This window comes from Edaphobacter sp., assembly GCF_028283685.1.
Classification (GTDB): Bacteria; Acidobacteriota; Terriglobia; order Terriglobales; family Acidobacteriaceae; genus Edaphobacter.
The window spans coordinates 1-115,343 of the sequence record NZ_JAPWKF010000010.1; the positions used below are offsets into that span (position 1 = coordinate 1).

A 115,343-nucleotide genomic window follows, 5' to 3' on the forward strand; every position below is an offset into this window, starting at 1 on the left:
CAGATCGCCCGCCTCCACTTTGACGCCGTCTACGATGTCGCGCAGGTCTGGCTCAACGGCGTACGCCTCGGCACCCACGAGGGCGGCTACACTCCCTTTGAGTTCGACATCACCAGGCTCCTCAAGCCCGGCGCCAACCACCTCACCATCGACGTCGACAACACCCCCACCCTGACCTCCATCCCCGCGCTCGCCACCGGCGTTCCCTCCAACGACCATCCCGGCACCTACGGCACCGCCAACCGCATCACCATCGTCGGCTGGATGCCCTACGGCGGCATCGTACGCCCCACCAGCATCGTCATCACCGACGCCGTCTATCTCCGCAACATGAAGATCGACGCCAAACCCGATCTCAAGACCGGCACCGCCACCATCCAGCTCCACGCCTGGCTGCACAACGGCGGAGACAAGCCCGCCACCACCGCACTGCAGGGCGAGATCGCCACGCTTCCCGTCCACCTCAAACCCACACGCATCGCCGCCAACGCCGACGCCGAGGTCACCTGGACCGGCACCCTGCCCAACGCACATCTCTGGAGCACGCGCGATCCGTTCCTCTACACCGCAAAGCTCGCCGTCCCCAACGATGAGCTCACCGCCAGCGTCGGCGTCCGCGACATTCGCGTCGAAGGCACAGAGCTCAAGCTCAACGGCCACACCGTCCACCTCTACGGCGCCAACCGCGTCGGCGAAGACGCCAAAGAGGGCCTGCGTGAATCCGACGCCATCATCGAGCGCGACCTCTCCGACATGCTCGCCGACAACATGCGCATGATGCGCATCGCCCACTACCCGCAGCCGCAGAACCTGCTCGACTTCGCCGACAAGCACGGCATGCTCCTCATCCCCGAGGCCGGCAACTGGAACTTCAGCGCCTGGCAGATGGCCGATCCCGGCCTCCGCGCCACCTTCCAGAAGCAGATGAAAGAGATGATGGAGCAGGACTGGAACCATCCCTCCGTCATCGCATGGAGCGTCGGCAACGAGTACGAGTCCTACACCAAGGAAGGCCGCGACTGGACCCGCGACATGCGCGCCTACACGCTCTCGCTCGATCCCACCCGCCTCATCACCTTCGCCTCGCGCTATACCTCCGACCCCGCCGTCAAGACTGGAGCCGACGAGGCCAGCCAGTACTCCGATTTCGTCTCCATCAACGCCTACGGCGGCTACGCACAGCACTTCGACCGCGCCCACCAGCTCTGGCCCAACAAACCCATCTTCGTCACCGAGTTCGGCAAGATGGGCGAACCCGGCCTCCACGACCCCGAACGCATCAAGGACATCACCACCGCCGTCAACGCCATGAAGGAGCGCCCCTACATGATCGGCGGCTCTCTCTGGACCTGGGCCGACTACCGCTCGCTCATCAAGGGAACGCCCGCCAACGGCATCCGCTCCTGGGGCGTCGTCAACCTCGACCGCGAACACCGCGACAGCTGGACCGTAGTTCAGGAGCTCTTCAAGACCGAACTCCCGTAAAAGGTCGTCAGTTGCACGTTGTTAGATACAGGTTGCAGGTTGTCAGTGGAACACTGCCGCAAGACGCAAGCAGGTACATCAGGAAAACGACAGCCCACTCAACACGAGTGGGCTTTGTCGTTACCATCTCCCAAACTTTGTCATTCCGACCGGAGCACGCAGAGCGTAGTGGGGGAACCTGTTTCCTTGTAGTGGGGGGAACCTGTTTTACTTTTCGCTCACCACCAATTTGTCATTCCGAGAGAGCGCCTCGAACCGAGGAACCCCCGCATTTCGCCCGCAGCGCCACCACTCCAACAGGACGCCACAAACCGGGTGCTCCACCTTCGCAGCGAAGCGGCTGCGATGGGTTCGCAGATGCCGCCGAAACGCACATCAGCTAAGCAGCAGCCGCAATATCCCGCACCACCGACCGTCCCTGCCGGTACACCGGCCACAGCAGCGCAAGCGCAATCGGATGCAGCATCGCCATCAGGAAGAACACTGGCGTGTACCCTCCATGCGTCACCAGGTACCCCACGATCTCGCTCGACAGCATGCCGCCAAATCCGCTTCCCATCGCAATCAGCCCCGCCGCCTTGCCCACCTGGTTCTGCGGATACAGCTCAATCACCGTCGCCGTCAGCGTCACCAGCCACGCCATGTGTGCCAGCGCAATAATCGAAGCAATCGCCACTGAGGCCGCATAGCTTGGCACCAGCGCAGCCAGAGGACTCAACGGCACCAGCACAGCCGCCGCCAGCATCGTCCAGCGATACGCCACCCCAACCGACATCCCCCCGCGAATCAGCCTGCGCGACAACAATCCGCCCGCAATCGTCCCCAGCCCCGCTCCCAGATAGACCACCCAGCCGATCTTCGCCAGCTGCGTCATCGGCAGATGCCTCGCGCTGCTGAGATACTTCGGAAACCAGAACAAAAAGAAGTACCACACCGGATCGGTGAGACTGCGCGCCACCAGCAGCTTCCACGTCGACGACCGCAGCAGCACCTCGCGCGTATTCGACGTCGCAGACATTCCCGCAGACTTTTCCTCGCTTTTATCCTTGCGATAGCACCACAGCCACAGCGGAATCCACAGCAGCCCCACCACGCCATCCAGCAGAAAGATCGAGCGCCACGGCAGATGCGTCGTCACCATGACGATCACCGGCAGCGCAATGATCGCTCCCACCGTCGCGCCCATCGTGTAGATGCCGCACGCCAGTCCGCGCTGCTTCTCGTCGAAGCTCTCGCCCACAGCCTTCGGAGCCGCAACCCACAAGCCCGGCTCGCCCAGCCCCAGGCAGAACCGTGCCAGCGCCAGCATCCACACCGACGACGCAAACGTCGTCGCCGCCTCCGCCAGCGACCACCACCCCACAAACAGCGCCATCGAGCGCCGCGTTCCCAGCCAGTCCGAGACAAACCCCGAGATGCCGTACGCCACCGCCGACGCGAACAGAAACACGCTGACGATGTGCGCATAACCCTCATCGCCCAGCCCCAGCTCCGCCTGAACCCTGGGCGCAACCACCGAGAGGCTCTGCCGGTCGAAGTAATTAATCAGCGCGACGACAAACAGCAGCGCAATAATCACCCACTGCTGTCTGGAGAACCTTCCCTCGCACTCGTTCATCTCGCCCCTTAGTAACAGCGCACTTCAAAGATCGCCGGCAGCGCCGAACCGTGCCCAAGCACCACGACAGAGAGCTCGCTCGTCTCCACCGGCTTCTCCAGCCTCAGGCTCCATCGCGTCTGATGGTTCTCCACCACGTGCGCCACGCTTCCCTTCGCTCCGGCACAGACCTCGAACTCCGTCACGCATCCCGGCATCACCCGCTCCGGATGCCCCATCAACACCGACTCCATCGGATGATCGAAGTCCGTATCGAAGCTGATCTCTATCTCGCTCACTCGCTGCGGCACGGCCCACTCTAACCGAAGCACCGGCCGCTTGTCTTCCCGCGCCGGAACCCACGCATTCACCCCGCGCCACGGCCGTGCCACACCGTTGACGACGTTCGCCGCACCAAACATCCTGAGCGCAGGCTCCATCCTCGCTGCAACGTTTCGCGCCATAGGCCTGCGATCCGGCAGCCAGTACGCAAACGTATCGATCCCCGAGCCCTCCGGCGGCGTCTGCACCAGGCTCTTCGCCACCGCCTTGTTCATCTTCTGCGCCAGCGTCAGCACGCCCGCAATCTGCTCATCGCTCAACGCAATCTCAACGCCCGCAACAGGCTCCAGCATGTAGAAGAGGTGCTCCGGCTTATCCAGCACAGCATCGAAGTCCAGCCTCGCCATCTGCTCACCCGCAGCCAGCAAAAACTCCGTCTCGCCCAGCTTCTTATCCGGCGTCGTATTGCCTTCGTGCTCCGCCCCCCACAGCGACGCCTTCACCATAACCGCTACCTGCGCGCGCAGCGACACCGTCACCGCAGGCACATGCCCTTCGCCCACTGGCAGCAACAAGGACATCGGCTTATCCAGCAGCGTCCACTCACCCGAAGCCTTCAGCTCCGCCAGCTCCAGCTCACTCGATGCCGTCACCTTCGCCGCACGAGCCTTGTCAGCAGCATCATCGGCATACACGCCCGGGATATGCTGACCCGCGCGCAGCAGTTGTTGCTGCAGCTCATGCAGCTTCTCCGGCACAATCAGGTCACGCGGCCTCAGACCATCGCGATGGCACAACACCGCAGCCATGCCCACCGCCTGCCCATTGTGCGCACACGTCGCCATCACCCGCGTCGAGCCGAACGCAATATGCGAGGCCGAAATCAAACGTCCCGTCAGAAACAGGTTTGGCACATTGCGGCTGTACATCGTGCGATACGGAATCTGGTACACGCCCTTCGAATGCCACTGCGTGCATCCCGACTGCGCGCTGTACACACCGTCCGAAGGATGCAGGTCGATCGCCCATCCCCCAAAACTCACCGCATCCGCATGCGTCCTCTGCTCGACCACATCCTGCTGCGTCAGCATCAGGTCGCCCTCGAAGCGCCTGCTCTCGCGCTTGCCCGGAATCGTCCCCATCCACTCCAGCGTCAGCGTCTCGGCCTCAGGAAACTCCCCCGAGTTCTTGATGTAGTTCCACACGCCATACGCGACCTTCCACAACTCCCACTTGATCTCTTCGGTCTCATACACCGTATCGCGCTCGCCGCCATACTCCAGCCACCACAGTCTGCAACCCGAGTCCGTCACTCGCAGCTCACGAAACCGCGGGATCTCCTCGATGTCTTTCAACGCGAACGCAGGAGGCACATACGTCACCGGCCGTCCCGTATCGCGCGAATAGAAATACAGCGAGTGGCCCAGCAGCGTATGCTGCTCCGTCTCCGGAGCCAGCAGCTCACCGAACTCCTCCCTCGCCTCCGCGCCCATGCGAAACGCCGCGCCCGAAAGAAATCCCAGCAACCCATCGCCCGTCGCATCGACAAACAACGGAGCCTTCAGCAAATAGCGCATCTGGTTCTGACTGCAGTAGGCCAGCGCGCCTACGATCGCACCATCCTCACCCGTCTCCACCTCGTCCACCGCCGTATTCAGCAGCAGACGAATTCCCTCCTCGCGCCGCACAAACTCCAGCACAATCGAGTCGAGGATGATCGCATTGCCCTCCGGATTGCGCCACGTGTTCTCGACCAGCAGCTCATCGATCACGCCGCCTTCGCGCGCCCAGCGATTGTTGTTGCCCATGTGCGAGGTCGCACCCAGTATCCACAGCCGCACCTCGCTCGACGCATTGCCGCCGAGCACCGGACGATCCTGCGCCAGCACAACCCGCAGCCCCTGCCTCGCCGCCGTAATCGCGCAGCACACTCCCGAGAGTCCGCCTCCCGCAACCACCAGGTCCGCCTCGATCCGCTCCTGTCGAAGCTCGCGAACAATAGTTCGGCTACCACCCTCTTCGGTCCCGTTATCTCTCATCGCGCAGTGGCCCTCGCCTCTCCGTCCAGCCACCATCATCTTCCATGCCTTCGCAGCAAAACATCGGCGGATCGCTTTCGTGGAATGAATACTTGCCAACCGAACAAGCGAAAGAGTACATGTTAACCGCTAAACTTGTCCAGAAATTGATGATCGCTACAAACATCGCTCTCGGACGCCGCGACGAAAGGATATTTCACTCTTGAACATCTCGACCAGGTTCACCGGCCTCTTCTCTGCTCTCCTTCTCTCCAGCAGCGTCGCCCTCAGCGCCGCCGCGCAGGACCTCAGCCTCCGCGCCTCGGACATTCAGTTCCATGCGCAGGACTCCGCCTTTCGCTACGGCTTCACCGTCGACGACAAGCCCGCCGTCTCCGCTGACGCAGCCGCCGGCATCCTCATCGGCGGCAAGCCCATCACGCTCACCGGCACACCGCACTGCGCCGCGTCCCCCTGCACGCTCAACGCAACCGCGGCCGATGGCACGCCGCTTCACATCGTCATCACACTGGCTGCTCATCATGCGACGCTGACGCTCTCCTCGGCAAAGGTCCTCGGCGACGTCCGCTTCTCCACCGCGGGCGCCGCGCCCGCCTACGGCCTCTCCGATCATGCCGTCGAACAGGCTCACCTCTCCACCCTCGCCAACAAGCAGTTCAACACCGACGTCACCGGCTTCGCCGACGACGCCTTCCTCTCCGGCCAGGGCGGCACACGCCTCGTCAGCAACTTCATCATCTATCCCCAACAACGCTTCGCCGTGCTGCTCATCGACCCGCACCGCAAGATCGTCCACACCAGCGCGCAGCAGATTCAGCAGGGCGTACAGAATCTCAACGGAAGCGTCACCATTCACTACTTCTTCGGTGACCCGCACGAGATCTACAAGCAGTATCTCGACGCGCGCAACTCCGCAGGCTACAAAGTTCTGATGCCCAAGTACGAGGCCTTCGGCGTCGGCTGGGAGGCCTTCGGCGCCCTCGGCTGGGAGACCAACCAGAAGACCGACACCGACTCCATCGACCGCTACCTCAAGCTCGGCTATCCCCTCAAGTGGATCGTCATTGGCTCCGGCTTCTGGCCCGACAAGCCCGACTCCATGCATGCCACCACCAGCTTCGGCCTCTGGGATCACGACAAGTATCCCGATCCGAAGGGCATGATCGCGCACTTCAAGAGCGAAGATCTCACCGTCATGCTCGGCCTTCGCATCGCCTTCATCACCGACGGCCCCTACTCCGCCGCAGGCCTCGCCCACGGCTATTTCCTCAAGGACAACGACGGCAAGCCGCTGGTCTACAAGATCGGCTTTCCTCATTCGCCCATCTACCTGCTCGACGCACACAACCCGGCCGCTCTCAGCTGGTATATGTCGCTCGTCAAAAAGTGGCAGGACTACGGCGTCTCCGGCTGGAAAGAAGATCTCTACGGCTACGGCAAATACGATCTGCGCGACGACAAGATTGATCCCACCAACGACCGACTGATGGCGCAGCATCAGCTCATCATCGAGCGCAACGGCTACCTCTCCTCCAACGGCGACCTGCACCGCATCAACGACTTCAACTACAACCAGAACCAGGATCGCGGGCCGGTCAACTCACTCGCCCTCGCCTACTCCGGTTTTCCGCTCGTCTACCCCGACATCGTCGGCGGCACCTTCGGCGAGAGCCGCTTCTCCACCGGCCGCACCGCAAAGATGGAGACCTACATGCAGCGCAACGCCATGTGGGCCGCCATGCACTCCAGCATGGGTATGGGAGAGCCGCCGTGGTCCTTCTCCGCATCCACTGCCGCCGTCATGCTCAAGGCAGCGAAGCTGCACGAGCGCATCGCGCCCTATCTCTTCTCCAACGCCCGCCGCTTCTTCAACGACGGCTACCCCTGGACCATGACGCCGCTCCCCATCGCCTTCCCCGACGACGCCAGCGTCTACGGCCGCGAGAACGCCACCACCCGCGGCTACGAGTGGCTCATCGGCGACAGCATGCTCGCCACGCCGCTCTACGGCAACGACTACGACACCTCCAACGCACGCGACATCTATCTGCCCGCCGGCAACTGGATGGACTTCGACACCGGCAAGATCTACCCCGGCAAACAGACTCTCAAGTCTTTCGCTCTGCCCACCGACAAGACGCCTCTCTTCATCGGTGGCTCCGGCGTCACGCTTGAACAGCAGCAGGGCAAGCTCTACCTCTGCATCTATCCCGTGGCGACAACCTCCACCGCGAAGCTCACGCTGCCAGCAAGCGCGACGCCCATCACCGTCAACATCAGCAGCAAGGTCGGCGCAGCCTTGTCGTCTCTCATCGTGAAGACAAAGTCCGGCAAGACCGTCGCCACCACCACACTCGGCCACGCCATCGCCTTCCAACCCACCGCAGGCGAGACCTACAACGTCTCACAAAACGTGACCGGCAACTGATCCCAATCAGAGAATCAGCGGACTTGAGGCTGTATTATCCTCAAGTCCGCATCTCTCACAGGTCGCGGCCAGGGAGCGTCATGGTTCACAAGCCGGGCATCATCTACACCACCACCTCCGACGGCCTCGAACTCCCCGTCATCGATCTGACCCATCCGGCTTTCGCCATCCCCGACGACCCTGCCTCGCGCGCCGCGCTCACCGACCAGTACAACGTGGCCACCGTCAAAGACGCCAAGGGCCCCGTCTTCCTCCGCCGCATCTTCATGAAACTCGGCGCGCGCCGCTCCCAGCTTCTCCGCGCCCTCATCGAACCCTCCGGCTCCTTCCTCGGCGGCCTCACCACGTACATGATGAAGCTCGGCGCCGACAACCTGCCCGACGGCTACGACACACCACTCGACATACGCATCGCCGGATCGCCCCACGCCCGCTTCGTCCGCCTGCGTCTGCAGCACTGCGCCACCATGCTCGCCGACGGACTCGAACCGCTCCTCTCAGCCTCCCCCAGCGCCGTGCTGCACCTCATCAACATCGGCGGCGGCCCCGCAATGGACAGCATCAACTCCCTGCTCCTGCTCCACAAGCGTCAGCCGCAGCTGCTCAACCGCCCCATCCATATCCACGTCTGCGACCTCGACACCAAGGGACCGGCCTTCGCCTCCAGCGCCATCGCCGCACTCACCGCCCCCGGTGCACCCCTCGCCGGGCTCACCATGACCTTCGAACGCATCCCCTACAACTGGAACGAGACCGCCGCACTCGAATCGCTGCTCACATCCATCCAAACATCTCCCAACGGCACCAGCGCCATCATCGCCGCCTCCTCCGAGGGCGCACTCTTCGAGTACGGCACCGACGAGGCCATCGTCGCCAACCTCCGCGTTCTGCACGACCACGCAAAGTTCGTCGTCGGCTCCATCACGGCCAACCTTCCCCTGCGCCGTGAGCAGATTCGCGCCATGCACTTCGCCCTCTACCCCCGGGGCCTCGAAGGCTTCCTCCCCCTCGCCCAGCAGGCCGGCTACGCCATCGACCGCAGCGAGATCACCCCACTCAGCGACCACGTCCTCCTGCGCCCTCAATAACCCTCTTACAGCCTCGCCAAAAACGTGTCATCCCGACCGAAGGCGCGCAGCGCCGCAGCGGAGGGACCGCTTTTCGACCACCATCCCCCAACCCACCACAACCACCCCACCCGTAACTCACCAAAAACAAAGCCCCTTCCCCGGACCCCACACCGCCAATAGCGCAACTCCGTGCATCGCTGAGATACTGGTAACGTCTAATATTTGTCCCAGTCTCCAACCGGGAACCAGCATCATGGCCACAGCGATCACCAAACCCGCAGTCGCACCTCGGTCCCGAAAGTCTTCTTTCGAGAAGACCCTCGCCAGTGCGCGCTCCACCATGATGTTCTCGGAGATCGTCCGCCTCGCCGTCGACAGCTTCAAGACCAGCAAGGTGCGCTTCCTGCTCACCATGCTCGGCATGATCATCGGCTCGGCGTCTATCATCCTCGTCTACACCCTCGGCCTCACCGGCAAGGACTACGCCCTCAACCTCATCTCCTCCATCGGTCCCAACATGGTCGAGATGCAGTACAACGGCGGCAGCGTCATCGGGCCCGACAATACCTCCACCCCCGACTTCATGACCCGCGACGACATGCGGGCCGTCATGGACCAGGTTCCCGGCATCATCGCCTCCTCTCCCATGCTCGAAGAACACGACCGCGTCTCCATGGGAGGCGGCATCGTCAAGGATTCCATGATCCTCGGCGTCTCACCGCAGTACAAAGAGGTCCGTAACCTCACCGTACTCGCCGGCCGCTTCTTCGATGACCAGGACGCCCGATCCCACACCAAGGTCGCCGTCATCGTCGAACCCTTCGCGCGGGCTCTCTTCGGCAATGCCCGCGCCGCCATCGGCCACGCCATCAGCATCAAGGGAATCCCCTTCACCATCATCGGCGTCTTCAAGGAGAGCATCGAGACCTTCGGCATGTCCGAGGTCAGCGACCAGACCATCCTCGTGCCCTACGAGGTCGCGCGCTACTTCACCGGCAGCAACACCGTGAAGCAGATCTTCTTCACCATGAAGGATTCCTCCCTCGTCATCCCGGCCTCTGACGAGATCCTCAGAATCATCAAGAGCCGCCACCGGCCAACCTCGGTCTACACCGCCTTCAATCTCACCCAGGTCCTCAGCGTCATGGGCCGCATCGCCAGCATGCTCACCATCGTGCTCACACTGGCCGCTGCCATCACGCTGATCGTCTCCGGCGTCGGCATCATGAACTCCATGCTCGCCAACGTGCAGTCGCGCCTCAAGGAGATCGGCATCCGCAAGGCCCTCGGCGCCACCGGCCACGAGATCCGCCTCCAGTTCCTCACCGAAGCCGTCTTCCTCTCCCTCAGCGGAGGCCTCATCGGCACCATCATCGGCCTCGCCATCCCGCTCTCCGTCGGCCTGCTGACCCCCTTCTCGATCCCCGTCTCCGCCTGGTCCGCCGTCATCGCGCTCGGCACCTCGGTCCTCGTCGGCGTCCTCTTCGGAACCCTCCCGGCCAACCGCGCCGCCCGCCTCGACCCCGTCCAGACCCTCAAGTATGAGTAAGCACAAGCCCGCACAATCATCGCAATACTTTAGCTTTTAGCTCCTGGCTAAAAGCTAAAGTATTGCCCATGCGATTCCCTTTCGCACTGTCGTCCGCTTTCCGGCATTGTCATTCCGCAGCGGACGGGTCCCCGGCCAGCTTGCTGGTTGGGCTAGGCAGCGGAGGAATCCACCCAGCCATAACTTCCCCCTCCCCCTAAGCAAGCCAAACGACCAAGGCAAGCCATAACTATGTCATCCCGACCGAAGGCGCGCAGCGCCGCAGTGGAGGGACCTGCTTTTCGACCACCCTCGCCCGCAGCACCTCAGCCTTCCCCATCCGCCAGATCCGGCGAATTGTTCTTCGTACTCCCCACATCTTTCTTCACCTTGCGCGCCCGCATCTCCTCCGCCGGGTATGACCGCAGCAGATCCAACGGCGGCTCCGCACTCCCGCGATCCAGCCACCGCGCATAATCCTCAGGAGCGATGATCAGCGGCATCCTGTCATGCACCGTGGCCGTCAGCACATTCGGCTCCACCGTGATGATGGCAAAGCTCTGCAGCCACTCCCCCGTCGCCGGGTCCTTCCACGCATCCCACACGCCGCCAAACGCAAACAACTGGTCGCTCTTCAGCGAAAACCCATAAGGCTGCTTCGACGCCTTTCCCTTTGTCTTAGTCTCACCGGCCTCCTCGCCGTGAACCGCCTTCCACTCATAAAACCCATCGGCAGGAATCAGGCACCGCCGCCGCTCAAACGGCACGCGCCACATCGCCCGCTCCATCAGCGTCTCCGCCTTCGCATTGATCGTCGAGATGCCCTTGTACTCCGCCAGCGACTTCGCCGCATACGGCACCAGCCCCCAGCGCATCAGCACCAGCTCCGGCTCGCCCGTATCGCGTGCATTGCGGATCACCGGCTGAAACGTCGTCGGAGCCACGTTGAAGTCCCACGGCGGCAGCACAAAGTCCGCCGCCAGTCCCTTCAACCCAAACGCCTCCGCTATCGCCTTCTTATCTGACCGCCTGTAGTAACGCCCACACATCTCTCCGACTCTATCGCACGCCGCACCTATAAAATCCGCAGCCTGCTTTCACGCGATAATGGCCTCGAAGCGATTCGCCATCCCCACACGCAAGGAGCCCCTCGCCGATGCGTCCCACCGAGTGGATACAGCTTGGCATTGCCGCCTTCTTCGCCATCGCTGCCTGGGCCACCGTCCTCGGGCCACGCCCTCTACCTGTGCGCCGCCGCTGGATCGTCACCACACTCGCCGCCGTCGCCGCCATCGTGATCGCCGCCGCCCACGCCATCAAGCCGCACCTCGCCGCCGACAGCTACTCCGTCATGCTCGACATCCTCACCGCCTGCCTCTTCCTCGTGCCCTACTGGCAGACCGGCCAGTTCTTCCTCGGCCCCAACGAAAAGCTGCAATCCAGACTCCTCGCCATCGACCAGCGCCTGCTCCCCCGCGCCTCCACCACCTCCGGCACCTCCCGCAATCCCATCGGCCTTCTCCTCGAGATGGCCTATCTCTCCTGCTATCCGCTCGTGCCCGTCGGCCTCCTCGCCGTCTACGTCTTCGGCCTGCGCGACAAGGCCCCCGGCTTCTGGCTCGTCCTGATGCTGGCTACCTACTTCTGCTACGCCACCACGCCGCTGGTCCCGGCCTTCCCGCCGCGCTCACTCATCACGGCCCCAGCCGATGCAACCACCCCCGTCGGCAAGACCCGCCTCTTCAACCTCTTCATCCTCAAGCACGGCAGCATCCACGCTATCTCCTTCCCCAGCGCACACGTCGCCTCGGCCTTCGCCATCGCGTTCGTCTTCCTCCATTACGCTCCGCTGGTAGGACTCGCCTTCCTCATCGTCGCCATCATGATCTCGCTGGGAGCCGTCATCGGCCGCTACCACTTCGCGCTCGACGTCATCCTCGGAGCCATCACCGCCCTCGCCGTCTTCCTCGCCTGCCTGCACTGGCTCTGACGAAGTTCATCGCGCAGCATTCCAGACATCGCGAATCGCAGTTGTCACAAACTCCGGCTCGTCGAGCATGATGTCGTGTCCGCTCTTCTTCGCCGTGCGCAACTCGCCCTTAGACGAGCGGCTCGCAAGATCCAGCTGCATCTCATGCATGGTCGCCTCAAACTCCGCCGCATGCTTCGCCATGTTTCCCTCAAAATGAAACGGGATGCCGTGCTCCAGCACGATCAGCGGAATGTCATCGTGCCATACCAGCCGCTCTCCCGGCTCCGTGGGCAGACCCGCGCGCCGCGCGTTCTCCCTCACCTGCTCAGGAATCTGCACCGATGACGGATCGATCGCCTTAAAGCGCCACTCCTGCTCCTCATGCGCCGAATCCACCAGCACCATCCCCACCACCTCTGCGGGATGGTCCCGCGCATACCGCCTTACCTTGATTCCACCGGCCGAATGCCCCATCAGAATGTAAGGCGGCTTCACGCCAGCCGACAGCAACAAAAGGTGCAGCTCTTCGACTCCTTCGTCCAGCCCCACAGCATCCGGGTTGCTGACGCCGTCGACCTTGCTCTTCCCCAGCCCCTCGCGATCGTAGCTGCACACCTGGGTAAATCTCGCGACCTCAGGCTGCACCTTGCTCCAGTCCGTCGAATCCCTCCAGGCGCCCGCCTCAAGCACCACTGCGGCTCCATGGCGCACCCCTTCGCAGTGGATATAAAGATTGCGGCTGCCGGCTCGATACACTCCCGTCTGCGCACAAGCGGATAGCGCAGCAGTGGCAAACACGAACATCATCCAACGAAGGATCATGCGTTTCATCTCCGAAGTGGCGAAAGATCACGCATCCGGTAACGGCACCACTATAGATTGCCTCGCGCCATGCTTGTCTTGAGGTCACATCGAAATCATGAAACGTGATCATCCCGTTTAAACGAAAAACCCGCCACGAGGAAGAATCCTCGCAGCGGGTATATGTCTTACGTCGAGTAAGCTTACTCGGCCACAGCAGCAACAGCCGGAGCAGCTTCCACTTCGGGAGCATCGCTCTTGACCGTCACCTTCACGTGGCTGGTCACCTCGCGGTGCAGCTTCACGGGAACGTGGTACTCGCCCAGAGACTTCAGCGGCTCATCCAGCGAGATCTTGCGACGGTCGATGGTGAAGCCCTTCGCCTCCAGCTCGTGCGCGATGTCGCCCGACGTCACCGAACCGAACAGGTGATCGTTCTCGCCGACCTTACGCTCGAAGACCAGCTCGACCGCGTTCAGCGTCGTCGCCAGATCCTCAGCCGTGACCTTCTCCTTGGCCGACTTGCGAGCGGCCGAAGCCTTCATCTGCTCGATTACAGCCTTGTTGTTTGCCGTCGCCTCGATCGCGAGCTTCTGCGGCAGCAGGTAGTTGCGCCCGTAACCGTCAGCGACCTTAACCACATCGCCACGGTGTCCGAGCTTATTGACGTCTTCCTTCAGAATGACTTCCATGGAACTCTCCAATCCGTTCATGCCGCTCGCCATGCAAGCAGCGCAATAAATTTAGTAGCGCGTCGCAAAGGCAAGCAGGGCGATGTTGCGCGACTGCTTGATCGCCAGCGAAAGGCGGCGCTGGTGGCGCGTGCAAACACCCGTCAGGCGGCGCGGAACGATCTTGCCGCGCTCAGCCACAAAGCCCTGCAGCAGGCGAACGTCGCGGTAGGAGATCGCATCGATCTTCTCCGTGCAGAACTTGCAGACCTTCTTGCGGCGGAAGAACTTGCGGCCGCCGGGGCCGCCAGGGCCGCCGGGGCGCGGACCGCGTGGGCCGCCAGGGCCTGCGGGACGGGGGGATGAAGGAGCTGCGGCCTGCTGCGGCTGCTGCTCGGTAGATTGTGTGCTGGTGGTGGTCTCGTCAGCCATCGTAATGTCCTCTTTCCTTCGTTGGTGCCGTCATCCGCTCCAGACACGCCGTGGAGTCTCTGGACATGCTCCGTATCAACGGAAGCACGGAAGCGGATCAGGCTATGGGTACTGCATCATGCGGTGGCGTCTCCGACGTCCGCCGCAGAATCTTCAGAACGGTCTGGCCTTAGACCGCCGCGGGCTCAGCCGCGGGAGTCGCCGGTGCAGCGGGAACCACGGGAACAACCGGAGCCGCGGAAACCTCGGAAGCCTCGACCGCAGGCAGCGCACTGCGCTTCACCTTCGAGTCACGAAGCTTCTTGACCTTCGCCAGGCGCTTCTCTTCCTCGTCGATGCGCACGGTGATGAACTTGATCACCTGCTCCGTCACGCGAAGACGGCGCTCGATCTCGCTCACCAGCGAGCCCTCGGCCAGGATCGTCATCAGCACGTAGAAGCCGTCGTTGAACTTGCGAACCGTGTAAGCCAGACGACGACGACCCATCTTCTCGGTCGACTTCACCTCACCGCCACCATCGGTCACGTTCTTCTCGAAGCCTTCGATCAGCTTGTCGAGGTCTGCCTCTTCCGCGTCCGGACGGACGATGTACATCACTTCATAACTACGGCTCATATTCTTCACTTCTTTCTGCGAAGTTCCACTTCGCACCGCCAGGGCTTGCCTTCTCCGGGTCGGTATGGAATCTACTGCGTTATGCGTCTACTACCGTGAACTCTGCTCTACTGCCTTACTTCCCTTCAGCCGAACCGTCTTCCGGCTCCGGCCTCCGGTTGAACTCATTCATCGCAGCGCCGACACCCTTCGTCAGCACCACCTCGACCGCAACCTTCACCCGGTCGAGTACCTCATCCAGCACCGCAAGCTCCAGCTTGCGGAACGGCGTCAGCAGATAATCCCTGCCTCCCGCCTTAATCTCTCTGCCATCCGCCAGCGCCGGCTTGCCGACCCCGATACGGACGCGCATCCAGTCCGGCGTTCCCAGCACCCCGGAGATCGACTTCACCCCGTTGTGCCCGTTCGCCGAACCACGTTCCGCAATGCGAAACTGTCCCAGCGGAAACGCCAGCTCGTCGTACAGAACGATCACGTCCCGCTTCACGTCCTCGAGGCCCAGCTCCTGAATCAGCGCAGCTACCGAAAGCCCGCTCAGATTCATGAACGTCTCCGGCTTAGCCAGCAGAACTTCTTCGCCTGCCACCCTCGCCTTCGCCGTCAGCGCCCTGCCCCGCCGGTTGTTCACCACCACGCCGCAGTCATCCGCGATGCGATCGATGGCAAGAAACCCGGCGTTATGCGGTGTGAACTGATATTCGACCCCAGGATTCCCAAGTCCGACGATCAGCTTCACGCGAGCAATTCCTTCCCTACAAGCAAGCGGCAGCCCCAACACCTGTCAGGACTGCCAGCCAGTTACTTCTTCTTCGCGTCCGCAGCGGGTGCAGCCGGAGCATCCGTCTTACCCTTCTTGGCGACCTCAGGCTCCGTCACAGCGGCCACTTCAGCAGCTGCCTCTTCCTTGATGATCGTGACGTGCGCAACCGTAGCCGTCTCCTCGCCGATGAACTTGATCGAACCGGAGTGCGGCAGATCGGAGATGTGGATCACGCCATGCAGCTCCAGGCCCGAAACATCGAGATCGATGTGGCTCGGAATGTCGCCGGGAAGGCACTCGATCTCGACCTCACGCATAACGTGCTCGAGGATTCCACCCTGCGTCTTCACGCCAACCGGGATACCCGTCAGCTGAACCGGAACCGATACGCGCATCGTCTTGTCCATCGCAATGCGCTTCAGGTCGATGTGCAGCAGCTTGCCCTTGATGGGCTCGTTCTGCCAGTCGACGATCATGGCCTTCGTCACACCCGCACCCTCGACCGTCAGGTCGAAGATGGTGTTGTGGCCCGACTCCGAGTGCAGGATCTTGATGATCGCCTTCGGATCGACCGTCACCGCAACTGCGTCCTTGCCTGCGCCGTAAACGACCGCGGGAATCTTGCCGGCCACACGAACGCGGCGTGCCGCATTCTTATTGAACTTGCCCTCACGGGGAGTTGCGACTACTGCTGTATCGATTGCCATCTCACTTCATCCTTTCGGGCACGAGACTTCTGGCTCGCTCCCTTTGCGGCTGTGCCGCTTGATTTGTGCTTCTACATCGCTCCCAAAACCGCGGGAGAAAAACTAGTTGAAGAGAGTGCTGACACTCGTCTCCATGTGGATACTCTCAATCGCGCGGCCCAGAAGCCCGGCTACCGAAAGCACCTTGATCTTCTCCACCTTCTGCGCCTCTTCCCGCAGAGGGATGGTGTTCGTCACGACCACTTCCTTCAACCGCGACTCGCGGATGCGATCGATCGCCGGGCCCGAGAGCACGGCATGCGACGCACACGCATAAACCTCTTTCGCGCCCTCATCCAGCAGCGCATCCGCCGTCTTCACCAGCGTTCCCGCCGTGTCGATAATGTCGTCGAGGATCAAACACGTCCGGCCCTTCACATCGCCGATGACGTTCATCACCTCAGTGACATTCATGTCCGTGCGACGCTTATCCACGATCGCCAGCGGAACATCCAGCTTCTTGGCGAAGAATCTCGCCCTCTCCACACCGCCGGCATCCGGTGACACCACCGTCAGGTCCGGCAGGTTCATATCCCGGAAGTGGCTCACGAGCACCGGGCTCGCAAACAGGTGATCCACCGGAATATTGAAAAACCCTTGAATCTGCGCCGCATGCAGATCCACCAGCAACGCGCGGTTCGCACCGGCAGTCGTCAGCAGATCGGCAACCAGCTTCGACGTAATCGCCACACGCGGCCGGTCCTTGCGGTCCTGCCTCGCATAGCCGTAGTACGGAATCACCACCGTAATACGCCCGGCCGATGCGCGCTTCAGCGCGTCGATCATGATCAGCAGCTCAACCAGGTGCTGATCCACCGGGAAACACGTCGGCTGCACGAGAAAGACGTCCGTACCGCGAACGTTCTCGAGCAGCTGAAAGTGAACCTCTCCATCGGAGAAACGCTGCAAACGGCTCTCGCCCAGCGGGACTCCGATGAATCTGCAGACCTCCTCGGCCAACGCACGGTTGGAGGACCCGCAGAAGATCTTCATGCGCTTATTCTCGTTCTGCTTCGAAGCGCGCTTTTTCTCCGAAGACTTTGGCTGTCCGTTGCTTTGAGCGGAGAGCGTAGCGCCAGGTTGGGAGCCGTTTTCTGCTTCCTCAACCTGACCCTGAATAGGGGAAAGAACTGCAGTCGTGTCTTGTTCGGTCACGTCGTGAAACCTCCAGGCTGGTTGACCTTGAATAGTTCCTGCTGCGTTTGTCTTACCGAGGCCTTGTTGCGACCCCGTACTGCTCAAAAATCCTTGTTGCGAATCCCTGAAACCAATTCCTAAGACCGTTCTTCTAAAACTGCTCTGTCTCCCATCAACGGCCGCATCTTGTTTTGTTTCCGCCGGCCGCGGGAGTTCGAATTCAATTTACTTCTCGCGGCGCCATGCACCGCAAAAACCCTAACCTTCAACTCTTCGCTGGCGAACGACTTTGTGGTTGGGCGACCAGGATTCGAACCTGGACTGAGTGCGTCAAAGGCACTTGACCTACCGTTAGTCGATCGCCCAGTAAGCGGCCGGTAATCCGTTATGTAACCGGCCGGGTCACTCTGCGAACATTCTCGTCCAGTACTGGCTACGGGGCAAGGTCTTCGTAATCAGAACCTTGGTGCCCGCGTCGTTTCCAGCATCCAGGACGCGCTGTTGAGCCTTCGCCGCATCCGCCTCGGACCGGTAAAGTCCGAACAGAGCCGAACCCGAGCCTGAAAGCGCAGCATACAGCGCCTCGCCGGATTCACGGCCGGAGCTACCCACAAGTTGACGCTTGATTTCACGCAAGGAGGGATAAGCAGGAAAGACGACCTGTTCAAAGTCGTTTTCAACCCCGGTGCGGACAAGCGAGAGAAGGGTATTCTCCGCCAGATCACCCTCATGGCCGCCTTGAGCTTGCTCAAAGCCTCCCCGCTTGCTTACCTCGTTGTGAGGGTCGGGGCTCGAACCACGGATGATACCGGATGTGCCTGGCTCTGCATAAAGTGCAGCAAAAGCGAGACTCAACTCACTTAGTCTATCGAGTTCCTGGGATTCCGTCAATGCCTGACGCTCCATCCGAGCATCCCAGTCCCGAAACGCCTGCGGCGTCGACACCCCCACCTCCGGCACCGCGATCACGCAGAAAACAGGAGACATATCCGGCAACGGCACCACCTGCTCGCCGCGCCCAAGTCCCAGAACAGAACCACCCAGCAGAAAAAGCGGCACATCCGACCCCACCTCACCGGCCAGCTTCAGCCGCTCGCCGCCGGCCAGCGCCGTGCCCAGCTCCTTCTCCAGCCCAATCAGCGCCGCCGCCGCATTCGCGCTTCCCGCGCCCATCCCGCCCTGCACCGGCAGACGCTTCTCAATATGGATCGCCACCTCAGCCGCCAGCCCCATCCGCGCCAGCGCCCGCTCCACCATCTTCCAGCAGGTATTCCGGCTGTCCAGAGGCACACGTTCGTCGTTGCTGGTGATCGAAATCTCCGTCGCCTGCGACCGTACCGCCGAGACCGTCACCAGGTCATGCAGCTCCAGCGTCTGGTACAGGGTCGTCAGCCCGTGGAACCCATCCGGCCGATTCGGGCCGATCGCCAACCCCAGATTGATCTTCGAATACGAACGAACGACGGTTTGCATGAGACTTCCATTCTAAATTGTGGCAATATCTCTGCATTCAAAAACAGGCCCGGGCTCCTTCTCTCTGCAAATCTACTTTTCAGGAGATCCCTCATGGGAACCCTTTGCGATAGCTGCTCCGTAGCCGTCATTATTCCTGCCTATAACGGAGAGCTCTACCTCCGTGAATCCATCGAGAGCGTCCTCTCCCAGACACTGCCGCCCGCCGAGATCGTCGTCATCGACGATGGCTCAACCGATGCCAGCCTCCGCATAGCCCAGGCCTACGAACCCCGAATCCGGGTCATCTCCCGGCCCAACGGCGGTGTCAGCGCCGCACGCAACTTCGGCGCCTCCATCACCACCGCTCCCTGGCTCGCCTTCCTCGACCACGACGACTGCTGGGAGCCCGACTTTCTGGCCCATGCCACAGAAGTCCTCCTCGACACCCCGGACGCAGCCTTCCTCTACACCGACCGCCGCGTCCTGTATCACCACGCCGCGGGCATCACCCTCTCAGAGCCACAGTCCATGCCTTCGCCCCGGCAGCTCCCCCGGCACCTGCTGGACCGCTGTCCCTTCACGCCATGCTCCGCCCTGGTCCACCGGCAGGCCTTCCTCGCCGTCGGCGGATTCGACAGCCGCCACAATGGCGTGGAGGACTGGGACCTCTGGCTCCGCCTCAGCGCCCATGGCATACGCTTCGCCCACTGCCCCCAGCCGCTCGTCCGCTACCGCGTCCACCAGGCCAACGCCAGCCGCAACGCCCTGAAGATGCTCACCACCAGCTTCAGCGTCCTCGATCAGAACCTCCGGCCGCAGATGACCCTCACCCACCGCATCACCACCCTCAACCGCGTCAAAAGCCGCCTCCAGGGAGAGGCCGCCATCCTCATGCGCGAGAACAGAACCTCCGGCTGCTTCGCCATGATGATGCGCTCGATCCTTCGCCACCCCTTTCACGAGGCGCGGCGCTATCCCATCGCTCTTCACATGCTGCTGTCGATCCTGCTCATACGGTCTGCTGCGCTGCGCCACCCGCTCCGGCACAGCCACCACGCCAGCCGTATCTAATAGATGTGAAAGCTCACGCTGACGTTCATCTCCACCACCACCGGACGCCCGTTCTCCATCGCAGGCTTGAAGCGATACTGCTTCACCGCCTCCAGGGCCTTCTCGTCCAGCCCCATCCCCATGCCGCGAACCACGCGAACATGGGTCGGCCTGCCCTGCTCATCCACCCAAAGGTCAACCGTCACATCTCCTGAGGCCTTCGCCTTCCGCGCCTCCTCCGAGAACTCCGGCTCCACCCAGAACAGCACCTCCGGCTTACTCACCGAGCCGCCCACGTGCCTCAGTCCGCCCCCATTGCTGCCGCCCGAACCCTCCCCTGATCCCGCGCCATCACCCGCGCCCAGCCCCGTCCCACGCCCATTGCCCAGCGAGATCCCCGCAATCGCCGCCTGCGACAGCCCCACATTCGGCATCACGTTATCAGCCATCCTCACCTGCTGCATCTCGATCGTCGGCTCCATCGCGATCTTCGGCTGAATCAATGGTGGCTGCGACGGCGCCACAATCTGCTGCTCCACCATCTTCGGCAGATGCCCCTTGCTCACCGGCGTCTCACCGCGCTGCCCACCACCGCCGCCCGTGCGCTGCGAAGCTCTCGCCTCAATAGGCAGCACCGGCACCACCAGCTGTGCCGTCACCTCCCGTGGCGGCGTCACGTCCCGTATCTGCGCCCGCACCACGAAGCCGATCACCAGCACCGCCATCGCATGCACCGCCACCGCGTATGCCATCGAGGAATACCCATCGTCCACAGCCATCGGGTCGACCACCGGCACCGGCTCCGACTCCAACAGCAGCGGAGGCATCCTGCGCGCAGACAGCAGATCCCGCATCCCCCGCCACAACGAGCCAAACACTCCCTCGCTCGACAACCCTCCCGCAAACACCAGCACATCCGCCATCGGCGCGCTCCCCTGCTCCTGCACCGCTGCCAGCATCCTGAGTTCCAGCCCGTCGCCGGGAGCAACATTGGCGGCCTCGTGCAGCACTGCGTCCAACAGCCGGTCGAACTGCATATCGTCCGTCATCGCTGCACCTCCTTCATCGCCTCGAACCTCTTCTTCAACTCCGCCTTCGCCCGCATCACCCGCGTCCGCACCGTACCCTCCGGGATGCCCAGAATGACCGCCACCTCGCCCGAGGTCATCTCCTCGATCGCGCTCAGCACCAGCGGCCTCCGCAGATCCTCCGGCAGACGGTCGATCATCTCCCGCAGCAGCATCCGTTCATCCATGCCCGCCGCCAGCAGCTCCGGCGAGCCCTCCCGCGTCGCCAGCCCCATCGCATCCACATCCTCAAATGCCTTCGCCGCCATCGCCCGGTCCAGCGCCACCCGCCACACCGTCTTCGCCAGAAACGCGCGCTCATTCTCCATGCGCAGCCAACTCTCGCTGCGGTACAGCTTCAGCAGCGCCTCCTGCACCGAATCCTCCGCATCGTGCGTGTTGCGCAGCAGGCTGTACGCCACGCGAAACATCATGCGCGACTGACGCTCCACCAGCGCGGCAAACTCCGCATCGCGCCCCGCGGCACCGTCCTGCGCCATCAGCCTCTCGCCATCGCCGAACAGCACCGTGTCATGCAAGGCACTTCCTCCGCCACGCTCGTTGCCCCTGAAATCTGGACTGCTATCCCCTAAGACCGTGCCGCCCGCAAAACCGTTCACTTTTCTTTGCGCCATCGGCCCTTGACCGTCCCGACGCATCCCGCTGCCACCCGGCAGTAAGGCCGTCCTCTCGACAACACATGCAGCCTTCACGCTATGCTTGGGGCATCCCACCGAAACACCGGCCCCCGTTCGTCCGGCACAGGAGCAATCCCGCACGTGAACGTTCTTCGCCTTACTGCCTCCGTCGCCGCCCTCTCCCTCGCCGCCACGAACCTTCTCGCCCAGGCGCCGGACGAACAGCCCGCCCGCGCCCGTCACGCCATGGTCACCACCGTCGAGCACAACGCCACCGACGCCGGCCTCGAGATCCTAAAAAAAGGCGGTAACGCCGTCGATGCCGCCGTGGCCGTCCACTTCGCCCTCGCCGTCGTCTATCCCTTCGCCGGAAACCTCGGCGGCGGCGGCTTCATGCTCATCCGTGAGAAGAACGGCAAGGCCCACTTCCTCGACTACCGCGAGATGGCCCCCGGCGCCGCCTCGCGCGACATGTACCTCGACGCCGAAGGCAAGATCATCCCCGGAGCCTCCATCACCGGCTACAAATCCTCCGGCGTCCCCGGCTCCGTCGCCGGCATGGTCTACGCGCAGTCCCACTACGGCAAGCTCACCCTCGCCGAAGACATGGCCCCCGCCATCCGCCTCGCCACCGAAGGCTTCCCCCTCATGGCATCCGAGGCGAAGATGATCCAGGGCACCAAAAAGCTCTCGCAGTACCCCGCCTCCAGGGCCATCTACCATCGCAACGGCGACTTCTATAAACCCGATGAGGTCTTCAAACAGCCTGAGCTCGCCGCCACCCTCACCGCCATCTCCAAGGACCCCTCCACCTTCTACAAGGGAGCTATCGCACAGAAGATCGCGGCCTTCGAAAAAGCCAACGGCGGCATCATCACCGCGGACGACCTCGCCCACTACGTCGTCAAGGAACGTGAGCCCATCCACAGCCGTTACCGCGGCTACGACATCTACACCGCCCCGCCGCCATCCTCCGGCGGCATCGTGCTGGCGGAGATTCTGAACATCCTCGAAGGCTTCGACCTCACGAAGATAGGAACCGACCGCAGCGCCGCGCAGGTGCAGATCATCACCGAAGCCTTCCGCCGCGCCTACATGGACCGCTCCGACTACCTCGGCGACCCCGACTACAACGTCCTGCCGCTCAAAGAACTCGCCAATACGAAGTACGCCGCCGCATGGCGTGCCTCAATCGTTGCAGGCAAGCCAACACCCTCAAAGTCGCTCGTCCGCCCCGCAGGCTTCGTGCCTCCGCCACCGCCGCAGCACAAAGGCAAGGAGCCGACCGACACCACGCACTTTTCCATCGTCGATAAAGACGGCAACGCCGTCGCCAGCACCACCACCCTCAACGGCGGCTTCGGCAACGGCATCACCGTCGAAGGCCTCGGCTTCCTCATGAACAACGAGATGGACGACTTCACCTCCAAGGTCGGCGTGCCCAACATGTTCGGCCTCATCCAGTCCTCGGCCAACTCCATCGAGCCCGGCAAGCGGCCCCTCTCCGCCATGACCCCCACCATCATCACCACCCACGGCGGCTTCCTGCGCCGTAAGAAGCTGGCCTACGTCATGGGCTCGCCCGGCGGCTCCACCATCATCACCACCGTCGCCAACGACGTCATCAGCTCCATCGACAACCACCTCAACATCCAGGCCGTCGCCGACGCCCCACGCTTCCACCACCAGTACCTGCCCGACCGCCTCGACTTCGAGAAAGAAGTTCCCCCGCGATGTCGTCGAGCAGATGAAGGCCATGGGTTACGACACCAACCTCAACCAGATGGCCGACGACAAGAGCCCCGGCCTGTGGGGCGACAGCGAACTCATCGCCATCGACCCCAAAACCCACGAACTCCTCGGCGGACACGACAACCGCCGCGACTTCGGCAAAGCCGCCGGCTACTAGGCCTCTCAATCACCGCAACAGCGCGGGAGCACAGCAACCCCATGCTCCCGCGCCTCCACCTCGTTCCGCCCTCCTGCGTTGTCGTTCCATCCGCCCCATCCATCCTTGCGTTATCGTTCCATCCTTCTTCTTGTCACTCCCATTCCTGGCACAGCGGAGGAGTCTGCTCTTCTCCGCCCGGCGGGCCAGGCAATCCCCATGCTCCCCAACACTCACCCATCTGAAACACGTTTGCGTGCATACTGTTCTGCACGGCCCCAACACCATGCATGGAGGCTTCCCCAATGCAGAGCACTGATTCACGCCGCACGTTCCTGCGCAACACCGGCATTCTCATCGCCGGCGCCATCACGCCCGTCAAAGCCTTCGCTGCACCACGCGCCACCCCCGCGCCGTCACCCGATCAAGTCCTCAAGCTGATGCTCGAAGGCAATCAGCGCTTCGCCTCCGGCAAATCCACCCACCCCCGCCGCACGCCATCGGACTTCAAGCCCCTCGCCGCCGGGCAAAGCCCCATCGCCTGTATCGTCACCTGCTCCGACTCCCGCGTCACCCCCGAGATCCTCTTCGATCTCGGCATCGGCGAGCTCTTCGTCGTCCGCGTCGCCGGCAACTACGTCGACGGTGCAGGAGCCGCCGTCAAAGGCACCGTCGAGTACGCCATCGCAGAGTTGGGTGTATCTCTCGTCATGATCCTCGGCCACTCGCAGTGCGGAGCCGTCAAAGCCGCCATCGAGCACATCCACGACAACGACGCACTCCCCGGAGCCATCAACGACCTCGTCAACGCCATCAAGCCCGCCGTGCTCGCCTCCGAAGATCAGCCCGGCGACAAGCTCGAAAACGCCATCCGCGCCAACGTCAAACGCGGCGCCGACCGTCTCGACGACCTCGAACCCATCGTGGCCCCCGCCGTCAAAGCAGGCAAGCTCAAGATCGTCGGCGGCGTCTACGAACTGGCCACCGGCAAGGTCCAGATGCTGTAGCGAATGCCGGGTGCCCCATTCATGCGGCTTCATTGCATGAGTGGGCCATTCGAGCGAAGCTCGAACCGTTTCCACAAGAATTAGTGCGCGTCCAGCTCCATATGCTTCTGCGCCGGCGGCCGCTTCAGGAAGAACACCAGCGGAATCATCAGCAGCATAATGCCGCACAGCATCTTGAACTGATCCATATAGGCCTGCAACTGCGCCTGCTGCTGCAGCCTCTGGTAGAGCTGCGCCAGCGCCATGTAATGTACGTCCGCATGATTGCCCGCCACAGCCGACATCTGCGCCACCGCATCCTGCACCGGAGCATCCGACGCGCTCAGATGCTGGCCCAGCACCGTCTGAAACACCTGCGACCGCCGTTGCAGCATCGTGCTCACCAGCGCAATGCCGATACTGCCGCCCTCGTTTCGCACCAGTGCATACAGACCCGCTCCCTGCGAGCTCTCCGTCTTCGGAATAAACCGGAAGACGATCGTGCTCACCGGCACCGTGATCAGGCCCAGCCCCAGCACCTGCACAATGCGCGGAATGATGAAGTCCCTCTCCGCCACATCGAGATTCATCGAGCCCATCCACCAGCACGCGCTCGCAATAATCAACATGCCGCAGAAGACCATCTTGCGCGGATCGTACCCCTTCGTCAGCACATAGCCGACCAGCGGCACCTCCAGCATCGTGAACAGGCCAGCCGGTGACAGCGCAATACCCGCCGTCGTCGCGTCGTAGTTCATCATCTGCTGCATAAACGTCGGCAGCAGGTAGGTCGTCGCATACAGCACCATGTACAGACCCAGGATGATCAGGCAGCAGAACAGGAAGTTCCGCTCCTTCAACAGCCGCAGATTCACCACCGGGTTCTTCGTGTTCAGCTCCCAGAGGACCGCCGCCACCAGCGCGATCACCGAGATGCTGGCAAACAGCACGATAAACGGCGAGCCGAACCAGTCCAGCTCCTGCCCCTTATCCAGCACAATCTCCAGCGTCGCCAGGCCAATCGAGATAAAGCCCAGCCCGCCCCAGTCCACCGCAACCTTGCGAGCCTTCGCCTTCGCCTCCTTCATGTAAGGAGGGTCCTCCAGCACGATGCGCGTCAAAAACACGCACAGCATACCGACCGGAATATTGATATAGAAGATCCAGCGCCACGAGTAGTTATCCGTGATCCAGCCGCCCAGCGTCGGCCCCAGCACCGGAGCCACCAGGATCGCAATCGTATACAGTGCCATCGCCATGCCCCGCTTATTGCCAGGGAAGGTATCTGCCAGAATCGCCTGCACCGAAGGCTGCAATCCTCCGCCTGCAAGCCCCTGCAGTACGCGGAACAGGATCAGCATGGCCAGCGACGGAGCCAGTCCGCACGCCGCCGAAAACACCGTGAAGAAAAACACCGACAGCAGGTAAAAATTCTTTCGCCCCAGAATCGACGACAGCCATCCGCTGATCGGCAACACAATGGCATTTGCCACCAGGTAGCTCGTCAGAACCCACGCACCCTCGTCCTGCGAGGCCGACAGGCTGCCCGCGATATGCGGAAGCGCCACGTTCGCAATCGAGGTGTCCAGCACCTCCATAAACGTGCCGATCGTCACGACCAGCGCCACAATCCAGGGATTGAAGATCCTGGCCTGCGGAAGGTGCTCATTATCGAACTGGTCAGGAGCCGACTCAGCAAGAGACGCCTCCGCTTGGGAGAATTCGGATTCTTCGATAGGAACTGACATAATGACTCGACAGTATTACTAGATGACCCATCGGTCATTTCGTTGCAAGTTTATGATAAACCGCTGAGCCCATGCCTCGTTCCTCCGCCACCGCCAAGCAGAAGGTCGTCACCGAACTCCGTCGCGCCGAGATCCTCACCGCCGCGACCAAGGTCTTTGGAAACAAGGGCTTCGACGACACATTGATGGACGAGATCGCACGCGCGGCCGGCCTCGCCAAGGGCACCCTCTACCTCTACTTCAAGTCCAAGGACGACATCTACCAGGCCGTCGTCCGCCACGCCCTCGCCCAGGTCGACGCCCTCACCCAGCAGCACGTCGATGCCTCACCGACCTTCGCCGCCCGCTTCTCCGCCTTCATCCGCGTCCGCATCGCCTTCTGGCAGGATCACCACCTGCTCTACCGCGTCATCCTCAGCATGGGCCGAGCCCCGCAGTACCGCAAAAAAAGCATCGGCTGGCAACGCGAAGCCGTCAGCTATCTCGTTCGTGTCATGGAAGAAGGCGCAGCAGCACGCGAGATTCCGCCGCAGGACTTCCTCGCCGCCGCCTGGATGACCATGGACGCCATCCGTGGCGCCAACGAACGCCGCGTCTTCGCCGACTGCGACTCCAACACCGTCGAGCAGGATGTCGAAGCGTTGACCAGCCTTCTCCTTCAAGCCGTGCAACCCCGGCAATCCTGATCGACATACGATCCTGCTCTCACCAGGTCTGACTCCGGTCAAAACGGCCCCGCGCTACCACTCTGTATAGTTTCTTTAGATTGTTAACCAACGTACCAAGGAGAACCGGGTGAAGCCTTCCCTCGCCGCCGTCCTGGCCGTAGCCACTGTGCCATTTGCAGCACTTCACGCTGCCACAGCCCAGACCTCTTCCGCCTCTGCCCTCACCCTGATGCCCGTGCCCGCGCACCTCACCACCGGCGCCGGCGCCTTCTCCTGGACCCCCTCCGTCACCATCGGCGTCACCCACTTCCGTAACCAGCGGCTCGACGACGCCATCCAGCGCTCGCTGCTGCGCCTCGAGCGCGCCACCGGCGTCCCCCGCCAGCGCACCGTCACCACCACCGCCGCCTCCAGCCTCGTCATCGACGTCGACGGCCCCGGCGACGCCATCCAGTCCATCGACGAGGATGAGTCCTACACCCTCTCCGTCTCTGCCTCCGGCATCAAGCTCCACGCCGCCACCGTCGTCGGAGCCATGCGCGGCCTCACCACGCTCGAGCAGCTCGTCCAGGCCAGCGGCAACGGCTTCATCCTGCCCGCCGTCGACATCCAGGACACGCCCCGCTTCCGCTGGCGCGGCCTCATGATCGACACCGGCCGCCACTTCGAGCCCGTCGAGGTCATCAAGCGCAACCTCGACGCCATGGCCGCCGTTAAGCTCAACGTCTTCCACTGGCACCTCTCCGAAGACCAGGGCTTCCGCATCGAGAGCAAGATCTATCCCAAGCTCACCGGCATGGGCTCCGACGGACTCTTCTATACGCAGGAGCAGGCCAAGGAGATCGTCGCCTACGCCGCCGAGCGCGGCATCCGCGTCATCCCCGAGTTCGACATGCCCGGCCACACCAAGGCGTGGCTCGTCGGTTACCCCGAGCTCTCCAGCGACCCCGGCCCCTACTCCATCCGGCGTGAGTTCGGTGTCGACGACGACGCCATGGACCCCACCAAGGAGTCCACCTACAAGTTCATCGACGCCTTCCTCGGCGAGATGGCCACCATCTTCCCCGATCCCTACCTGCACCTCGGCGGCGACGAAACCCCCGGAACCCAGTGGAAGAAGAACGCCCACGTCACCGCCTACATGAAGGCGCACAACTTCAAGAACACCGAGGAGCTGCAGACCTACTTCTCGCAGCGCGTCCTCGAGCTGGCCAAGAAGCACGGCAAGCACCTCGTCGGTTGGGATGAGATCCTCACCCCCAACCTGCCCACCGACGCCATCATCCAGTCCTGGCGCGGCGTCAAGTCGCTCTCCGTCGCCGCCACCCGCGGCTATCAGGGCATCCTCTCCGCGCCCTACTACCTCGACGGCATGAAGTCCGCCGAAGACAACTACCTCGCCGATCCCATCCCCGCCGACACCACCCTCACCCCCGCGCAGCAGAAGTTCGTACTCGGTGGCGAGGTCTGCATGTGGGGTGAGCAGCTCAACGAGCTCTCCATCGACTCCCGCATCTGGCCCCGCGCCGCCGCTGTCGCCGAGCGCTTCTGGTCCTCCGCCGATCAACGCAACGTCGACGACATGTACCGCCGCCTCTCGGTCGAATCCCTCCGCATCGAGGCCGATGCCCACACCACCCACCTCACCCACGAAGGCGCCGCCCTCCGCGAGCTCGCCGGAACCGAAGACATCGATGCGCTCCGCACCTTCTCTTCCATCCTGCAGCCCGTCTCCTTCGGCGAGCGCTACCACTTCCAGCACACCTCGCAGATCACATCGCTCGATCTGCTGGTCGACGCTGTCCGCCCCGATCCGCCCTCGCGGCACAACTCCATCCTGCTCGTCGCAGATCTGCTGAAGTCCCCCAAGGGCAACAGCGCCGCACGCGCCCAGCTCACCCGCACCTTCCAGAGCTGGATCGATGCCGCTCCCATCGTCTCCGCGCAGATGGACCAGTCGCCCCTGCTCGCCCAGGCGCGGCCCCGCCTCACCGCCTTCGCCTCGCTTGGTCACATCGGACTCGACGCCCTCACCTACCTCAACGGCAAGAAGGCCCCCGCCGGATGGAAGCAGAAGGCGCTGGCCGATCTCGAAGCCGCACGCAAACCTGAGATGATGCTGCGCTTCACGGTCATCGACGCGCTGCACAACCTCGTCGACGCCGTTCAGTAACCATCACGCAGCAGCGCAGCATGACAAAGCAACAAAGAGCAGAGGCCGTGGCAATCGCCACGGCCTCTCTCTTTTGCCTCGAACCCTTCTCTCTCAAAGCCCCAGCTCACTCAGCCCCGGATGCTCGTCCGGCCTGCGCCCCGACGGCCAGTGAAACAGCCTGTCCGTCTCGCCGATCGCCAGATCGTTGATGCTCGCATGTCTCTGCCGCATCAGGCCATGCTCGTCGAACTCCCAGTTCTCGTTGCCGTAGCTCCGCCACCACTGGCCAGCAGCATCGTGGCACTCATACGCAAACCGCACCGCGATGCGATTCGAGCCGAAGGTCCAAAGCTCCTTGATCAGCCGATAGTCCAGCTCGCGCTCCCACTTGTCCCGCAGAAACCTGACAATCTCCTCGCGGCCGTTCACGAACACCGAACGGTTCCGCCACCGGCTGTCCACCGTGTACGCCAGCGACACCCGCTCCGGGTCGCGCGTATTCCACGCATCCTCGGCCATGCGAACCTTCCTGATCGCGCTCTCGCGAGTAAACGGCGGTGCAATCACTCCCTGTGTCATCGTCATGCTCCTTTAACTCTTCGCCAACAGCTAGGCGATCACCACGCACAGAACTGCTTCGCCAGCCCCGTCTCTACTTCTTCGACAGCGCTTCAGCGATCGCCTTCTCCGCCATCGGCGACATGATCGCATACCCCTTCGCCGTCGGATGCACTCCATCCTTCGCCAGGTCCGGATCGAGTCCGCCGTCCTTGTTCACCATCGTCGTGTAGTAGTCCAGGTACACCAGATCCTCGCGCGCGCACAGCAGCTTCAGCCGCATGTTCATCTCGCGGATCGTCCCCGCAGGCTTCACGCCCGGCCTCCAACTGTAGTGGTCTGCCGGAAGGACCGACGCAATGACCATCCTGATGTTGTTCGCCTTTGCAATCGCCGCCATCGACACGAAGTTGTCCTCAATCATCTCCGGCGACGAAGGCCCCGTGTTCCCCGCAATGTCGTTCGTGCCCGCCAGAATCACCACCACCGCCGGCTTCAGATGCACCACGTCCTGCTCAAACCGCACCAGCATCTGCGGCGTCGTCTGCCCGCTGATGCCGCGCCCGATATACCCCTTGCCGGGGAAAAACTCATCCGTATGCTGCGCCCACGCGTCCGTAATCGAGTCGCCATAAAACACCACGCGCCTCTCGCCCGCCGCAGGAGCCGCCAGCGCCGCATTCGCTGCGCGATAACGATCCAGTTGCGCCCAGTCATTCAGCTTCTTCTGCATCGCCTCAATCTGTGCCTGCGTAAGAGGTGCCGCTGGCGTCACAGACGTCTGTGACACCGCCGGAGTGGCTGGAGCCTGCGACGCCGAAGGTACAGATGGCGTCTGCGCCAATAGCCCCATGCTCCCACACACCATCCATCCCAACAAAGCCGTTCTGCTCCAGGCCATTCGCAATCTCCTCCACCACTACAAAATTTCTTCTGCCACCACAAAGGTTTCTTCTGCCATCACGCGACTCTTCAGCCCGCCGAAAGATTCTTCCACCGTTACAAATACACTGTCATCCCGACCGAAGCGAAGCGCAGTGGAGGGACCTGCTTCTCGACCGCAACCGCCAAACAGCCGCCGCCCACACAGCCACAAAATCTCCGCCCTGCACCAACACTGTCATCCCGACCGAAGCGAAGCGCAGTGGAGGGACCTGCTTTCCGACCCCGGCAGCTTTCACGGCCACTCAACCAGAACAGCCGCAAAATCACGCAAGCCAGCATAACAATCCGCGGCAGCATTCCACACCTCGCCAATGATGTACCCTTTGATTCACCATGCAGCCCGGTCTTTCGACGCACGTCTTCCTCTCGCAGCGCCTCCATCCCGGCCTGCTCGACGCCCTCAAAAACTCCGGTGCCCGCACCATCGAGCTATACGCCGCTCGCCATCACTTCGACTACACCGACCGCTCGCAGCTGCGCGAGATCGCCGCCTGGTTCCGCGATAACGGCATCAACGCCACCCTGCACCAGCCCATCCACACCCGCGAGCAGGCCGAGAACTGGTCCCGCCACGTCTCCGCCACCCTCAACCTCATCGCGCCCGAGAAGACCCACCGCATCGACGCCATGGACGAGGTCAAGCGAGCCCTCGAGTCCGCCGAGATCATCCCTATCTCCGCCGTCACCCTCCACCTCGGCCTCAAGGACGACGCCTGGGACACCCGCGCCATCGAGAACTCCCTCACCGCCATCGAGCACCTCAAGGCCTTCGCCCATCCGCTCGGCGTCAAGGTGCTGCTCGAGAACCTGCAGAACGAGGTCACCACACCCGAACACCTGCTCGAGATCATCCGAATCGGCCACTTCAACAACGTCGGCATCACCCTCGACGTTGGCCACGCTCACCTCGCCTACTCAGAGACACCGAACACCGGCATCGACCACGCCTTCGAGCTGCTGCGCCCACGCATCCACCAGCTCAACCTGCACGACAACCACGGCATGCGCGACGAACACCTCTGGCCCGGCTCCGGCGAGATCGACTTCGCCAACGTCTACAAACACTGCCGCACCCTCCCCGCCGACACCCCCGGCATCCTCGAGATCGCACACGACCTCAACGAGACCGCCGAAAGCCTTCGGGAGAAGACCGAACGCTTCACGGATTATGAGAAACGACTGGCGCAGAACCCGTAATTTTCATTAGCCCCGCATTCGCCACCTGCTCACCTTTTAGATTTTGCAGCCAGCCAGAACCGGGCTAAACCCCATCCACAAGCGGCATCTCAAACTGCCTGCCCGCAAAATGCAGGAAGTAGCTGCTCTTCAAGAGATCTCTGTATGCTCGCTGCAGCCGGCGCTGCTTCCCAGACACAGGCAGCCCCACAGATCACACAAGGCACGACGCGTCGTAGAGCGGCCCTGGCTCGGCACCCGCAAGAACTCTCCCTCCGTGGCTGAAATCATTCACAAGGAAAAGGGCCAGCGAAAATACCCTCTCTTCAGACAGTGCGGAGTGTTACTCACCGCTACGCTCATCCGTTAAGTCCGCAACGAGAGCTTCTTCGAGAAGATGGGTGGCACGAGTAAACTCATTAAGCCATGAGCGAAACATCCTCCCTCACCGTCACCATCGCCTCTCTCTCCGCGCACGAAGGCCAGACCGTCACCCTGCGCGGCTGGCTCTACAACATCCGCTCCTCGGGCAAGCTGCTCTTCCCCACCTTCCGCGACGGCACCGGCACCATCCAGGGCATCGTCCCCAGGGCCGCCGTGCCTGAAGAGGTCTTCGAGACCCTCAAGAACCTCCAACTCGAATCCAGCCTCACCGTCACCGGCAAGGTCCGCGCCGACTCCCGCGCGCCCTCCGGCTATGAGCTCGACGTCGAGAGCATCCACATCATCTCCGCCGTCTCCGCCGACGAGCCCTTCCCCATCACCCTCAAAGAGCACGGCGTCGACTTCCTCATGGAGCACCGCCACCTCTGGCTGCGCACGCCGCGCCAGTCGGCCATCCTCCGCGTCCGCGCCACCATCATGCGCGCTGCGGCCGAGTACTTCGACACCAACGGCTTCATCCGCACCGATCCGCCGATCCTCACGCCCAACGCCTGCGAAGGCACCAGCGAGCTCTTCGAGATGGACTACTTCGACGACGACAAGGCCTACCTCACCCAGTCCGGCCAGCTCTACATCGAAGCCACCGCGCTCGCCCTCGGCAAGGTCTACAGCTTCGGCCCCACCTTCCGCGCCGAAAAGTCCAAGACCCGCCGCCACCTCACCGAGTTCTGGATGATCGAACCCGAGGTCGCGCACCTCGAACTCAACGGACTCATGGACCTCGCCGAGGCCTTCATCACCCACATCGTCACCCGCGTGCTCGAATCGCACCGCGCCGACCTGAAGGTCATCGGCCGCGACGTCGAGAAGCTCGAAGCCGTCATCCTTCCAACCGACGCCAGCAGTAAAGTCGCCACTGCAACTGACACCGGCACTAATATCGCCGCTCCAACTGACGCCGGTATTAATGTCATCGCACCATCTGGCACCGGTATTAATATCGCCGCACCAACTGGCACCGGCATTCAAGTCGCCGCTCCAACTGACGCCAGCATTAAAAATGAAAGTGTCATCCTGAGCGAAGGCGCAGCCGAAGTCGAAGGACCTGCGGTTAAAACTGCCCCCAACCGCTTCCCCCGCCTGTCCTACGACGAAGCCCACGCCATGCTCGAAAAGGCCTTCGCCGAGGGCAAGATCGAAAACCCGCACACCTACGGCGACGACTTCGGCTCCCCCGACGAGACCTACATCAGCTCCCAGTTCTCGAAGCCCGTCATGGTGCACCGCTACCCCGCCGCCTTCAAGGCCTTCTACATGCAGCCCGACCCGCTCGACCCCACCAAGGCCCTCTGCGTCGACGTCCTCGCCCCCGAGGGCTACGGCGAGATCATCGGCGGCTCCCAGCGCATCGACAGCTACGACCTCCTCAAGCAGCGCATCGAAGAACACAACCTCCCACTAGCCGCCTTCCAGTGGTACTTAGACCTGCGCAAATACGGCAGCGTCCCCCACGCCGGCTTCGGCATGGGAATCGAACGAGCCGTAGCCTGGATCTGCGGGCTGGACCACGTGAGAGAGACGATTCCGTTCGCAAGGACGCTGAACAGGATTTATCCGTAAGGTTCTGCTTCAGCTTTCCCCCTCGCAAGCGAGAGCATCATCGATACAGTTATTGCATCGGCAACAGCGGAGATTCCGATGCACGAACAAAAATTTGGCGGCGATTGGACTGACTTAAAACTGAGTTGTCTTGATGCATATCTCGAAAGCTATCGTTCAATCTTTTCAAAGAACACCAACGCACAATACTTCAATACCTGGTACGTTGATGCATTCGCAGGAACTGGGTCTCGCTCAATAGACGCAGCAACAGGGCCATTATGGAATGTCGAGCCAGATTCTGACATTGATTGCGATCCGGACGCTGTCGCTTACAGAGACGGTAGCGCGATGATTGCGCTCGGGCAGGATAGTCCGTTCGACAATTATCTCTTCATCGAGAAATCAAAAACGAAATCGACCGCGCTGCAATCCGCTATTTCCGAGAAGTTTCCAGATTTAACATCTCGATGCACTATTGTCCGGGACGACGCCAATACGGCACTTACAACCTGGGTAAAGGAACGGAACTGGAATAAAGATAGAGCCGTAGTATTTTTAGACCCGTTTGGCATGCAGGTGAACTGGGAAACAGTTGAATTGCTTGGCAGTACGGGTGGAATTGATCTTTGGTATCTTTTCCCGTTTGTAGCAAGGTTATTGAAACAAGACGGCAATATCGACGATGGCTGGAGAGAAAGGCTGACTAACCTCCTCGGGACTGATGAGTGGTTTGGCCATTTCTACAAGAAAACAATTCAACCTGGTTTATTCGGTGATTACGAAGTCACCCAAAGAGACGCCACTGTAGAGAACATTCAAAATTACATCCACGACCGCCTCAAAACCTGTTTCGTGGCGGTTGCACCCAGCATGATCTTACGTAATTCAAAAAACAGTCCCCTCTTTGCCCTCTGTTTTGCGGCATCAAATGAGAAGGGTGCACCGATCGCCTTAAGGATTGCTAAAAGCATTCTCAAGGATCAATAGGAGTTGAGGCTTTATGGCAACTAAATCATCTATCGAGTGGACCGAGATGACTTGGAATCCCGTAACGGGCTGCACAAAAATTAGTCAGGGATGTAAGAATTGCTACGCAAATCGTATGGCACTTCGTCTTCAAGCGATGGGTGCTCCACGTTATAAATCCGGATTCAAACCGACAGTTCATTTCGATTTGCTTGACATCCCCAAGACGTGGAAGAAGCCACGAACAATCTTCGTAAACTCGATGAGCGATCTTTTCCACGAAGAAATCCCGACAAGCTTCATCCTTCGTGTCTTTGAGACAATGCGAGACTGCCCTCAGCACACCTTTCAAGTGTTGACTAAACGCAGCAAGCGGCTACTGGAATTGGGTAGATCGATCGAGTGGCCATCAAACGTTTGGATGGGGGTAAGTGTCGAAAACAGTCAGGTAACGGATCGCGTCAAAGACCTAGCGAAAGTTCCTGCTAAAGTGCGCTTCTTATCATGCGAACCACTGCTTGGACCGCTGGAAAATATTCCACTAAACGGGATTCATTGGGTCATCGTTGGAGGTGAGTCCGGGCCTAAGGCACGTCCCATGATGGCATCTTGGGCGGAGTCAATACAGTCACAATGCGAAACGCACGATGTCCCGTTCTTTTTTAAACAGTGGGGTGGTGTTAGAAAACACAAAACAGGCAGGTTGCTATTAGGACGCACGTTTGATGAGATGCCTTCCATCTCGGGACTAGTCCAAATTGCCTGCTGATGTGCGGTCTAGATAGGCCGTTATAGCGGCAGGAACTTCCGAAAAGCCCATTCCTCTCTTACATCCCACTCCTCCCGGAGTTTCTCCTGATAATTCAATCCATCAGCATCTTTGCGCGTCCATGTATCGTTAGGCATCTCGCGTAAGTCCCACCTTATTTCCGATCGTAAATCCGATAATCAATCAAACAAAGCCGCCTATCCGGCGTAGCATAACAGCTCATGCGCACCCACCTCCTCCTAGCCCTCACCCTGGCCGCCACCCTCCCCGCCATCGCGCAGACACCCAACACCCTCACCCCCGCCGAAAAAGCCCAGGGCTGGCATCTCCTCTTCGACGGCAAGACCTCGACCGGCTGGCGCGGCGACCACAGCCCCACCTTCCCCACCACCGGCTGGGAGGTCAGGGACGGCATGATCTCCGTCACCGAGCACGGCGGCGAAGAGGGCGGCAACGCCGGCGACATCATCACCACCCGCAAGTACGCCAACTTCGAGCTGCTCGTCGACTTCCGCATCACCACCGGCGCCAACAGCGGCATCAAGTACTTCGTCGACCCCGACCTCAATAAAGGCCCCGGCTCCGCCATCGGCTTCGAGTACCAGATCCTCGACGACGTCAACCACCCCGACGCGAAGAAGGGCATCGCCGGCGACCGCACCATGGCCTCACTCTACGACATGATCCCCGCGGCAAAGAACAAGCCCGTCCACCCCATCGGTCAGTGGAACACCGCACGCATCGTCGTCCGCGGAGCCCACGGCGAGCACTGGATCAACGGCGTCAAGGTCGTCGAGTACGACCGCTTCACCCCGCAGTTCCGCAAGCTCGTCGCCGACAGCAAGTACCACGTCTGGCCCGGCTTCGGCGAGAAGCACGACGGCTACCTGCTGCTGCAGGACCACGGCTTCCCCGTCTCCTTCCGCAACATCAAAATCCGCGAGCTGCCCGCAACCGAATAGACAGCGGTACACTACCCCACATGGTAGACATCGAACTCATCTCCAAGGCTCTGCGAGATAACGGACACACCGTCGAGCACGTGCACCATATCCCCGAGAACGCCGGCGAGTACGAATTCACCGTCGACGGTAACCTTCTCACCCTCGAGCAGGTACGAGCCCTCCTCGAATCAGAAGAACCCAGCTAAAGCACCAAAGCCATATTAGTAAGCCCGCCACCCGGCCCCGCTCCCGACGGGCAACGGTAGTCTTGTGCCCGCATGCCGCTGCCCAGGCCAATGACGCGCTGACATGACAAATCGCCCGCAAAAGCGTCCAATAGCTATGAAGCACTTGCACCACTGGAGCAGAGACAAATGCCGATGAACGACTACCGCATGAACAGCTACAACAGCTATCCCACCATCATTGACGCCCGCGTCGAGACCTCGTCTCTGCTGGCCAAGGTGCTTGGTATCACTGCGCTCGGTTTCCTGGTTACCGCCTTCGGCGTCGTCACCGCGCCTGCAGGGGGAAGCTTCATCGGCTTTATCGCCGTCATCGGACTGATCTTCGCCATCAACTTCACGCGCCGCAAGAATCCCGCGCTGGCTCTTGGCCTCTTCCTCGGCCTTGCCTACTTCATGGGCTGGGAGATCGGCCCGCTCATCCAGCGCTACATCCGCACCTTCGGTACCGGCATGGTCTTCAACGCCGCCGCCACCACCGGCTGCGGCATGGCCGTCATGGGCTGCATCTCGTACCTGTTCAGCATCAACTACCGCCGCATCGCCGGTATCGGCTTTGCCGCGTTGATTCTGCTGGTGATCGCCGGTATCGCGAGCATGTTCTTCCACTTCCTCACGCCGGACACCTACAGCTGGCTGACGCTGGGCGTCTTCTCGCTGCTCACGGTCGGTGACTTCGCCCGCATCCGCGCAGGCGGCGACGGTGCCTCCGCCACCATGCTGGCACTGTCGATCTATCTCGACGGCATCAACATCTTCATGGCCGTCCTGCAGCTGATGGGTGGCCGCCGCAGCCGCGACTAAGCAACCGTCATTCATCGATCTTCCGGGATCTTCCGGCGTAGACATAAAGAGCCCCTCACCTGCCACAGGTGAGGGGCTCTCTTCATACGAAGCCGACCGCCGTTACTTCGCAGTGGCCTTCTTGATGTGCGGAATGCGGGTCACGCCGCCATCCGGCATCACGATGTACTTGTCTCCCGAGGCCTCCTCGATGTACGAGTTCTTCGACCCAGGAACCAACGTTACCTCGCGCGCGTCCGTCTGTCCCGGAGCCGTCAGCACAAAATGTTTACCGTCGCCTTCATCCTGTACGGGGCTCTTCGCCGCCGGCGGCGGTGCTGCTGCAGCCACAACAGCCGGTGCCGGAGCCGCAGCGCCAGGCAGTTGACCCGTCTGGCGGAACTTCACATATTCAGGTCCCTTGATACCGTTCACGCACTGCTGATAGGCATCGACGCCCACCTGCTGGCTGGTCGCCGTCGTGCTGGCTACGTCCTGGCTGTTCCGCTCCGTACGCTGTGTCGCGCCAGTGGCTCCTGCCGTCTGGGCACCGTTGTTGTTACCACCCCACCATCCGCCCCAGCTCTTACGTGAGATGGCGCTGGTGGCAATGCCGGTGGCGCCCGTAACTGCACCCTGCGCCATCTTGTCCTTATCCTGGCCGTGCTCACGATCGTGCAGCGTCTTCTGCTCGTCGCTCAACTGCGAGGAGGCCTGTTGGCGGCACAGCGTCAGCTGCTCCTGCGTAATCGGCATCATGTCCACGGTGATGCCATCGGCTGGGGCCGCTGCTGGAGCCGGTGCCTGGGCAAAGGCTGTCCCAACGGCAAAGCAAGCGGCACAAACTGTACGGAAAAACTTATTCGCTGGTATTTTCTTGTCTGTCATAATCAACTCCCGGAAAAATAAGAAAAAGAAACAGTTCCCGACCGGCAAGCGGGGGGCCAGAAAATAGACCTGAAAACGGGAACACGAACATCGTACCGGCGCTCATTAGGCCAGCGCAAGATTTCGCTAAAAAAAGCAGCGACAACACTTCCAGACAATTCGCGCGCTACGGACCGGTGTTTCCGTCCTCCGGTGCCCTTCCGCAAACAAGCTTGATGGTGTCATCCTTAAGCCATGAAGCGTGTTTCTCTCTTAAGTTCCATCGCAGCTCTCCTGATCTGCACCGCCGCTCTCGCACAGGAGAACGGCAACTGGCGCGCCGCCAACCAGACCGCCAAATCCATTACCGGCGACATCGCCATTACGCCCGAAAAGCTCTACATCAACTTCGCGCGTTTCACCATGTCGCGCATCCGCCCCCTGAAGTCCGATGAGGTCGCAGCCGCCTTTGAAACAGAGACTGCCGCCGCAGGTGCCGGAAGCCTCTATCGCATCAGCATCCCGCCCGAGACCAAGTTTCTGCACAAGAACACGCTCTGCGGCACCGAAGAGACGCAGTGGGTAGCCACCTACTCCGACGGCAAGAACCTCAAGGTCGCCTTCTTCTCCGACGCCAAACCGCCCGTCTTTACCATCGATGCGCTGCAGAACTCCACCAACCTCTGCGGCACCTTCAGCTACGTCCGCTAAGCAACGCACGTAGATCAACGCAGATGACTAACGCTTCGCCGCCTGCGGTCTGCCGGAGACCCGGCAGGCCAGCGGCACATTCGTCATCTGCTTCGCAAAGACGCGATAGCTTACCGTCCCCGGCCGCAGCGTCGACCAGTAGCTCTTCTCGGAAAGCAGCGGCCTTCGCTGCGCGATGATCTGGTTGTCCAGAATCCTGACCCCGCACTCCAGGTTGTTCTTCGGCAGCAGAATCGTCTTCGCTGGATCGTTCGCGGCAAGCTCCTTATCGTGCTGCCAGTCGAACGTGCAGCCATAGCGCCGCTGATCCTCATACGTCAGCTGCAACAGCCCTTCGCTGCGCACCGCTCGTCCCGACACCGTATCGGTCACCGCAACCTCGGGCTCCGTGTGCCGCACCCGCGTCGTCGGCTTCAACCCCGCCTCTGCTCCAGCCAGCGCCTGGAAGAAGTACGCCCAGAACGCCCGCTTGTCCGCCTCACCCATCTCGTAAAACCGCGGACAGAACCGCTTCACATCCCTCGGCACCTGCCGCGACACCATCTCCTGCGGAATCGCCAGCTCCACAATCTTGTCCCACTCCACATTCCAGTGCGTCTCCTCCCCCAGCTCCACCTTCTTCGCCAGGATAGGCGTCGCCGGAGCAGGCTTCATCGGCGGAGCCACCGGCCCCGCCGACGCACTCGCCCGCGCCTCCTCCCTCTTGCCGCAGCCCGCCGCAAACAGAACCGCCGTCATCAACATCGCCGCTACGGCGCTCTGTCTTCCCCGGCGCTCCATCACCTGCGGCCTCACTCTCCACACCTTCTGTAGACACAATGGCAAGAAGCAAAAGGCCCACACCGCAGGCAGCGATGTGGGCCAGCGATCAGCGTCACAATCTACATCTTGTGCAGCGTCGCCGTCATCTTCGAGATGGCAGGCGCTGGCGTCACCGCCTGAAGGTTTGATTTTTCTGCTGACTGAAGAGGAACGATGCATCTCGATGGTGTGCGCGCAACCATCACCGCCTGCCGACTGTGAGTCAGGCGCTTTAAACGGAAGCAGGCCCCCGGAAACCTTCTCCGGGGGCCTGCCTTATGCTCGAAAATCCAGCCGCTAGCGGCCCAGATACGTCTTGTACTGCGTCTCCACCACGCCGGTATTGCGGGCCAGCGTCAACTTAGCCTGGTTGTACTGATACAGCGTCTCTACCAGGCGGCTCTGCGCCGCGGCCAGCGTGGCCTGCGCCTGCACCACCGGCAGATTGTCGTCCACGCCCGCCGCATAGCGATCCGTCGTGTCCTGCAGCTGCTGCGTCGCCAGATCCACGTTCGACCGCGCCACCTTCACCAGGTCGCTGGCCGCATCCACATCCAGCATCGCCGAGCGGATCTGCTGCTCAATTGTCACCTTCAGGCTCACAATCTGCTGATGCACCCCCTGCAGCTGCGCCTGCGCCACCTCGCGCTCGCCGCGCAGCTGGCCCTCCTGGAAGATCGGGAAGCTCAGCTTGCCCGCAGCCGAAAACACGCCGTGATACAGGCCATGCGTCTCGCCCAGCACGCCGTAGTAGCCGCCAAACGACAGCGACGGCAGGCGCTCATACTTCACCGCCTTCGCCGTGCGATCTGCCAGCTCTTCCTGCGCCTGCAGGCTGCGCAGATCCTTGCGGCGCTCAAACGCCAGCGACATCGCCTGGTCCAGCGGCAGCGCCGCAAACTCCGAGTACGGAGCCTTGTCCGTCAGCGTCAGCTCCTGCTCCGCCGGCAGACCGATCATGCGGTTCAGCGCAATCTTGTCCTTCGCAAATACATTCTCGTCGTTGATCAGCGTCTGCTGCTCGGTCTGCAACTGTACCCGCGACCGCAGCACATCGAGGTTCGTGCCCACACCGGCGTCATGCGAGGCCTCGGCCTGCTTCAACGCGACCTCGTCGGCCTTCACCAGCGCCTGCGCGTTCTCAATCTCCGACGCGTCTGCCACCGAGCGCAGATACTGCGTGCCCACATTCAGCGCCACCGCACCGCGCTCGTTCAGCATCTCCCACGATGCCACCTGGTCAGCCTTCTGCGCCGCACGATACAGGTAGTACGCCGGAACGTTGAACAGCTGCTGGTTTAGGCTCAACTGCGCCTGCGTCACGTCCACCTTCACGATGGTCTGCAGGTTTGAGAGATCCACGCCCGGAATGGAGACGCTCTGGAACAGGCTCGGCTTGAAGCCCATCGCCGCCAGATTCATCTGCTGCGTCCCGGTCGTGGCCGTGGCCGTCATGCTGGGCAGAAGATTATTCTTCACCGCCAGCACCTCGCCATGCACCAGCCTCTGGTTGGCAACGCTCAGCTTGATCCCGAGGTTCTGCTTCAGGCCACGGTCAATGGCCTCGTCGATGCTCAAAGGCAGCGCGCCCGGTGTCGCCCGCTCCACCATCACGCCCCCTGCAAGCTGCAACACGGCAGGGTTCGGTGTGGGAGCCTGGGGTAGATCCTCCGGCTTTGGCTGCTGCCCATAGGCACTTCCGGCAATCGCAAGGCACACCGCCGCAGCCGGGAAAAAGGTCAATCGCATGAAAAAAGAAGGCTCCACTTTCATCATCAGGGAAACTAAAGGCAGCTGAGATCTTCTATTTAGATTACCGGCCCCGCCGCCGGGTTGCGAAATCTCTGGCCTAAAATCGCTCAGGAACCCCGGTCGTCTAAAATACAACTATCAACGCCATGCGTCCAAACAACATGACACGACTCCTGCTCGCCGCCTCCTTGCTCGTTGCCAGCCTGCCCGCCGTCGCCCAGTACTCGGCGCCGCCCAATACTGGCAATACATTTAAGGACGTCTCCCTGATCAAGCCGCCCGCAGGCGTCAAAGTGGCCATCCTCAAGTTCGAAGACCTCGAGTGCCCGGCCTGCGCCAACGCCTATCCCATCGTCCACGCCGCGGCCGACCGCTACCATATCCCTATCGTCCGCCACGACTTCCCCCTCCGGATGCACATCTGGAGCCGCGACGCCGCCATTACCGCCCGCTACCTTCAGGACAAGGTCTCCCCGTCCACCGCCGAGGAGTTCCGCGGAGCCGTCTTCGCCGCCCAGACCTCCATCGCCTCCAAGGACGACCTCAGCGCCTTCACCCGCCGCTTCTTCCAGCAGCACAAGCTGAACGTGCCCTTCGTGATGGACCCTGCCGGCCTCTTCGCCGCTGAAGTCCAGGCCGACTACACCCTCGGCGAACGCATCGGCCTCTCGCAGACCCCCACCATCTGGGTCGTCAGCCAGAAGGAGTGGGTCCAGGTCACCGACATCAACCAGCTCTACGCCACCATCGACGCAGTCCAGTCGCAGGTAGCCGCCAGCACCCCCGGGACCCCCGCCGCCAACTCCAAGCTGAAGCACGCAATCGGCACCCAGAAGTAATTCGCCACAACAATCAAAATCCGTAACAGCTGACAAGGTAAAAGGCCCCGCTCACAGGCGGGGCCTTTGTCATTCCCCCTCTTCACTTGTCATTCCGCTCTTCGCTTTGTCTTTCCGCTCTTCGCACTCTTTGTTTGTCATTCCGGGGCGCAGCCGAGGAATCTGCATTCCTCTCCCAGCCAAGAATCCACCAAAATCAGCTCCCCCTCCAAAAACTGTCATTTCGACCGGAGCGCGCAGCACGCAGTGGAGAAACCCGCTTCTCAACCGACACCCCTGTCCAGCGACAGAGACACCATCACCCCACAAACCGCTCTCACTTCGCCACAAACACCAGAAAATAATCCTCGCCATCCGCCTTGGTGAAGTCGTACGTCCCAGCCAGCTTGAACCCGGCCTCGTCCATCTCCTTCTCTACGATCGCGTGATCCAGCCCGTGATTGCTCCCATCGCCGTTCCTGTCGATGATGCCCACCTTCGCCCCCGCATGCAGCGCGGGCTTTAGCTTCTTCATGAACGCAACCGGCTGCGCAATCTCGTGATAGACCTTCAGCAGCACGACCGCGTCCACGCTCTCCGGCGGCAGCATGGGATCGTCCGGCCGCCCCAGCACCGTGCGTACATTCACGATGTTCTCCTTGCTGATGCGCTTGCCGATGTACTCGATGGCCAGCGGATTGATGTCCTCGGCCAGCACCGCCCCGGTCGCGCCCACCCGCTTCGACGCCCGCACCGTGAACCACCCGGAGCCCGCGCCGATGTCCGCCACATTCTTACCCGCCGTGATGCCCAGCGTATCCATCACGCGGTCCACCTGCAGCTTCTTGTCCCTGTCCGGATAATCGAAGCGGGCCAGGTCGCCGGTGTACGGCGTGCTGGTCGCACGCGGCTCCGTCGCAGCTGCCTGCGCTCGCATCGGCAGCGTCAAGCCAGGCAGAATCAGAAAGATAAGGAATCGTCGCAGGATCGCGCTCAAGGTCTCCTCCAGCACGGGATGCAGTCGAAGTGCAGCATTTACCTCTGATGCCAAATGCCGTCAAGCGAATTGTTCCACGTGGAACAATTTGTATTACGGTGCAAAACATGGGTAAAAAGCAAACGCTCCTCAATCTTATGAGGAGCGTTTGCACTTGTATTTTGAATGCTGGATTCTTAGCGGATCTGCACCAGTTCACCGTGCACCGTGTGGCCGCCGGGGGTGACGGTGCCGTTGTGCTGCGGTGCGCGCCAGTGGTCGATGTAGCTGACCTGGTGGACGCAGCTGATGGTGCAGCCCGGGGCGCAGCCCTTTTCGGTGAGGAACTCGCGCTTCACGTCCTCGGTGGTGTACTCGGCGAGCGGCACGCCGGGGAAGCCGCGCTGCTGGCTGCAGTAGTGCACCAGGCCGTTCTCGCAGATGTAGAGGTAGCGTCCGCCGGCACGGCAGCGCCAGTCGTTGGTCTCGCCGTTGGCGATAGCTTCCTGAAACTGGTTGAAGCGCGTGTAGCTGCGGCGCGTCATGGAACGGACCTTGTCCCACACCTTGCGCTCGGCGTCGCCCAGCGGCTTCAGCTGGCCGGTGCCGTCGTGGATGATGCCGATGGTGGTGCTGAAGCCCATCGAGAGGGCGCGCTCCGAGACGACGCGGGCATCGTCGGGATTGGCGATGCCGCCGCCCACCACAGAGTTGATGTTTACGTGGAAGTCCGCGTGCTCGGCGAGCATCTGCAGCTTCTTGTCCAGCACCTTCAAGCTCTTCTTCGAGACGGCATCGGGCATCACGTTGTCGATCGAGATCTGCATGTGATCGAGGCCGGCCTTGTTCAGGCGCTCGATGCGATCGGGCATCAGCAGGTAACCGTTGGTGATCATGCCTGCGATGGCGCCCGTGCGGCGGATGCGGGCGATGATCTGGTCCAGCTCCGGGTGCAGCAGAGGCTCGCCGCCGGAGATCGTGATGACGCTGGTTCCCAGCCTTCCCAGGTGGTCGATGCGGCGCAGCATCTCGTCGACCGGCACCGGGTCCGAGAAATCGTCGTACTCGTTGCAATAGGTGCAGGCGAGGTTGCAGCGGCGCATGGGCACGATCTGCGCCATGTAAGGGTGATCCGTCGAGGAGACGGCGGAGGCGATAGACTCCACTTCGCGCATCAGTCGGCCCGCAGCTTTAAGACGACGCGGGAGGGTCATGTTGCGCTTGACGGGAGGGGTAGGAACAGAGGACATAACCAGATACCAGTATATCGGACGCCGCGCGGCGACAGGCGACTCAAAAGGTTTCTCCAGTCCCCTGGCGAATAACCTGAGGAGATCCAAGGGGATGGCGAGAGACGGTAAAAAATCCAACCACGGGCCTCGGGGTTTGCATCCTAGTTACTATCTTTCTGCGAAAGCAGGTGCTCCCATGGCCTACTCCGACTGTCCCCAGGTGGACATGTTGACCAGACGACTGGTCGATGCATATCAACGAATGAACGATAACGAGATGCAGACCTCCACGGTGACGAACGATCTCCACTCCGCCATCATGGAACACAAGGCGAGCTGCGCGATCTGCAAGCGGATCATAGTAAAGCAGCCTGTCTCTATCGCCGGAACCCAGCGCGTCGCCTGACGCGCACGCAAATGCATTCTGGCAAATAAGGTCGACGCTGCGGCGGTCTGCGGCAGCATAGTTGATCTCCGGTCTTCAGTTAGTGAGCTGCGCTGAAGCCTTCCTGCCCGCTCACCTTCGGCCTGAATGACACTTCATCTTTGGGTGCTGAAAATGGTGGGTGCTGAAAATATCAATGAGCTGGTGACGATCGTTCGGGGAGTAAGCGGGGGCGGGAGATCAGTCGAGGCGGATCATGCCGCGCATCTCGAGACGCAGACGATCGACGCGGGCCTCCAGCTCAGGTGTGCTGGCCTGCCCTTGTGCGGCGACTGCGGCGGCGCGGACCTGCTGCTGAGCGATCTCGATCTGGCGGCGGAAGTCAGGGTTGGCTGACCACATCTCAAGTCTGGCGAGCATCTGCGCGGCCTGGGGAGTGGAGCTGGCCTCTTCGAGGCGCTGCTGCATTCCCGCGGTCATAGCGTCGAAGAGGGGTACCAGCTCAGCGAGGGTCAGGCGCGTCTGCATCGCCTCGTCGGAGTTACCGAAGAACTTCTCCAGGTCCTTGCTCCCTTTGCCGTGCTCCAGGCTGGAACGCTTCTTGGCGTCGGGGATGAGGGTGAGGGTCTGTTCCTTCTTCTCGCGCAGGATGACGACGTTGACCTGCTTGCCGCGATTCTCGTGGATGGTCTTGGACCAGTCGCTGCCGTTGACGACCTGCTGCTGATTGACGCGGACGACGACGTCGCCTGCCTTGAAGCCTGCGTCGGCGGCGGGGCTGTTGGCGGCGACCTCGCGCACAAGAAGACCGGCGCTGCCCTGGGTGCCGAAGAACTCGGCGAGCTGCGGCCCCATAACCTCAAGCTTGGCGCCGGTGTAGGCGGAGCTGACGATCATGCTGCTGCCAAGGAAGCTGTGCTCCTTGAAGATGCCGCTGCCGGAGGAGGACGAGTCGCCGTGGAGGAAGGAGTTGCCGCGACGCGGCACGAAGGCCGGTGAGCTGTCGGGCTCGGGCACGGTGTAGTGGTTCTCCCAGGCCTCGCGCTCGACGACTTCGCGGTTGGCCATCTGCGCCGAGATGGTGCGCTGCTGGCCATCGCGGCTGAGCAGAAAGGTGACCTGCTTGCCCGCGGGGGCGTCACGCAGCATGCGGCGGAGCTGGTCACCGCCTTCGACGGCCTGGCCGTTCATCTGCAGGATGATGTCGTGGACCAGCATGCCGGACTTGCAGGCAGGGCCGTCGTGGTCCATGCCGATGACCTCGGCGCCACGCTGCTGGCCCTGCGCTTTGAGCTGCGCGGCCTGATCGTCGCTGACATCGCGGATATCGACGCCGAGGTAGCCCTGGTTGCTCTTGGACGAGGAGGCGTGAGCGACGCCCCGGGTCATCGTTCCAGCGAGGGCAAAGCCGCCTGCGAAGAGTACGCCGGCTGTGAACGCGACGGCTCCGAGGGTGCGACAGGAGGCGATACGGGGGATCGATCTGAAGTGCGTCACCGTGCTGTCCCCTTACTGAATCGAGTCCGATCCCTGCAGCGCCTGATAGCTGACGGTACGGATGTATGGGTTCTCGTCGTCGGTGGAGGCGTGGCGGAGGACCTGGCGCACGCTGGAGTCGTGCTGGACGGGCTCAAGCAGGCTTACCGTGGTCATGCGCACCTTCGCATCGGGGTCGTTGGCCAGCGAGTCGAGGACAGCGTCGCGGACCTTATGATCCTGGGCGATGTAGGGCTGCAGGCCTTCGAGCGCCTTGAGGCGGACTCCGGCGTCCTTGTCATAGCGCAGGGCTACGAGGAGAGCATTGCGGACACCCTTGCCATCGTCGCGGGCGGCGCACTGGTGGCCGTGCTTGCACTCGTTGGCCAGCATGCTGACGGACAGGGAGCGGACGTCGTCGGTGGTTGCGCTGGCGCCCTTGAGCAGAAGCTCGCGGACCTCGGGTGAATCGAGCGAGCCTTCGATGGTCTCGGGGACGATCTTGTTGTAGTGAACCTGCACCAGCTCGGAGTCGGGAGTGCGGTCGATGCCCGTGACGTTGGCGATGACGGCCTGCGTATCGTTTTTGTAGAACTTGTCGGCGATGGGCTTCGGCGCATGGGCGATCTGATAGCGGTTCACGAAGTTGCCCCCGATGAAACCCACCCCGATGAGCAGGGTGGCCAGAGCGGGAGCGCTCCGAAGGTGGCCCATCCAGACGAAAAAGTTGGTGCGCAGGCGGGTGAGAACACCGCGCGGAGGCATCAGGTCGAGCGCGTCGTCGAGACGCATGCGCGACTGTGTCAGAAAGTTGGGCGAGGGTTCCACCATGGGGAGCGAGGCCAGATTTGGCTCCATCGCCTGCAGCATCTCAAGCTCGACACGGCACTCGTCGCATGTCATGAGGTGATGCTCGAGGGAGCCTGCCAGCTCGTCGGGGAGCTCACCGTAGTACGCGAGGACTATGTTGTCTTTCGCCATCTCACACTTCATCTCTCTACCTACCTCAACTGACCTCAAAAAGACTGCGACTGCGGTATTGCTCAGGGTCTAACGCCCTTGGGAAAAACGATGCTGCGGTGCTGCTCTGATGCTGTGTGCCGTACTGCCTTGCTGCCGTTCGCGACTTTCGTGCTCCTACTGCCTTTCGTGCGCTTCTACTGCCGTGGTGCCTACGCTCCGCGTAGCTCTGCCAGGTTGCTGCGCAGTTTGCGCGTGGCGCGGAACAGGGTGTTCTTCGCTGTCTCCTCGGTGGTGCTCAGCATCTCGCCGATGGTGCGCAGCTTGAGACCCTGGTAGTGCTTCAACTCAAAGACCATGCGCTCACGCGGGGTGAGCTTGTCGAGCGCCTCGCGGATGCGTTCGCCCATCACCTTGCGCTCGAGCTCGCGGGCCGGGTTCGCCATGGCGCGGTCGTCGGAGACATTGGCGAGAAGATCCATCTCGTCGCCGGAGGCATCGAGCATGGTCGATGGGTCTTCGCGGCGGCTCTTGCGGCGACGCAGCTGGTCGAGGCAGAGGTTGGTAACGATCCGGTAGAGCCAGGTATAGAAACTGCACTCGAACCGGAAGTTGCCGAGGTGCCGGTAGGCCTTGATGAAGGCCTCCTGATGCACGTCCTGGGCGTCCTGCTCGTTGCCCAGCATGTGCAGGGCGAGGCGGAGGACACTCTGGTCGTAACGGCGCACCAGGGCGTCGAAGGCCACACGCTGGCCCTTCTGTGCTTCGCGGATCAGCTCGTCGTCTTCGATCCTCTGCTGGGCCCTTGCCTCTAACTGGGCCGGGGTCAGCTTTCCACGAGCGCCGGGTTGGGTTGCTGCCTTTGCCACTGGCAAAGATTCTACCGTCCCGGCACGTAAAACAGTGCTGTCGCGCAGCCCTAAAGCAAAAGGACTAGGGCCAAGATTGCCTCGAGAGGCACGAGCGCCGAGGGGGAGCCGCGATACGGCCTCTCCACTGGCGTTGACTTCAACCGCTTCATTCATGCTTCTGACTCCGGAGTCAGGACATCAAGTACTGAGGAATAGACCGGGGCGGGTGCGGGAAGGTGAGCAGAAGATTGTGAACGATTGGGGAATCCGGCGGGAGGACGTTGTCTTTCCGGTAAACTCAACCAATGCCGCAAAACTCTGCATCCCCCAGCCTCTTTGCCGACAGCTCGACCTCGACCTCCGGGGGGTGGGTGACGGCCCATTGCGATGGTGGAGCGCGGGGAAACCCGGGACCTTCGGGCTTTGGCGCGGTGCTGGCCGGGCCGAATGGCGAGCCGCTGGCCGAGCTGAGCGAGTTTCTGGGCATCCGGACGAACAACTATGCCGAATACTCGGGGCTGCTGGGGGTTCTGGCCTATGCGCTGGAGCATGGCCACCGGCGGCTGAAGGTGGTCTCGGACTCGGAGCTGATGGTCAAGCAGATCCAGGGCAAGTACCGTGTGAACTCGCCGGACCTGAAGCCGCTGTGGCAGGAGGCGAAGACGCGGATTGCGCGTCTGGACGCCTTTGAGATCTCGCACGCCCTGCGGCACAAGAACAAGGACGCGGACCGGCTGGCCAACCAGGCGATGGACCGCGGGATGAAGCGTCCGCATACGCCGGGGCAGGCGGCGCCTGCTCCGTTGAAGGCGACGCCGTACCCGACGAAGTCGTCGGCACCGCCCGATCCGGATGCTCGGCCTGCGGCTTCCTCTGCGGCAACTCCTGCCTCGGGTGTGATGCTGCGTGGGTTTGTGCGGGATGGGGTGGTACACGTGCTGGGCGGCAAGGCGTTGCCGGAGGGCGTGTTTGTGAAGATTCTGCCGGAGTAACTGGCATCTGGGTGGAGTTGAAAAGCAGATTTCTTCACTGCGCTGCGGAATGACAATCGTTTAGGGGCTGGGCTTCGTAAGGGCTGGGAGACGTCTGCGGTAGAGAAGCAGGTCCCTCCACTGCGCTTCGCTCCGGTCGGGATGACGGTCGGATGACAACGGGTGTTTCTCGCCGCTGGAAGGACAACGTAATTCTTGTCGGGCATCATTCTTGTCGGGCATCGCCTTGGGCGTAACCGGGCACCTGCAACCCCAGGATCAGACGTTGCAGGCGGCTTCTACGGCGCGTAGCTGGCGTAGCAGCGACTCGAGCTTTGCAGGGCTGAGTTCGGATTCCAGGTGCGATTGCAGGCGGTCGAGGATAGCGGCGACGCGGGCGGCGCGGCGTTTGCCTGCGGGTTCGAGTTCGAGGAGGAAGCCTCGGGCGTCTTCGGGATCGATGCGGCGGCGGACGAGGCGCTTGGCTTCGAGCGAGGAGACGGTGTGGCTGACGTTGCCGCGCGTGGTGTCGAAGGTGCGAGCCAGCTCGGAGGGGCGGACACGCTTCTTTTCGAGGAAGATGGCGGCAAGCATGAGCGATTCGGAGAGGGTAAGACCTTCTTCGCGGAGGACGGCGTTGAGGGAGGCCTCCATGCGGCGGGCGAGGCGGCTGACCTGGAAGACGGGACTCTGTTCGAGGAAGGACTGGATACGCATGGCACGGATGATTTTAGTTGATAACCTCAATTACTTAGATACGAACAAAACTACTGCCTTGGCGAGACCGGGTTATTGGATGATTGGCTGGTGCCCTACAAAGCCTTATTCGTCTTGAGCCTGATGACCTTGCCTGCGGTTGCGCAGGAGCAGACCTCCCGCCTTCGCAGCCGTTGAAGGCCAGCGACGCGGTGACGGTGACGACATCCATTCCGCCGATTCCGCTGTCGGAGTCGAATCGCAGCGTTGTGACCATGGATACGCGGGAGCAGCCGCTGCTGTACAACAACGTGACCGATTACATGCGGCAGGATACGTCGTTGAACCTGCAGTCGCGCGCGGCTAACGGGGTGCAGGCCGATCTTTCGATTCTGCGGTACGACGTTTGAGCAGTCGCTGGTGCTGGTGAACGGGCTGCGGGTGAACGATCCGGAGACGGCGCACCTGAATCTCGACATCGCGGTGCCGATGGATGCGCTGGCGCGGGTGGAGGTGCTGCACGGATCGGGGTCGACGTTTTACGGATCGGATGCGATTGGCGGCGCGGTGAACCTGCTGACGGAGCGGCCTGCGGCGCCTGCCACCGATGCGCGGCGGCTGAGCCTGTTTGCGCGGTCGGGCGCGGGAAATTATGGGTCGCTGGAGAACCACCTGCGAGTGGACTATTCGACGCGGCGGGTGGCGGAAGAGATTGCGGGCAGCCGCGATACGTCGAACGGCTTCATGGCGGACCGGAACTACTCGAGCAATGCGCTGTCGTCGGAGACGTGGCTGAACCTGCTGCCGCTGGGCACGACGGATGTTCTGCTGGCGGGGAGCGACCGGCCATATGGCGCAAACCAATTTTATGGAGCGTATGACTCGTGGGAGCGGACGAAGGGATGGTTTGCGTCGATTCAGCAGCAGATGGGATCGCGCATGTCGGGCTCATTTGCATACAGGAAGCACACGGACCTGTTTGTGCTGCTGCTGGATCGTCCGAACTACTATCGCAATAACCATGTGACCGGGGCGTGGCAGAGCGCGCTGCGGAGGGCCGATCCGATCGGCACGAACACGACGATCTCCTATGGGCTGGAGGCGAACGGGGATTCGATCCACAGCACGAACCTCGGCGTGCATGCGAGGAACCAGGGCGCGGGATATGTGAATGTGTCGCTGCGCGCGCTGAAGCGGTTTTCGCTTTCACTGGGTGCGAGGGAGCAGGTGTTTACCGGGCCTGCGGGTGGCGCGGTGTTTTCGCCGAACGTTGCGGCTGCGTACACGTTGAGCTCGACGGTGCGACTGCGGGGCGCGGTGGGTCATGGGTATCGGCAGCCGACGTATCTGGACCTGTACTACTCGGACCCGACGACGGTGGGGAACCCGAATCTGAAGGCGGAGTCGGCGTGGAGCTACGAGGGCGGGGTGGACTGGACGCCTTCGCGTCTGCCGCTGACGCTGACGGCGACGGGATTCAGCCTGCATCAGCGGAATGGGATCGACTACTCGAAGTACGATCTGTCGCAGCCGTGGCAGGCGAATAACGTCGCCAACTATGCGTACAACGGCGCGGAGGCGAGTGCGCGTTTTCGTCTGCCGAGAGCGCAGCAGCTGCAGCTGGGATATACCGCGGTACAAGCGACGGCTCCGCCGAAGGGGCTGATCTCGGAGTATGCGTTCAACTATGCGGCGCAGTCGGCGCTGATTGCCTGGAGTGGCACGTTTGCAGGGCAGATTGCGGCACGTTCGCAGCTCGCGGTAGTGCAGAAGACGACGCAGTCGCCCTATGCGCTGTGGGATGTGGCTCTGTCGCGTTCGGCGGGGCGGGTGCGGCCTTATGTGCGGGCGCTGAACCTGACGGATACGCGGTATGAGGAGGTTCCGGGGGTGCCGGTGCAGGGGCGCACGGTGATGGCGGGAGCGGAGTTCAGCTGGGCTAAGGGGCGTTAGGCGGCTGGGTGGTGGTGGCTGGGAATCGGCAGTGGTCGAAAAGCAGGTCCCTCCACTGCGGCTTCGCCTTCGGCCGGGATGACAGCCTGGAGAGTTGGCTGGGCGTTGGGGGCAGCTTTGAGGAAAGCCGATTCCTCCGCGTCGCTACGGAATGACAAAGCCAGGAATGACAAGACCAGAAGAGCGGTTTGCGGGCAGCATGAGTGGTCATGCTGCCCTTAGTTTTTTTGTGTGACGGAGAGGTGCGCTACTTCGATTTCTTTGGCGCGGCTTTCTTCTTTGCGGCTTTCTTCACCGTTGTCTTCACGGCTTTCTTTGCTGACTTCTTCTTCGTCTTCTTCTTCGTGGCCTTCTTTGTAGTCTCCGGTGCGGCGAAGGCTTTGAGGCTTACGCCGGTGCGCAGGATCGGCGGTGTGTTGAAGAGGTCGGTCTCGGCCTGGCGGCGGCGGGTGAGGCCGGCGAGGACTTTCTTCTTGGCCTTGTTCCAGCGAATGAACTCGGCAGAGGCTCCGGCGAAGTTGCCTGCATTGAGCAGGCGCAGCAGGGTGGAGCCGGTGAAGCTGGCGGCTCCCAGGTTGAAGGTGAAGTCGACCAGGGCGTCGAACTGGTTCTGGTTGATGACGGTCTGGACGGCCTTGTTGACGGCGGTGACGGCCCAGGCGACGTCGGCGGCGAGCAGGATGTCGGCCTGCTGCGCGGTGATGGTGAGACCGCGGACGACGTCGCTGCCGGTGTGACCGTAGCCGACGGTCCAGACGCCGACCGAGTCCTGGTAGGCGTTGAGGCGGATTCCTTCAAACTGCTTGGTCAAGTCAAGACCATTGCTGCTGTATTGGAAGTTCGGCATGGGTGGTGTCCTCTCTCGGAAAAGAAAAAGGGAGAGAGCCACTTACGGGCCCTCTCCCTTTGCAATGCAACAAATCTAGCTCAACTCTTTAAGGCTACCAAGCGGAAAAGAATAAATGCGCACATTGCAGCAATGCGCTTTTCAGCTTTGGATTGAGGCGCTTATCGCGTATGCGTGGGCGCACGGCCTCTTGACAGCATTTTGACGCGTGCCGGTTTACTTCGACAGCTCGGCCTTGACCATCTCGCTGACGACCTTGCCGTCGGCGCGGAGGCCATTGGCGAGAATGCGCTGCTGGACGATCTTCATGGCCGCGCCCATGTCCTTTGGACCGGGCTTGGCACCGGATTCGGCGAGTTGAGCAACGGCGGCCTGCACGACGGCGAGGATCTCCTCGGGGCCGGCCTCCTTGGGCAGGTAAGCCTCGATGATGGTGATCTCTTCGCGCTCTTTGGCGGCGAGTTCGGGGCGGTTGCCCTTGGTGAAGCTTTCGACGGATTCGCGGCGCTGTTTGAGGAGGGTGGAGAGGATCTGGGCCTCTTCGGCCTCAGTGAGCTCCGCGCGCTTGTCGATTGCCTTGTTTTTGAGTGCCGATTTGACCATGCGCAGGGTGGTGAGCCGCAGCTCTTCCCGGGCCTTCATGGCGACGATGATGTCGGCGTCGAGTTTCTGGAGGATTGCCATCTTGTTTACTCCGCTAAGTTACTGACCTTTCATCATAGAACGCGGTTCGATGATCGCACGCTCGATACAATAGAAGGCATGATACGGAAGACACGCCTCTTCACTCCCGGGCCAACGCCCTTGCTTCCCGCCGCCCAGTTTGCCATGGCGGCTGCGGATATTCATCACCGCACGCCCGAGTTTCGCGCTCTCTTTACCCGTGTGCTCTCGCAGCTGAAGGAGTTCGTCGGCACCACCAGCGACGTGCTTGTGCTTTCGAGCGGCGGCACCGGCGCCATGGAGGCCGCGGTTTCGAACCTGACCTCGCCGGGCGACCGCGTACTGGTTCTTACGGCCGGCAAGTTCGGCGAGCGCTGGAGCGCACTGACGAAGGCCTTCGGCTGCCACGTGGACGTGGTGGAGAAGCCCTACGGACAGACCTTCACCATCGACGAAGTGAAGGCCGCTCTGAAGCTCGAGACGCGCGCTGTGTTCGTGCAGGCCACCGAGAGCTCGACCGGCGTGCGCCACGACATCAAGGGCATCGCCGAGCTGCTGAAGGCGGAGAAGTCCGAGGCGCTGCTGATCGTCGACGCGATCACGGGTCTGGGCACGACGCACCTCGACATGGATGCGTGGGGCGTGGACGTTCTGATCGGCGGATCGCAGAAGGCCGTGATGATTCCCCCGGGACTGAGCTACATCGCAATCAGCCAGCGTGCGTGGGATCGCATGGAGTCGACCTACAATCCGCGCTACTACTTCGACCTGCGCAAGGAACGCAAGAATGCGCAGAAGGGCGAGAGCGCGTACACGCCTCCCGTGGCGCTGATCGCTGCTCTGGGCGCGTCGCTGGATTACATCGCCGGACAGGCCGATGGCAATCTCGCAGAGGGCCGCAAGAAGCTGGTCGACAATGCCGAGACCTGCGCCGCGATGACACGCGCTGCAGCCAAGGCGCTGGGCTTCAAGCTGTTTGCTCCGGAGGGCTACGAGGCCGCTGCCGCAACGGCGATCCTGGCTCCCGAGGGCACGGATTCGGGCACGCTGGTGAAGGGTCTGAAGTCGCAGTTCGCCGCCATCGTGACGGACGGACAGGGCGACATGAAGGGCTCGCTGTTCCGCATCGCGCACATCGGCTTCTTCGATTACATGGACACGATCGCCATCATCGGCGCTCTGGAACAGGTGATCGCGAAGGTGAAGACACCGTTGCCGGGATTCGAGTTCGGCAAGGGCCTGGTGGCTGCTCAGAAGGTATTTGCTGAGACGGCGAAGTAAGCAACAGGAAGAATCATCATTAATGCCCGCCTATCGCATCTGCATGGGCGGGCATTTACTTTATGTGGAGAAGTACAGAGAGGCTTTCGAGATGATGCGTCGCTCATTGACGGCCGGCTTCTTCTTCGCAGTACTTTTTGTCGCGCCGTTGCACGCGCAGATCGAGGAGGCGAAGCCGCTTGTCTTCGCGTTTGATGTATCGATCACGCTGTCACAGAAGGCGGCAGCGTGGCTGAAGGCGCATCGCGAGAGCATTGTGGTCTCGGCGGATTACACGGGTGCGCCGAAGCCGGATGCGGAGGGGCGCGCCAACCAGATCGGCACGATCGATCTTGGCGTGGAGAACGTTGAGGTGATCGGCGCGGCCGGGCTGGTGCGTGTGACCGGCACGAAGGTCGATGGGCGGCGGCTGGACTGGATCAAGGGTCCGGTGATGCTGAATGTGAATCTGTTCTCGGGGCGGCATGCGAACGGGGACAATGTGCTGGCGTGCGACTTCTTCGATGGGAAGCTGAGCTCGGCGGTGAAGAAGACACCGGAGCTGCGCTGCTCGTTAATCGCGGAGCAGGTAGAGATGAAGCATCGGCACTAGCGGCGGCTTGTGGCTTTCGGGTGGAAACTGCCTGCGGAATGACAACCGTTTGTGGCGTTGGGCTTTGAGGGCTGGGCTTTTAAGGGCTGGGAGACGGCTGCGGTAGAGAAGCAGGTCCCTCCACTGCGCTTCGCTTCGGTCGGGATGACGTTTTGTTTTACTCGGCCGGGATGACATTTTTACTTTTGCTCGGTCATGATGGCATTTTTGTTTTGCGCTTTTTTGCCTCTATGGATGGTTCTGACTGAAGCTGGAGATTCTGTGACGTGGATGCAGATGCGGGGGTTCCTCACTGCATTCGGAGTGACACTGTTTGGGCGCGTGGGACGATAAGATCGATCCTGATGCTTCGATATTTTTCTACGGCTCTTCTTGCGGTTGTTTGTGCGCTTCCCTGCTCTGCTGCGCCGGTAGCTCCGTGTACTGTCGTGCGGAAGATTCCGCACTCTACGTCGAGCTACACCGAGGGGTTCTTCTATCGCGATGGGAAGTTTTATGAAGGCACCGGCATGGTGGGGCGGTCGGCGGTGCAGGTGCTGGATGCAGCGACGGGAACGCTGCTGCAGGAGCATGAGATTCCGCGGCCGTACTTTGGCGAGGGCATCGTGGACTGGCACGACAGCCTGTACGAGTGGACGTGGGAGTCGCATACGGGCTTCATCCTGGATCGGGCTTCCCTGCGCGTGGTGGGGCAGTTTCAGTACACGGGCGAAGGCTGGGGGATGACGCGCACGGACAAGGAGCTGATCACCAGCGACGGCACGGCGATTCTGCGCTTTCGCAATCCGGATACCTTCGACCAGACGCGGCAGATCACGGTGCGCGATGGACGAGAGACCGTACAGCAGCTAAACGAGCTGGAGTATATCGACGCGGGCGATGGCGGCCAGATCTATGCAAACGTGTGGCACTCGGACCGGATTGCGCGCATCTCGCCGGTGGATGGCAAGGTGCTGGGATGGATCGATTGCAGGGGGCTGCTGCGTGACAGCGAGAAGGTGGATGACGAGTCGGTGCTGAACGGCATTGCATATGACGCGGAGCATCGTCGTCTGTATGTGACGGGCAAGCAGTGGCCTTCGATCTTCGAGATCGCACTGCCTGTTGCAACTCGCATTTCGCCGCGAAAATAGCGCCAATACGCTGCATACGCAGTTGGTATACCGGTTGTGCTTGATAGTCTGTGCTGACATCGTCATGCGTCGTTCTGCACAGGTTATTGCGCCACTACTTGCCGCGTCCGCCGTGGCGTTGCTCTCCGGCTGTCAGAGGGCGGGGATGCGCCGGTGCGTGGATGCGCAGGATGTCGTGGTGGCCTATGAGTTATGCAGCGCCAACGGCGAACAGCGCATCCTGGGAAGAAGGCCGTCGCCGGCAGGGACATTTCATTACTACTACGGTGGCGAAGGCACGCATGAGGCGGGAACAGTTGCGACGGGTGGATCGCGATTTCCCCAGGCGGGACAAACATACGAGACGCCAACACGGGCGACGAGACGTAAAGGATTTGGAGGGGCGCTTCCTGCGCTGCTGTTGACGGGCGTGGTGGGGGCGGCGGTGATCTTTGGAGCAGGAGAGTAGCGATGCGGCGTTCCGTAAAGGTCGCTGCTCCTCTACTGGCTGCAACGGCGGTGACGATGCTTTCGAGCGGATGCAGGACGACGGAGATGCAGCGCTGCGTGGATGAGAACAATCACGTTGTGGACGACAACCTGTGCGCGAATCTGCCGCCGGCCAGCGGGGGTCCGCAGAACCCGAATAGCGGAGGATATGGATACGTGCCGTATCGCCCGCTTTATCGCTACTATTACGGTGGATGGGGAGGATATACTCCGGGAACACTCGCGGGAGGCGGGAGCCTGTCTCCGGGCGAAGGCCACAGCTATACCACCTCACGCGGTCTCCGGACGGGGACTGCACGCGGCGGATTCGGCGGGTGGTTTTCAACGCACAGCAGCAGCGGTCACGCAGGCGGAGGAGGCGAGTAATGCGGCGCATCGCTACCATTCCCCGGGACAACTGGCAGCAAAAGGTCGAGGCTGCGGGCCTCATCTTTCACACGCCTGAGGGCGAAGGTGGAGGCGCGTCTCCCGATCGCCCGTACTGGGACGAGTCGGCGGAGTATCAGTTCGAGGCGGAAGAGATCGACAAGCTGGAGGCCGCGGCGAACGTGCTGCAGGATATGTGCCTGGAGGCGGCACAGCATGTCGTCGACAAGAAGCGCTATGCCGAGCTGGGGATTCCCGCGGCGGCGATTCCAGCGATCGAGTGGGCGTGGGTGACGTCACCACCGGCGCTGTATGGGCGCTTCGACATCTCGTACAACGGCGTCGATCCGCCGAAGCTGCTGGAGTACAACGCGGACACACCGACGGCGCTGCTGGAGGCAGCGGTAATCCAGTGGGCGTGGCTGGAGGAGCAACATCCTAACTGCGACCAGTTCAACTCGATCCATGAGCGGCTGATCGCCAAGTGGCAGGACATCGCACCGTATGTGTCGAAGCCGGTGTACTTCGCCGGGCTGGACAATGCGGAGGATCAACTGACGCTGGCTTACCTGCGCGATACAGCCGAGCAGGCGGAGCTGCCGACGGTGCCGATCATGATCGAGGACCTGGGATGGAATGAGAGCCGCAAAGCATTTGTAGATATGGATGAGCGGCAGATCTTCACCATCTTCAAGCTTTATCCGTGGGAGATGATGCTGACGGAGGAGTTCGGACCGGCTGCACTTGAGACATATAAGGATATGCGCTGGATCGAGCCCATCTGGAAGATGCTGTTCTCGAACAAGGGGCTGCTGCCGATTTTATGGGAGATGTATCCCGGACATGAGCTGCTGCTGGAGTCGCACTTCGACGGTGGCAGGAAGAACAAGCTCAAGAGCTACGTGAAGAAGCCGCTGCACTCGCGCGAGGGATCGAACATCACGATGGTGCGCGACGGCAAGACGATCGCCAGCACGGAAGGACCGTACACGGGGCCGCAGATTGTGCAGGCGCTGGCACCGGAGGCGGTATTTCCCGACAACCTGAAGCGCGGGGCGAAGCGTTATCCGGTGTGCGGCCTGTGGATGATCGACCAGACCTGCTGCGGCCTGGGGATTCGCGAGTCAGGCGGCCCGATTACGGGCAATCTCAGCTCGTTTGTCCCGCATTACTTCTGCTGAGAGACATTCCGCTTTCTTCCGCCGCTGCGATTCGCTAGGATCTCTGCACTCCCCTGAATCGAGTACAGGAGCAAGTTATGCTGCGGTTTATCGGCGGGCTGATCCGTCCGTATCGTGGGACGCTGATCATTATCTTTGCCGCCATGCTGGTGGAAACATTGATGAGTCTTGCAGCGCCGTGGCCGCTGAAGATCATCCTGGACAACGTGGTGGGCGACAAGAAGATGCAGCCGTGGCTGCATGACCTGCTGCGGCCGATGCTGGAGCATGGCAACCGTCTGCATGTGGCGCTGATAGCGGCGGGGCTGTATGTGGCGATCGCGGCGCTGGGCGCGCTGGCCTCGTATATCGACAACTACTTTACGGAGAGCGCGGGGCAGTGGGTGGCGCACGACCTGCGGATGCGGGTGTACAACCACCTGCAGCAGCTCTCGCTGGGCTACTACAGCACGCACCAGACGGGGCCGATCCTGTCGACGCTGACGTCGGACATCTCGACGATCCAGAGCTTCGCATCGAGCTCAACGCTGGACATCCTGGTGGACATGCTGACGATTGTCAGCATGCTGGTGCTGATGTTCTGGCTGAACTGGGACTTTACGCTGATTGCGCTGGCGGTGACGCCGTTCCTGCTGCTGTTCGTGTCGCGCTTCAAGAAGTCGGTGAAGGCGGCGACGAAGGAGGTGCGCAAGGAGCAGAGCGCGATTGTGGCGACGGTGCAGCAGGGGCTGGAGTCGATGCAGGTGGTAAAGGCCTTTGGGCAGGAGAAGGCCGAAGAGGAGATGCTGGCAGCTGTGAGCCAGGCGACGGTGGCGGCGGCGTTGAAGGCACGCAGCGTGAAGGCATTGCTGTCGCCGGTGGTGACGGTCGTCGTCGCTGGCTGCACGGCGGTGGTGCTGTGGCGCGGAGCGGCGCTGATTCTTGCAGGCACGATGACGGTGGGATCGCTGACGGTGTATCTCGCGTACCTGAGCCGCTTCTTCAAGCCGGTGAAAGACCTGGCAACGACGACCAACGCGATTGCACAGGTGACGGTTGGCGTGGAGCGGGTCCGGGAGATTCTGGACACGGATGCGATGATTCCTGAGAAAGAGGATGCGCTGGAGCCGGCGCTGCTGACGGGCGAGATCGCATTTGAAAATGTCGCCTTCGGCTATGCGGCAGATGAGCCGATTCTGACGGACGTGAGCTTCCGCATCAAGCCAGGAGAGTTTGTAGGCATCGTGGGACCGACGGGCGCGGGCAAGTCGACGGTCGTGAGCCTGATTCCGCGCTTCTACGATGTGAACAAGGGCATCGTGACGGTGGATGGCGTCGACGTGCGCGATTACAAGCTGAAGAATCTGCGCGACCAGATTGGCTACGTGCTGCAGGACACGGTGCTGTTTCACGGCACGATTCTGGAGAACATCGCCTTCGGCAATCCGCACGCCTCGCGCGAGGAGATCATCGCGGCGGCGAAGCTGGCCAATGCGGACGAGTTCATCGCGAAGATGCCGATGGGGTATGACACGCCGGTGGGCGAGCGGGGATCGACGCTCTCAGGCGGACAGCGGCAGCGCATCGGCATTGCAAGGGTGATGGTGCGCAACAGTCCGATCCTGCTGCTGGACGAGCCGACGGCGGCGCTGGATTCGGAGTCGGAGAAGCTGGTGATCGAGGCGCTGGAGACGTTGATGAAGGGACGTACGGTGATCGCGATTGCGCACCGGCTGACGACGATCCGCGACGCAAACCAGATTATCGTGATCGCCGACGGCGTGGTGGCGGAAGATGGATCGCATGCGGAGCTGCTGCAGAAGGGCGGCATCTACGCGGAGCTGTATCGCACGCAATTCGACACGGGCGAAAAGGCTGCCGTCTCGTAGAATATTCGAGTCTCCCGATCACCAGAGCAAAGAGAACGGCAAGAGAGGAATCTCCGCATGTCCCGCACCCTGATTGTTCTGCCTGACGATTCGGCCCGGCCGCTGCTCGACGCAATTGCCGGGGCGAAGTCGTCGCTCCGCATCAAGATGTTCGTCTTCTCGGACCCTTCGCTGATTGATGCCGTCGTTGCGGCGCACGGGCGCGGCGTGGATGTTCGCGTGATGCTGAATCCCGAACGCCGCGACGGATCAAAGGAGAACGATGAGGTCCGCGAGAGGCTGTCGGCCGCGGGTGTGGCGGTGCTGGACAGCAATCCGCGCTTCGATGTGACGCATGAGAAGTCGATGGTGGTAGACGACGAGACGGCATACATCGAGTCGTTGAACTGGGAGCCGCGCAACCTGACGGAGACGCGCGACTATGCCGTGGTCACGAAGCACAAGCACGAGGTGGACGAGGTGATGGCGGGCTTCGACGCGGACTGGAACCGCTCGGAGTTCACGTCGGGTGAGAAGTCGCATCTGATCTGGTGTATCGGCAACGGACGGCAGCGGATGTGCGAGTTTATCGACCGTGCGAAGCATACGCTGTGGCTGCAGAACGAGCGCTACCAGGACCCGGTGGTGATCGAGCACCTGGTGCGGGCGCATGCGCGCGGGGTGAAGATTCACATCATGGCGAGGCCTCCGCACAAGCTGAAGAAGGAGAAGCTGGTAGAAGGCGTGAGCGGTCTGCGCATCCTGGCCGATCTGGGCGTGCCGATTCACCAGCTGAAACACATCAAGCTGCATGGCAAGGTGATGCTGGCGGATGACAAGCGCGCCATTGTGGGGTCGATCAATATCGCTCCGGGGAGCTTCGACAGCCGCAGGGAGCTGGCGATCGAGGTGGACGACGATCACATCATCGGCCGCGTGAAAAAGACCCTGGAGCACGACTGGGAGAACTCGAAGATACTGGATCTTTCCGACGAGGGTCTGCTGGCAGAGCTGAAGAACTACGACCCGGATGTGGTCGAGGATCTGGGCATCGGCTCAAGCCACAAGAAATAAGTGGGGCCAAAGTTTGGCTGGCCTTGCTGCAAGCCGCTATCGGCGGCTCGGCAAAAACACTTAGCCTGCAGGCTTCACTCCGATCTCGGTTTGACGTCGCTTCAGAGGCGATGCGAGCTCGAAGAAGGTTAGCCCTGGCAAGTTGTCCTGTGCGAAGTGACCGATTCCATCCGTCAGGGCAAACAACCAGCAGCTGAGATGATGAAAGCATGGCATTGAATATTCAAGAGCAGTTTGGACAGATTGACATCTATGTTTTCGATCAAATTCTGCGAGGGAATATCGCACCTGGGATGCGTGTTCTTGATGCCGGATGTGGATATGGGCGCAATCTGGTCCATTTACTGCGCGAAGGCTGCGAGATATTTGCACTCGATCTGGACCGCAATGGCGTAGAGCACGTACGGCGACTTTCCGCTTCGCTGGAGACCGGACTCCCGGTAGAAAATTTTCAAAATGCTTCGATCGAGCAGATGCCCTTCCCGGATGCCTTTGTCGATGTGGTGATCTGTAACTCGGTACTTCACTTTGCTCGGGATGAGGAGCATTTCAGAGCGATGCTGGCGGAGCTGTGGCGAGTTCTAAGACCCGGCGGAATGCTGTTCTGCCGCCTGGGATCGAGGATTGGCATGGAGTTCGAACGAGTACGGGGCGGTCGTTTTCTGGTAGGAGACGGTTCGGAGTGGTTCCTGGCCGATGAAGAGATGCTGATGGAACTCACGGAGGAGATGGACAGCGTCCTTGTGGACCCACTGAAGACCACGATCGTGCAAGACTACCGCTGCATGACGACCTGGGTTCAAAGGAAACGAGGCTAGACGTCCCTGCTTCCGTCGTCACAAGCGTGTTTACGAGGACCTATCGATCCTGCAAATCCAACGCGGTGGTGTGGAACTTTCGCGAAGGAGCTATCGTACTCGGCGTCAGCCCCACCGGAGATGAACATGCGCGCTATAGCCGTTCTTTGCTTTGCTATTGTTTCACTGCAGTCTGCTCAAGCACAGCAGACGGTGACTTCAGGCCAAACGACTCTGGCATTCCATGATGTAGATGTCTTCGATGGAACGAGGATGAACCGCCACGTCAACGTCATCGTCGAGGCCGGCATGATCCGGCATGTGGGTGCCTCCGTGCCAATCCCGCCACAAAGCACGGTCATCGAGGGTGACGGATACACACTTCTACCCGGCTTAATCGATTCGCATACCCACTTGGGAGAAAAGCTGGTGCCAGAGTTTCTGCGAGACGCTTTGGATTTTGGCGTCACGACAGAGCTGGAGATGGGTGGTTCGGCCGCAAGTCTTCGGGTTCGTCGAGATAGCTGTCGAGACTGTGCCAACTTCTTGACTGCTGGGACGGTTGTTACCGTTCCCGGTGGTCACCCGACCGAGATGCCAGCCACGCCACAGCCAACGTTGTCTCCGACTGATGATGTTCAGGCATTTGTTGATAAACGTATTTTGGAGGGCTCCGACTACATCAAGCTCATCGACGAGCATCAACTTCCGACACTATCGACTTCACAGATCGAAAATATCGTTGTCGCTGCGCATCGTAGGAACAAGCTCGCGATCGCACACATAGGCTCCCAAAAAGAAGCCATGGAGTGCATCGAGGCTGGTGTGGATGCACTCGCTCACGTGTTTGCAGACTCACAACCGGCAGCTGACTTCGGTAGGCGCGTTGCGGAACACCATGCATTCGTCATTACGACGCTAACTGTTTTCGAGTCGCTCACCGCTGGCTCCGAGCCTCGCTGGTGGCAGAAAGAGGAAGGCCTGAGCGCACGGCTTACGCCTACGATGCGTAATATGCTCGGAATACGCCTTCCGAAAGCCGCGGGGCTTCATCTTGCTTTTGCGGAACAAGCAGTAGCTCGTCTCCATGAAGCTGGCGTTTCGATCCTCGCAGGCACAGATTCTCCAGTACCAGGTATTGCGCACGGTGTCAGCCTGCATCGCGAGTTAGAGCTTCTCGTCGAATCGGGGCTATCGCCGTCCGAAGCGCTCACAGCTACCACGTTCACCCCAGCACGCGAATTCGGCTTGCATGATCGCGGAAGAGTCGCCGAAGGGTTTCGTGCAGACCTCCTTCTGGTCAAAGGTGACCCAACATCTGACATCCGCGCCTTGCACGGCATCGAGGGTGTATGGCTGGGCGGTGAACGCCACTCGGCTTCACCCGAAGGGCAAACAGAGCATTGAGTTTACTTATCCCAATCCCAGATTGATCCTGTGAAGTCGGCTTCCAGGTGGTTACCTGTCCCCTCCTGACAGGTCCGTTTATCGGTAGGGCGGGGGTCCCAAGACGCGTTTGCCGCTGATTTGAGAAGATAGAAGCAACGCGTTTCAACCGAGTAAAGGAATCCATGAAGATCGTTCTCGCTGAAAAAGTATCCCCTGCCACCGCCGCAGTGTTCCAACAGGAGCCCGGCTGGCAGATCGTTACCGCTGACCAGATCAAGAACGGCCTGCCGGCAGAGCTGGCCGACGCCGATGCGCTGGTCGTTCGTTCGGCCGTACAGGCTGACGCCGCCCTTCTGGAGTCGGCGCCGAAGCTTCGCGTGATCGGCCGCGCCGGTGTGGGCGTCGACAACATCGACACCGATGCCGCCACCCGCAAGGGCATCGTGGTGATGAACACGCCCGGCGCCAATGCCATCGCCGTGGCCGAGCTGACCATCGGCCAGATGATCTCGATGGCACGCTCGATTCCGCGCGCCAACGCCACCATGCACGCGGGCAAGTGGGACAAGAAGACGCTGCAGGGGCAGGAGCTTCGCGGCAAGACGCTGGGCATCGTGGGCCTGGGCCGCATCGGCCTGGAGGTGGCCAAGCGCGCCCGCAGCTTCGGCATGGAGCTGATCGGCTATGACCCGTTCATCGCGCCCGTGATCGCACGCGAGAACGATGTCACGCTGTGCCCGATCGACGAGATCTTCCGCCGCTCGGACTACCTGACGCTGCACGTCGGTCTGACGCCGCAGACGGAGGGCCTGATCAACGCCACGTCGCTGGCGGTGATGAAGAAGGGCGTCCGCATCATCAACTGCGCGCGCGGCGAGCTGATCGTCGAAGAGGCGCTGGCAGCAGCGCTGAAGTCGGGTCACGTGGGCGGAGCGGCGCTGGATGTGTTCCGCAAGGAGCCGCTGAAGGATTCGCCGTTCTACGAGATGGAGAACGTCCTGCTGTCGCCGCACATCGCGGGATCGACGGACGAGGCGCAGGAGGCGATCGGCATCCAGCTGGCTCGCCAGGTGCGCGACTACCTGAAGCTGGGCGTGGTGCAGAATGCCGTCAACGTGCCCTCGCTGACGCATGAGGAGTACACCGAGATCGCGCCGTACATCGAGATGGCGGAGCGCCTGGGCAAGTTCCTGTCGCATGCGACGCCGGGTAACCTCGAGAACGTCCAGATCAACTACTCGGGCCGCCTGGCGGCAGGCAAGACGGACCTGGTGCGCAACGCCGCACTGGCGGGCATCTTCGACGGATCCGATGGCGGATCGGCGGCGAACCGCATCAACGCGGCTTCAGTCGCGGAGGAGCGCGGCATTCGCGTGCAGGAGGACAAGAAGGAGTTCACGACGGGCGGAGCGGGTTCGGTGCTGAAGCTGACCCTGCACTCGTCGGAGGGCGATGTCTCGGCCTCGGCGACGGTGCTGCATGGCAGCTCGCCGCGCCTGCTGACCTACGATGGCATCGACATCGAGGCCCCGCTGACGGGCACGCTGGTGGCGATCCGCAACCATGACGTTCCGGGCGTGATTGGACGCATCGGTACGATCCTGGGCGACAACTCGGTCAACATTGCGAACTTCGCCCTGGGCCGCGCGCACGATCCGGCCCGCGAGGTGAAGTCGCAGCGAGTGCCGCAGGGACAGGCGCTGGCCGTCGTGCAGATCGACGTGCCGAACGTGGCGACGGCGAATGCCGCAGTCGAGGCGCTGCGCAAGGTTGAGGCGATCGCCAGTGTACGGCTGGTGGAGCTTGGCAAGCTGTAGTTGCAATGCTTTACGAAGACACAACAGAGCCCCGGTCATCAGGCCGGGGCTTTTGTTTTGGGCCGAAGCGCAGTTTCGATACTCTATAAGTGACAGATTTTTATTCGTCGCAAGGAAACCAGACCCCGCATGCCGCTTTACGAATACGAATGCACCAACTGCCATAAGCGCACGGAAAAGATTCAGAAGTTCTCTGACCCCGAGATCACCGAATGCCCCTTCTGCGGAGGCAAGCTGGAGCGCGTGCTCTCGGCGCCTGCCGTCTCGTTCAAGGGCGGTGGATGGTACGCCGACCTCTACTCAAGCTCGAAGTCGGGTGGAAATACGAGCGGCAACAACGCCGCCAGCTCCAAGTCGGACAGCTCCACCTCTTCTACGCCTTCGACGTCTTCAACACCTGCATCGGCTCCGGCCACGGCACCCTCCTCCTCATCGTCCTCTTCCCCAGAGAAGAAATAGACAAGAAATAGACAAGAAATAAGCGACGCGGCCCTGAACCGGGCCGCGCCTGTTTCACCGCATACGGAATCATCTGTTCGGTGAAGGCGGAACCCTCTTGCCTTCCTTACGCGCCTCGGAGAGACCGATGGCGATGGCCTGCTTGCGGCTGGTGACTTTTTTGCCGCTGCGGCCGCTGGTCAGCTTGCCCTGCTTCATCGCCTTCATCTCACGCTCAACGTCTTTGCCGGAGGATCGGCTGTATCTGCGGGCTGCCTTCTTGGTCGCTTTCTTCGCGGACTTCTTCGCCGCCTTCTTTGCCGGGGCCTTCTTTGCCGCGCTCTTCTTCACGGTCTTCTTAGCGGCTTTCTTTACGGTCTTCTTTGTCGCCTTTTTAGCGGTCTTCCTGACTACTTTCTTTACAGCTTTCTTTGCTGCCTTCTTATTTGCCTTTTTCGTTGCCATAACTATTCTCCCGGATAATCAGAAGGCATGCCCATGAGAGAAGTTGTCTCGTTTATCCCACAAAGTGATCAGCGTGTATGACGGCGGCGACGCCAGAGGACGATCCACGCGAGCAATCCGATAGCTGCAGCGCCGAATAAACGCATCATGGTGCGGCGCATCCACGATGGCGTGCGTTCGAGCGAGCCGTCCTGCCATGCGGTCTTTACGAGGGTGAGATCGTCGGCGAGACCGGGAATGGTGATGGCGTTGAAATCATCGGTAGGCAGCGAACCGAAGATGCGCTCGGGATCCGGCTCGCCGCCATCGTGGTCCTTGGGGATGGCGGCCATCATGGTGTTGACCTCGGCATCGCGCGGGTCGTCGAAGAGGGCGATGTCGGCAGTGTTGGGGAAGAGCGTGTCCTTCCCCGTCATCTTCTTTTCGATGGCGGCGACGCCGTCCTGGCAGACGCCGAGGGGATAGTAGCCGCCGAAGGGCAGATCGGGGCGGCGGATGTGCTGATGCAGGAAGGCGACGATCATGCGGCCGACGAGGCGTGTGACTTCGATGGCGTCTTTGTCGGTGTAGGTGTGCGCGTGGCGGCCGAGGACCCAGGCCTGGTCCTGCGTGTCCATGGTGCGGAACTGGCTCTTGCCGTCGATGCCGAAGTACCAGCTGATGCTGGCGTTGATGCCGGGCTTGTCTTTGGGCGCGCGAATCTGCCATTCGTACTCGGCGTGGCTGACGGGGACAAGCAGCGAGCGATTGGTGCCGGGGATGACGATCTGGGAGTTCATCCAGAAGGGCATCATCACCTCCTGCCCATTGAGATGGAAGTGACCGAAGTTGGCGAAGTAGCGCGCATCGTAGACGGTGACCGTATGGCCGCTGGCGGCGAGCGCGGCCATCAACTCCTGCGGTGTGGTGGCGCTGTGACCGCCGATGGTTGCCGTGACCGTCTTCGCGCCGGTGAGGGCGTTGGCGCTGAGGCGGTTCATCACGTCGGCGAGGCGCTGGCTTTCGGCGTGCAGCGGGGCAAGGCTCGCGTTGGGGCCGTCGCCGCGGGCGATGCCGTTGCCGAGCTGGAAGACGATGCCGTCAGAGGTGAAGCCGGGAAGCGTGGAGGGCGTGTCGAGGTCGACGGTCTCGGCCTTCTCGAGCGTGTAGGGGCCGAGGTCGAAGAAGGGCTGGATGCGGGCGGTGGACTGGGGGCGGTCGTCAATGGGAGCGTACTCGTCGACGCCTTCTTCGCCCTGGGTGCCGTCATCTTTTTTGGCGACGATGCGGCCGGCGATCTTGACCGTGGGGTTGATGGCGGAGAGGGTCCAGCCGGGAAAGCGGTCGAGCCCTTGCCAATCCTTGCCGAGGATCATCTGGCGCAGGGTCTTGATGAGCGCAGGCGACATGAGCGCCGGCCCCTGCTTGCCGCCGTTGAGCTGCGAGAGCAGAGCCTCGGTGAAGCCGGGCGTGGCGGAGAGTTCGCGCATCATGCCCGAGAGCAGGATGGTATTTGGCGGCATCGGTTTTTCAGGAACCACGTATGTTGCGTCTCCCCTGCACCCAACCAGCGCCAAAGATAGTATCGCGCTCCACGCGCACAGCCGAATGCCGCTTGTCTGCATGGGCTCCATTAAACCTTATGCCGTGTTGTGGCAGTAGAGAAAAGGTTGTGGGTGCTTATGCGGCAATGGTCAAAAGCGGGTTTCTCCGCTTCGCGCTGCGGTCGAAATGACAACGTGTAGGAAGTGGAGAGCTGGGCAGTACTGATTCCGGAATCGAGAGCAAAGCAGAAGCCGTGCCCTTGAGCACGGCTTCTTTTCTTTGGAGCAAATGAACTTCTTGTGCGTTACAGCACCGGAGAGTCATCGTGGAGCATGGCCTTGCGGATGACCTTGACCGGAGCGAAGCCCTGGCGCACAAAGTTGTCGTGGAACTGCTCGAGGTTGAAGGCGGCGCCCTGCTTCTTCTTCAGGTCTTCGCGCAGCTTCATGATCTCGAGTTTGCCGAGCGTGTAGTAAAGGTAGGTTGCGTCGGCGGTGCCGCGCTTGGTTTCGACGAGACCGACAGAGTGCGACTGGTAGCCCTCTTTGACGAAGAAGTCGACCGCCTGGTCGATGGTCCACTGGCCGCCGGGTTCGCCGAGGCCGGTGTGCAGCTTGATGGAGTTGACGAAGCGGGCGTCGCGTAGAAGAGCGTCCTGCAGCTGGCCGAGCTTGATGAGCTTCGCCTCGCGCACCTGCTCGGGCGTGGCGTTAGGCGGAGCGGCGGCGTAGCCCTCGTCGAGCATCATCTCTTCGGTGTAGTGCGCCCAGCCTTCGACGTTGGAGTTGGCCATGATGACCTTGCGCACCTTCGACGGGAACTGGTTCTGGAAGAGGAACTGGACGTAGTGGCCGGGGTAGGCCTCGTGCACGCTGGTGGAGATGATGGTGCCGATGTTGAAGCTGGCCATGTGCTCGGCGACGTGCTCGGGCGTCCAGTCCTTTTCGGGCAGGGTGACGTTGAAGTAGGCCTTGGTGGAACGTGTCTCAAAGGGGCCGGGCGGGTCCATCGACGCGAAGGTGGTGGCGCGCATGAAGGGCGGCGTCTCTTCGAGCGTGGGCTGGACATCGCTGGGGATGGTGATGATGTGGTGCGCGCGAATGTAGGTGATCAGCGAGTCGAAGGTGCCGTGGAAGGAGTCGAGCAGCTTGTCGGGCGCGGGGTGGATGGTGGCCAGCTCAGCCAGCACCTGCTGCGGGGTCTTGCTGGGGTCGACCTCTTTGGCGATGCGGGCGAAGTCCTGCTGATTGCGATGCAGATCGGCCATGGCGATCTCAAGCAGGTGCGGCAGCGGGACATCGACCATCTCGTCGTAGCTGAGCTTCTTCGCAAAGGTATCGGCGCCGAGGCGATAGTCGCCGTTGGAGCGCGGCAGCAGATCGGACTTCATCCATGCGCCGTAGTCCTTGAGCCCGGCGATGACGGCGGCGTTGGTCTTCTGAAACTCGGCCTTCGCGTCGGCATCGTCGGCCGCGGCGAAGGCTGCAGGAACATCGTTCTGAAAGAAGCTGACGAGGCCGTCGATCTGCTCGAGTGCGATCTCGGTGAAGATGCGCGGCGGATTCTTGAGGTTCTTCTTCGCTTCGACGAAGACCTGCGGGATCTGCTTCTCGCGCTCGATGGCGGAGTGCAGGCGGTTGTTGACGGGCGCGAAGGGACGCTCCATCAGAACGAAGATGGAGTTGGTGACGCCGCTGGAGTAGTTGTCGGGATTCTTCTCCCAGTTGCGGATGGTCTCAAGCGAGAGCAGCTGCGAGCGGATGCTGTTGAGCAGGATGGCCTGGTCGGCGGCGATGGGCGCGTCCATCGAAGAGGGCTCGATCTGGCCGATCTTCTTCTCGTAGACCTTAAGCGCGGCGACCTGTTTTTCGACGCCGCCGGCGGAATAATCTTCCAGCAGGTCATCGTACTGGTGCAGTCCCATCTGCGTGCCCATGGTGGGCGCGAAGTGGAAGAGCACGTCGCTGAAGTACTGCTCGGAGACGAAGTGGAAGGTCTGGTTTCCGCCATCGGCGGATACGCGCTGGGCGGGTGCGGCAGGTGTCAGCATAAGGGTCCCGAGAACGGCCGAGGATACGAGGAGACGCAGGCTCATGGTCATCTGACTGAAGTGTAAGACAAGCGCCGGGGCGGCGCATGATTTACTGCGCCGGCAGGGAGTATTCGAAGTCGTAGCTGTGCTTGCCGCCGGGTGCGATGGAGATGTTCATCTTGCCGTCGATGCCCGCAAGCTGCCCCGTACCCGAGCCGGGGACGACGACGATGGTGAGCGTGAAGGAGCCGGGCTTCATGGTGCCGCTGTGCTGCAGCGCGAAGCTGCCGGCGCGTCCGGCGAGGTTGCCGGTGACGACCTCGATGGCGACGTAGCCTCCGGTGCCGTTGCTGCCGCCCGAGGACAGCATCTCGCCCTTGCTGGTGGCGTCGAGGTCACCGTGGAACTGCTTGTCGAGGAGGTGGCGTGCGATGCCAGGGTCGGTCTTGTCTTCCTGCGGAATCATCTTCACATCGAAGGGACCGTTTGCACGAGTTGTCATTGTCGCTCCTTGTATGGGCGTGATCTTGTGTTGCTGTGCCGGGACAGGCACGGTGCAGAGACTGAGACACAGCAGCGGGGCTGCGATGGCTCGTACGAAGTGAGAGGATTGCGATGGCCTCAGCGGCAAGATATGTCTCTTCCCGATGCAACCACGTTAGCGCATCAGATGGGCGTAATGCCGTAGCGATTCATTACCTCGCTGATCGCAGCCATATCGGGCGAGTCGGTTCCGAGGTGCTGCGAGATCTCGCGGAAGTACTCCGGCCCCATGACACCGGGCGTCTGCAGGCAGATGATGCGCGCCGTGGTCTCGTCCAGGTTGGCGAAGAAGTGTGCGGTGCCGCGCGGGATGACCATGCGGTCGCCGGGGTGCAGGATGGTGACCACATTGTTCATGGTCCAGGTGATGGTGCCGTTCATGACGAAGACGATCTCGTCGTAGTCGCGGTGGATGTGCGGGACAGGCGCACCGGTAGTAGGCGGCAACGTCATCTCGTACACCTCGAGCGTATTGCCGGTCTCGTGACGCGTCTTGAGGAAGGTAACGGTTAGTTCACCGACACGAATGGTCTCATGCATCGCCGGACCCCCTCGGCTGAGCCGAGACGTGATCATACTGCCGGAGAGACCGGTATGGAAGCAACTTTTTGCAACATAGAACGACATGGAGAAGAGCCATTCTGCAGTTAGACGACGCATGTGGTGGAAGGGCACCGCTCGTCACACAAAGATGGGTTTTTGGCGGATGCCGACGACTAATTGCCGTTCGTATCGAGCTGTTGAAGAAGCTCACGCGTCTCCCGCAGAACATCTTCGGCCCTGGCGCTGGTGAGCGGCCAGCGCAGAACGCCCTGCGGCGTAAACTGCGCGCCGCGCTTGGTATTGCGGCTGACCATGCGCATGAGTACACCGGGATCGACGGCGTTGAGTGCGGCAGCCTCGCCACCGCGATCGGCGAACTTGATGTTGAGCATCTCGACGAAGGTCTTCTGCTTGTTGAGCTCGATCTGCGTGCGCTTGCGGTCGACCTGTGCGATGCCAAGCAGGTTGGCCATGAGGCGAATCTCACCGGCGGTAAGCAGGTTGCTGACGGACTCCGGCAGCTCGCCGTAGCGGTCTTTGAGTTCGGCGCGGACCTCTTCGAGTTCAGGCAGCGTGGCCGAGCCTGCGATCTTCTTGTACATGCGCAGGCGCTGATTCTCTTCGGGGATGTACTCGGCGTCGATGCGCACACTGATGCCGAGGTTGACGCTGGTATCGGCGTGTGCGGGCTTGTCTTCTTCGCCCTTGATCTTGCGCACGGCCTCTTCGAGCATCGAGGTGTACATCTCAAAGCCGATGGCTTCGATGTGGCCGGACTGCTCACCGCCCAGCATGTTGCCTGCGCCGCGCAGCTCGAGATCGAGTGCTGCAATCTTGAAGCCGGCGCCGAGGTCGGAGAATTCCTTCAATGCAGCAAGACGGCGACGCGCGATCTCGGTGAGCTCGGTGTCGGGCGGAATCAACAGATACGAATAAGCGCGGCGATTGGAGCGACCAACGCGGCCGCGCAGCTGATAGAGCTCGCTGAGGCCGTGGCGATCGGCGCGATTGATGACGATGGTGTTGGCGAGCGGGATGTCGAGGCCGTTTTCGATGATCGACGTGGCGACCAGCACGTCGTACTCGTGATTCATGAAGGCCAGCATCACGCGCTCCAGCTCTGCCTCAGGCAGCTGGCCGTGGCCCACGACGATGCGCGCGGACGGCACCAGCTCGCGGATCTTCGCGGCGATGTCGTAGATGGTCTCGACGCGATTGTGCACGAAGTAGGCCTGTCCGCCGCGCTCCATCTCCACCTCGATGGCGGTGCGCACCAGCTTCTCGTCGAACTTGGCGACGATGGTCTGGATGGCCATGCGGTCTTTCGGCGGCGTCTCGATGACAGACATATCGCGCAGGCCGATCAGCGACATGTGCAGCGTGCGCGGGATGGGCGTGGCCGACATGCTGAGCACATCGATAGCGGTGCGCATGTGCTTGAGACGTTCTTTATGCCGCACGCCGAAGCGCTGTTCTTCGTCGACGACGAGCAGGCCGAGGTCCTGAAACTTGAGGTCTTTGGAGAGGATGCGATGCGTACCGATGAGGATATCGATCTTGCCGTCGGCCGCTTTCTCGAGGATCTCCTTTTGCTCCTTCGCGGTGCGGAAGCGCGAGATCATCTCGACCGTGACGGGGAAGTTCGCCATACGGCGCTTGAAGCTCTCGTAGTGCTGGAAGCTGAGCACGGTGGTGGGCGTGAGCACCGCCACCTGCTTGGAGTCCTGCACGGCCTTGAAGGCGGCGCGCATGGCGACCTCGGTCTTACCGTAGCCAACGTCTCCGCAGAGCAGGCGATCCATGGGCTGCGTCGACTCCATGTCGGCCTTGATGTCGGCGATGGCGCTGAGCTGATCGTCGGTCTCGTTGAAGTCGAAGGCGTCTTCGAACTCGCGCTGCATGTTGGTGTCGGGCGAGAAGGGCGTGCCTTGTGTCGCCTCGCGCTGCGCGTAGAGCTTGAGCAACTCGGCGGCCATGTCGGCCATCGCCTTTTTGACGCGGGCCTTGGTCTTCTGCCAGCTCTGCGAGCCGAGCTTGTTGAGCACGGGCGCGGGGCCGGTCTCGGTGGAGCGGTACTTCTGGATGAGGTCGAGGCGCGTGAGCGGGACGTAGAGCTTGGCTTCATCGGCGAACTCGAGGATCATCAGCTCGAGCGGCGGCTGGTTGGGCTCTTCGATGACGCGCAGCCCCATGTAGCGGGCGATGCCATGCTCGACGTGGACGACGTAGTCGCCGACGGTAAGATCGCGGAAGTCTGAGATGAAGGCGGCGGCCTTGGACTTCGACCGCCGAGCCGGGCGCACCGTGACATCGGCCTCATCGGTGAGATCCTGCGCGCCGAAGAGGATGATCTGCCTGGCGGTGGTCTTTTCGAGATCGAGGATCTGCACACCGGCAGCGATGGACGCCTTGACGATGACGGGCGTACGCAGGTCGCCTGCGAGATAGCTGGATTCGGAGTAGACGGTCTCGGAGCCGTGCTGCTCGATGCGTGACCCGAGGCGGTAGGGAACCTTGTACTCCTGCAAGAGACCCGCGAGGCGCTCGACCTCGCCCTGGTTGGGCGCGGTGAGCAGGATGCGCGCCTCCTGCCGCATAAGCGACTGCAGCGTCTCGATCATGACGGGGATGGCGCCATGAAAGCGCTGCGTGGGACGTGTGGCGAACTCGATCTCCGACAGCTCGGAGTTGTTGGCGTCGAGCACATCGACGGCGCCAAGCTGGTCGAGATCGCAGCCCGGGGCGCGACGGAGGCGGTCCTCAAGGTCCCACGGCGAAAGGTAGATGTCGTCGGGCCGGATGAGCGAGCCGATGCCGGAGCGGTCGTGGCGCTGCTCAACCTTGTTCCACCAGCGCTCGCCCTGATTTTTGACCATCGCGGGCTCTTCGACAAAGACGCGGGCCGCGGAGCCGAGCAGGTCGAGCAGCGTGCTCTTTGCACCGGCGACGGGAGAGAAGAACTCCCAGCCGGGGAAGACGGTGGCCTCTCCGGTTCGGGTGGCGACGTGCGTCTGCAGTTCCACCGGCTCTTCGCCGCCTTCGAGCGCGGCACCGGCGGCGCCAGCGCGGGTGAGACGGGCGTTGATGGCGCCCAAGAGTTTTTCGGTGACCGGCGTCTCGGTGAGGGGCAGCAGAAGAATGTGCTTCAGGCTGCCGCTGGAACGCTGGGTGTCGGGGTCGAAGCGGCGGATGGATTCGATCTCGTCGCCGAAGAAGTCGATGCGGACGGGCGTCTCCTGCTCGGGCGAGTAGACGTCGATGATGCCGCCGCGGATGGTGACCTGGCCGGGCATCTCGACGACGTCCACCTTCGTATACCCCACAGACAGCAGGTGCTCGACGAGCATGTCGGGCAGGTGCTCTTCGCCCACCCGCAGGTTGAGCGCGAGCGCGGCGTAGTAGTCGCGGTCGAAGAGACGCATGCAGGCCGATTCGACCGGCGCGATGATGAGGCGCGGCTGGTTGCGATTGCCGGTGCAGATCTTCCAGAGCGCGGCGGCGCGGGTCTCCTGGATCTCGGAGTGCGGCGAGAGATTCTCGAAGGGGAGAACGTCGTGCGCGGGCAGGCGGAGGACATCGGCGGCGTCGAGCGCTCCCGTCAGCTCGCAGGCCTCGATGACGGCGGCATGCAGGGCCTCGGCGGCCTTGTTATCGGAGACGACGATGAGCGCAGGCGCCTGCAGGGCACGCACAAAGTATGGAAGGTAGAGCGCACGGGCGGTGGAGGTCAGGCCGGAGACACGACGACGCCCCGATCCGGCGCTCAGATGGCGCCGTACACGCTCAAAGGACTCGGTGTGTTCCAACTCCGCGAGCAGCTCGCGGACAAACGGCAAAACCATGCTGGATCTGATTTTAGTTGATGTGCCGAAGCCAGAACCGGCTACGCAGGCGTATTATCGCGCCGCCGCTGATAATCCCATGGCGGCGCTGCCCGGACGTACTCGGGTCGAGCGAACGTTCTCGGACAGCATGCCTCATGCGGAGGTGTCATCTATGAGCGCCTGGGCCAAACGTATCGCTATTGCTATCGCACTCACCGCCGTACTCCCGCTGCTGGAAGGGTGTACTCCTCAACCCAGGACCGAACGCTACTACCTCGTGACCGTCAACGTCGAGCTGCCGTACTGGAAGACAGCCTTCGAGGGCTTCCAGAAGGCTGCGCAGGAGTACGGCGTGACCGTCGATCTGCGCGGGCCGCACAGCTTCGATCCGCAGGCCGAAGTGGCTGAGTTTCGCTCCGCCGTCGCCTCAAAACCGGCGGGCATCCTGGTATCGGTGACGAACTCCTCCCTGCTGACGCCGGAGATCGATGCTGCAATCGCAGCGGGAATTCCCGTCATCACGATGGATTCCGACGCGCCTGAGAGCAAGCGGCTGTACTTTATCGGCACCAACAACCTGGAGGCCGGACGCCTGGGCGGTCAGCGGGCGGCGGCGCAGCTCAACGGCCAGGGGAACGTCGTCTTCTTCACCATGCCCGGCCAGCCGAACCTCGAAGAGCGGCTGAAGGGATATAAGGACGTCTTCGCGGACTTTCCCAAGATCAAGATCGTCGAAGTCTTCGATATGAAGGGCGACTCCGGCGTGGCGATGGACCAGGCGCAGCAGTACCTGGCGCGCAAGGACAAGAACCGTATCGACGCGCTGATCTGCCTGCAGTCTTCGGCGGGCAAGGATGTGGGGGAGGCGGTGCGCCGGGCACGCGAGGCGGGCGATCCGGGAAGGCTGCTGATCGCCATGGACGCAGACCTCGCGACGCTGCAGCTGGTCAAGGACGGCATTATCGACTCGACCATCGCGCAGAAGCCGTACACGATGGCGTTTGTGGGGCTGAAGGCGCTGCACGGGCTGCACACAACACCGATAACTCCGCTGGCAGCGGACTATGGGCTGAATCCGTTCTCGCCGTTCCCGGCGTTTGTGGATACAGGGGTGGCCCTGGTCGATAGCCATAACGTCAATGCGATCCTGCAGCGGAAGGAGTCGGCGGGGCAGTAATAGCCTGCGTTTTGCGGATGCGAACCTTCGTGGCCGAAAGCAGCTTTCCCCACTCCGCGCTGCGCGCTCTGGCCGAAAAGACGGTGTTGGAGAGGGAGGCAGGGGCGGCCGTTGACAGGCAAAGGCTGCGCTGCTGACCTCCTGAATTCAGTGGGTTGCGCTTCGCTTGATAAAATCAAGCTGATTATGTCCACCGCTACCGCGCTCTCACCCGAGATTCTTGCCAAGTACCAGCCCGTCATCGGGTTGGAGGTCCACGTCCAGCTCCTGACCAAGACGAAGGCCTTCTGCGGCTGCGTGAACCAGTACGGCGGCGAACCGAATACGCACACCTGCCCCACCTGCCTCGGTCTGCCCGGCGCGCTGCCGGTGCTGAACCGTCAGGCCGTGGAGTTTGCCGTGCTGGCCGCCAGGGCGATCAACTGCGAGATTCGCGAGACCAGCATCTTTTCGCGTAAGAACTACTTCTACCCGGACTCGCCCAAGGGCTACCAGATCTCGCAGTTCGACAAGCCGGTCGCCGAGAACGGCTGGCTCGAAGTTCCCGCGTTCGACGCCGCAGGAGCGCCGATCACCAAGCGCATCGGCGTGACCCGCCTGCACATGGAAGAGGATGCGGGCAAGAGCCTGCACGACGGCTTTGCCGACTCGATCAACCGCACCTATATCGACCTGAACCGCTGCGGCACGCCGCTCGTTGAGATCGTCTCGGAGCCGGACCTCCGCACGGCGGACGAGGTCTTCGAGTACCTGACCAAGCTGAAGGAGATCCTGCTGTACACCGGCGTCTCCGACTGCAACATGGAAGAAGGCTCCCTGCGCTGCGACGCCAACGTGAGCGTGATGTTGAAAGGCGCAAAGGAGTACGGCACCAAGGCCGAGGTCAAGAACGTTAATAGTTTTCGCTACATCCGCTCGGCGGTGCAGTACGAGATCGAGCGCCAGATCGGCGTGATCGAGGACGGCGGTCGCGTAGTGCAGGAGTCGCGCCTGTGGAACTCGGGCGAGGGCCGGACATACTCGATGCGATCGAAGGAGCAGGCGCACGACTACCGCTACTTCCCGGAGCCGGACCTTCCGCCGCTGGTCGTGGGAGCGGACTGGCAGGCCGAGATTCTCGCCCGCATGCCGGAGCTTCCCGAGGCGCGCCGCGCCCGCATGATCGCCGCCTACGACATCAGCGAGCAGGACGCCGCCACGCTGACCGCGACGCAGAGCTTCGCCGACACCTTTGAAGTTGCCGCGAAGAAGGCGAAGTCGCCGCGCCGCGTAGCCGCGCTGCTGACCACCGAGCTGACGATGCGCCTGCGTTTGAAGGAGCTGGAGCTGGCCGATTCGCCCGTCACGATGGATGGACTGGTGATGGCCGCCGACCTGATGGAGGCCGGCACCATCAGCTCCAAGCAGCTGAAGCAGCTGCTGGACACGGCCTTTGAGAACAGCGAGGACTTCCCTGTCGTCTATGAACGCGAGAAGCCGCAACAGATCTCCGATTCGGGTGCGATCGAGAAGATGATCGACGAAGTGATCGCGGCGAATCCCAAACAGGTGGAGCAGTACAAGGGCGGCAAGAAGACGGTCTCGGCCTTCTTCGTCGGCCAGGTGATGCGTCTGTCGAAGGGACAGGCAAACCCGGCACTGCTGAATGAATTGGTTGTAAAAAAACTGGACGCCTAGATCCAGTTCGTTAACGCTTTGCGACTCCCCGCTCCGGTCGGGCCTTCCCCGACCGTGTTATGTCTTCTCCTATCTGTAGTTGCTACCATTGGCTTTGCACAAGTGCGTGCATCGGGCCTACATCAAACGTGCATCGAAGGGATTCATGACCCAGAAAATTCGTAAGGCAGTCTTTCCTGCTGCGGGCCTCGGCACCCGCTTCCTCCCCGCGACCAAATCCATTCCGAAGGAGATGCTTTGCTTGGTCGACAAGCCGCTGATCCAGTACGGCGTCGAAGAGGCCGTGGCTGCGGGTTGCACGGAGATCATTCTGATCTCGAGCCGCGGCAAGGCTTCCATGGAAGACCACTTCGATCGCTCCCCGGAGCTTGAGGCCAACCTCGCCGCGAAGAACAAGACGGCCCTGCTGGAGGTGGCGAAGTCGGTCGCGAAGCTGGCCAAGATTACCGTCACGCGCCAGAGCGAGCCGCTCGGGCTTGGCCACGCTGTGCTGCAGGCCAAGGAGCTTGTGGGCAACGAGCCGTTCTGCGTCATCCTGCCGGACGATATCGTCGACGCGAAGAAGGCCTGCATGAAGCAGATGGTCGAGGCGTTTGAGGCCACAGGCTCGTCGATCATCGCCTCAGAGGTGGTCGAGGGCGCTGCCATCCAGAACTACGGTTGTCTCGCCGTGACGCCGGACCCCAGAGACCCGCGTCTGTTGGAGATCTCGGACATGGTGGAGAAGCCCAAGCCCGAGGAGGCTCCGTCGCAGAACGCCATCATCGGCCGCTACCTGCTGACGCCCCGCATCTTCGAGCTGTTGGAGAAGATCACCCCGGGCGCAGGCGGCGAGTTGCAGCTGACCGACGGCATCAAGGCCCTGCTGCAGTACGAGAAGGTCTACGGCTTCACCTACGAAGGCAAGCGCTTCGACGCAGGCGACAAGCTCGGCTTCCTGAAGGCAACGGTCGAGCTTGGATTGAAGAACGAAAAGCTGGGCGCGGACTTCCGCAGCTGGCTGAAGCAGTTCCCGCTGTAAAAGCGTCTGGGTACTCCCGCTAAGTAAACAGGTCCCTCGGCATTCCCGGAGTGCACTCTTATGAGTTGCCATCCCGAGCGAAGCCGAGGGACCTGCTTTTTGCCTCGGGCAGTGTTGATGAATGTCTGCCTTCGCTGCTTTGTTATGGACACGGATAGCCTCGACAGCCGGGTGCCCATGCATGCGGCTTCATCGCATGAGTGGGACATTCAAACCCAGCTCGAACCGTTTTCATCTCCATAGAATCCAATAAGTATCGAACGATTCAAAAGGAGTATGAGATGAAGACCTTCGACGAGCAGAGCGCCATCAAATTTCTTACGGATGTTCGCAAGCCTCTGCTGAACCTGCATAAGTCGATTCTCGATCACGAGCGTGCAGCCTATGAGAAGAAGGCCGGGGCCCTTTCGCCAGCCGCATTTCTGCAGCAGCTGATCGGTGGAACGGAGTTTCGCTGGATCTCGCCGCTCTCGACCGCCATCGCAAACATTGACGAGCTTCTAGAAGATGAGAAGGTGACTGCGGACGAGAAGATCGCCGGGGCACAGTCGATCGTCGGCCTCTTTGAGAGCGATACGCCCGACAACGCATTCCGTACGCGCTACCTGCCGCTGCTGCAGGAGAGCCCGGCCATCCTCCACCAACACGGGCAGGTCGCACAGCTCCTGCGTAGTTCTGAGTAACTCGCCGATAAATCGGGTGCCCCATTCATGCAGCTCCACCGCATGAGTGGGCATTCGAGCAAAGCTCGAACCGCCCTGCCGCAGAGTGCACGATGAAGCCGCCGCCATAACCGCACCAAAGACACGGCTTAGCCCTTCTTCGAATCCAGAATACTTCGGCGATCATCGAAATATCCGTACACTGAATTCATACGGAGATCTGCAATGCCTTCACTTTTCGATCCCATCAAAGTCGGCGACCTTACGTTGCCGAACCGCATCTTTATGGCGCCTTTGACGCGCCTGCGCGGCACGTCGGACCATGTTCCTACGCCAATCATCGGTGAGTATTACGCGCAGCGCGCCTCTGCCGGGCTGATCATCTCCGAAGGCATTCCGATCGATCCCATGGGTGTCGGCTATCCCAATGTTCCGGGGCTTTGGTCCGCCGAGCAGGTGGAGGCGTGGAAGCCGATCACCAAAGCCGTGCACGATGCCGGTGGCCGCATCTTTGCGCAGATCTGGCATGTTGGCCGCATCTCGCACCCTGACCTGCTGGGCGGAAAGACCCCGGTGGCGCCTTCGCCGGTGACGCCTCCCGGCACGGTGAACGTGCTGCGTCCGCCGAAAGAGTTTGTGACGCCGCGAGCGCTGGAGATCGGCGAGATCAAGGGTGTGGTCGATGCCTTCCGCCAGGGCGCGGAGAACGCGCAGGCCGCAGGCTTCGACGGCGTGGAGCTGCACGGCGCGAACGGCTATCTGCTGGACCAGTTTCTGCAGGACGGCACCAATCATCGCACCGACGAGTACGGCGGCCCGATTGAGAATCGCGCCCGCCTGATGCTGGAAGCGACGGATGCGGCGATCTCGGTGTGGGGAGCGGACCGCGTGGCGATGCACCTGGCGCCGCGCAGCGGAGCACACGGCATCTCGGACTCCAACCGCACGGAGACATTCAGTTACGTGGCGCGTGAGCTGGGACGGCGCAGGATCGCATTTATTGCGGCGCGCGAGCGCGTGGCCGAGGACTCCATCGGCCCGGACCTGCGGCACCTGTTCGGCGGCGTCTTCGTTGCCAATGAAGCATTGGATCAGCAGACCGGACAGCAGCTGCTGGATGAAGACAAGGCCGATGCGGTGGCGTACGGCAAGCTCTTCATCGCCAATCCCGACCTGGTGAAGCGGTTCCAGCGTTCGAGCGAGCTGAACACGCCGGTGATGGACACCTTCTACACGCACACGCCCGAGGGCTACACCGATTACCCCGCGCTAAGTCTTTGAACGGTGTGACAGGTTGATGACAAATTGCGGAGACGGCCAAACGCCTCTCCGCATTTTTGCATCTCACTCTCTCGGATACGGAGAGAAGAAGAGATGCCCGAAACTGCAAAGCCCGGAAGCACAATCACTCGCGAAAAGTTAGCAGAGCTGCTGAACCAGGACCTTGAGCGCGAGTATCAGGCCATCATCGCGTATGTGAACTATTCTCAGGTGCTCAAGGGAGCGGCGTACATGAACGTCGCCGCAGAGCTGCAGGTCCATGCCGGCGAAGAGCTGGCCCACGCGCTGAAGATCAGCTACTGGGTGGATATGTACGGCGGCATGCCGGCGGTGAAGCCGAGAGAGGTCAAGACCTCCGACAAGGCCAAGGACATGCTGCGCTATGACCTCGAAAATGAGAAGGAGACGATCCGCAACTATCGCCGCCGCGTGAAGCAGGCCGATGAGTTGAACGAGTTTGCGTTGAGCGAAGACCTGCGCGAGATTCTGCGCGACGAACAGGATCACCTGAATTCCCTGGCGACCGCGCTCGGCATCGATACACCGGACCCCGGTATCGCCGACTAAGTTCCCTCCCAAGGCTGCGACAGAAAGGGCGCCTCTTTATGGAGGCGCCCCTTTCTGTTGTGCCAAGAGTTGCTGGTAGCGCTATGGCGCCGGAAAATTGCCGGATAACGTGGCGTGGCTAGGGATAACGCGGTCTAGCTAGAAGGTGAAGGCCACACCAACGGTGAAGCGGTCCTGCAGAAACTTCTTCTCCGGGCCGATGCGGATGATCTCGGTGGAGTATGTATCGTCCAGCTCGTTGGAGTCGAAGTCTTCATACGAGTTCGCGATGATGTCCGGGTTCTTCGTCCAGGTCTCGCGGAAGTCGGCGCGCACCATCATGCGTGGCGTGACGCGATACTTCACGCCGCCGCCATACTGTATGCCGAGGTGGAAGATGCCGCCGCCGTCGAGGGGAGGCGTGTTGCCGAAGTCGTAGGCCGCCTTGAAGAGGCCGATGTTTTTGAGGCCCAGCGTAAACGGGCCGGCCGGCTTCTGCAGTGGCGAGCCGTTCAACGCGACCAGCTGCAGAACCGGTCCGATGGCCGCATAAGGACGCCAGCGCGAGGTGGGCCGCGTGGCATGGATCAGCAGGTTGTACTCAAACTGGCGCGTCACAAGGCCAATGGGGATGGCATCGATGTCATCGTCGTCGAAGAACTGTTCGGTGCCCGCGGGAATCGTCGCGTTGATTGTACCGAGCTGGTACTTCACCTGCTGGCGGAAGTAGGAGAACTCGTTGGAGAAGTGGCTCCAGCTGTTAATGGTGACGGAGCCGCCGGCGGCCCAGCCATCGCCGACGTTATCGGCCAGGAAGATAAAGTACCCGTCCTTGTTGAGATCGCTGGAATGCTCGATCACTCCCACGGCCGAAAGATAGTCCTCGCGCATGTGCATATAGCCGCCCTGCAGGGCGAACTCGTAGCGGGGAGGGTCCCACTTGTGGGCGTCCTTGGCCTTCTTCATCAACGCCAGATCCTCGGCCGAGGGAGTTGTTCCCGGCTCGCCGGGCTGGCGATGCTGCAGGCCGGGATTGCTGCCGTAGCCTCTGTAGTTGGCGCCGGAGGCGTCAGTCTTGCGCCAGGCTCCGGCGTCGGGCGGCAGTTCGCTGGAGGATTTGAGGAAATCCTTCACCTTAAAGACACCGGCAATGCCCTGGTAGATAAGGTTGCCGCGGTAGAGGTCGTTGCGGATGGTGAGCGAGGTGTCGCGCACGATGCGCTGCGGACGTGCGGGCGCTGGCGCAGCTGTCGGCGCGGTTGTCTTGGGGTCGTTGCAGGCGTTGATGCGCAGCACCGCGGCCTCACCGTCGGTGAGCAGTCGGTCGCCGGTGGAGTTGTAGGCATCGCGCGGCACCCAGGGCCGCTCGACCATGTCGAGGCTTTCGACGCAGCCGGTGTACATCAGGTCATTGACGATCTTGGAGCGCTCGTTGTCGATGTGCTGGTCGATGACATGGATGAACGTCTTCTGCTTGCGCGAGAAGGCGATGCCGATGTCCTGCGTGGAGGAGGAGGTCATGACGGCCTGCCCTTCGTACCGGTCCTCCGTGGGGAAGACACGCAGGTGATGCCGGGAGGAGAAGGTATTGGTCGTCTTGCTGAGGGTGAAGATGGGTGGACGCTCTTCGAGCAGCAGCACCGACATCGGCGCCTGGGTGTAGGTCTGGTTGCCGGTCAGCGTCTTGACGGTGCGGAAGGTGGAACCGGCGTAGAGATCGTCGGTGGGCAGCCATCCGGCGGCGGTGAAGGCGCGCTGCAGAGCAGCGGCATCGCCGATGAAGACGAGGTTGGTGATGTCGGAGATCTTGTTGGAGCCCTTGGTGCGTGTGCGGTAGGGGATCGTCTTAACGAAGGATTGCAGCTGGCGGCGACCGGAGTCGTCACCTTCCATCGGCAGCACCGAGGGCGGATAGACGGTCGCACTGATCAGCGGCCGCATGTTCTCAAGGGCCAGCTCCGTGCCGCCGGGGTAGAGGATCTCCGGCTCCGCGAAGCCAAGCACGGCGGAGCCGGAGGCTGAGGCAAAGATGTAGGCGATGGGGTCGATGCCCGCCAGCGACAGCACGCCGTTTTCGGCCGAGTGGCCGATGGTGCCGGTGGAGCGGATGCCCTGGATCTTGCCCTTGGCGGTGACCTTCTCCTGCGCGTTCTCCACCTCGAAGACGCGGGCGTCGATAGACAGCTCGCGGCCGTCCGGCGTCATGGCTTTGGTCCAGTGGAGGGTGAGCGAGGCGGTCTCGTGCTTAAAGCCCCAGCCGACGTTGTTGGCCTGCACGACAGTGCCCTCAAAGGCAGAGCCCTGTGGGATAAAGATCTGGCCGTCGACGACGACGGGGGTGATGGAGACGGCCTTGACCGTGTCGCCTTCGTGCGTGGACCGCGATGAGAGCTCCTGGGTGAGGCGGATGGCGAAACGCTGTCCGGCGGGTACGCCCTTGATGGGAACGAGGTCGGTGATGGGGACGGCGTAGGCGACGCGCAGCCCGGTCAGCTCCAGCGTCTCGCCGTTGGTGGACCAGCGGCCTCTGACGATCTGACCGCTCTCGAGCTGTACCAGGGCATCCCCGTTGGGGAAGACCTGCAGATACTTCGGGGAGAGCTGCGCGTTCTGCGGCGGGGTATAGATCTCATGCAGATCGGTGCCAAGCAGGACGCCGAGCTGCGCCTTGCGCGACTCGCCGCCGACCGTGTAGGTAACGGTGTGGTCGTTTTCGTGAAAGTCAGGGGAAGCTGCGTTGGCGATGCGGCCGGGGATCGCCTGCTCGTCGCCGACGACCATCCATGGCGTGCCCTGCTCGTCGGTGCCGCTGAGGGCGAAGGCCCAGCTCTCGTCTGCGGCCCTGGTCTCGGTGAGGGTGGCGGCGCTGAAAGGGACGGTGCCCAGGATGCGGCGGCGGCCGCTGTCGAGATCGTAGTAACGCAACATGTAGCGCTTGGGCAGCTCGTGTTTCGCCGGTACGACGGCGATCACCAACGCACCGTACTCGCCGCGTACGCGCCAGGCCGCCACGGCGTTGGGCGTGATCTTGCGCGGCTTGCCGGTGGCGGGCACCAGCTCAGCCTCGCCCGCCTCGTCGTGCTCGTGGCCGGGCTTATGCACGATGCGGATGGGATCGAGCGGCTTCGGCACCGGCTTCGGCGCCTCTATCTCTACAGGCAAGGACGTGTGCGGCTTAACCTGCGCCACGCAGAAAGCCGCAGCGGACAGCAGCAGGACAGGCGCTACACGGCGCAGCACAACAAAGACAGATGCACGGCAAATCATCGACGCGAAGACCTCAACTCGTCCGAACTGTATTAAATGAAGGAGGGCGGCAGCCCGCCGCCCGTCCATCATACGTTACGTTCGAGTGAGTCGACTGTCCCCCAAAGGGTGCAGAGTTAGACCTCAACCTTTGCTGCGAAGACGCCGCTGAAGGCCTTGCGTACCCCGGCGAAGACCACCAGCCACAGCACCGTCGCCAACACCGCGGGAGCCACGCCAACAGGCTCCAGAAAGGCGTGGAAGCAGATGATGTTGACGATCACCGGCCCCAGCAGCAACAGCGCCAGCGGCACAAACCGGTTGGCCAGCAGCAGAAGGCCGCCCACCAGTTCCAGCAGGAAGACGATGACAAGGTAGTGCGAGACAAACAACGCACCCATATATTGCCCAGCCAGTCCGGGCGGGGGCGGCATCGGGATGAAGTGCAGAAACCCGTTCGCCCCAAAGATAGTGAACAGCAGGCCCAGCAGGACACGTGCAATCGTTACGACAAGCTTCATGGTCGTCTCTCCTTGATTCGAACGGGGATGGGTTAGGCAACCAGTGTCTTGACCTGGGCCGTGAGCGGTTCGATGAAGGCCTCACGCGTGACCGTGCCCATCATCACCTGCGACGCGCCACTGGCGGTCAGCGCGCGCACGTCGGTGATACCGAGGAAGCCCAGCACGCTGACGAGGTAGGGCTCGACGAAGTTCATCGCGGCCATCGGGGCCTGCGAGTAGTTGCCACCGGTCGAGATCAGCACCGTGGCCTTCTTCACCGTGAGCAGCCCCTTGGCGCCATTTGCGTCGTAGACGAAGGTCTTGCCGCGGCGGGCGATCTGGTCGATCCAGAGCTTGAGCACGGCGGGAACGCCGAAGTTGTGCATCGCGACGCCGATGACGATCTCGTCGGCGGCCTTGATCTCGTCGATCAGCTCCTCGGAGAGGGCCAGCAGCTGTTTCTGCTCCGACGTCTGCTGCTCCTCGGGGGTATAGGCGGCGTAGATCCAGGCCTGGTCGATAGGTGGCGCCGGCTTCTCCGAGAGATTGCGGCGGACGACCGTGCCGCTGGGGTTGGCGGCCTTCCACGCTTCGACAAAGGTGGCGGTCAATTCACGGCTGATCGAACTATCGAGGGGGCTGGAATCAATATGAAGCAGTGTCGGCATTCGGAGATCTCCTTATTTTCAACGGCAGAAGCTTAAACAACTTGTGTCGTTTATACTCCAATATAGACGACTCTTGTCGCAAGACTGATTCTTTTTAAACTGGTATAGGCTGTTACGTGTAGTCTCGGACCAAGACAAGGACGTCTATGCCAATCTCAGATTGCGAAGTACGTGACCCACGCATCCGACGCACCCGGCAGGCTTTACAGGGTGCACTGCGCGAGCTGATGCAGAAGCGCTCGATTGAAGAGATCTCTGTGCAGGACATCACCGACCTGGCAGATGTGAATCGCGCAACGTTTTACGACCACTACAACGACAAGTTCGGTCTGTTGGACGCGATGGTAGCCGGTGGCTTCCATAAGCTGCTGGCAGAACGGAACATCCTGTTCAACGGCACCTGTCCGTCGGCAGCCAACGCCATTATTCTGGCGACCTGCGATTACCTGGTAGCCTCGCACAGCAACGGGGAGTGCGGGCGCAACAGCGCTTTCGAACCGCTGATGGAGGCCGGCATCGTCGCTGCAATCCGCCGCACGATCCTCAAAGGCGTCGAGGGCAAGCCCGTACCAGAGGGGCTAAGTCCGGAGATCGTCGCCACGGCCGCCGCCTGGGCGATCTATGGAGCGTCGAAGCAGTGGTTCTACACACCGGACCGGGCTCCGCAGAGCATCATCGTACAGCCCATCCTCGAGTTGGTGATGCCGATTCTGGCCACCATCGGCAATGGCATTTCCATGGAGCATGTTGAGGCACACCTCACAGCCCATTAACCCCCTTTGCACCACCTTTTCCGAGAGAGCGCTGCCATTGGCAGCGTCTTTCTGGTTTAAAGGCCTGAGTTTAATGGGTTTGTGGCTCGACAGACGGTATCGGACGAAAAGCGGTTCCCTCCCCCCTCGCTGCGCTCCGTCCGGGATGACATGGTTTTGGGTCTGTCTGTGGTTTAGATTTCAAGGACTTAGCGGATTTGGCGGTTGATCCGGCTCCCCTGATGCTGGAACCGCCTGAATCTTTATCTTGATATCAAGCATCTTTATATGAAGATATGACGACTCAACGCCAGGACGAAGAGGATCTCAGCGCCATCCACCTGTGGCTGGTGCTTTGGAAGGCGGCACGCGCCGTCGAGCAGCATGCGCACCGTTCCATCGCTCCATTCAACATGGGGGCGAGCGACTTTGGCGTGCTGGAGGCTCTGCTGCACAAGGGTCCGCTGACGGTGAAGCAGCTGGGCGGGAAGGTGCTGCTGACCAGCGGTTCGATGACGACGGCTGTAGACCGGCTGGAGAGGCGCGGACTGGTCGTGCGGTCGAACGACGCGAAGGACCGGCGGGCGCGGATCATCAGCCTGACCGACGCGGGGCGCGAGCTGATCTCCGAGGCCTTCACCGAACACCGGATGGCGCTGGAGAACGCGGTCTCGGGATTCAGCCAGCAGGAACGCGCCGAGCTTTTGCCCCTGCTGCGGCAGCTGGGACACACGGCGGAGAAGAACTTCTAAGCACCATCGCAACACAAACGTTGAACAACTGGCGCCCTGAGCGACGCCGAAGGGAGCAAACACCATGAGCACCAAAACAACCACAACGCAGAAGCAGGTTCTGGGGACCTACGGGGCAGGATCGAGCCACTGGGTCGGCGACGGCTTTCCCGTCCGCAACCTCTTTCCGTCGAACGGCCTGCAGCTGGAGGTCTCGCCGTTCCTGATGCTGGACTACGCCGGGCCGCAGTACTTTGCGCCAAGCCAGCACCGCCGCGGCGTGGGCGAGCATCCGCACCGCGGCTTCGAGACCGTGACGCTGGCCTACCAGGGTTCGGTGGGGCATCGCGACTCGGCGGGAAACTCGGGCGTGATCGCTCCCGGCGACGTGCAGTGGATGACGGCGGCCTCGGGCGTACTGCACGAGGAGCTGCATGAGGCTGAGTTCTCGAAGACGGGCGGCACCTTCGAGATGATCCAGCTATGGGTAAACCTGCCGGCGAAGGACAAGATGTCGAAGCCGGGCTACCAGGGGATCACGAAGGAGCAGATCCCGGTGGTGCAGCTTGCGGGCGGAGGTCATCTTCGCGTGATCGCAGGCGAGGCGAAGGGCGAAGGCTTTGTCGCAACGAAAGGACCGGCGACGACCTTTACCCCGATCAACCTGTGGGACGTCGTGCTGAAGGCCGGTGAAACCGGCGAACTGACCGTGCCCGAGGGTCACAACACCGCGGTCGTCCTGCGCAAGGGCGACGTGACGGTGAACGGCACGGCCAAGCTGAGCGGCGAGGCGCGGATCGCGGCGCTGTCGCAGCAGGGCGAGAGCATCACCCTGACAGCAGCCGCCGACTCCGAGCTGCTGCTGCTGAGCGGCGAGCCGATCGACGAGCCGGTGGCCAGCTATGGTCCCTTCGTGATGAACACGCGCGAGGAGATCTCGCAGGCGGTCGCGGACCTGAAGAGCGGCAAGTTCGGCAAGCTGTAAAGCAAGACGGACAAAGACGAAACCGGGCCTTCGATGGAGGCCCGGTTTTGTCCTGAAAATCCGGTATATCAATCAAGATGGGCGATGAGCCGCTGAGCGCAGACAGCGAACGGGACCGATCCTGTATCGAGGATCTCGTGACCACTGCGTTTGGCCTCGTCCCTCAGATAGCGGGCCCAGCTCATCATGCCTTCATGCGCGAGTTCGGGCTGCTGGCGATCCTGAGTCAACCTTGTGGAACGAATTTGATCGTCACAGTCGACGAGGACGATGCGAGCATGGCGGATGCCAGCCGCGGCCATGGCTTCATCGAGGAAGGCAATGCGCATCTGTCCCTCGAAGAGAACGCTCTGTCCGGATTCGAGAACCGGGGCGATCCGCCGCATCCACTCAAAGGTCATGCTCCTCTGCCAGCCTTCGGGGCCGTTGCCGTATCCGCTGGTATAAGCGGCCATGCCCTCGGGGGAGGGAACGCCGATGGAATCAAAGAAGAGGACTACACAGCTGGGGGAGGCTGCCTCTATGGCATGGGCGAGGGTGGTCTTCCCCGCACCAGATGCCCCGGTAAGGATGAGCAAAGAACCAGCCACGGACTGAGTATAGCGGCGAAGGCCGGCTACATCGAGGTGGAGAAGATCTGCTCGGGCCTGGTGGCGATGACGCGGTAGAGGGCGAACTGGCGGGAGCTCTGTCCGCGCATCTCGAAGAGCAGGCTGGCGCGGTTGCTGGCTTCGACGTCGACGACATCGACGAGGCGCATCCAGGGGGTGCGGTCGAGGTGGGCGGCGTCGGTTGCGGAGGCAAGCGCGACCTTGAGCTGGCCCATGGCGTCGGCCTGGGCGACGATCGTGACGTAGCGGGTGACGTTGCCGGGCTCGACCGTGTGCGCCATGTAGACGTAGGTAGGCGCTCCGCCGTAGCTGAGGGTGTAGCCCTTCAGCTCTTCACCCGCCACCTGGACGGTGGGAGGCGTCTTAAGCACAGGGTGCTTGCCTCTGGTGGTGGTGCGGGCGGTCTTGGTCGTGGTGGTCCTGGCCGCCGAGGTGGACTTCGCAGCCGTCGTCGTTTTGGCGGCGGTGGTTGTGGAAGCAGGATGAGCGGCGCGATCGATGGTGGTGTCGTCGGTCGGGATGCCGCGCTTCAGCTTGGGCGGGCCGGGATCGTTGGGGTTCGCTGTCGCCTTCGAGGTTGTTGGGGTCACCGAAGCGTTCTCCGTGGTGTCGTCGGTGGGGATACCGCGCTTCAGCTTCGGTGGAGCGGCGGTGGGAGCTGCCGAGGCATTCGTGACAGATGCCGCCTGCGGAGGATCGATGCCGGGGACGGCGCCGTAGGCCGACAGCTTCGCCTGGGCGAAGGCCTGCATCTTTGCGAGGACATCGGAGCGCTCGGTCATGCTCTCCCACGGACGAGCGAAGACGTGCGCGGCGCGGTTCCTGGCGTCGGAGACGGCGACCATCTGCTTCATGTCGGCGGGGACGCCCATCAGCCTGGGCATCTCCTCGTCTTCCTGCGAGTGAGTGTTGCGCTTCAGGCGGGGGCGGTCGGGATCCCCGGACATCGAACCCACCGCCGTGACGGAAGCCGAGTCCCTCGCCTTCTTCTTTTCCTTCTGGTCCTTGGCGATCTCGTCGGTCGAGCGGCGACGCAGCGTGGGGCGCTCGGCGCGGTCATCGTCGTCGGAGCTGGAGGGGATGGAGCTGGCGGCGTTGGGGTCCGGCGGCGGCGAGGTCTCGTCATCCACCTTGGGGGCCGGGTTGGAGTCGTCGCGGCGGTGCAGGGTGGGACGCGAATCGTCATCGTTCGACGCGGTGGTGGTCTTCTGCGTGGAGCTGCCTGTTCCCTGCTGCGTGCCGGACTTCGAGCTGTCTGAAGACTTGGATGTGTCCGTGCTCTTCGAGGTATCGGCAGGCTTCGAATCGGTATCGGACGGCTTGCTGCCGAAGTGCGGCTTGCCGGAGTCGCCGGAGGTCTGAATGACGGGAGTATTCTTCGAGGGGCGAAGCGGGGTGGTCTTCCTTGGCGGCGTTGGCGGCTTGTAGCTGCCGGAGGCGGTCCAGCCTTCGATGTAGGAGGGTGCGACAGCGCCTTCCGGGGTGGTGGTCTTCATCGCCTGCTCCAGCACGACGAGCCCCCTGTCGAGTCCGGCATCCTCCAGCTCGTAGACGTTGCCGGTGAGCAGGGCGAAGGGCACGGGGCGCGGCTGATAGATGCCGGCATCCTCAATCTCGCCGTCGATGAAGACGGTGATCGGGACGAATCGGCTGCCGGTGGGCTTGGTAAGGTCGCCGGTCCACTCGTAGACGCCGACCGCGCGGACGACCTGCTCGGGCTTGGCGACCTTGTGCATCTGGCCGAGACAGACGGCGGTGGTGGCCATCGTCATGGCCCCGAGGCGCGCGATCGTGGTTAGTCTTCGGCTCAGCATCGTCAGTATCAGATTAGACGCTAAGCGCGGAGCAAAGTCTTGCTACTCAGCGCGAAGGGCTTCGACGGGGTCGATTCCCGCGGCACGGGCTGCGGGGACCCATGCGGCGGCGACTCCGCTGAGGACCAAGAGCAGAGCTGTGGCAGCCATCGTGAGGCCGTCGTGTGCAGTGACGCCGTAGAGGAAACTGCTCACCAGACGAGCGGCAAACCAGGCCAACACGAGTCCTGTCAACGATCCGAAGAGGAGCATGCGCCCCGCCTGGCGCAGCACCAGGCCGACGACCTGACCCCGCCGCGCCCCCAGCGCGACCCGGACACCGATCTCGCGCGTGCGCTGGGTGACCAGCTGCGAAAGCAGGCCGTACAGGCCGGAGAGACACAGCAGCAGCGCCGAGCCGCCAAAGAGAATCAGCAGGCGGGCCACCAGCTGCTGGCTGCCGTAGGAGTCTTCGACAATCTCCGTCATCGTCGTGAACTTGGTCTCAGCAAGCTCAGGACTGGCGGCGGTCATCAGCGGACGCAACTCTGGAATCAACGACGAGAAGCTTCGCCCGGTGCGAATCGCGATCGACATCGCGATACCTTCAGCCGACTTGTAGAGTCCGTTTTGCGGCGTGAGCTGTGGAAGGTAGACCTCGACCTCGGGCGCAGACTGATCGGCGACCCCCACCTGCCGCGTATCGTCCAGCACACCGATCACGGTGGCAGGACGATCCTTCTCGAAGTTCATGATTCTCTGGCCGATGACCTTGTTGGGATCGTTGCTCGCCGAGTACTCGTGCACGAAAGCACGATTGACCACGACCACGGCCGGAGAACCTGCCGTATCGTGCTCGTTAAAATACCGCCCCTTCCACATCCTGAAGCCGAAGACTTTTTGAGCATCGGGCCCGACGGTGCGGAACTGCGCGCGCAGATCGCGACGCTTGACCGCATCGGCGCTGTTCCCGTCAGCGGAGAAGCTGAAAACCATGTTGAAGTTATGCCCCAGAGGGACCTCGCTCATCAGCGTTGCGCTCTCGACTCCGGGAAGCGACCTCACCCTCGCCAGCAAGGGAGTGTAGAGCCGCTGATTCATGTCCTGATCGGCGAAGCGGTACGACGGCACGGCCATCCTGCCGACGATGATGTTATCGGTACGAAATCCCAGCGGCACCTGACGCAGGGCATAGATGGTTCTGAGCAGAAGCCCGCAGGAGACCAGCAGCACCAGCGACATAGCGATCTGCGTGACCACCAGCAGAGACCGCACCTTGTGCTGCGTACGGCTTGGACCTGCCTGTCCGGCGCTCTGGCGCAGTGCAGGCTCGATAGGCGCTCTCGCACTCGCGAGGGCGGGCCATAGCGCGGCACTGATGGCGCTGACTGCGGTCATCCCCATCAGTGCCGCGACGGAACGGAAGTCCGGCATCACATTGCTAATGTTCAACTGAAGCAAGAGGCCGTGGGAAAAGAGTTTCAGAAGCCCGACGGCTAGTAACAACCCCAGAACCGAGCCTCCAGCGCTGAGCAAAATCCCTTCAAGCAATAACTGCTGCACAATGCGCCGCCGGCTTGCGCCAAGCGCACCGCGTACCGCGATCTCACGCTGCCGGACACTGGCCCGCGATAACAGCAGACCTGTCACATTGACGCAGGCGATTACCCACAGCAGGCTGGCAGCGGCAAAGAGTGACAACAGAACGCGTCTCACGTTCGGTCGCACCAACGAATCACGATACCGTTGCACACTCGCCGTGGTCACAAGATCGCGCGTGTAAGCATCGGTGTAAAGCTTTGCCACCCCAGCCTGGACCACCTTCATCTCTGCCCCGGCGTCCTGCACGCTGGCACCCTTTCTCAATCGTGCAATCACGCTGTATCGCTGCGCCGCGTTTTCTCGCGTCCTGTCCACATCCTTCAAAACGATCGGCGTCCACACCGCCATGGCATGATCCTGCACGGGGAAGGTAAAGCCACGCGGCATCACCCCCATCACGGTATAGGAGTTGCCGCTGATCTTTACGACCCTGCCGACGATGTCAGCGCGCGCACCGAAGAGATCGCGCCATACAGCATCGCTCAACACCGCCGTCTGCTCGTTGGCATTGCCCGCAGACTCCTCGGATGAAATTCCATCGAAGCCGCGGCCCCTCGCCGCTTCCACCCCAAGCAGATGGAACAGATTGCTGCTGACGGTCAAATGCATGACCTGCTGCGCTCCGTTGTCTCCTTCGATAAAGGAGCGCCCCATCGCTGACGTCGTGAAACCAATCTCCGCAAAAGATTTCGACCTCTGCCGCCACTCCTGGATATCGGCCCATGGGATATACGGCTGGTCGCCCTTCCGCCCACTTTCCGTTACCGTAACGAGTCTTCGTTCCTCATGAAAAGGAAGCGCCTGCAACATCACGCGCTCCACAACAGTGAACATCGCGAGTGTCGCGCCAAGGCCCAGCGCCAGGGTAAAGATCACAGTAGCGCTGAAACCGGGCGAACGCATCATCTGCCGCCAGGCGTAGCGTATGTCCTGCGCGATGCGCTCCATCCACTCGCCGCCCCACATGCCGCGCGTGGTCTCGCGCACCAGCAGCGGATTACCGAACTCGCGCATCGCCGCCTGCCGCGCCTGTTCGGGCGATTCGCCGCGGGCGATGCGGTCCTGTATGGCCATGGCGAGATGCGTCGCCATCTCTTCGTCGATGTCGTCGGCACGCGTGCGCCACAGCTTCATCGCTCTTCTCCGGAGTTGGTCTGCATGATGGACGAGATGGCTTCCACCATCTGCTGCCAGCGGTCGTGGTCGGCGACGAGCTGCTTCTTGCCCGCGGCCGTGGTCTGGTAGAAGCGCGCACGCTGATTGCTCTCGGTCTTCTTCCACTCCGAGCGCACCCAGCCCTGCCGCTCCAGCCGATGCAGCGCGGGATAAAGCGATCCGGTCTCCACCTGCAGCACCTCGCCGGACTGCGTGTGCAGCGCCTGCACGATGCCGTAGCCGTGCTGCGGCCCCCACTGCAATGTCTTGAGGATGAGCATGTCGAGCGTGCCCTGCACCAGCTCCACGCGGTTTTTGTAGTCGCTCTTCTTCGCCAAATCTGTCCTCTTCCCCATCACCCAACGGGTAGATGTAGACAATCTACTCCCAAGCATGTAGATCGTCTACCTCTATCTCTGGCGCGTCTCGCTGGCTACCATGCGTAAGATATGTCTTCTCCTCTGGTCGCAATCGACAACCTGACCATCTGCTTCGGCGACAAGACGGCCGTGGACGGCATCTCGCTGACGATCGGCGAGGGCGAGACGCTGGGGCTGGTGGGCGAGTCCGGTTCGGGCAAGTCGCTGACCTCGCTGGCGCTGCTGCGTCTGCTGCCTGCGTCGGCGAAGATCTCGGGCAGCATTCGCTTTGCGGGAGAAGACCTGCTGGCGCTGCCTGAAGAGGCCATGCGACGGCGGCGTGGGCGTGAGATCGCGATGATCTTCCAGGAGCCGATGACGGCGTTGAATCCGGTAATGCCCATCGGCAGGCAGATCGCCGAGGCGGTGGAGGCACATCATCCGGAGCTGAGCCGCGCCGAGGTGCGTGAGCGGGTGGTGGAGGCGATGCACGGCGTCGCTCTGCCAAGCCCGGAGAAGCGTTACGACGACTATCCGCACCAGTTTTCAGGCGGGCAGCGGCAGCGCATCCTGATTGCGATGGCAATTGTGAACCGGCCACGGCTGCTGATCGCCGACGAGCCGACGACGGCGCTGGACGTGACGGTGCAGGCGCAGATTCTGAAGCTGCTGCGCACTCTGGGCGAGCAGCACAACCTGGCGATGCTGTTTATCTCGCACGATCTTGCCGTGGTGTCGGAGATCGCGTCGCGGGTGGCGGTGATGCAGCGAGGGCACATCGTGGAAGAGGCGGCGGCGCGGGAGCTGTTTCTGCATCCGGCGCATCCGTACACGAAGAAGCTGCTGGCCTCGGCGCCATCGATGACAACCGACCGCACCCAGCCGCTGGCGACGCTGGCCTAGCGGGCTACTCTACGGCTCAAGTCACTTCATCGGGCCTTCCGGAGATTCAAACTCCGCGGTCTTCCGGTACACTACTGCGATGGGCCGCCAGGCCAGATTATTCATCCCATGCGAGCCCTTGTACTCTCTGACATTCACGGCAATCTTGAAGCGTTGAACGCTGTGCTTGCGGCTGCAGGCGAGTACGACGCAATGTGGAATCTTGGCGACGTGGTGGGCTACGGCGCGAGCCCGAACGAGGTCGTCGCCATCATGCGCGAGAAGGCGCAGATGAACGTGCGCGGCAACCATGACCGTGTGTGCTGCGGCCTGGCCTCGGCGGTGGGCTTCAACCCGATTGCACGCGCTGCAGCCGACTGGACTCGCGAGGAGCTGACGGACGAGAACCGCGAGTGGCTGGCCGCGACGCCGAAGGGGCCGCTGACGCCGGAGGGGATGCCCTCGATCTCGCTGGCGCACGGCTCCCCGCTGAACGAGGACCAGTACATCATCACCATGCGCGATGCGTGGGCTCCGCTGCAGCAGGAGGGTGTTACGACGACCTTTATCGGCCACACGCATCTGCAGGGCGGCTTTCTGCAGAAGGACCAGGACTGGCATGAGCTGCGTCCGCGCTATGAGACGAAGAACGATGCGGAGAGCTGGACGCTGGATCTTCCCGAAGGAACGCATCACCTGATCAATCCCGGCTCGATTGGCCAGCCTCGCGACAACGACTGGCGCGCGGCGTTCGCGATCTTCGATACCGAGGCGCAGCAGATCGTCTTTCATCGCGTGCCGTATGATCTGACCGCGGCACAGGGACGGATCCTGATGGCCGGCTTGCCGGAGAAGCTGGCATCGAGGCTGCGCGAAGGCCGCTAGGCGCGGCTGTCGTTACCTGGTTCCAGCAGAATGCGCGGGTCGAGCGGGTGGCCCTGCGAGCGCAGTCGCAAAAGAAGAACCGCCCCCACCGACAACAGCAACAAGGCCGCGATCCCGAAGCCCAGCGAAATTCCCCACATGGCTCCGAAGGAGTCAGCCTGCGCGCTCTCCGGGTGCGAACGCAGGTAACGGATCCGTATCCTCTGGCCAACGGCGTACGTCGGCGGGTTGACACAGGTTGAGCTTGTGAACGTGCGCGATCCACCGTCGTCGTCCGTGAAGAAGAACTGCGGGCAATAGAGGTCCACGGTGGTTCCGCCGACCTCAGCATCAATCTCGGTGTGACGCAGCACATTCGCCTGCACGATACCGTATGTCGCATCGCTCCTCCGCAGGAAGAGGAACTCATGCGTGCACGTGACCGCGGCACACAGTAGAAAGCCCGCGCCGTTCAGCAGGGCGATAGTGCCAATCAAAAGTTGGGCCTTCCAACCCCGCAGGCTCATAGGATGAGTCATCGTATCGCAGCCTGGTTGTTCGCAGGGCATAGGCTTCGATAGCATGGCGAAGTCATCGCCCACTCTGCGCGAAGTTCATCAACAGGCTCTTCAGGCTCAAGGGTCACAAAGGATGTGCATGCAATTCTTCAGGCCACTTCTTCTGCTGCTGGCGTTTGCGCCGACGCTTTCTTTCGTTCAGCCCGTCGCCGCGCAGTCTGCAGAACGTGGCGTACTGGCCGCAAAGCCGATCTTTCGCGATCCGGTGCACGACGGTGCCGCCGACCCTTCCATCATCTGGAACCGTGCCCGCAGGGAGTGGTGGATGTTCTACACCAACCGCAGGGCCGATATGGCCTCGGAGACGAAGGATGTCTCGTGGGTGCATGGCACGCGGATCGGCATCGCCGTCTCGAAGGATGGCGCGCGCTGGAAGTACAAGGGCGTCGCCGATATCAAGTACGGCGCCGAGGACTACACACAATGGGCACCGGAGATAATCGACGCGGCGGGCATGTATCACATGTACCTGACCATCGTGCCGGGAACGTTCTCGGACTGGGGGCATCCCCGCGAGATCATCCATCTGACCAGCCCGGATCTTGAGCACTGGAGCTTTCAGCAGAAGCTGCACCTGAGCAGCGAAAAGGTAATCGATCCGGCCGTCTTTCAGCTTCCCAACGGCACATGGCGTCTCTGGTACAAGGACGAGGCGGATGGAAGCCACATTCACTTCGCCGACAGCAAGGATCTAGCGGACTGGACGCCGGCGGGCGTAGCGGTGACCGACCGTGGAAGCGAGGCGCCGAAGGTCTTCTGGTGGCATGGACGGTATTGGCTGCTGACCGATACGTATACGCATGGCCTCGGCGTGTACTCGTCGCAGGACGCGACGCACTGGCAAAGGCAGCATGACAACCTGCTGGAACAGCCGGGCACGCAGCCTTCCGACCGCAGCGTGGGGCATCATCCGGATGTCGTGCTCTCCAACGATGGGCGGGCGTACCTCTACTACTTCACCCACCTGCTGGGGCCGGACCTCGACCCGAAGCTGCCGCACTCCGCGCAGCGCACTGTGATGCAGGTGACGGAGCTGCACGAAGAGGGCGGCACCCTAAGCGCCGATCGCAATGCGCCGACGTACGTCGACCTGCATGGCCCGACGAAGAATCCCAGGACGCATTAGGCCTGGGCACTGATCGACTTCAGATAGGTGTAGTCGACCTCGGCGGCTTCAAGCGGCGTCATCCCAACCATCGGCGGGTCCTGCTCTACGAAAAAGTGCTCGACACCCGCGTGTCTGGCGGCAGCGAGAATCGGCTTGTAGTCGATATGCCCGCGTCCAAGTTCCGTAGGATGCGGAAAGCTGGCGCCGCCCATCGTGGTCGTCACCTTCGTTCCGGCGGGAAAGTCCTTGACGTGAATCATGCGATAACGATTCGGATATGTGCGGAAGTAGTGGACAGGGTCGACGCCCGCAGTGGTCATCCATCCGCAATCCGCCTCAAACTGAACTAACGCGGGGTCGGTCTCAGCCAGCAGAATGGCATAGCCGGTCTTGCCGTCGCCGAGATCGCGGAACTCATGCGTGTGATTGTGGTAGCCGAACTGCACTCCCGCCTTCTTCGTCTCTTCACCAATCTTGTTGGCAAGCTCGGCGATTCGCTTGAAGTCATCGGCGGTCAGGCCGTTGAGCTTACTCAGAACTTCTCCCATGCCACCCGCTGCGGGAGCGTCGGTTGGCGGCAGCAGGATCGAGCTCGCGGCAAAAGGCACACCCAGCTCCTTCGCCTGCTCCAGAACCACGGCAGTCTCCTTGAAGCCGAACTGCAGATGCGCCGCGGGGCACTTGAGGCCAGCATCGTCGATGAGTTTACGCATTGCGGCAGGAGTGAGATTGCCGAATCCCGAGACCTCCACCTCCTGATACCCGATCGCTGCGACCTTGTGCAGGGTTCCGGCTGGATCTTTCGTCAAGGACTCGCCGACGGTATAGAGTTCCAGCCCGATGGGGAATTGAGGCGCTGCGCCCCAGGCCGTGGAACGCAGGGATGAGGCAAGTGCAACTGTCACAGCCTGAGTGAGAAAACTCCGTCGCGAGGTCCGAACCATGAGATATAGATCCCTTCCTGTAAAAGAACAGGAGCAACTATACCTCAACCTCAGTGCCAGCGACGGCGGCGTTACAAAGCCGGGCCTCTTCGCCGGTCATCCGCGCCGGGGCAGATTCTCACGGCTGGAGCCGCCGGAGAAACTCAGGCCTGCTGCTCTTCCAGTGCCATGGCCAGCTCTTCCCATTCAGCCGTGAGCGTTGTCTTTTCGCCGCGCAGACGGTCGAGATCGGCTGCGTCCTTTTGGGATTGTTCGGCAGAGACGAAGTTGCCCAGCTTCCCTTCCATCGTGGCGATCTGTTCTTCGAGGAGAGGAATCCGCTCTTCGGCGAACTTCAGGCGATCTTCCATCTGTTTGAGCTTGATGGGATTCACCTTCTTGACCGGGGCAGAGAACGTTGCCGGGGCTTCGACGACAGGAGTGGGCGCGGCTACCGGCACGGGTGCGGGAGGAGCCTTCATCTCAGCCTTCAGCGACTCCTTCACCTTCTCCGGTCCGCCCTGCTTGCGCCACAGGTAGTCCTCGTAGTTACCGGGGTAGATATGGACGCGCTTGTCCTCAACCTCGAAGACGCGGGTGGCGAGGCCGTCGATGAAGTAGCGGTCGTGCGAGACGAAGAGAACCGTGCCGGTAAAGTTGCGGATGGCATCGAGCAGCACATCCTTGGCGCGCAGGTCGAGATGGTTCGTCGGCTCGTCGAGCAGCAGCATGTTCGAGGGCGAGACCAGCATCTTCGCCATGGCGTAGCGGTTGCGCTCGCCGCCGGAGAGCACGCCGAGCTTCTTGAAGACGTCGTCGCCCGAGAACATGAAGCAGCCGAGCAGAGAGCGCAGCTCGACAACGGGGACCTTGGGCGATGCGCCCGCGATGTCTTCCAGCATCTCTGCATTGTGGTCGAGCACCTTGTACTGGTCCTGCGCGAAGAAGTCGACGAGCGCGTTGTGGCCCAGCCTGATCTCTCCGCTGGTGGGGGCTTCCTGCTCGCTGAGCATGCGGATGAGCGTCGATTTGCCTGCGCCGTTTGCGCCGACGAGAGCGATGCGGTCGCCACGCTCGATGTTGAAGCTGACGTTCTCGAGGATCGTCTTCTGGCCCCCGTCGGGCATCGGGTAGACCTTCGTCAGGTTCTGCACTTCGATGACGGTGCGGCCTGATGCCGTTGGCTGCGGGATGGTGAAGTGGATCGTCGCCTCATCCTCCGGCACCTCGATGCGCTCGATCTTTTCCAGCTCCTTGATGCGCGACTGCACCTGCTTGGCCTTGGTGGCCTGGTAGCGGAAGCGGTTGATGAAGGCCTCAAGCGCCTCGATGCGGTCCTTCTGGTTCTTGTACGCCGCCATCAGCGTGGCGCGGCGCTCGTCCTTCTGCGTCACGTACTTCTCGTAGTTGCCGTGATAGACATGCATCCGCTTGTTCCACAGCTCGATCACCTTGTTGACGGTGACGTCGAGGAAGTAGCGGTCGTGCGAGATGAGGATGAAGGCGTTGGGATAGTCGTGCAGGTACTCTTCCAGCCAGTTGCGGCTCTCAATGTCGAGATGGTTGGTCGGCTCGTCGAGCAGCAGCAGCGAGGGCTTCTGCAACAGCAGCTTGGCAAGCGCGATGCGCATCTGCCAGCCGCCGGAGAACTCTTCCGTCTTACGCGCCCAGTCTTCCTTGCTGAAGCCGAGTCCGCCCAGCACCGCGCCAACCTGCGAGTCCAGCGTGTAGACGTCATGCACATGCAGCTGGTCCGCGATCTCCGAGTAGCGATCGGCAGCCGCCGCATACTCCTTCGACTTCGGGTCCTTCTCGCTCATCACGGTCATCAGCTCGACCGATTCGCGTTCCATCGCGTGCAGATGCTCGAAGACCGAGAGACACTCGTCGAAGACGGTCTTGCCGCGCATGGCGAGGCCGTCCTGCGGCAGATAGCCGATGGTGGTGCCCTTGACGCGCGTGATCTCGCCGTAGTCCAGCGACTCGACGCCGCCGATGCACTTCAGGAGCGTGGACTTGCCGGTGCCGTTACCGCCTACGAGGCCGGTACGCTCGTTGGGGGTAATCAGCCAGTTGATGTCTTCATAAAGGAGCTTTTGGCCGAAGCGTTTGCCGGCCGAGATCAGTTGGAGCATGCTCTTCTATTCTCGCATCTCCGGCGCAGAAGGCCGCCGCTCAGCTCATATACCAGCAGCGGGGCAGCGTGACATGGGGCTTGTCGGGCACGTTGTCGCGGTCCAGCGAGTGCGGAAAGTTGATGGCCGGCCCCAGCGGCTGGGCACGGCGGCGATGGTGGAAGGTGAACTCCATCATGTGAGGAATCTCGATGCTGCCGTAGCGGGTGACCTTGTCCCAGTTGTTGGGATGGATGTGCGCGACATGGAAGTGGCGCAGCAGCTTGTCGAAGCACATGCGGTACATGCGGAAGGCGTAGGGCTCGAAGAGAAGCTCGAGCTTGTGGAACTCGATGATGACGGTGCGGAACTGATCGAGCAGCGAATCGGGCAGGCCGAGCAGCACCTCGTACTCGCAGCCCTCGATGTCCATCTGCAGGATCATCTCGCCGGTGTAGCCGGGCAGATAGTGCTGCTTCCAGCCTTCGAGGGTGAGGAATTTCTCGTCTTCGGCGATGCCTAAGAACTTGCGGTCGAAGGTGAACTCCGGACGCATCAGCGGAGGCGCTTCGACGGAGTAGTCGGCCATGAAGCAGTGGATGCCGCGGTCGGCGAGCTGGTTTTCGAAGTCGGCGATGGTGCTGACTCCGGGGGAGAAGCAGTACTCGATGCCGTCGAGGTCGTTGGGGACGAGGTAGCCGCCGTCGGCGTCGCCGCCTATGCGGATCAGCTCCCGGCCGCAATCCACAGGCCGAAGATCGCGCATCAATCCACAAAGATCTTCCAGCCGGGTGTGCCGGCCGGCGTGAAATCCTGCTGAAAACAGAGCGTCTTTCACCAGCTGCTTCATTTCCGCGCAATTTTACTCCACAAGGATGGACGCCATGCACCACGGCTGGTGCTCGTCTGTTGTATCTCCGAGAGAGACAAGGGGAAAGCCCCTCCGATAGACTCAAGGAGAGAGCTTGATGCCAGGTCAGTCACAACTATTTCCCGAACACGAACCGTCTGTGCTGCCACCACCGGCTCCGAACGCAGAGATCAGGCGGGCGGCTGCGCCGGTATGGCTGCAGCGGCTGTCGCTGTTTGTGCTGGTGCTGTTCTGCGTCTACCTTGGCGTGCTGGTGATGATCCTGCCGTGGTGGACACGCATCTGGGACAACAACATGTTTATCCAGTCGCATCCGGGGCTGGCTTCGGTGCTGCATAACGGCGCGGTGCGCGGTATCATCTCCGGCCTGGGCCTGCTGGATGTCTGGATTGGCGTCTCCGAGGCTGTACATTATCGCGACTACAAGTGAGTGATCAGGTCCCCGTTGCTCGTTGCCGCATAAACAATGCTGCAGACAACAGCACTGATCGCTGAGAATGGACCACTGAGAACATCATGGACACCCCCAAGACTCCTCCCGATTCACTCGAAACCGTCGACCTCGCGCAGACCCTTCCTCTTCCCGAACAGCCCGAACCTCTTGAGAGTGCGCCGCTCGCCTATGAGAACGGGTCGTTTCTCAACTCGCCCGATGCCCGCATTCTGCGCATCATGGCCGAGTACCAGGAGCCACTTTCGCGCTTCCGCCGCGAGCGCATCCAGGACACCGTCGTCTTCTTCGGTTCCGCCCGCTTTCGCGCGCTCGACGTGGCAGCCGCCAACTTTGAGCTGCTGGCCAATACCGGATCGAAGGAGCGCGCCGCCGAGCAGCCCGCCACCCTGCAGGAGGTCGAACATGGGCAGGCTACCGGGCAGCGCCTGCGCCTGGCCGGTGCCGCCATCGAGATGGCCGCCTACTATGAGGACGCGCGCATCCTGGCAAACATGCTGGCAACGTGGGCCAAGGGCCTGCCCGGGCCGCGGCATCGCTTCGTCGTGACCTCGGGCGGTGGGCCGGGCATCATGGAGGCCGCCAACCGCGGCGCCTACGAGGCCGGTGCCAAGACGATCGGCCTGAACATCAAGCTGCCCTTCGAGCAACAGCCCAATCCTTACATCACACCGTCGCTGAACTTCGACTTCCACTACTTCTTCATGCGCAAGTATTGGTTCGCGTACCTGGCGAAGGCGCTGGTGATCTTTCCCGGCGGCTTCGGCACGCTCGACGAGATGTTCGAGCTGCTGACGCTGGCCCAGACCAACAAGCTGGCCAAGAAGATCACGACGATCATCTACGGAAGCTCGTACTGGAAGAGCGTCATCAACCTGGATGTGCTCGCGGAGAAGGGCGCCATCGCGCATGGCGACCTGAGCCTCTTCCGCTTCGTGGACACGCCGGAGGAGGCCTTCGAGATTCTGAAGGCCGACCTGACGAAGAATCACCTGGAGTCGGCTTACGAGCGCACGGCACACGAGCGCGCTGGCCGCGGCGCCACCGACACCAGCGTCTCCCCCGATCCCGCGCCCACGGCGCAGGATATCCTCGGCCCGGACATCTCCAAAACACGCTAGAAGACGCCGTAGCAATCGAAGACGCGCTGGAAAAGCTGAAGCCCACCATCGGTTGAGGATGGTGGGCTTCCACGTTCATCACGACAAAGAAGAACAGCCTTACTTCGGTGTCACCCGGAAGACGCCGCCGGTTCGCGAGTCCTCGAGCATCCAGAGCGCACCGTCGGGTGCGACCTCGATGTCGCGGACACGATGGCCGACGTCCCAGCGCTCAGCCGGCTTGGCTCCGCCCTTGCCGTCGAAGACGATGCGGGTGATGCTCATGCTGGCGAGGCCGCCTGCCAGCGCAGAGCCCTTCCACTGCGAAAACATCGAGCCGTTGTAGAAGACGAGATTGCCGGGCGCGATGACCGGCGTCCAGTAGATGACGGGCTTGGTGAGGTCGGAACGGGTGTCGGGGCTGGGGATCGGCACGCCGTTGTAATTGGTGGCGTAGGAGACCAGCGGCCAGCCGTAGTTCTTGCCCGGCTCGATCAGGTTCAGCTCGTCACCACCCTTGGGGCCGTGCTCCAGCTCCCACAAGCGGCCATCGGGAGCGAAGGCCAGGCCGTAGGGCGTGCGGTGGCCGGTCGTCCAGGTCTCAGCCGGGAGTCAGGTTGGGGCCGGGGAAGGTGTAGGTCCTGACCACGGGAGCGGTCTTCGCCGCCTCGGTATCCGCCGGCGGGTCGATGACGGGCACGCTGGCTGCGCCAACCTTACCGGCCATGGGATTGCCCTTCGCGGGCTTGCCGTCGAGCGTCAGACGCAGGATCTTGCCGAGCGGCTGGTTGGGGTCCTGCGCGGGCGTCATGCGCTGCCGGTCGCCGACCGTGAGGTAGAGATACTTGGCGTCGGGAGAGAAGGCGACCTGCGCGCCGAACTGTCCGCCATCGCCGCGCTCGCCATCGCGCCAGATGACCTTGAGGTCTTCGAGGCTCGCGGAGTCCGCGCCGATCTTAAGCTTGGCCTTGGCCAGCGCGAGGCTTGAACCACCGGGTTCGCCCGGCTCGGAGTAGGTGAGGTAGACGCTGTGATCCTTGGCGTAGTGAGGCGAGGTAAAGACCCCCAGCATGCCGCCCTGGCCGCGATAGAGCGAGGCCGGAAGATTGGCGACCGACGTCTTCTCGCCCTTCTGCGTCACCAGCCAGAGACCGCCGACCTTCTCGGTGATCAGCATGCGCCCGTCGGGCAGAAAGGCAATACGCCACGGCAACTTGAGCGTCGTGACCTGGACCATGTTGAACGGCACACTCGCCTCGGGCTTCTCATCACCCGCGTTGATCTGGGCATTCGCCTGCGTCGCCGCCAGGGCAACGAAGAGCCCGGCGATCGCTAACTGTTTCATCTCGTTTTCCTCGATCTGTATTGTTGGTCCGGCGTCAGCAAAAACTTCATTTCACATTTCTCTTGCGTCATGGCGTTGCGACATATGCCGATGGCCATTGCGAGCTTACTGATCTCTTCTTTTGCATTAATGACGAACGAACAGCCCGTTTGGCCGATCGGTAGCCAGGAATTGCGCGCCCACCGCAACGTGAATCCAATGCTACGTGTTCTTTATACAGGGTGGAACTAACATGAGGACAGGCACATGGATCACCTGGAAGGAGTTTGCGGCATGGATTTTCACGCTTTGGACAGGCGGCGGCTGCTGCGTCAGGCTACCCTGCTTGCAATAGGCGCCACGCTTGACGCTTCGCCTGCTGCATTGCTGGCGCAGGAGCTGCATGCGTTGGAGGTGGCCTGCGCGGGATCGATGCGCGCGATGACCGAGGGGCCATTGAAGCTGGCCGCAGCGAAGACACTGAGTCTCGATCTGCGTGCGCATGCGCAGGGAGCCGATGCCGTGGCGCAGTCGATCGTAGACGGCTCGTTGCGGGCAGATGTCTTTCTGCCGATCACCGCCACGCCGATGATGACCGTGCTGCGCGCAGGCAAGGCAGAGACCGCTGTGCCCATCGCGCGAACGGAGATGGTGCTCGTCTATAGCCCGAAGAGCCGGTTCGCCGCGCAGTTCGAAGCTGCAGCCAGGGGTCAGGCCAACTGGTGGGAGATTCTGCAGCAGCCCGGAGTCCGTATCGGACGGTCCGACCCCCGCGCCGATCCCGGCGGACGAAACATTATTTTCATGATGATGCTTGCAGCGAAGAAGTACCGTCAGCCCGACCTGGTGCAGAAGGTACTGGGCGATCCGCTCAATCCGCAACAGGTGGGTAACGGACAGGCGCGTCTGCAGACCGGTGAACTGGATGCCGGCGCCTCGTACAGGATCAGCGCCATCAGCTCGCACCTGCCCTTCATCACCCTGCCTGCGGATGTGAACCTGAGCAGCCTGAATCTACACGCCGAGCATCCCGACCTGCATCTCACATTCGGCGAACGCACCTTCTACCCGGACCCGCTGGCCTTTTATGCCGCTGCGCTGGGAGACGCCATCGACAGGAAGAGTGCCGATGCGTTTGTGCAGTGGCTGCGTGGCAGCGAGGCGCAGAGCCTGTTCCGTGAAAACGGCTTCCAGCCGGCCGATGCAGCTGTCGCACTGCATGCCTGAAGAGCGCTGGAACCACATCGCTTCGTATCGTTGTCTCCAGCAGAGCGAAACAAAATAGGCATCTCCAGCGCGAAACCGCAATGGAAAGACGCTGAAGGCGGTACTGTAACCAGCTCAGTAACGGGGGTTTGCCAATATTGAAGCCCCGTTTGCAGTGCAGTCATTCTCCGTTCACATTTTCCTCGCATACTGCCCCCGAGCGAGCCAGAACAGCTCGGAGGGCCTATGAGTCAGTCCACCGTATCGTATCTGTGGCGTGAGCCCGAGGCGGCCAGGGAATTTACCACCGGCGTCTCCCTGCACAGCCACACCAACCAGTCGCAGGAGACGCTGGACTTTATCGCCGAGCTGTCGCGCGACTGGGGCCTGCTGCAGCCGGTCATGCGCTGGGCCGAGCGCCGTTCGCAGCGCTCCTCCGGCATCATGCCCGACTATGCGCGCAGCTACTGGACACCGCCGCTGACGCCGCGCATCGCCTTCGACCTCGAACGCACGCAGATCGAGAATAAGCTGCAGCTGCCGGCGCTGGTCTCGCTGACCGATCACGACGACATCAACGCGCCGATGCTGCTGCGCTCGGTCAGCTCGGCACGCCACATCCCGGTCTCGGTGGAGTGGACGGTGCCCTTCTACGAGAGCGCCTTCCACATCGGCATCCACAACCTGCCCTCGGCCGATGGCCCGGCGTGGATGGATCGCATGCGCGCCTTCACCGCCATCCCGGTCGCCGAACGCAAGCCGACGCTGCTGCGCGAGATCCTCGCCGAGCTGGACGAGATTCCGCAGGTGATGATCGTCTTCAATCACCCCATCTGGGATCTCTACCGCGTGGGACGCGAGCGCCACATGGTGCTGGTCAATGAATTCCTCGCCGTCTACGGACAGTTCGTCCACGCGCTGGAGCTGAACGGCCTGCGCGACTGGAAGGAGAACCGCGAAGCGACCACGCTGGCCGGCAAGTGGAACCAGCTGGTGATCTCCGGCGGCGACCGCCATGGCATTGAGCCCAACGCCAACGTCAACCTCACCCGCGCCGCCAGCTTCACCGAGTTCGTGCATGAGGTTCGCCGCGAGCGCCAGAGCCACGTGCTCTACATGCCGCAGTACGCCGAGCCGTGGAAGCACCGCATCCTGCAGTCGACGCTCGACGCCATCCGCAACTACCCGCACTTCCCCGAGGGCGCGCAGCGCTGGGACCAGCGCGTCTATCACCCCGACGCCAACGGCGAGATGCGTAAGCTCTCCGACCTGTGGGCGGGAGAGGGCAGGGACAAGCATCCGCCCTCATGGATCGAGGGGATTCTTGCCTGCGTGCGACTCATGGGCGAGGCTCCGCTCTCCGGCACACTGCGCTACGCCTGGGACGACTCGGCCAAGATGCGCGCCGCACTGACCAAGCAGGACGCATAGCAGAATCGGAACGCCGCAGTCTACCGGAAGACGCCTCTCGTCACTTCGAGATCGCTGGGCTCCCTGAAGCTGCGCCGGCTAACCCGGCGTGGGACCGGAACAATTTCTTGTACTCGAAGTACATGCTTGTTCTCCAGGTCACGATCATGCCGAAGGCAAGGATGAAGAACAGCCCGGCGGTCTGCTCCAGCGAGATCATCGTTCCGATGTAATCGCGTGCCAGATACCGGACAGCAGCCAGAACCAGCACGACGAGGAAGAACACCTTCGAGCGACGCACCATGACCGTGTCGCCCTCAAGAATCAAACGCGACGTGCGGATCAGAGGGTACGCCAGCAGAAGCGAGCCCACCAGGAATGCTGCCAGAGCCCATGTCCAGTGAACCCGGAACGCGGGAACGAAGAACATGGAGAATCCGGTTGCCATCCCCACGGGAGGAATAACGATTGTCTTAATCGTTACCGGCCGGCGCCCCTCGCGCAGACGCCATATCAAAACAACGAAGAGACCAAAGACGGCAGCGGCAGCGGATGTACTCGGAGCGAACGACATTACTCTCTATGCTAATAGGCCGCCGCTCTTATCGAAAAACCAGCCTGCGACGGCCGTTGCCACACTTGCTCGAAATGCGAGTAACTATGTGGTTTCAAAGGCATGCTTTCCCCGCTGCATCGCACGCCAACAGCATAGATAACGCTACGACTTCTTCGGCCTGAAGCCTCCGGCTCCGACGGGGGAGGGTGTCGCCGTCGGATCGACCGCGACGATGAGGTTTGCGGAAAGACCTCCACGAACGTGCGATTGCTCGTCGGACGTGACGGTTGCGATGACCTCGTTGCCATGCTGACGGCTGTAGACGCCGTCCTCCACCTGCGTTGTGCGATGGATCTGATGACGGCTGTAGGGCTCGTACTTCATCAGGCCGGTCACCAGATCCTCGGGGAAGAACATCTGCCCGATGTGGGCGGTGTGACCGGCAGCATAGGTCTGCCGTCCATTGCCGTCGTCCGGATGGCCGCCCAGGCGCACCTTGAAGTGAACGTGGTTGGTGCGACCCATGTAGAAGCCGGGCACGATCGTCTCGAAGTGGACCGCGCCTTTCCTGTCGGTGATCTGGATGCCGCGCAGGAAGGTCAGCTTGTCGGTCGGCTTGGGTGCACCTCCCGGAGGCGGCCCAAAGCCGTCCGGCGGAGATCCGGGAGGCGGTCCGGAGTTGTCGCGGGCAAAGTCCGGAGGTGGTCCGCCCGGGCCTTCATGTCCTTCCGGACCACCGGGGCCACCACCACCCGGGCCTCCCATCGGATTGTTGGACGTGTAGCCCGAATAAAGGCCCATCGCATCGCAGTGCCAAAGGTCGATCGCGGCGTGCGGCAGAGGCATGCACGTGCGGCTGTCGAGCACTATCAGGTGAATCGTGAGCGAGACGCCGGGCTTGTCCTCGCGGATGTTGGAACGCAGCATCTCCCCGGCCACGTAGAAGGGGCCCTGCTCCTGCTCCGGTACCAGTTTGCACACTTCGGCGGTACCAGCCAGTCCCAGTGCATGCGCCATGCGTTGAAGCTCCAGCGTTGAGGCGAATGCCAGGCCTGAGGTGACGAATCGTCGCCTGCTGAATCGATCCCAGATGGTCACAGAAATACCTTTCTCTGTAAAAGACGGGATCGACGCGCGCAGGACTACATGGAAATCTCTGCATCCCGCGTTCTCTCCGGCATCGAGTCGCGAGGCGACGGCCATCGGGTGTTTGAAATTATCCCCAGGGCGTACGCCTCTTCTCCGAAAGAGCGCGATCGAGATAGGTGGCCGCGCTGATCAGCGCCAGGTGCGTCAGCGCCTGCGGGAAGTTGCCGAGATGCGTGCCGTTGAGGCCGATCTCCTCGGAGTAGAGCCCGACATGGTTGGCGTAGGAGAGCATCTTCTCAAACAGCAGCCGCGCCTTATCAATCTGGTTGGATCGCGCCAGCGCCTCGATGAACCAGAACGAACACGCGGTGAACGATCCCTCGTCGCCGGTCAGGCCGTCGAGGCATCCCTCGTTGCGATAACGGTAGACCAGCGTATCGACCGTGAGATCCTTCTCAATCGCTGCAAGCGTCGAGAGCCAGCGCGGATCGGTTGGGCTGATGAAACGCACCAGCGGCATCAACAACACTGAAGCATCGAGCGTATCGCTGCCCTTGTACTGCACGAAGGCCTGCAGCTCTTCGTTCCAGAAGTTCCCATGGATGTCCCGCGAGATAGCGTCGCGCGTATCTTCCATCCAACCGAACGGCCCTGCGAACGAACGCTTGTGGCCCAGCCGCACGGCACGATCGAAGGCCACCCAGCACATCAGTCTCGAGTGCAGGAAGTCCTTGCGCCCGCCGCGCACCTCCCAGATGCCCTCATCCTCGCGCTCCCAGTTCTTTGACAGCCACTCCAGCGTGCGCTTGTAGCTCTCCCACTCATCGTGGCTCGAAGCGTCGCCGTACTTGTTCGCAAGGTAGAGCGCGTCCGTGAGTTCGCCATAGATATCGAGCTGCAGCTGGTGATAAGCCGCGTTGCCGATGCGCACCGGCCGCGAGTCCATGTAGCCGCGCAGATGATCGAGCACGATCTCCGGAGTCTCATGGCCACCGTCCATGCGATATAAAACCTGCAGCGGCCCCTGCTCGGAGTTGTAATCCAGCAGCCCATGCAGCCACTGCTGAAAGTGCGTCACCTCTTCGACAAAGCCGAGACGCATCATGGCGTATAGCGTGAAGGCCGAATCGCGCAGCCACGTATAGCGATAGTCCCAGTTGCGCTCGCCGCCGATGTGCTCCGGAAGGCCAAACGTCGGAGCGGCGACGATCGATCCAAACTCGCGATCGGTAAGCAGCTTCAGGAGCAACGCAGAACGGTTGACCATCTCGCGCCAACGCCCTGTGTAGTTCGAACGCGCAATCCACGTGCGCCAGTAATTGGTCGTCTCCTCGAAGACGGTCTTCAGCACGTCTTCATCGAGCGCGCAGCGTGCATCCTCGCAGTCTTCGCCGAAGACGAAGCTCGCTGTCTCGCCTGCCTTCATGCGAAAGCTGTGCGCCACGTCGCCATCGTCTTCGACCGTCAGCGGTATGGTGCTCTGCAGCACCAGCGTGGGCTGGCCTTCGGTGGTCGGCGTGAAGACGATGCATTCCGCATGCTTTTCGACGGTATGACTGCTGCGGGCATAGTCGAAGCGCGGTCTGCACTTCACATGAAACTGAATCTCCCCCTGGATCACCTTCACGTTGCGTACGACCTGGCTGATGGAACGATGGTCGAGCACCGGCATGAAGTCCGTGATCTCGGCGATGCCATCGTCAGAGAGAAAGCGCGTCACCAGCACGTTGGTATCCGGCAGATAGAGCTGCTTGGTGTGGCTGTTGCGAAGGTCCGCCTGCACACAGAAGAAGCCGCCCTTGTCCGGGTCCAGCAGTGCCGCGAAGACAGTCGGAGAATCGAAACGGGGAAAGCAGAAAAAATCGATCGATCCGGTTACGCTCACCAGAGCCACCGTACGCATGTTGCCGATCACGCCGTAGTTTTCAATCGGCTGGTATTCCAGTGTCGTTTCCATAGATAGTCAGATGCTCCAAAGCTCGCTTTGAACTCGTGGAGAAACAGCTTACCGCACAATATTTTGATCGCAGATGTTATCGAAAGATTGTCTCTGCAAAGGCAACGTCTCCTAGGGCAGGACATTTCACACTGATGAAGGCGATAAAATCGGACTCCCATGCCCGAGCTGCCCGACATCGCGGCCTATCTGCACGCACTCGAGCCACGCGTTATGGGGCAACGCCTGCAGCATCTCCGCGTCGCTGGCATCTCTCTTCTACGGACAGCAACGCCTCCCATCTCCGCCGTCGAAGGCCATACCGTTGTTGCGCTGCGCCGCATCGGCAAACGCATCGCCTTCGGCTTCGATAACGGCCTGTGGCTGGTGCTGCACCTGATGATCGCCGGACGCCTGCACTGGAGACCGGCCGATGCGAAGCTCGGCGGCCGCAACAACCTCGCGGCTTTCGACTTCGCCGAAGGCTCGCTCGTGCTCACCGAGGCAGGCAGCAAGCGCCGTGCCGCGCTCTACGTCTTCGACAACGAAGAGGCCATGCTGACCATCGACCCCGGCGGCATCGATGTGTTCTCCATCTCGCTCGACAGGTTCCGTGCCGCGCTCATGCAGGAGAACCGCACGCTCAAGCACGCGCTTACCGATCCGCGCATCCTCAGCGGCATCGGCAACGCCTACTCCGATGAGATTCTCCACAGCGCGCAGCTCTCGCCCATCGCGCAGACACACAAGCTGACGCAGGAACAATGGCAGCGCCTCTACAAGTCCACGCGAGAGACGCTGCAACTCTGGATCGATCGCCTCACAGCCGAAGCCGACGACGCCTTTCCGGAGAAGGTCACGGCCTTCCGCCCCGACATGGCCGTGCATGGCCGCTTCAACCAGCCCTGCCCCATCTGCGGCGAGACGATTCAACGCATCCGCTACGCCGATAACGAGACCAACTACTGCGCCCGCTGCCAGACCGAGGGCAAGGTGCTCGCCGACCGCAGCCTCTCGCGACTGCTCAAAGGCGACTGGCCGCGCACGCTTGACGAGCTGGAGGCACTGAAGCGTCGTTGATGCCTGCCTCCCCTGAAATATTAAAAATGACTCTTCGGTTATAAAAATATCGTTCGTCGTGAACTTCTGAAAATTATTCGGCGTCGGTGCAGCTAGTACCGATGCTCAGAGACCAGGCGCATGGCATCAGCTTGCCGTGTGCGCGGCCCGGTGCTGTCTGTCAGGAGATATGCACCCATGAACGACTTGATCTCTTCCCGCGCAGGCAGGACGCGCTCGTTGTCCATCGGCCTGCTTCTCTCGCTTGCCCTGATGGCGTGCACCAGCTGCAGCAGCGGAAAGGTATCGGTCAGCACCACTGCCTTCGACTTCGGCTCGACGGCAGTCAACACGCGCGTACATCGCGTCGTGGTCACCATCAGCAACAGCACGTCGCTGGATGTCTCCACCAGCCCCAGCGTCTCCGGCGCCATCGAGAGCGCCATCTCACGCAGCGGCTCCTGTGGATCGACCGTCGCTGCGGGCTCGGCCTGCTCCATGGTGTTGACCTTCGCCCCATCCACTGCGGGCTCGCAGACCGGCGCGCTGAACCTGAATCTCACCGGAACGCATCTGCCCGCCACCCAGGCGGTCTCGCTCGCCGGTACCGGCGTGGTGCTGGATGAAGGCGAATCGCTGGTGGTAACGACCAACAATCCACTGGTCGCTCTTTACTCTTTCCACCCAACGTCGCCGGGCGATATGTGGATCGACTTCGGCACCACGACGAGCTACGGCTTTTCGACCAACACCCACGCCACGCCATCCGGCGGTGGCACCGTCAGCATCTATGTCGCGGGTATGCGGGCCAACACGACCTATCACATGCGCGCCTCGGTAAAACTTGCCGACGGCTCGGTCATCACCGATACCGATCACACCTTCACCACAACAAACTTCCCCGCCAATACGTTGCCGACGCTCGCGGTGACCACCAACGGCACACCGCAGCCAGGCGTGGAGCTGGTCGATGTCTCGCTGGGTAAGACCTCGACCTACCTGCAGGCTTACGCCACCGATCTGAGCGGAAATATCATCTGGGGCTATAACTACCCCGACCGCGGCGCCGACACCATCGTGCAGCCGGTCAAGCTAATGCCCAACGGCAACGTCCTTGTCACCGTGTCCTATAACTCTTCCGATCTCGTCGACGGTCCACCTTCAGGGGAGCTTGTCGATGTGCGCGAGATCGATCTCGCCGGAAATCCTGTCCGCGACATCACCGCCGATCAGCTCAACACCCGCCTGGCCAGCGCCGGCTACAACCTGACCATCTACGACATTCATCATGATGTCGAGGTGCTGCCCAACGGCCACTGGGTGCTGATCGCCAACACCATCAAGAACGTCTCGCCCTACGGCAACGTGGTCGGCGATGTCATCATCGACCTCGACACCAACCTGCAGCCGGTGTGGTTGTGGAACGAGTTCGATCACCTCGACGTCTCGCGCCAGCCGACCGACTTTCCCGACTGGACGCACACCAACGCCGTGCTCTATTCCAGGGACGATGGCGACCTGCTCATCTCCATTCGCCACCAGAGCTGGATCATCAAGGTGAACTACGCCAACGGCACGGGGGACGGCAGCATCGTGTGGAAGCTCGGCGAGGGCGGCGACTTTACGCTGACCAACGGCACCGATCCCATCGACTGGTTCTACGGTCAGCACCAGCCGTCGTTCTTCAGCACCGCGACGTCAGGCGTCTTCTCCCTCGCCCTGATGGACAACGGCTATCATCGCGAGGTCAGCTCCAATACCTACTGCGGCACCAATGTGGACTGCTACACCACGGTGCCCATCCTCTCGATCAATGAGAGCGCGAAGACCGCGACCATCGTCTATCGCGACACGCTGCCGACCAGCCAGTACTCCTCCTGGGGCGGCGGCTCCACGCAACTGGCTAACGGCAACCTCGAGTTCGACCTCTGCTCCCAGGACGGCTACAACTCCGAGGTAGACGAGGTGAAGTACTCCGGCGGCAGCATCCAGACCGTATGGACGATGAAGTCGACCGGCACCAACCTCTATCGCGCCAACCGTATCCCGAGTCTCTATCCCGGCGTGCAGTGGTAGTTCGATATTTAGCCCAGCGGTAACTCTGTATTTAGCCCAGTGGTAGCTCTATATTCAGCCTGGTGGTCGTTCTGCATTGAGCCTGGCAGCAGTTCAGCATTGAGCCCAGCGGCGGCCAAACGGCAGCAACCGTGCCGTAACATCGCAGTTCCGCGTTCCGGTGTACCCTAGCCACGTGCGCATCCCACGCGTCGCCTACATGCCGGACTCCTTCCACGAGGTCAACGGCGTCGCACATACCTCGCGCAACTTCGCCGCCTATGCAGAGCGCCACGCGCTTCCCTTTCTCTGCATCCGCGCCGGCACACGCGATCAGCAGTTCGAGCAGCACAACGAGATGCGCACCCTCGAGCTGCGGCGCTCCCGCTTCTCCATCCGCATGGAGAAGGATCTCGACTTCGACCCGCTCTTCTGGCGCTATGCGAACGTCATCCAGCGCGAGCTGGAGCACTTCGCCCCGGACATCATCCACGTCACCGGCCCCAGCGAGCTGGGTATCCTCGGCGCATGGTTCGCCTGGCAGATGGGCATTCCTCTCGCCGCCTCCTGGCACACCAACGTGCACGAATACGCCGCGCGGCGCATGGGCACGATCCTCAACAAACTTGCCACGCGATACGGCGAGGTGATCTCGCAAAAAGTGGAAGACGGCTCGCTGTGGGCGACCACGCGCTTCTACTCGTTCGCCAAGGTGCTCTACGCGCCCAACGACGAGCTCTGCCGCATGCTCGAACACACGACGGGGCGCCCCTGCCACCTGATGCAGCGCGGCGTGGAGACGGAACAGTTCTCCCCCGCGCACCGCACACGTCCCGTTGACGATCCCACGCTGGTCCTCGGCTACGTCGGCCGCCTCTCGGTCGAAAAGAATGTCGCTCTGCTTATCACCGTCGAGCGCGAACTGCTGGCCCGCGGCATCACCGACTTCCGCTTCCTCATCGTTGGCCACGGCGACGAGGAGCCCATGCTGCGCGCCTCCTTGAAGCAGGCCGGCTTCCCCGGAGTGCTGCGCGGAGCCGACCTCGCCCGCGCCTACGCCGACATGGATCTCTTCCTCTTCCCCTCGCACACCGACACCTTCGGCAACGTGGTGCTCGAGGCGCTTTCCAGCGGCGTGCCCGCCATCGTTACCCCCGGCGGCGGTCCCAAGTACATCGTGCGCGACCGGCAGAGGAATCCCGGCGAGCCGGAGACGGGTTGTGTCGCCGACGATGCGGGGTTCGCCGGAGCGATCGCGACCCTCGCAGGCGACCGTACACGACTGGCCGCGATGCGCACCTCCGCCCGCGCCTATGCACTTTCCTGCAGCTGGGATGCGGTCTTCAACCGCGTCTACCAGGGCTATCTCGGGGCGCTGCCCACAGGCAGATTCATAGCTCCCGAGACCCTCTAACCCTCAAAATACGGGCATTCCTGTTGTCAACATGGTAATCATCTGGATTCTCCGCATTCTCCGGAAAACCTATTGACCGGATAGTAACGTCTATAAGGAAAACTATTGCACTTTGGTGCGCATTTCTCTGCACGATTACGATCGGCTATCGTGCAGTTCGGAGAACTTTCTTTGGACACGCAGACCATCCGATACTCCGCCCCAGCGCTCTTTCTGGAGATGCCCGACGCGCTGGATTGTCCGTCCTGTGAAGAAAAGATCGTGACCGACAAACTGGTCCGCCCGCGTTTCGACTACGTCCTCTGCCCGCACTGCAGCGAGGAGTTCATCCCCAACGTCTTCCTGCTGTAAGCGGGAACGTCTTCCTGCTGTAAGCGGGAGACTCAAGGGGTATCCGGTAAGGTTCCATCGGCAGCCGCACGTACAAATCCTCCACCGTCTGCCCCAAACTGAGTACAGGCAGATGAAGAAGAAAAAGTTACGCATTGGCATCCTCTTCGGCGGCCGTTCGGGTGAGCACGAAGTCTCATTGCTCTCCGCCGCCTCCATCCTCAGGGCAATCGACCGCAAGCGGTACGACGTCACCCCTATCGGCATCACCAAGCAGGGCCGCTGGGTCACCTCCGGCGATGCCGAGGCGCTGCTCACCGGCAACTCTGCGCCAGAAAACCCTCTGCTGGCGGGCAATCCCGAGACCACACTTACCGCAGCCGTTATTCGTCGCGGCGAGGCGGTTATCGTACCGCCCG

The 115,343-nt window shown here is 61.9% G+C and carries 105 protein-coding genes and 1 tRNA gene (1 of these 106 running past the window's edge); 56 read left to right on the forward strand and 50 right to left on the reverse strand.

Annotated features, from left to right (window positions below):
* A partial coding sequence (locus PW789_RS18025) for a glycoside hydrolase family 2 protein (protein ID WP_299379273.1) occupies nt 1-1,485 on the forward strand: 1,485 nt, incomplete at its 5' end.
* 379 nt (nt 1,486-1,864) lie between these two features.
* Here PW789_RS18025 and PW789_RS18030 read toward each other — a convergent pair.
* The gene (locus PW789_RS18030; RefSeq protein WP_299379275.1) at nt 1,865-3,103 is read right to left on the reverse strand and encodes an MFS transporter; all 1,239 of its coding nucleotides are present in this window, start codon (nt 3,101-3,103) and stop codon (nt 1,865-1,867) included.
* Nucleotides 3,104-3,111: 8 nt separating this feature from the next.
* Nucleotides 3,112-5,403, reverse strand: a complete 2,292-nt coding sequence (locus PW789_RS18035; protein WP_299379278.1) for an FAD-dependent oxidoreductase — start codon at nt 5,401-5,403, stop codon at nt 3,112-3,114.
* A gap of 202 nt (nt 5,404-5,605) precedes the next feature.
* Here PW789_RS18035 and PW789_RS18040 point away from each other — a divergent pair, with 202 nt between their 5' ends.
* From PW789_RS18040 to PW789_RS18050, 3 genes are all read left to right on the forward strand, one after another.
* Nucleotides 5,606-7,831 carry a TIM-barrel domain-containing protein gene (locus PW789_RS18040; protein ID WP_299379281.1) on the forward strand — a complete coding sequence of 742 codons (2,226 nt, stop codon included), beginning with the start codon at nt 5,606-5,608 and terminating at the stop codon, nt 7,829-7,831.
* 80 nt (nt 7,832-7,911) lie between these two features.
* Nucleotides 7,912-8,919 carry a hypothetical protein gene (locus PW789_RS18045; protein ID WP_299379284.1) on the forward strand — a complete coding sequence of 336 codons (1,008 nt, stop codon included), beginning with the start codon at nt 7,912-7,914 and terminating at the stop codon, nt 8,917-8,919.
* A gap of 235 nt (nt 8,920-9,154) precedes the next feature.
* Entirely contained in the window at nt 9,155-10,450 is a 1,296-nt protein-coding gene (locus PW789_RS18050) for an ABC transporter permease (protein ID WP_299379286.1), read from the forward strand.
* Nucleotides 10,451-10,755: 305 nt separating this feature from the next.
* On the opposite strand, the gene PW789_RS18055 is transcribed toward PW789_RS18050, so the two are convergent.
* Nucleotides 10,756-11,478, reverse strand: a complete 723-nt coding sequence (locus tag PW789_RS18055; protein ID WP_299379288.1) for an SOS response-associated peptidase — start codon at nt 11,476-11,478, stop codon at nt 10,756-10,758.
* Nucleotides 11,479-11,585: 107 nt separating this feature from the next.
* Here PW789_RS18055 and PW789_RS18060 point away from each other — a divergent pair, with 107 nt between their 5' ends.
* Nucleotides 11,586-12,419, forward strand: a complete 834-nt coding sequence (locus PW789_RS18060) for a phosphatase PAP2 family protein (protein WP_299379291.1) — start codon at nt 11,586-11,588, stop codon at nt 12,417-12,419.
* A 6-nt stretch (nt 12,420-12,425) separates the two neighbouring features.
* Here the strand turns inward: PW789_RS18060 and PW789_RS18065 are convergent, their stop codons facing one another.
* The 9 genes from PW789_RS18065 to PW789_RS18105 all read right to left on the reverse strand — a co-directional run bounded on the left by PW789_RS18065 (nt 12,426) and on the right by PW789_RS18105 (nt 19,037).
* Entirely contained in the window at nt 12,426-13,223 is a 798-nt protein-coding gene (locus PW789_RS18065) for an alpha/beta hydrolase (protein WP_299379294.1), read from the reverse strand.
* 182 nt (nt 13,224-13,405) lie between these two features.
* Nucleotides 13,406-13,894: a 50S ribosomal protein L9 gene (gene rplI / locus PW789_RS18070; RefSeq protein ID WP_299379298.1), complete on the reverse strand. Its 489-nt coding sequence runs from the start codon at nt 13,892-13,894 to the stop codon at nt 13,406-13,408.
* 51 nt (nt 13,895-13,945) lie between these two features.
* Nucleotides 13,946-14,305: a 30S ribosomal protein S18 gene (gene rpsR, locus PW789_RS18075; protein WP_299379299.1), complete on the reverse strand. Its 360-nt coding sequence runs from the start codon at nt 14,303-14,305 to the stop codon at nt 13,946-13,948.
* A 169-nt stretch (nt 14,306-14,474) separates the two neighbouring features.
* The gene (gene rpsF, locus PW789_RS18080) at nt 14,475-14,921 is read right to left on the reverse strand and encodes a 30S ribosomal protein S6 (protein ID WP_299379301.1); all 447 of its coding nucleotides are present in this window, start codon (nt 14,919-14,921) and stop codon (nt 14,475-14,477) included.
* A gap of 115 nt (nt 14,922-15,036) precedes the next feature.
* Nucleotides 15,037-15,657: an aminoacyl-tRNA hydrolase gene (gene pth / locus PW789_RS18085; RefSeq protein ID WP_299379303.1), complete on the reverse strand. Its 621-nt coding sequence runs from the start codon at nt 15,655-15,657 to the stop codon at nt 15,037-15,039.
* A 62-nt stretch (nt 15,658-15,719) separates the two neighbouring features.
* On the reverse strand, nt 15,720-16,388 hold the full coding sequence (locus PW789_RS18090; RefSeq protein ID WP_299379306.1) for a 50S ribosomal protein L25: 669 nt from the start codon (nt 16,386-16,388) through the stop codon (nt 15,720-15,722).
* Nucleotides 16,389-16,490: 102 nt separating this feature from the next.
* A complete protein-coding gene (locus tag PW789_RS18095) occupies nt 16,491-17,420 on the reverse strand; it encodes a ribose-phosphate pyrophosphokinase (RefSeq protein ID WP_299379309.1) in 930 nt (309 codons plus the stop codon).
* Between the two features lie 436 nt (nt 17,421-17,856).
* Nucleotides 17,857-17,930, reverse strand: a tRNA-Gln gene (locus PW789_RS18100).
* 36 nt (nt 17,931-17,966) lie between these two features.
* Nucleotides 17,967-19,037, reverse strand: coding sequence for a 4-(cytidine 5'-diphospho)-2-C-methyl-D-erythritol kinase (locus tag PW789_RS18105; protein ID WP_299379313.1), 1,071 nt, complete (start codon nt 19,035-19,037; stop codon nt 17,967-17,969).
* 93 nt (nt 19,038-19,130) lie between these two features.
* On the opposite strand from PW789_RS18105, the gene PW789_RS18110 reads away from it, so the two are divergent.
* Complete coding sequence (locus PW789_RS18110) at nt 19,131-20,090, forward strand: glycosyltransferase (protein ID WP_299379316.1); 960 nt, start codon at nt 19,131-19,133, stop codon at nt 20,088-20,090.
* On the opposite strand, the gene PW789_RS18115 is transcribed toward PW789_RS18110, so the two are convergent.
* Both PW789_RS18115 and PW789_RS18120 read right to left on the reverse strand, forming a co-directional pair.
* Nucleotides 20,087-21,118: an energy transducer TonB gene (locus tag PW789_RS18115; protein ID WP_299379320.1), complete on the reverse strand. Its 1,032-nt coding sequence runs from the start codon at nt 21,116-21,118 to the stop codon at nt 20,087-20,089. The genes PW789_RS18110 and PW789_RS18115 overlap by 4 nt on opposite strands.
* Nucleotides 21,115-21,675 (reverse strand): RNA polymerase sigma factor, encoded by a 561-nt coding sequence (locus tag PW789_RS18120; RefSeq protein ID WP_299379323.1) that lies wholly within the window; start codon nt 21,673-21,675, stop codon nt 21,115-21,117. Before PW789_RS18120 ends, PW789_RS18115 begins: the two co-directional genes overlap by 4 nt.
* Nucleotides 21,676-21,915: 240 nt before the next feature.
* Here PW789_RS18120 and ggt point away from each other — a divergent pair, with 240 nt between their 5' ends.
* On the forward strand, nt 21,916-23,907 hold the full coding sequence (ggt, locus tag PW789_RS18125; protein WP_299379326.1) for a gamma-glutamyltransferase: 1,992 nt from the start codon (nt 21,916-21,918) through the stop codon (nt 23,905-23,907).
* 60 nt (nt 23,908-23,967) lie between these two features.
* Nucleotides 23,968-24,669 carry a carbonic anhydrase gene (locus PW789_RS18130; protein ID WP_299379329.1) on the forward strand — a complete coding sequence of 234 codons (702 nt, stop codon included), beginning with the start codon at nt 23,968-23,970 and terminating at the stop codon, nt 24,667-24,669.
* Between the two features lie 80 nt (nt 24,670-24,749).
* On the opposite strand, the gene PW789_RS18135 is transcribed toward PW789_RS18130, so the two are convergent.
* Nucleotides 24,750-26,396 (reverse strand): DHA2 family efflux MFS transporter permease subunit, encoded by a 1,647-nt coding sequence (locus PW789_RS18135; protein ID WP_299379333.1) that lies wholly within the window; start codon nt 26,394-26,396, stop codon nt 24,750-24,752.
* 71 nt (nt 26,397-26,467) lie between these two features.
* On the opposite strand from PW789_RS18135, the gene PW789_RS18140 reads away from it, so the two are divergent.
* Complete coding sequence (locus PW789_RS18140; protein WP_299379336.1) at nt 26,468-27,082, forward strand: TetR/AcrR family transcriptional regulator; 615 nt, start codon at nt 26,468-26,470, stop codon at nt 27,080-27,082.
* Between the two features lie 109 nt (nt 27,083-27,191).
* Nucleotides 27,192-29,237, forward strand: coding sequence for a beta-N-acetylhexosaminidase (locus PW789_RS18145; RefSeq protein WP_299379339.1), 2,046 nt, complete (start codon nt 27,192-27,194; stop codon nt 29,235-29,237).
* Nucleotides 29,238-29,330: 93 nt separating this feature from the next.
* Here PW789_RS18145 and PW789_RS18150 read toward each other — a convergent pair whose 3' ends face one another.
* Complete coding sequence (locus PW789_RS18150) at nt 29,331-29,804, reverse strand: nuclear transport factor 2 family protein (protein WP_299379342.1); 474 nt, start codon at nt 29,802-29,804, stop codon at nt 29,331-29,333.
* Nucleotides 29,805-29,871: 67 nt separating this feature from the next.
* Entirely contained in the window at nt 29,872-30,678 is an 807-nt protein-coding gene (locus PW789_RS18155; protein ID WP_299379345.1) for an SGNH/GDSL hydrolase family protein, read from the reverse strand.
* A 377-nt stretch (nt 30,679-31,055) separates the two neighbouring features.
* Between PW789_RS18155 and PW789_RS18160 the strand changes: the two genes are divergently transcribed.
* The 7 genes from PW789_RS18160 (at nt 31,056) to PW789_RS18190 (ending at nt 37,612) form a co-directional block, all read left to right on the forward strand.
* Nucleotides 31,056-31,919 (forward strand): sugar phosphate isomerase/epimerase, encoded by an 864-nt coding sequence (locus PW789_RS18160; RefSeq protein WP_299379349.1) that lies wholly within the window; start codon nt 31,056-31,058, stop codon nt 31,917-31,919.
* Between the two features lie 405 nt (nt 31,920-32,324).
* Nucleotides 32,325-33,902, forward strand: a complete 1,578-nt coding sequence (locus tag PW789_RS18165) for an asparagine--tRNA ligase (protein WP_299379352.1) — start codon at nt 32,325-32,327, stop codon at nt 33,900-33,902.
* A gap of 78 nt (nt 33,903-33,980) precedes the next feature.
* Nucleotides 33,981-34,871, forward strand: coding sequence for a three-Cys-motif partner protein TcmP (gene tcmP, locus PW789_RS18170; RefSeq protein ID WP_299379355.1), 891 nt, complete (start codon nt 33,981-33,983; stop codon nt 34,869-34,871).
* A gap of 13 nt (nt 34,872-34,884) precedes the next feature.
* Nucleotides 34,885-35,619 (forward strand): DUF5131 family protein, encoded by a 735-nt coding sequence (locus PW789_RS18175; protein ID WP_299379358.1) that lies wholly within the window; start codon nt 34,885-34,887, stop codon nt 35,617-35,619.
* Between the two features lie 221 nt (nt 35,620-35,840).
* On the forward strand, nt 35,841-36,581 hold the full coding sequence (locus PW789_RS18180; RefSeq protein WP_299379361.1) for a DUF1080 domain-containing protein: 741 nt from the start codon (nt 35,841-35,843) through the stop codon (nt 36,579-36,581).
* Between the two features lie 20 nt (nt 36,582-36,601).
* Nucleotides 36,602-36,769, forward strand: coding sequence for a hypothetical protein (locus tag PW789_RS18185; protein ID WP_299379364.1), 168 nt, complete (start codon nt 36,602-36,604; stop codon nt 36,767-36,769).
* Nucleotides 36,770-36,937: 168 nt separating this feature from the next.
* Complete coding sequence (locus tag PW789_RS18190) at nt 36,938-37,612, forward strand: Bax inhibitor-1 family protein (RefSeq protein ID WP_299379367.1); 675 nt, start codon at nt 36,938-36,940, stop codon at nt 37,610-37,612.
* A gap of 102 nt (nt 37,613-37,714) precedes the next feature.
* Here PW789_RS18190 and PW789_RS18195 read toward each other — a convergent pair whose 3' ends face one another.
* Entirely contained in the window at nt 37,715-38,479 is a 765-nt protein-coding gene (locus PW789_RS18195; protein WP_299379370.1) for a hypothetical protein, read from the reverse strand.
* A 234-nt stretch (nt 38,480-38,713) separates the two neighbouring features.
* Here PW789_RS18195 and PW789_RS18200 point away from each other — a divergent pair, with 234 nt between their 5' ends.
* Nucleotides 38,714-39,169: a hypothetical protein gene (locus tag PW789_RS18200; RefSeq protein WP_299379373.1), complete on the forward strand. Its 456-nt coding sequence runs from the start codon at nt 38,714-38,716 to the stop codon at nt 39,167-39,169.
* 27 nt (nt 39,170-39,196) lie between these two features.
* On the opposite strand, the gene PW789_RS18205 is transcribed toward PW789_RS18200, so the two are convergent.
* Both PW789_RS18205 and PW789_RS18210 read right to left on the reverse strand, forming a co-directional pair.
* On the reverse strand, nt 39,197-39,964 hold the full coding sequence (locus PW789_RS18205; protein WP_299379376.1) for a hypothetical protein: 768 nt from the start codon (nt 39,962-39,964) through the stop codon (nt 39,197-39,199).
* 303 nt (nt 39,965-40,267) lie between these two features.
* A complete protein-coding gene (locus tag PW789_RS18210) occupies nt 40,268-41,719 on the reverse strand; it encodes a TolC family protein (RefSeq protein ID WP_299379379.1) in 1,452 nt (483 codons plus the stop codon).
* Between the two features lie 164 nt (nt 41,720-41,883).
* Here PW789_RS18210 and PW789_RS18215 point away from each other — a divergent pair, with 164 nt between their 5' ends.
* The gene (locus PW789_RS18215; RefSeq protein ID WP_299379382.1) at nt 41,884-42,561 is read left to right on the forward strand and encodes a thioredoxin domain-containing protein; all 678 of its coding nucleotides are present in this window, start codon (nt 41,884-41,886) and stop codon (nt 42,559-42,561) included.
* 316 nt (nt 42,562-42,877) lie between these two features.
* Here PW789_RS18215 and PW789_RS18220 read toward each other — a convergent pair whose 3' ends face one another.
* Both PW789_RS18220 and PW789_RS18225 read right to left on the reverse strand, forming a co-directional pair.
* Nucleotides 42,878-43,537, reverse strand: coding sequence for a methyltransferase domain-containing protein (locus tag PW789_RS18220; RefSeq protein ID WP_299379385.1), 660 nt, complete (start codon nt 43,535-43,537; stop codon nt 42,878-42,880).
* Between the two features lie 176 nt (nt 43,538-43,713).
* The gene (locus tag PW789_RS18225; RefSeq protein ID WP_299379388.1) at nt 43,714-44,766 is read right to left on the reverse strand and encodes a radical SAM protein; all 1,053 of its coding nucleotides are present in this window, start codon (nt 44,764-44,766) and stop codon (nt 43,714-43,716) included.
* 178 nt (nt 44,767-44,944) lie between these two features.
* Here PW789_RS18225 and PW789_RS18230 point away from each other — a divergent pair, with 178 nt between their 5' ends.
* Nucleotides 44,945-45,154 carry a hypothetical protein gene (locus PW789_RS18230; RefSeq protein ID WP_299379391.1) on the forward strand — a complete coding sequence of 70 codons (210 nt, stop codon included), beginning with the start codon at nt 44,945-44,947 and terminating at the stop codon, nt 45,152-45,154.
* A gap of 219 nt (nt 45,155-45,373) precedes the next feature.
* Here the strand turns inward: PW789_RS18230 and PW789_RS18235 are convergent, their stop codons facing one another.
* The 3 genes from PW789_RS18235 to PW789_RS18245 all read right to left on the reverse strand — a co-directional run bounded on the left by PW789_RS18235 (nt 45,374) and on the right by PW789_RS18245 (nt 48,594).
* Complete coding sequence (locus PW789_RS18235; RefSeq protein ID WP_299379394.1) at nt 45,374-46,630, reverse strand: PDZ domain-containing protein; 1,257 nt, start codon at nt 46,628-46,630, stop codon at nt 45,374-45,376.
* A gap of 12 nt (nt 46,631-46,642) precedes the next feature.
* Complete coding sequence (locus PW789_RS18240) at nt 46,643-47,590, reverse strand: HEAT repeat domain-containing protein (RefSeq protein ID WP_299379397.1); 948 nt, start codon at nt 47,588-47,590, stop codon at nt 46,643-46,645.
* 191 nt (nt 47,591-47,781) lie between these two features.
* The gene (locus tag PW789_RS18245) at nt 47,782-48,594 is read right to left on the reverse strand and encodes an RNA polymerase sigma factor (RefSeq protein ID WP_367182588.1); all 813 of its coding nucleotides are present in this window, start codon (nt 48,592-48,594) and stop codon (nt 47,782-47,784) included.
* A 131-nt stretch (nt 48,595-48,725) separates the two neighbouring features.
* On the opposite strand from PW789_RS18245, the gene PW789_RS18250 reads away from it, so the two are divergent.
* Complete coding sequence (locus PW789_RS18250) at nt 48,726-49,412, forward strand: ribonuclease HI family protein (RefSeq protein WP_299379400.1); 687 nt, start codon at nt 48,726-48,728, stop codon at nt 49,410-49,412.
* A gap of 258 nt (nt 49,413-49,670) precedes the next feature.
* On the opposite strand, the gene PW789_RS18255 is transcribed toward PW789_RS18250, so the two are convergent.
* Nucleotides 49,671-50,108: a MarR family winged helix-turn-helix transcriptional regulator gene (locus tag PW789_RS18255; protein ID WP_299379404.1), complete on the reverse strand. Its 438-nt coding sequence runs from the start codon at nt 50,106-50,108 to the stop codon at nt 49,671-49,673.
* Between the two features lie 83 nt (nt 50,109-50,191).
* Between PW789_RS18255 and PW789_RS18260 the strand changes: the two genes are divergently transcribed.
* Both PW789_RS18260 and PW789_RS18265 read left to right on the forward strand, forming a co-directional pair.
* Nucleotides 50,192-50,497: a hypothetical protein gene (locus PW789_RS18260; protein WP_299379409.1), complete on the forward strand. Its 306-nt coding sequence runs from the start codon at nt 50,192-50,194 to the stop codon at nt 50,495-50,497.
* Nucleotides 50,498-50,507: 10 nt separating this feature from the next.
* Nucleotides 50,508-52,040 carry a TonB-dependent siderophore receptor gene (locus PW789_RS18265; protein WP_299379412.1) on the forward strand — a complete coding sequence of 511 codons (1,533 nt, stop codon included), beginning with the start codon at nt 50,508-50,510 and terminating at the stop codon, nt 52,038-52,040.
* Nucleotides 52,041-52,287: 247 nt separating this feature from the next.
* On the opposite strand, the gene PW789_RS18270 is transcribed toward PW789_RS18265, so the two are convergent.
* Nucleotides 52,288-52,887 carry a lysozyme gene (locus PW789_RS18270; RefSeq protein WP_299379415.1) on the reverse strand — a complete coding sequence of 200 codons (600 nt, stop codon included), beginning with the start codon at nt 52,885-52,887 and terminating at the stop codon, nt 52,288-52,290.
* Nucleotides 52,888-53,103: 216 nt separating this feature from the next.
* Nucleotides 53,104-53,571, reverse strand: coding sequence for a GatB/YqeY domain-containing protein (locus PW789_RS18275; protein ID WP_299379418.1), 468 nt, complete (start codon nt 53,569-53,571; stop codon nt 53,104-53,106).
* A 78-nt stretch (nt 53,572-53,649) separates the two neighbouring features.
* Here PW789_RS18275 and PW789_RS18280 point away from each other — a divergent pair, with 78 nt between their 5' ends.
* The 12 genes from PW789_RS18280 to PW789_RS18335 all read left to right on the forward strand — a co-directional run bounded on the left by PW789_RS18280 (nt 53,650) and on the right by PW789_RS18335 (nt 65,975).
* The gene (locus tag PW789_RS18280) at nt 53,650-54,831 is read left to right on the forward strand and encodes an alanine--glyoxylate aminotransferase family protein (RefSeq protein WP_299379421.1); all 1,182 of its coding nucleotides are present in this window, start codon (nt 53,650-53,652) and stop codon (nt 54,829-54,831) included.
* Nucleotides 54,832-54,922: 91 nt separating this feature from the next.
* Entirely contained in the window at nt 54,923-55,423 is a 501-nt protein-coding gene (locus PW789_RS18285) for a hypothetical protein (RefSeq protein ID WP_299379423.1), read from the forward strand.
* A 344-nt stretch (nt 55,424-55,767) separates the two neighbouring features.
* Nucleotides 55,768-56,556, forward strand: coding sequence for a glutaminyl-peptide cyclotransferase (locus PW789_RS18290; RefSeq protein WP_299379425.1), 789 nt, complete (start codon nt 55,768-55,770; stop codon nt 56,554-56,556).
* Between the two features lie 64 nt (nt 56,557-56,620).
* Nucleotides 56,621-57,004 (forward strand): lipoprotein, encoded by a 384-nt coding sequence (locus tag PW789_RS18295; protein ID WP_299379428.1) that lies wholly within the window; start codon nt 56,621-56,623, stop codon nt 57,002-57,004.
* Between the two features lie 2 nt (nt 57,005-57,006).
* Complete coding sequence (locus PW789_RS18300; protein WP_299379431.1) at nt 57,007-57,411, forward strand: hypothetical protein; 405 nt, start codon at nt 57,007-57,009, stop codon at nt 57,409-57,411.
* On the forward strand, nt 57,411-58,592 hold the full coding sequence (locus PW789_RS18305) for a glutathionylspermidine synthase family protein (protein ID WP_299379434.1): 1,182 nt from the start codon (nt 57,411-57,413) through the stop codon (nt 58,590-58,592). The genes PW789_RS18300 and PW789_RS18305 overlap by 1 nt, the downstream gene beginning before the upstream one ends.
* A gap of 77 nt (nt 58,593-58,669) precedes the next feature.
* A complete protein-coding gene (locus PW789_RS18310; RefSeq protein WP_299379437.1) occupies nt 58,670-60,460 on the forward strand; it encodes an ABC transporter ATP-binding protein in 1,791 nt (596 codons plus the stop codon).
* A 57-nt stretch (nt 60,461-60,517) separates the two neighbouring features.
* Nucleotides 60,518-61,513: a phospholipase D-like domain-containing protein gene (locus PW789_RS18315; RefSeq protein WP_299379440.1), complete on the forward strand. Its 996-nt coding sequence runs from the start codon at nt 60,518-60,520 to the stop codon at nt 61,511-61,513.
* A gap of 209 nt (nt 61,514-61,722) precedes the next feature.
* A complete protein-coding gene (locus PW789_RS18320; protein WP_299379443.1) occupies nt 61,723-62,331 on the forward strand; it encodes a class I SAM-dependent methyltransferase in 609 nt (202 codons plus the stop codon).
* Nucleotides 62,332-62,457: 126 nt separating this feature from the next.
* Entirely contained in the window at nt 62,458-63,717 is a 1,260-nt protein-coding gene (locus PW789_RS18325) for an amidohydrolase family protein (protein WP_299379446.1), read from the forward strand.
* Nucleotides 63,718-63,881: 164 nt separating this feature from the next.
* Entirely contained in the window at nt 63,882-65,516 is a 1,635-nt protein-coding gene (serA, locus tag PW789_RS18330; protein ID WP_299379449.1) for a phosphoglycerate dehydrogenase, read from the forward strand.
* Nucleotides 65,517-65,645: 129 nt separating this feature from the next.
* Complete coding sequence (locus PW789_RS18335; protein ID WP_299379452.1) at nt 65,646-65,975, forward strand: zinc ribbon domain-containing protein; 330 nt, start codon at nt 65,646-65,648, stop codon at nt 65,973-65,975.
* A 69-nt stretch (nt 65,976-66,044) separates the two neighbouring features.
* On the opposite strand, the gene PW789_RS18340 is transcribed toward PW789_RS18335, so the two are convergent.
* The 6 genes from PW789_RS18340 to mfd all read right to left on the reverse strand — a co-directional run bounded on the left by PW789_RS18340 (nt 66,045) and on the right by mfd (nt 74,903).
* The gene (locus tag PW789_RS18340) at nt 66,045-66,419 is read right to left on the reverse strand and encodes a DUF6496 domain-containing protein (RefSeq protein ID WP_299379454.1); all 375 of its coding nucleotides are present in this window, start codon (nt 66,417-66,419) and stop codon (nt 66,045-66,047) included.
* A gap of 68 nt (nt 66,420-66,487) precedes the next feature.
* Complete coding sequence (locus tag PW789_RS18345) at nt 66,488-67,939, reverse strand: hypothetical protein (RefSeq protein ID WP_299379456.1); 1,452 nt, start codon at nt 67,937-67,939, stop codon at nt 66,488-66,490.
* A gap of 308 nt (nt 67,940-68,247) precedes the next feature.
* On the reverse strand, nt 68,248-69,993 hold the full coding sequence (locus PW789_RS18350; RefSeq protein WP_299379459.1) for a DUF885 domain-containing protein: 1,746 nt from the start codon (nt 69,991-69,993) through the stop codon (nt 68,248-68,250).
* A 91-nt stretch (nt 69,994-70,084) separates the two neighbouring features.
* Nucleotides 70,085-70,477, reverse strand: a complete 393-nt coding sequence (locus PW789_RS18355) for a DUF3224 domain-containing protein (protein ID WP_299379462.1) — start codon at nt 70,475-70,477, stop codon at nt 70,085-70,087.
* Nucleotides 70,478-70,641: 164 nt separating this feature from the next.
* Complete coding sequence (locus PW789_RS18360) at nt 70,642-71,058, reverse strand: cupin domain-containing protein (protein ID WP_299379465.1); 417 nt, start codon at nt 71,056-71,058, stop codon at nt 70,642-70,644.
* 176 nt (nt 71,059-71,234) lie between these two features.
* Nucleotides 71,235-74,903, reverse strand: a complete 3,669-nt coding sequence (gene mfd, locus PW789_RS18365) for a transcription-repair coupling factor (protein WP_299379468.1) — start codon at nt 74,901-74,903, stop codon at nt 71,235-71,237.
* Between the two features lie 154 nt (nt 74,904-75,057).
* Here mfd and PW789_RS18370 point away from each other — a divergent pair, with 154 nt between their 5' ends.
* The 6 genes from PW789_RS18370 (at nt 75,058) to PW789_RS18395 (ending at nt 81,270) form a co-directional block, all read left to right on the forward strand.
* Nucleotides 75,058-76,062, forward strand: coding sequence for a substrate-binding domain-containing protein (locus tag PW789_RS18370; RefSeq protein ID WP_299379470.1), 1,005 nt, complete (start codon nt 75,058-75,060; stop codon nt 76,060-76,062).
* Between the two features lie 186 nt (nt 76,063-76,248).
* Nucleotides 76,249-77,739 carry an Asp-tRNA(Asn)/Glu-tRNA(Gln) amidotransferase subunit GatB gene (gatB, locus tag PW789_RS18375; RefSeq protein ID WP_299379473.1) on the forward strand — a complete coding sequence of 497 codons (1,491 nt, stop codon included), beginning with the start codon at nt 76,249-76,251 and terminating at the stop codon, nt 77,737-77,739.
* Nucleotides 77,740-77,884: 145 nt separating this feature from the next.
* Nucleotides 77,885-78,760 (forward strand): UTP--glucose-1-phosphate uridylyltransferase GalU, encoded by an 876-nt coding sequence (gene galU / locus PW789_RS18380; protein ID WP_299379476.1) that lies wholly within the window; start codon nt 77,885-77,887, stop codon nt 78,758-78,760.
* Nucleotides 78,761-79,041: 281 nt separating this feature from the next.
* A complete protein-coding gene (locus PW789_RS18385) occupies nt 79,042-79,443 on the forward strand; it encodes a hypothetical protein (RefSeq protein WP_299379479.1) in 402 nt (133 codons plus the stop codon).
* A 204-nt stretch (nt 79,444-79,647) separates the two neighbouring features.
* A complete protein-coding gene (locus PW789_RS18390) occupies nt 79,648-80,703 on the forward strand; it encodes an alkene reductase (protein ID WP_299379482.1) in 1,056 nt (351 codons plus the stop codon).
* A 93-nt stretch (nt 80,704-80,796) separates the two neighbouring features.
* Nucleotides 80,797-81,270, forward strand: a complete 474-nt coding sequence (locus tag PW789_RS18395; RefSeq protein ID WP_299379484.1) for a bacterioferritin — start codon at nt 80,797-80,799, stop codon at nt 81,268-81,270.
* A 138-nt stretch (nt 81,271-81,408) separates the two neighbouring features.
* On the opposite strand, the gene PW789_RS18400 is transcribed toward PW789_RS18395, so the two are convergent.
* The 3 genes from PW789_RS18400 to PW789_RS18410 all read right to left on the reverse strand — a co-directional run bounded on the left by PW789_RS18400 (nt 81,409) and on the right by PW789_RS18410 (nt 85,666).
* Nucleotides 81,409-84,516 carry an LssY C-terminal domain-containing protein gene (locus PW789_RS18400; protein ID WP_299379486.1) on the reverse strand — a complete coding sequence of 1,036 codons (3,108 nt, stop codon included), beginning with the start codon at nt 84,514-84,516 and terminating at the stop codon, nt 81,409-81,411.
* A gap of 116 nt (nt 84,517-84,632) precedes the next feature.
* On the reverse strand, nt 84,633-85,016 hold the full coding sequence (locus PW789_RS18405; protein ID WP_299379489.1) for a hypothetical protein: 384 nt from the start codon (nt 85,014-85,016) through the stop codon (nt 84,633-84,635).
* A gap of 32 nt (nt 85,017-85,048) precedes the next feature.
* Nucleotides 85,049-85,666, reverse strand: coding sequence for an NAD(P)H-dependent oxidoreductase (locus PW789_RS18410; protein ID WP_299379490.1), 618 nt, complete (start codon nt 85,664-85,666; stop codon nt 85,049-85,051).
* Between the two features lie 146 nt (nt 85,667-85,812).
* Between PW789_RS18410 and PW789_RS18415 the strand changes: the two genes are divergently transcribed.
* The 3 genes from PW789_RS18415 (at nt 85,813) to PW789_RS18425 (ending at nt 88,134) form a co-directional block, all read left to right on the forward strand.
* Entirely contained in the window at nt 85,813-86,439 is a 627-nt protein-coding gene (locus PW789_RS18415) for a TetR/AcrR family transcriptional regulator (protein WP_299379493.1), read from the forward strand.
* Nucleotides 86,440-86,714: 275 nt separating this feature from the next.
* A complete protein-coding gene (locus tag PW789_RS18420; RefSeq protein WP_299379496.1) occupies nt 86,715-87,170 on the forward strand; it encodes a MarR family winged helix-turn-helix transcriptional regulator in 456 nt (151 codons plus the stop codon).
* Nucleotides 87,171-87,234: 64 nt separating this feature from the next.
* The gene (locus PW789_RS18425) at nt 87,235-88,134 is read left to right on the forward strand and encodes a pirin family protein (RefSeq protein WP_299379498.1); all 900 of its coding nucleotides are present in this window, start codon (nt 87,235-87,237) and stop codon (nt 88,132-88,134) included.
* Nucleotides 88,135-88,202: 68 nt separating this feature from the next.
* On the opposite strand, the gene PW789_RS18430 is transcribed toward PW789_RS18425, so the two are convergent.
* The 4 genes from PW789_RS18430 to PW789_RS18445 are packed head-to-tail and all read right to left on the reverse strand — an operon-like array spanning nt 88,203 to nt 93,633.
* Nucleotides 88,203-88,724 carry a zeta toxin family protein gene (locus tag PW789_RS18430; protein ID WP_299379500.1) on the reverse strand — a complete coding sequence of 174 codons (522 nt, stop codon included), beginning with the start codon at nt 88,722-88,724 and terminating at the stop codon, nt 88,203-88,205.
* Nucleotides 88,725-88,750: 26 nt separating this feature from the next.
* Entirely contained in the window at nt 88,751-90,559 is a 1,809-nt protein-coding gene (locus PW789_RS18435) for a hypothetical protein (RefSeq protein ID WP_299379502.1), read from the reverse strand.
* A 42-nt stretch (nt 90,560-90,601) separates the two neighbouring features.
* Nucleotides 90,602-93,274, reverse strand: a complete 2,673-nt coding sequence (locus tag PW789_RS18440) for an ABC transporter permease (protein WP_299379504.1) — start codon at nt 93,272-93,274, stop codon at nt 90,602-90,604.
* Nucleotides 93,271-93,633: a PadR family transcriptional regulator gene (locus tag PW789_RS18445; RefSeq protein ID WP_299379506.1), complete on the reverse strand. Its 363-nt coding sequence runs from the start codon at nt 93,631-93,633 to the stop codon at nt 93,271-93,273. Before PW789_RS18445 ends, PW789_RS18440 begins: the two co-directional genes overlap by 4 nt.
* Before the next feature lie 111 nt (nt 93,634-93,744).
* Between PW789_RS18445 and PW789_RS18450 the strand changes: the two genes are divergently transcribed.
* Together PW789_RS18450 and PW789_RS18455 are read left to right on the forward strand one after the other, a co-directional pair.
* Nucleotides 93,745-94,557, forward strand: coding sequence for an ABC transporter ATP-binding protein (locus tag PW789_RS18450; protein ID WP_299379509.1), 813 nt, complete (start codon nt 93,745-93,747; stop codon nt 94,555-94,557).
* 108 nt (nt 94,558-94,665) lie between these two features.
* Nucleotides 94,666-95,421, forward strand: a complete 756-nt coding sequence (locus tag PW789_RS18455; protein ID WP_299379512.1) for a metallophosphoesterase family protein — start codon at nt 94,666-94,668, stop codon at nt 95,419-95,421.
* Here the strand turns inward: PW789_RS18455 and PW789_RS18460 are convergent.
* Entirely contained in the window at nt 95,418-95,897 is a 480-nt protein-coding gene (locus tag PW789_RS18460; RefSeq protein ID WP_299379514.1) for a DUF3592 domain-containing protein, read from the reverse strand. The two genes, PW789_RS18455 and PW789_RS18460, sit on opposite strands and share 4 nt — an antisense overlap.
* A 160-nt stretch (nt 95,898-96,057) precedes the next feature.
* Between PW789_RS18460 and PW789_RS18465 the strand changes: the two genes are divergently transcribed.
* Nucleotides 96,058-97,104 (forward strand): family 43 glycosylhydrolase, encoded by a 1,047-nt coding sequence (locus PW789_RS18465; protein WP_299379517.1) that lies wholly within the window; start codon nt 96,058-96,060, stop codon nt 97,102-97,104.
* Here PW789_RS18465 and PW789_RS18470 read toward each other — a convergent pair.
* From PW789_RS18470 to PW789_RS18480, 3 genes are all read right to left on the reverse strand, one after another.
* Entirely contained in the window at nt 97,101-98,030 is a 930-nt protein-coding gene (locus PW789_RS18470; protein WP_299379519.1) for a sugar phosphate isomerase/epimerase, read from the reverse strand. The two genes, PW789_RS18465 and PW789_RS18470, sit on opposite strands and share 4 nt — an antisense overlap.
* A 143-nt stretch (nt 98,031-98,173) precedes the next feature.
* Nucleotides 98,174-100,144 carry an ABC-F family ATP-binding cassette domain-containing protein gene (locus PW789_RS18475; RefSeq protein WP_299379523.1) on the reverse strand — a complete coding sequence of 657 codons (1,971 nt, stop codon included), beginning with the start codon at nt 100,142-100,144 and terminating at the stop codon, nt 98,174-98,176.
* Nucleotides 100,145-100,184: 40 nt separating this feature from the next.
* Nucleotides 100,185-100,973, reverse strand: a complete 789-nt coding sequence (locus PW789_RS18480; RefSeq protein ID WP_299379525.1) for an FkbM family methyltransferase — start codon at nt 100,971-100,973, stop codon at nt 100,185-100,187.
* A gap of 118 nt (nt 100,974-101,091) precedes the next feature.
* On the opposite strand from PW789_RS18480, the gene PW789_RS18485 reads away from it, so the two are divergent.
* Together PW789_RS18485 and PW789_RS18490 are read left to right on the forward strand one after the other, a co-directional pair.
* On the forward strand, nt 101,092-101,424 hold the full coding sequence (locus tag PW789_RS18485) for a hypothetical protein (protein ID WP_299379527.1): 333 nt from the start codon (nt 101,092-101,094) through the stop codon (nt 101,422-101,424).
* Nucleotides 101,425-101,510: 86 nt separating this feature from the next.
* Nucleotides 101,511-102,566: an LOG family protein gene (locus PW789_RS18490; RefSeq protein WP_299379530.1), complete on the forward strand. Its 1,056-nt coding sequence runs from the start codon at nt 101,511-101,513 to the stop codon at nt 102,564-102,566.
* Nucleotides 102,567-102,665: 99 nt separating this feature from the next.
* Here the strand turns inward: PW789_RS18490 and PW789_RS18495 are convergent, their stop codons facing one another.
* On the reverse strand, nt 102,666-103,112 hold the full coding sequence (locus tag PW789_RS18495) for a PQQ-dependent sugar dehydrogenase (protein ID WP_299380372.1): 447 nt from the start codon (nt 103,110-103,112) through the stop codon (nt 102,666-102,668).
* A 34-nt stretch (nt 103,113-103,146) separates the two neighbouring features.
* Nucleotides 103,147-103,890 carry a PQQ-dependent sugar dehydrogenase gene (locus PW789_RS18500; protein ID WP_299379532.1) on the reverse strand — a complete coding sequence of 248 codons (744 nt, stop codon included), beginning with the start codon at nt 103,888-103,890 and terminating at the stop codon, nt 103,147-103,149.
* A gap of 273 nt (nt 103,891-104,163) precedes the next feature.
* On the opposite strand from PW789_RS18500, the gene PW789_RS18505 reads away from it, so the two are divergent.
* Both PW789_RS18505 and PW789_RS18510 read left to right on the forward strand, forming a co-directional pair.
* Nucleotides 104,164-105,096, forward strand: coding sequence for an extracellular solute-binding protein (locus tag PW789_RS18505; protein ID WP_299379534.1), 933 nt, complete (start codon nt 104,164-104,166; stop codon nt 105,094-105,096).
* Between the two features lie 225 nt (nt 105,097-105,321).
* Nucleotides 105,322-106,506, forward strand: coding sequence for a hypothetical protein (locus PW789_RS18510; protein ID WP_299379536.1), 1,185 nt, complete (start codon nt 105,322-105,324; stop codon nt 106,504-106,506).
* 40 nt (nt 106,507-106,546) lie between these two features.
* Here the strand turns inward: PW789_RS18510 and PW789_RS18515 are convergent, their stop codons facing one another.
* The 3 genes from PW789_RS18515 to PW789_RS18525 form a co-directional block, all read right to left on the reverse strand.
* Nucleotides 106,547-107,059, reverse strand: a complete 513-nt coding sequence (locus PW789_RS18515) for a CcdC family protein (RefSeq protein ID WP_299379539.1) — start codon at nt 107,057-107,059, stop codon at nt 106,547-106,549.
* Nucleotides 107,060-107,203: 144 nt separating this feature from the next.
* The gene (locus PW789_RS18520) at nt 107,204-108,139 is read right to left on the reverse strand and encodes an intradiol ring-cleavage dioxygenase (RefSeq protein ID WP_299379541.1); all 936 of its coding nucleotides are present in this window, start codon (nt 108,137-108,139) and stop codon (nt 107,204-107,206) included.
* A 118-nt stretch (nt 108,140-108,257) separates the two neighbouring features.
* Nucleotides 108,258-110,087 (reverse strand): glycoside hydrolase family 15 protein, encoded by a 1,830-nt coding sequence (locus PW789_RS18525; RefSeq protein ID WP_299379544.1) that lies wholly within the window; start codon nt 110,085-110,087, stop codon nt 108,258-108,260.
* A 159-nt stretch (nt 110,088-110,246) separates the two neighbouring features.
* Between PW789_RS18525 and PW789_RS18530 the strand changes: the two genes are divergently transcribed.
* The 5 genes from PW789_RS18530 to PW789_RS18550 all read left to right on the forward strand — a co-directional run.
* On the forward strand, nt 110,247-111,146 hold the full coding sequence (locus PW789_RS18530) for a DNA-formamidopyrimidine glycosylase family protein (RefSeq protein ID WP_299379547.1): 900 nt from the start codon (nt 110,247-110,249) through the stop codon (nt 111,144-111,146).
* Between the two features lie 177 nt (nt 111,147-111,323).
* Nucleotides 111,324-113,201, forward strand: coding sequence for an aryl-sulfate sulfotransferase (locus PW789_RS18535; protein ID WP_299379551.1), 1,878 nt, complete (start codon nt 111,324-111,326; stop codon nt 113,199-113,201).
* A gap of 175 nt (nt 113,202-113,376) precedes the next feature.
* Entirely contained in the window at nt 113,377-114,594 is a 1,218-nt protein-coding gene (locus PW789_RS18540) for a glycosyltransferase (RefSeq protein ID WP_299379555.1), read from the forward strand.
* A 171-nt stretch (nt 114,595-114,765) separates the two neighbouring features.
* Complete coding sequence (locus PW789_RS18545) at nt 114,766-114,945, forward strand: hypothetical protein (protein WP_299379559.1); 180 nt, start codon at nt 114,766-114,768, stop codon at nt 114,943-114,945.
* A gap of 112 nt (nt 114,946-115,057) precedes the next feature.
* Nucleotides 115,058-115,343: the 5' end (the start) of a D-alanine--D-alanine ligase family protein gene (locus PW789_RS18550; protein ID WP_299379563.1), read on the forward strand. It continues 932 nt past the right edge of the window; the window shows 286 of its 1,218 coding nt (coding positions 1-286); the start codon lies at nt 115,058-115,060; its stop codon lies off the right edge, out of view.

Bases quoted from the DNA above. Each gene is read 5' to 3' on its own strand.
- PW789_RS18440 (WP_299379504.1), bottom strand. From the start codon at position 93,274: ATGAAGCTGTGGCGCACGCGTGCCGACGACATCGACGAAGAGATGGCG.
- PW789_RS18165 (WP_299379352.1), top strand. From the start codon at position 32,325: ATGAGCGAAACATCCTCCCTCACCGTCACCATCGCCTCTCTCTCCGCG.
- PW789_RS18530 (WP_299379547.1), top strand. From the start codon at position 110,247: ATGCCCGAGCTGCCCGACATCGCGGCCTATCTGCACGCACTCGAGCCA.
- PW789_RS18300 (WP_299379431.1), top strand. From the start codon at position 57,007: ATGCGGCGTTCCGTAAAGGTCGCTGCTCCTCTACTGGCTGCAACGGCG.
- PW789_RS18475 (WP_299379523.1), bottom strand. From the start codon at position 100,144: ATGCTCCAACTGATCTCGGCCGGCAAACGCTTCGGCCAAAAGCTCCTT.
- PW789_RS18535 (WP_299379551.1), top strand. From the start codon at position 111,324: ATGAACGACTTGATCTCTTCCCGCGCAGGCAGGACGCGCTCGTTGTCC.
- PW789_RS18310 (WP_299379437.1), top strand. From the start codon at position 58,670: ATGCTGCGGTTTATCGGCGGGCTGATCCGTCCGTATCGTGGGACGCTG.
- PW789_RS18290 (WP_299379425.1), top strand. From the start codon at position 55,768: ATGCTTCGATATTTTTCTACGGCTCTTCTTGCGGTTGTTTGTGCGCTT.
- PW789_RS18150 (WP_299379342.1), bottom strand. From the start codon at position 29,804: ATGACGATGACACAGGGAGTGATTGCACCGCCGTTTACTCGCGAGAGC.
- PW789_RS18390 (WP_299379482.1), top strand. From the start codon at position 79,648: ATGCCTTCACTTTTCGATCCCATCAAAGTCGGCGACCTTACGTTGCCG.
- PW789_RS18525 (WP_299379544.1), bottom strand. From the start codon at position 110,087: ATGGAAACGACACTGGAATACCAGCCGATTGAAAACTACGGCGTGATC.
- PW789_RS18255 (WP_299379404.1), bottom strand. From the start codon at position 50,108: ATGCGTATCCAGTCCTTCCTCGAACAGAGTCCCGTCTTCCAGGTCAGC.
- PW789_RS18320 (WP_299379443.1), top strand. From the start codon at position 61,723: ATGGCATTGAATATTCAAGAGCAGTTTGGACAGATTGACATCTATGTT.
- PW789_RS18415 (WP_299379493.1), top strand. From the start codon at position 85,813: ATGCCAATCTCAGATTGCGAAGTACGTGACCCACGCATCCGACGCACC.
- rpsR (WP_299379299.1), bottom strand. From the start codon at position 14,305: ATGGCTGACGAGACCACCACCAGCACACAATCTACCGAGCAGCAGCCG.
- PW789_RS18350 (WP_299379459.1), bottom strand. From the start codon at position 69,993: ATGCTGACACCTGCCGCACCCGCCCAGCGCGTATCCGCCGATGGCGGA.
- PW789_RS18405 (WP_299379489.1), bottom strand. From the start codon at position 85,016: ATGAAGCTTGTCGTAACGATTGCACGTGTCCTGCTGGGCCTGCTGTTC.
- gatB (WP_299379473.1), top strand. From the start codon at position 76,249: ATGTCCACCGCTACCGCGCTCTCACCCGAGATTCTTGCCAAGTACCAG.
- PW789_RS18060 (WP_299379291.1), top strand. From the start codon at position 11,586: ATGCGTCCCACCGAGTGGATACAGCTTGGCATTGCCGCCTTCTTCGCC.
- PW789_RS18425 (WP_299379498.1), top strand. From the start codon at position 87,235: ATGAGCACCAAAACAACCACAACGCAGAAGCAGGTTCTGGGGACCTAC.
- PW789_RS18055 (WP_299379288.1), bottom strand. From the start codon at position 11,478: ATGTGTGGGCGTTACTACAGGCGGTCAGATAAGAAGGCGATAGCGGAG.
- PW789_RS18270 (WP_299379415.1), bottom strand. From the start codon at position 52,887: ATGCCGAACTTCCAATACAGCAGCAATGGTCTTGACTTGACCAAGCAG.
- PW789_RS18105 (WP_299379313.1), bottom strand. From the start codon at position 19,037: ATGCAAACCGTCGTTCGTTCGTATTCGAAGATCAATCTGGGGTTGGCG.
- galU (WP_299379476.1), top strand. From the start codon at position 77,885: ATGACCCAGAAAATTCGTAAGGCAGTCTTTCCTGCTGCGGGCCTCGGC.
- PW789_RS18175 (WP_299379358.1), top strand. From the start codon at position 34,885: ATGGCAACTAAATCATCTATCGAGTGGACCGAGATGACTTGGAATCCC.
- PW789_RS18190 (WP_299379367.1), top strand. From the start codon at position 36,938: ATGCCGATGAACGACTACCGCATGAACAGCTACAACAGCTATCCCACC.
- PW789_RS18485 (WP_299379527.1), top strand. From the start codon at position 101,092: ATGCCAGGTCAGTCACAACTATTTCCCGAACACGAACCGTCTGTGCTG.
- PW789_RS18210 (WP_299379379.1), bottom strand. From the start codon at position 41,719: ATGCGATTGACCTTTTTCCCGGCTGCGGCGGTGTGCCTTGCGATTGCC.
- PW789_RS18180 (WP_299379361.1), top strand. From the start codon at position 35,841: ATGCGCACCCACCTCCTCCTAGCCCTCACCCTGGCCGCCACCCTCCCC.
- PW789_RS18505 (WP_299379534.1), top strand. From the start codon at position 104,164: ATGGATTTTCACGCTTTGGACAGGCGGCGGCTGCTGCGTCAGGCTACC.
- PW789_RS18155 (WP_299379345.1), bottom strand. From the start codon at position 30,678: ATGGCCTGGAGCAGAACGGCTTTGTTGGGATGGATGGTGTGTGGGAGC.
- PW789_RS18230 (WP_299379391.1), top strand. From the start codon at position 44,945: ATGGCCTACTCCGACTGTCCCCAGGTGGACATGTTGACCAGACGACTG.
- PW789_RS18455 (WP_299379512.1), top strand. From the start codon at position 94,666: ATGCGAGCCCTTGTACTCTCTGACATTCACGGCAATCTTGAAGCGTTG.
- PW789_RS18090 (WP_299379306.1), bottom strand. From the start codon at position 16,388: ATGGCAATCGATACAGCAGTAGTCGCAACTCCCCGTGAGGGCAAGTTC.
- PW789_RS18335 (WP_299379452.1), top strand. From the start codon at position 65,646: ATGCCGCTTTACGAATACGAATGCACCAACTGCCATAAGCGCACGGAA.
- PW789_RS18480 (WP_299379525.1), bottom strand. From the start codon at position 100,973: ATGAAGCAGCTGGTGAAAGACGCTCTGTTTTCAGCAGGATTTCACGCC.
- PW789_RS18395 (WP_299379484.1), top strand. From the start codon at position 80,797: ATGCCCGAAACTGCAAAGCCCGGAAGCACAATCACTCGCGAAAAGTTA.
- PW789_RS18160 (WP_299379349.1), top strand. From the start codon at position 31,056: ATGCAGCCCGGTCTTTCGACGCACGTCTTCCTCTCGCAGCGCCTCCAT.
- PW789_RS18315 (WP_299379440.1), top strand. From the start codon at position 60,518: ATGTCCCGCACCCTGATTGTTCTGCCTGACGATTCGGCCCGGCCGCTG.
- PW789_RS18200 (WP_299379373.1), top strand. From the start codon at position 38,714: ATGAAGCGTGTTTCTCTCTTAAGTTCCATCGCAGCTCTCCTGATCTGC.
- PW789_RS18400 (WP_299379486.1), bottom strand. From the start codon at position 84,516: ATGATTTGCCGTGCATCTGTCTTTGTTGTGCTGCGCCGTGTAGCGCCT.
- PW789_RS18280 (WP_299379421.1), top strand. From the start codon at position 53,650: ATGATACGGAAGACACGCCTCTTCACTCCCGGGCCAACGCCCTTGCTT.
- PW789_RS18225 (WP_299379388.1), bottom strand. From the start codon at position 44,766: ATGTCCTCTGTTCCTACCCCTCCCGTCAAGCGCAACATGACCCTCCCG.
- PW789_RS18510 (WP_299379536.1), top strand. From the start codon at position 105,322: ATGAGTCAGTCCACCGTATCGTATCTGTGGCGTGAGCCCGAGGCGGCC.
- PW789_RS18470 (WP_299379519.1), bottom strand. From the start codon at position 98,030: ATGGTTCGGACCTCGCGACGGAGTTTTCTCACTCAGGCTGTGACAGTT.
- PW789_RS18500 (WP_299379532.1), bottom strand. From the start codon at position 103,890: ATGAAACAGTTAGCGATCGCCGGGCTCTTCGTTGCCCTGGCGGCGACG.
- PW789_RS18370 (WP_299379470.1), top strand. From the start codon at position 75,058: ATGAGCGCCTGGGCCAAACGTATCGCTATTGCTATCGCACTCACCGCC.
- PW789_RS18410 (WP_299379490.1), bottom strand. From the start codon at position 85,666: ATGCCGACACTGCTTCATATTGATTCCAGCCCCCTCGATAGTTCGATC.
- rplI (WP_299379298.1), bottom strand. From the start codon at position 13,894: ATGGAAGTCATTCTGAAGGAAGACGTCAATAAGCTCGGACACCGTGGC.
- PW789_RS18050 (WP_299379286.1), top strand. From the start codon at position 9,155: ATGGCCACAGCGATCACCAAACCCGCAGTCGCACCTCGGTCCCGAAAG.
- PW789_RS18340 (WP_299379454.1), bottom strand. From the start codon at position 66,419: ATGGCAACGAAAAAGGCAAATAAGAAGGCAGCAAAGAAAGCTGTAAAG.
- PW789_RS18045 (WP_299379284.1), top strand. From the start codon at position 7,912: ATGGTTCACAAGCCGGGCATCATCTACACCACCACCTCCGACGGCCTC.
- PW789_RS18360 (WP_299379465.1), bottom strand. From the start codon at position 71,058: ATGCATGAGACCATTCGTGTCGGTGAACTAACCGTTACCTTCCTCAAG.
- tcmP (WP_299379355.1), top strand. From the start codon at position 33,981: ATGCACGAACAAAAATTTGGCGGCGATTGGACTGACTTAAAACTGAGT.
- PW789_RS18140 (WP_299379336.1), top strand. From the start codon at position 26,468: ATGCCTCGTTCCTCCGCCACCGCCAAGCAGAAGGTCGTCACCGAACTC.
- PW789_RS18065 (WP_299379294.1), bottom strand. From the start codon at position 13,223: ATGATCCTTCGTTGGATGATGTTCGTGTTTGCCACTGCTGCGCTATCC.
- PW789_RS18420 (WP_299379496.1), top strand. From the start codon at position 86,715: ATGACGACTCAACGCCAGGACGAAGAGGATCTCAGCGCCATCCACCTG.
- PW789_RS18035 (WP_299379278.1), bottom strand. From the start codon at position 5,403: ATGAGAGATAACGGGACCGAAGAGGGTGGTAGCCGAACTATTGTTCGC.
- PW789_RS18490 (WP_299379530.1), top strand. From the start codon at position 101,511: ATGGACACCCCCAAGACTCCTCCCGATTCACTCGAAACCGTCGACCTC.
- PW789_RS18185 (WP_299379364.1), top strand. From the start codon at position 36,602: ATGGTAGACATCGAACTCATCTCCAAGGCTCTGCGAGATAACGGACAC.
- PW789_RS18095 (WP_299379309.1), bottom strand. From the start codon at position 17,420: ATGAAGATCTTCTGCGGGTCCTCCAACCGTGCGTTGGCCGAGGAGGTC.
- PW789_RS18305 (WP_299379434.1), top strand. From the start codon at position 57,411: ATGCGGCGCATCGCTACCATTCCCCGGGACAACTGGCAGCAAAAGGTC.
- PW789_RS18115 (WP_299379320.1), bottom strand. From the start codon at position 21,118: ATGACGGACGATATGCAGTTCGACCGGCTGTTGGACGCAGTGCTGCAC.
- serA (WP_299379449.1), top strand. From the start codon at position 63,882: ATGAAGATCGTTCTCGCTGAAAAAGTATCCCCTGCCACCGCCGCAGTG.
- PW789_RS18030 (WP_299379275.1), bottom strand. From the start codon at position 3,103: ATGAACGAGTGCGAGGGAAGGTTCTCCAGACAGCAGTGGGTGATTATT.
- PW789_RS18355 (WP_299379462.1), bottom strand. From the start codon at position 70,477: ATGACAACTCGTGCAAACGGTCCCTTCGATGTGAAGATGATTCCGCAG.
- PW789_RS18325 (WP_299379446.1), top strand. From the start codon at position 62,458: ATGCGCGCTATAGCCGTTCTTTGCTTTGCTATTGTTTCACTGCAGTCT.
- mfd (WP_299379468.1), bottom strand. From the start codon at position 74,903: ATGGTTTTGCCGTTTGTCCGCGAGCTGCTCGCGGAGTTGGAACACACC.
- PW789_RS18465 (WP_299379517.1), top strand. From the start codon at position 96,058: ATGCAATTCTTCAGGCCACTTCTTCTGCTGCTGGCGTTTGCGCCGACG.
- rpsF (WP_299379301.1), bottom strand. From the start codon at position 14,921: ATGAGCCGTAGTTATGAAGTGATGTACATCGTCCGTCCGGACGCGGAA.
- PW789_RS18515 (WP_299379539.1), bottom strand. From the start codon at position 107,059: ATGTCGTTCGCTCCGAGTACATCCGCTGCCGCTGCCGTCTTTGGTCTC.
- PW789_RS18295 (WP_299379428.1), top strand. From the start codon at position 56,621: ATGCGTCGTTCTGCACAGGTTATTGCGCCACTACTTGCCGCGTCCGCC.
- PW789_RS18135 (WP_299379333.1), bottom strand. From the start codon at position 26,396: ATGTCAGTTCCTATCGAAGAATCCGAATTCTCCCAAGCGGAGGCGTCT.
- PW789_RS18450 (WP_299379509.1), top strand. From the start codon at position 93,745: ATGTCTTCTCCTCTGGTCGCAATCGACAACCTGACCATCTGCTTCGGC.
- PW789_RS18285 (WP_299379423.1), top strand. From the start codon at position 54,923: ATGATGCGTCGCTCATTGACGGCCGGCTTCTTCTTCGCAGTACTTTTT.
- PW789_RS18130 (WP_299379329.1), top strand. From the start codon at position 23,968: ATGCAGAGCACTGATTCACGCCGCACGTTCCTGCGCAACACCGGCATT.
- PW789_RS18110 (WP_299379316.1), top strand. From the start codon at position 19,131: ATGGGAACCCTTTGCGATAGCTGCTCCGTAGCCGTCATTATTCCTGCC.
- PW789_RS18250 (WP_299379400.1), top strand. From the start codon at position 48,726: ATGCCGCAAAACTCTGCATCCCCCAGCCTCTTTGCCGACAGCTCGACC.
- PW789_RS18435 (WP_299379502.1), bottom strand. From the start codon at position 90,559: ATGCTGAGCCGAAGACTAACCACGATCGCGCGCCTCGGGGCCATGACG.
- PW789_RS18245 (WP_367182588.1), bottom strand. From the start codon at position 48,594: ATGAATGAAGCGGTTGAAGTCAACGCCAGTGGAGAGGCCGTATCGCGG.
- PW789_RS18385 (WP_299379479.1), top strand. From the start codon at position 79,042: ATGAAGACCTTCGACGAGCAGAGCGCCATCAAATTTCTTACGGATGTT.
- PW789_RS18275 (WP_299379418.1), bottom strand. From the start codon at position 53,571: ATGGCAATCCTCCAGAAACTCGACGCCGACATCATCGTCGCCATGAAG.
- PW789_RS18195 (WP_299379370.1), bottom strand. From the start codon at position 38,479: ATGACAGACAAGAAAATACCAGCGAATAAGTTTTTCCGTACAGTTTGT.
- PW789_RS18215 (WP_299379382.1), top strand. From the start codon at position 41,884: ATGACACGACTCCTGCTCGCCGCCTCCTTGCTCGTTGCCAGCCTGCCC.
- PW789_RS18240 (WP_299379397.1), bottom strand. From the start codon at position 47,590: ATGGCGAAAGACAACATAGTCCTCGCGTACTACGGTGAGCTCCCCGAC.